Genomic DNA, 82,702 nt, shown 5'->3' on the forward strand with positions numbered 1-82,702 from the left:
CCTGCCGCTCAGTGTCCAGCGCCGCCACCCTGCGCTCGTCGCCACGCCCGGCCGCCAGATCGATCTCGTCGTCGAGCCGTGCCAGGTGGCGCCGGTAGCGGTTCTTCGCTTCGTCATCGAGCACCTGATCGCCGCCCATCCGGCGGGCGACGACGAGTTCCGGCCCGGCGGCCGGGTCGAGCAGTTCGACCGCGGGCACGTCGACGCCCGGGCGGCCGAGCAGCAGTCGCAGGTCGTGCAGCCCCTTGGCGTCGGGTAGATGAACCGTGCCGCCGTCGAAGGTGAGCCGCCAGACGGCTCCGTCGCGCCGGAACTCGTACGCCGGTCCCACCGCACCGTTGCCGGCCGTCCCGGCTGGCACCGACCCCACCGCCGAATCGCCCGACCCCCACCCGCCCGCGGCCACTCCCGCCACCGGGCCAGCCGCCGTAACCGTCGCCGCGCCAGCCGTGGCCCGTTCTGCCGCCGCCGACCTCGCCGCCCCGCCGCCCGCTGCCGGCCCCGCCACCAAGCTCGCCGCCCCGCCAACCACCGCAGAGCCCGCCGCCGCTCCACCGGCCGCCCCCGAACCGGCCGCCAAGCCGGCCGCCGCCGAACCGGCCGCCGGGCTCGTCTCGGCGGACCGTTCGGGTTCCTCGGCGGCTGGCCGGACCGGGACGGCGGCGAGTCGGGCCAGGATCTGCGGCATGTCGAGCTCGCGGGCCTCGCGCTCGGTCTCGGCGCGCAGAGCGGCGGCGCTCGTGGCGTCACCCGGGCCACCACGGGCGGCCAGGGCGTCGGCGAGCGCGGCCCGGGCGATCAGCGACCAGGGGCGGGCACCCATCCGGTCGGCGGCGGCGCGGGCGGCGGAGAAACCGGCGACGGCGTCGTCCCAACGCTGCTCGGCGAGGTCGACCACGGCGAGCCAGTGATCGACCGGCCCGCTGAGGTCGCAGCCGTACAGGGAGACGAGCCATTGGCCCCGGTACGGCAGCAGGTCCGCACGGATCTCGGCGCAGCGGCTCGGGTCGGCGACCGTGGCCTGAGCGCGCAACCGCAACCACATCGGCGAGATCGACCCGGCGAACCGGGTGCCGGAGGCTTCGAGTTCCGCGGTGAGGTCGGCCGCCATGCGATGGTCACCGCGCTCGGCAGCCGTGATCGCCCTCAGCAGGCCGAGATGCGGATGATCGGTCGCGGCGAGCCCGTCGAGCAGTGCGTCGGCGTCGTCGAGCCGGCCCCGCAGCAACTGCAACGCCCAGCGCAGGTGGTGGCCGAGGAAGGCATGGTCGGCGTGCTCCCAGTCGTCCAGCGCACCGAGCTCGGCGTAGCAGGTTTCCGCACCGGCGAAGTCGCCACGGAAGGCGCCGATGATGCCGCCGTCGATGGCCGCCGCCATCTGATGGCGGGGCTTGCCGGTCTGTCGTCCACCGGTGACGAAGGCGGTGAGTTCGTCGAGATAGCGCGGGTCTCCGAGTTCCAGCAACGCCACCCAGCGCAGGGAGGTGGACCACAGCTCGGTTTCCCGGTCGCCGCTGCGACGCGCGACGTCGCGGATCTCGCCGGTGAGGGCGGCCCGGTCGGCGGCGGTGCCCAACCCCCAGGTGGAGTCGTGTCGCACCCACAGGCTGAAGGTGAGCGCCTCGTCGTCCCGCGTCGATCTGGCGAGCGTCTCGGTGGCGGTGATCAGGTCTGCTTCGAGGACGGCCGGCCCGGCGCTGTCGTCGGGCTCGCCGATCAGCCGCCGGTACGCCTCACGCAGCAGCGCCTCGCCGTCGATGCCCGGCACCGGCTCAAGCTGCCAGTGCCGACGTACGTTGAGCGCGAACCGGGCCAGCGTCACCTGGTCGTCCACAGTCAGGGCCAGCGCCGTGGCGTCGCTGAGCAGTTGGCGAGCCTCCTCCCGGGCACCGCAGTGGAAGAGCTGATCGGTCAACGCCGTCATGATCTTCACCCGCTGGAGGTCGTCCCGGACCACCTCCAGCGCCCGCCTGAGGTGAACTGTCGACTCCTCCAGCGCCAGCCGGCATCTGGCGTCCCGCGCAGCGTCGAGCAGCAACTCGGTGACGCGGAACGCGTCCAGGTGCGCACCGGCCAGCCACGCGTGGCGGGCGACATCCGCAGGGATCAGCAACCGGCCCAGCGTGTCGTGCTCGTCCACGGCCCGCACCACGGCGGCGTGCCGCGCTCTGCGGTCGTCTTCGGTCAGTGCGTCGTAGAGCGTCTCGCGGACCAGGTCGTGCACGAAGGCGTACCTGCCGTCTCCCAGGCCGAGCAGCAGTCGCGCGGTGACCGTGACCTCAAGCAACTCACCGACCCGGGTCGGCGGCAGGCCGACACTTGCCGCGAGGACCTCGCCGTAAAACTCCCGGCCGAGCACGGCGGCGACGGTGAGCGCGTCGGCCACCATGGCGGGCAGGTGGTCAAGCCGCCGCCGCACCACCTCCCGTACGCCGGGAGGGATGATGCCAAGCCCGCCGTCGGCATGCCAGAGCCGGGCGGTCTGCTCCACGAAGAAGGGGTTGCCGCCGGTGCGTCGGTGCACGTCGTCGACGCAGTTCGCATCGGGCACCCGGCCGGCGGTGCGGGTCATCAGCTCGCCGACCTCGTCCCGGGTCAGGCCGGTGAGGCTGATCGTGGTGGCCTTGGCCACCAGCGACATCAGCAGCGGCCGGAGCGGATGGTCGGCGGCCTCCACCTCGGCGTCACGGTAGGTGCCGACGAGCAGCAGCCGCTCGAACCAGGTGTGCTGGGCGGCGAACCGCAGCAACCGCATCGACGCCGCGTCGGCCCAGTGCAGGTCGTCGAGGATCACCATGACCGGACGGCGCTGCGAGACGGCGACCAGCGCGGTGGTGACCGCGTCATACAGGGCGAACGCCTCCTGCTCCGCCGCGTCGCCCCGATCGGCGACGCTTGCCGACATCAAAGAAACTGCCTCGTCGTGCGCGATGTCCGGCACCGGAGAACCCGCCGCGCCGCGGGCGGTGCCCGGGATGAGAGAGCTCGCCTCACCGAGCAGCAGGGCGAGCGCCGGCTCGGCGGATTCCCGGGCCAGCGCCCAGTACTCCGGCGACCGGCGCAGCCGGCGCAACACCTGTGCCCAGGGCCAGTAGCCGGGGGCGCTCGCCGAATCCCAGCAGGCGCCACCGAGCACCAGTGCACCCTGTCGACGGGCCTCCTCGGCGGCGGCGGTCACCAGGGTCGTCTTGCCGATGCCGGGCTCCCCGGCGACCAGCACCAGCCCGCCGTGGCTGGCGGTGGCCCGGTCGACCTCAGCCCGCAACAGACCGGCCGGATGATCCCGCCCGATCATGAATCCGCCCGCCTGCACGCCCATGGCAACCGACGGTAGCCGACCGGACCGACACCCCGGGGCGTCGCGGCTCAGCGGGCGTCGGTGACCACGTGAGCACAGGCGGCGCAGGCTGCCGGACCCTGTTCGGCGAACCAGCGGCAGGTGCGCCGGATGGCGCAGCGGGGCAGTTCCACCTCCGGTTCGCCGACGGTCTGCGCGTACGACGCGACGAGGCGTTCGCCGAGCCCACACTGATCACCGGTCCAGAAGCCGCACTGGCTGGTGACGCAGGGACCGGCGAGCCGGTAGCGGGCCTCCACCGGGACGTCGGCCTCCGCCGCTGCGGCGACGGCCACCTCGGCCGGCAGGGCCGGGGTCACGTACGCCACCCGGCCCGCCGGAGTGATCATGCCGAGGAAGACCGTGGCGTTGCCTGCGGGCGTACTCGGGCACATCCGCTCCCCCGACGGGGCCGGTCCCTGCGGCGGTCGGGTCACTTCTGCAACCAGAAGCCGATGTCGTTGATCTTCTCGCCGAGGTCCTGCGCGAACGGACCGTCGATCACCCACAGGCCGTACCACTCGGGCCGCAGCCGCAGGTTGGCGTGGCCGAGGGCGAGCGGGTTGCTGAGCTTGGTACCGGCGACCGAGAGCGCGGCCAGGCCGGCCTTCTGGATCTCACCGGCGATCTGGCTCTGCTGCTCGGATGTGAGGTCGACGCCGTCGACCACGAAGCGGAACTCGTGGCGTGCCATGGTGTTTCCTCCGGTTCGTTCAGTAGGTGTCGGTACGTAGCCCGCGCCGCAGTGCCGCCCGGGGTGAAGGCCGCCCAGCCGGAACGGGAGGCGGCGTCGAGACGGCCCACCTGGTGACGCCAGGTGGCGGCACCGGCGGTACGCACGCCCCACAGCTCGCGGCACGCCGCGACCGCGAAGGCGACCTGCTCGGGTGAGCCGGTGAACCCGGCCGCAGCGTCGACCACGCGCAGCCCACCGTCGGCGGCGACGGTCACCTGGCCGAAGTGGTGGTGCAGGCTGGCCAGGGTGCCCAGGTGCGCGCGGTCGGCTCGGCCGGCGAGGAACGCGTCGAGTGGCCGATCCTCCACCACCACCCGGACGGCACGCAGGGTGAACGTCGCCCCGGCGGCATCGGCCACGCCGACCACCTCGACGGGGACGCTCCAGCGACGCGGTGAGTTCGCCGACCAGAACGCCAGCCAGGCGCCCAGCCGCTCGTGCAGGTCCGGTTGCAGGGCCGCCGGTGCGGCCAGTCGTGCGGTGGCGATCCCGTCGCGGATGACCGCCGATGCTGCCGCGTTGACCGGGACGGCCGCCGCGGCGGGTGAGGTGACGACGGTTGCGGTGACGGCTGCGGCCGAGGCGACCGCGGTGCCGGCGAGCAGCCCGCGCCGGGACAACGAAACAGATGGGGATGACATGGTCCGCCTTTCTCCGACGGCCTAGGCATCCCACGCTATAGACGGCGACAGATCATCTGAATTGCCGTTGTATCGGGACACCGACACGAATCCCGGTGATCGACGACGGCGTGAATCCGTTCATCCTGCATGCCGTCGCCGCTTGTCAATCCGGCGGCTGGGGCATCGCGGCGAGGTGGGCGAGGATGGCCTGGTTGGCCTCCCATCCGTCGGGGAACCGGACCGGCACATCCAGTTGCGGCGCCTCGGTCGAGGGGTGGGCGTCCAGCAGTTCGCCGATTCCGGCGCGGGCCACCACCAGGCAGGCGTGCCGGTGCCGGGAGGTGAGCACGCAGAGCCGCCCCGATTCCAGGTGGAAGGCGGTCGCGTCGCGTCGGCCGGAGAGCGGGTGCAACACGATCGTCACGTCGTACTCCCGGCCCTGGAGGCGGTTGGCGGTGTCGACGGTGACGTCCGCACCGGCCTCGCCGAGCCGCGCCCGGATGGCCGCGACCTGGTCACGGTGGGCGGCGCCGACGGCGATCCGGTCCGCGGTGACCGGCGCGCCACCGGGCGCCTGCTCGGAGACCGCGACCGCCCCGCGCCGCAGCACCCGCAACGCGAGCGCGGCGCACGCGGCGGCAGCTTCCCCGTCGGTACGCAGGGTGTGCCGGGCCGGCAGCTCGTACAGCGCCCAGCCGGTGGCGGCGGCCGACTCCACCGCCATGTCGACGGCGTCTCCCGACCCGGGCTCGGTGAGGTGCAGGGCCCGGTCGTCCGGGCCGGTGCCGGAACGGAAGCCGGTGAACGGGTAGAACGCGCGGGACACGACCGGTGCCGCCGAGGCGGGCAGCCGCCAGGAGACCGGCAGCCGGTGCACCGGCAGGTGCGGGTTGTGCCGCAGCAGCACCGCCACCGCCGACTGCATCGGATCCCAGGTCAACCCCGCCCAGCGGCCACTTTCCACAGTGGAGAACGGATCGAGCTGCCCCGGATCACCGACGAACAGGGCCCGCTCGAACCTGCCGGCCACGCGCAGCAGGGCGTCCGAGCGCATCTGGTACGCCTCGTCCACGATCGCCCACGGCCAGCAGCCCTCGGTGACAGTTGCCCACTTGGCAGCCGTACCGACCACCACGGCCGACGCGGCCAGGTCGCCGACCTTCGCGGCAACCCGGACCTGCGCATGTGCCCGTACCCGGGGCGACGCCCGGTAGTCACCCGCCGAGAGCCGCCCGAGGCGCAGTTGCGGCGCCTTGCTGGCGAGCCGGTCGATCAGGTCATCGACCTGCTCGTTCGTCTGCGCAATGATCATCAGCGGCTCGCCACGGCGCAGCGCGTCACCGCTTGGAGCGGCGCTACCCGGCCCACCGCCGCCCCGATCGGTGTCGCCCGACCAGCTGGCGGCCAACTCGATGGCGGCCCGTACCACCAGAGTCGACTTGCCGGCCCCCGGCGGCGAGTCGACCACCACCCCCCGGTGCTCGCCCGACCGCAGGTCGGCGAGCACAGCGGTGATCACCCGCTCGGCCGCTACCGTCGGCAGCACGGCCAGCCCCGGCGGCACCGCCAGCTCCCGCGGCACCGCCAGCCCCGGCGGCACCGCCAGCCCCGACGTCAACCCGATCTCCCCCACCGGCCGCACCCTACCGCCAGCTGCCCTGCCCCGCGCTCACCCTGCCACCCCGGCGGCAGCCACGAGTTACGGCCCCAGCGGCTGTCACGAGTTACGCCTACGGCAGTCACGAGTTGCGGCATCTTGGGGTCACCCGCAGCCCGGAAGCCCCAACATGCCGCAAGCCGCGACGGGCGACGCCAACCACCGACACGCCCCGAGCGAAACGCGGCATGCCGGGCCTTCCCACAGCCCGGAAGACCCGACACGCCCCACGACGCGCCCGGCGACAGCCACGGGCTACGGCATGCGGTCACGGGTTACGGCATGTCGGGGTCACCGGCCGCCCGGAAGGCCCAACATGCCGCAAGCCGCGAGGGCCGACGCCGAGCGCCGTCCCACCCGGAGACCACGCGCCGTCCCGCCCGCCCGACGCCAAGCGCCGCGAGCCCGCCCGAACGCCAAGCGCCGCGAGCGATATGCGGCATGTCGGGGCTTCCCACGGCCCGGAAGACCCGACATGCCGCAAGCTGGCGGCCAAGCTGCGGGCCGGCAACGCCGAAGCGGAGCCAACCTGAGCGGCCCGGCGACGCCACGACGGGGCGGAGCGGTCAGTGGACGATGACCGGGATCTTCGGCTGGTCGTCCGGCTGGTCACCTGGCTGGTCGCCGGGCTGGTCGTCGAGCAGGTGGGACCGTTCCCGCCGCCTGGGCAGGAACGCGGCCGGGATGAACGTCGCCGCCACCAGGGCGAACGCTACCCAGAAGGTGGTGGCGAAGGAGTTGGCGGCGAAGTCCAGCCCACGCTCGACGAGTGACGGGTCGGGAAGCTGCTGTGCCAGCTCCGGCCGTTGCTGGGCGGCGATCGCCAAGCCGGCCTCGGTGACCGGGTTGCCGTTCTCGTCGGTGAGGCCGGGGATCTGCCGGGAGCCGTTCAGCTCGTTGGTGAGGATCACCGACATCACCGCGGCACCGACGGAACCGCCGATCTGCTGGAGGATGTTCACAAGCGTGGAACCTCGTGCCACCTCGTGCCCGGTAAGCGTCTTCAGCGCCGACGTCATCACCGGCATCATCGTGCCGCCCATGCCCAGACCCATCACGAACAGCGAGCCGCAGAGCAGCACGTAGGAGGTGTCCGCGTCGAGCTGGGTGAAGGTGAAGAAGCCGGCGAGGATGAGCAGCAGCGCGAACGGCACCGTCCGGCCGACCGGCACCTTGTCGGCGAGCATGCCGGCGATCGGCATGGTGACCATGGCGCCGATGCCCTGCGGGGCCATCAGCAGGCCGGCGTGCAGGGTCGACTCACCGCGTACCTGGAGGAAATAGCTCGGGAACAGCAGGCCGGCGCCCATGAAGGCGATGATGAAGACGAACATGGTCAACGCCGCGACGGTCAGCCTGCGGTTACGGAACAGCCGCAGGTCGAGCAGCGGGTGCCGGGGCTTGAACGAGTAGACGACGAACGCCACCACCAGTGCGGCACCGACCAGCATCGGCCCCCACACCTCGGCGTCGGCGAAGGTCCCGGCCTCGGGCAACGTGGAGACGCCGTACAGGAAGAGGGCGAGACCCGGCGAGAGCATCAGCATGCCGAGGAAGTCGAACGACTCGGAGGGCTGCGGGCTGTCCTTCGGCAGGGCCAGCTGGGCGTACACCAGCGCGACGATGCCGATCGGCAGGTTGATCAGGAAGATCCAGTGCCAGCTCGCCACGTCGATCAGCCAGCCGCCCAGGATCGGGCCGCCGATCGGGCCGAGCAGCATCGGGATGCCGAGCACCGCCATCAGTCGGCCGATCCGGTTCGGGCCGGCCGCCCGCGTCATGATCGCCATGCCGATCGGCATGAGCATGCCGCCACCGAGACCCTGCAGGACCCGGTACGTGATCAACTCGCCGATCGTGTCGGCGGTGGCGCACAGGCCCGAGCCGATGGTGAACAGCGCCAGGGCCATCATGTAGAGGCGCTTGGTGCCGAACCGGTCCGCGGCCCATCCGCTGAGCGGGATGACAGTGGCCAGCGCGAGCGTGTAGCCGGTCATCGTCCAGGCGACGCGGGCGTACGAGGCGTCGAACTCGCTCTGGAACGTCGGCAGGGCGACGCTGACCACCGTCACGTCGAGGATCGACATGAGCGCACCGAGCACGACGACGCCGGCCACCTTGAGTACCGCAGCGTCGAGCTTGTCCGAGGTCGGGACAGGCTGCGGTGCCGCGACGGATTGCTGTGTCACGAAGTCTCCTGTTGTCGGAACTGTCCGAAGGACGAGCGGTGGTGGCCGACGTGGCGCCCACTGGCCAGCGCGACGGCGGTGGTGAAGCCCGCACGGCACAGTAGCCCCCGCCAACGACACTTCGCCGCCCGTTTAGCGACCAGCAGAGCGTTCTGTGAGCACGGCCACGCTGATCTTGTGCCGCGAGGCGTGACCGGGCGGAAAGCGGGTAGGCGCGACCGGGTCGGGCGGAGGCGGGAAGGTGGTGCCAGCGTGGCGAAGTTCCTGGTCACAGCGATCTACACGGTTCCGGGAATGGCCGGGCTGGCCAAGGAAGGCGGTACGGCGCGGGCCGAGGTGATCGAGGCGCTGATCGAGAACGCCGGCGGGCAGGTGGAGGCGGTGTACTACGCGTTCGGCCAGTTCGACCTGTACGTGCTCTGCGAGGTGCCGGACAACGTCACCGCCGCCGCGCTCGGCATCGCCGTGCGGGCGGCAGGCGGCGTCGACGCCCGGATCGTGCCGCTGCTCACCACGACGGAGATCGACGCCGCCGTCCGGCTACCCGTCACCTACCAGCCGCCGGCTGCGTGACGCGGATCCGGCCGGACGACGACCCGCCACCAGCCCACCCCGAGCCGCCCAACCCACCCCGAGCCGCCCAGCCCACCGCCGAGCCACGCACCCACCCCGATTACGCCGCCGACCGCCCGACCTGCCAAGGTCCGACCTGGGCTGCCACCCGACATGCGGCATCTCGCACCTTCCCGCGAACCAGGAAGCCCAACATGCCGCAACTCGCGACCCCACAACCCAGCACGGCACGCCCAACATGCCGCGACTCGCGACTCCCACTCCCGTCGGTCAGCGGCGGCGCTCTCCCACCCGGTACGTGACCAGGTTCGGGTCGGCCCGCAGCTGCTTCTGGGTGAACTTGATGTTGTCCCAGCCCTTGGCCGAGTACAGCCGGGTCTGGTCGGCGTACCAGGGCGAGTTCGGGTTGGCCGACTGCGAGTAGGTCAGCAGCTGCCGACCCGACGGCCCGTCGCGACCCAGCTCGACGGCCATCAGGTACGACGTGCCGTGCCGCACCTTCGGGTAGCCGACGCCGGGCTGCACCTGGTTGATGATCATGTTGAAGACACCGGCGTCCGGCCAGCCGCCGTGGATGGGAATGCGTTCGGCGCCACGGGGTTCGGTCTGGATGTCGCCGAGGCGGGCGTCCAGTGGGATGCCGCCGAGCAGTTGGACGGCGTCGGCGAGCGCCGTACGCACCCTCGGGTCGTCGACCGCGAGCCGGTTCGGCGTGGTCAGCGGGGCGTCCGGGTCGAACGGGTCGGCGAAACGCAGGCCGCCGGCCCGGGCGAACTCGGTGAACACGTGCGAGCCCCGGCTGCCCAGGTCGACCCGGAGGTCCCAGCGACGGAGCGCGGCGCAGGCGGCCGTCAGGTCGACGGTGGTGCCGTCCGAGGCGGTGGCCGTCGGCTGAGCTTCGCAGAGCCGGACCAGGTCGTCGCGGACCAGTTCGCCGCCGTACGCCCGGTTGCCGAGCGTCACGTCCCACAGCCTGCCGGCGGTGAATCCCCGGCCGGGCAGCCCGTCGGTGCCGGCGAGACGTTGCCGCACCTGGTGGACGCCGAGCCGGGTCCGCAGGCTGCGGGCGGTCCGCTCGTCGCCGATGATGCGCGGGTACCCGACGAGCGGGCGAGCCGGGTTGGCCAACCAGTAGCTGTCGTTGGAGTTGGTCACGTAGTCGTCGCGGACAAGTGTGGGCAGGTTCGCCGGCCCGAGAATGCCGGGCACCGCCGCGTCCCGGTCCCGGCCCAGCTCACACGATGACCGGGAGCCGTCGAGGACGGCCTGGCCGCTTGTCGCGTACAAACTCTTGAAGGACGTGGGAATGCACGCGGCCGCGAGGGCGTCGGTGACCCGGGGCACGACGGAGTGGTCGGCGTAGAGGGCCCGCCCGTCCCGGTCGGCGGCGATGACATTGACCCAGGGCAGGAACTGCCGCCGGTCCAGCACCGACCGCAGCTCACCCACCGACTTCGCCCGGCCCATGGCGAGCCAGCCGTCAAGCGCACGGTTGTTCGTGGCGTTGACGTCGGTGATCGCGTACGCCGTGTCGGTGGTCCAGTCGAAGCGGCCCGGCACCACGACGACCGGGCCGAAGTGGGTGTCGTAGAGGGTACGGCTGACCGGGCCGTCGGGAGTCCGGACGGTGACCGTGCGGGCGGTCATCTTCCGGGTCCGGCCGTCGTAGCGGTAGCTCGTCGGGTCGCCGGGCACCAGCGTGAGCCGGTGCCAGACGAAACGTCGGGCGGTGGAGACGGTGTGCGACCAGGCAACCTTGCCGTTGTGCCCGATCTCGATGAGTGGGTCACCGATCAGGGCCGCGCCCTCCACGTCGTACCGACCGGGCACCTTGAGCCGCATCCGGTAGAAACGGTCCGCGCCATCCCACGGAAAGTGCGGGTTCGCCAGCAGCATGCCGGCACCGCTGGTGGTGGCGCGACGTCCCAGACCGTACGCGTTGCTGCCCACCCCGGCCGGCGCGCCGTCCCGGGCGGTGACCACGGCTTCCGCCTGCGGGGCGCTCACCGGCGCGCTGGTTCCGTCCACCCGGGGTGGCACGGCGGCGACGATACCGTCGGCGAGTGCGGCGGAACCGGCCCGGACCATGGCCGTCCACTGGGTACGCCACAGGTCCAGCTCGGTGATCGGGCGCAGCCACGGCCGGCCGGCGCAGGCGGGGTCGTTTACCTTTCCCGTCCGCAGGTAGGCGTTGTAGCCGGCGGCGAAGCCGCGCATCTGGTCGCGTACCTCGTTTGAGGGTGCGCGCAGACCGTCGCGCCGGCCGACGAGCCAGCGCTCGGCGACCCGGTCGTCGATCGCCTTCTGGTGGAACAGGTCGCTGGCGACGTTGTCGGTGTCGGCGCCGAAGAACCGGGACCGTTGCGCGCCGACGGTCACCACGCTCTCGGCGATCAGGCAGACGTTGTCCTCCGCCTGCGCGTACCCGACGCCGTAGCCGAGGCTGGCGAAGTCGCGCGCGGTGATGTGCGGTACGCCGTACGAGGCCCGCTGGATCAGGGCCGAGTAGCCGCCGCCGTGCGCGACGGCGGTCCCGCCGGTCACGGCGAGGCCGGTGGCGACCAGGGCGGTGGCGGTGGCCGTGGCGATGAGTGAGCGTGGCTTCATCGGGCGGCTCGCTGGTGGTGGCACATGGAACGTCCTCCCCCGAGAGATGTGTCTGTCCAGACCCGACCGACGCTAGTGGTGAAATTTGCTCAGGTCACTGCCTGGTCGCCCCGGGATTGCGTCGGGGTTCACCCGCAGGGGCTCCGGCCGCCGCATCAATGGAACCGGCCGGCAACGAGGGCGACCGGGTTACGCGATGAGCAGGAGCACGCTGATCGCCAGCATCACCACTGCGGTAGCGCCGTGGATGCCGTAGACGGCCACCTTGGGCCCACCGCTGCGCAGCACGATCAGCGCGTCGCCGAGGGGGATGAGGGTGGCGGCCAGCATGAGCCCGCCCAGCAGGTGGGTTGTCCCGCCGACCACCACGATGAGGATGAAGAGCCCCGCGGCGATGTCCCGCACGGCCTTGACGGCCAGCCAGGCGTGAAAGGCCCGGTCCTCGGTCGGGGTGTCGGGGATGCCAAAGCCTGCCGCGCCCTGCGGTGCCCAGAAGGCGCGGGCGCCCATGACGATGACGGCCGCACCGACCAGTCCGGCGAGCACAGTGGCGATGTTGCTGAGCATGGGTTGTTCCCCTCGCTTGATTCCTAGCGGCGCTAGATGTTGTAGCGACGATACGTTGCCGTCGACAGCATGTCTAGCACTGCTAGGATCAGGTCATGTCCGCCATCTCCGAACGCCGCGAACGCGAACGAGCCCAGCGCCACCAGCTGATCATCACGGCCGCCCGCGAACTCGCCGAGGCCGAAGGGTGGGAGGCGGTGACAACGCGGCGGCTGGCCGAGCGCGTCGAGTACAGCCAGCCCGTGCTCTACAGCCACTTCACCGGCAAGGACGACATCATGCGCGCCGTCGCCATCGAAGGCTTCGGCGAACTCGCGACCCGCCTGCGCCGTGCCCGGCTCACCGACCCCGCGTCGCCCGCGGCACTGCACGCCGTCTGCCGCGCCTACCTGGAGTTCGCCACCGAGCAGCCCGCCCTCTACCAGGCCATGTTCATGCTGCCGACCGACGTGAAGTTCGCGCACGCCGAGACGCCACCGCCATTGCGCGCCGCTTTCGACGAGTTCGTCAACTGCTTCCACCCGGACAATCAGCGACGCGAACTGTTCGCCGAAGTCACCTGGAGCGCGCTGCACGGCATAGCCGCCCTGACCGAGAGCGGGCGCATCCCCCCGAACGGCCAGGCCGAGCGGCTCGACTTCCTCGTCACCCAGATCGCCGCCACGCCAAGGCCAGGGGTCTGAGCCGAGCGGGACCGCGACCCTGGCCATTGATATTCATGCATGCTGCTCTCTAGCATGCGCACTATGCGTGCTCGTCAAGTCACCCTCGTCGCCGTCCTCGGCATCGTGCTCGGGCTCTCCGGTACCGCCGTCGCCCACGCGGCCGACGATCCGGTGCTGACCACTCCCGGCGCACCGGTCGTGGTGGCCAACGAGCCGCACCTGCTCACCCTCACCTGGGCACCGTCGACCTGGATCGGCGAGCCGGGCGGGACGCCCATCCGGCACGAGGTGCGGGCCTGGCTCGGCCCCAACGTGTACCGCAGCCTCGGCACCACCACCGGCACCGACCTCACCCTCACCGATCTCGCGCCGGGCACCGAATACCGGCTCACCGTCTGGGCGTACACCGACGCCGGGTACTCCCTCGACTCGCCCGTGAACCCGGTGCGCACCGCTTACGGGAAGGCGCGGGTCAGCTACCGCAACCTCAGCTGGTCACCGACGGACAGCCAGATCCAGCACGTCCTCCAGGTCGTCAACACGGGCACCGCCCCGCTCGACCTGGCGGACGTGCGGGTGCGTTACCACCTGACGTTCGAGGGTGGAAACACCTCGCTGACCACCAACTGCGACTGGGCGGCGATCGGCTGCGCGAACGTGCACCGCCACATCCAGTTCTTCCCACCGCCCCTGCCGCCGGGCCCGCCGACCGCGCCGGTGTCGACACCGCCGGCTGCGCCATCGCCGCCCGCCTCGGGATCGTCATTGTTCCCCGCGACGACCACGTCGCCGCTGCCGCCGACCCCGACGCCCACCCCGACGGTCTTCCCGCCGCCCGGTACCCCGATCCCCGGCTGGATCGAACTGACCTTCGCCGCCGGGAAGCTGGCCCCTAGCGCGTCGACAGGCCCCATCTACCTCCGCCACCACCGGCCGAACTGGTCCGCGATCGACGAGCGCGACGACCCCAGCTGGCAGCAGGCCACCGGCGAGTGGGCCGACAACAGCCGAGTCACCCTCGACGTCAACGACATCCGCGAGTACGGCGACACGTACGCCTGAGCCTGGCTACCTCCCCGGCAGTCAGTAGTGGGCAAGACCCACGAGGGTTGATCCACTGGCGTAACGATGGGTGACCGGCGACTGCAAGACCGCGTCAGCCACCGCGCACGGGGCGGCCTACGGACTCCAGCAGCCCGTCGAGCACCTCCAACTGCGCCCACCCGTTGACCCCAACCTGGCCGGAGGCTTTAACAGTGATCTCTACGCGGTCCGGGGCGGAGTCCAGGTCAGCGCGAAGATCCGGGAAGCGATCGGTCAGCAGCACGAACTCCTGGTTCGTCGAGCCGACCCAGGGCGGACCGTATCGATCTGATCGGCGAGGAACGGTCCCGCGACGGTCAGATGTCGAGGCGCTTGACCGCTTCGCTGCGGTGGCGGGCCAACGCCTCCTTGTCCGGCCGCGCCTCGACCGCCACCCGACGCAGGGGCTGGCCGTCCAGGTCAGCGTAGTGGTCAAGCCCTTCAGCGACCCGCACCCGGTACGTCCCGTCGATCCAGAGGTACCCCCGATCGAAGAGGTTGTGCAGGTCGGCCCGGAGCAGCAGGCCGTTGGGGACCCGGTTGGTGGCTGGCCCGTTGTATGGGTCGATGTGTGCCGCCTGGAGCACGACTTCCACGTCGCAGTCGCTGATCGCGCACCGTCCGCCGTACGCCGCCATCAGCCGACGCCGGAATTCAGCCTGTCCCTGGCGGGCCGTCACCTGCGCAAGCCGTCGCCGCCGCCCCTCAGGCAGGCGTGCGGGTTCAGGTGCCTGGTGGCCGTCGAGGAACTTCGACAGCTTCGCCGACTCGGCCGGATGCATCGCCCGTACCCGCTGCACAGTCGTCTCGAGCACCTCTGACCCGGCAGCCTCGGTGGCGAGCAGAAAGCGGGTGAGGGGGAGGTCCCACCGAATATCCACCCGCCAGTACACCGCTTCCTGGTCGGCGACCTCGTACGGATCCGACCAGGCAACACCCGCTGCGACGATCCGCCGATGCGGTGTCGTGGCGTAGACCCAGATCCGGTCGCCCGCCCTGATCTGGTGGAAGCACGAGGACAGGTGCCACTCGGCCACATCGCCCTCGCGAACGGAGTGGAAGGTCTCCAGGACTCCTGGATCGTCCCCCCAGCTCTCGCTCTCCTCGTTGACCGGGTAGATCCACTCCGCCGGTCTGGAGGCTCGACCGAGCACGTGGTCGACGAGAGAATAGCTGTGGCCGGCTCCGTGCATCGTCCGCACAGCCAGCAGCGGTGCCACCAGGTCGCGTACGGCGGAGGCGAAGCGCTCGTCGGTGAGAGCGGCGATAAGTTGGTCGTACCGACCGCGAACCGTGGCCTGGTCCTCGCCCGCGTCCTCGTAGTCGGACGGCTCCTCCGTGAGCCCGGGGAACGCCCGGTCGAGCGCTCGCCGGCTCGACCAGTGTCGCTTGAGGGTCGACCGTCGGACAACGACAAAGCCCTCCGGCGCCTCGTCCCCCTGACCGGTCGGCTCGTGCAGGACGAAGGTTTCCATGGTCTTCATCGACACGGCAGAGAGCCGGCGGGGCCACGTTGCCGTGCTTGGCAGGCAGGACAGCGTCCAGTACTCGCGTTCGGTGGCGGCAGCATCGGGGACCGCCACCTTCAGGTACGCCCGGTTCGCCGCCACCACCGCGTCGTAGTACGGCCCGTCCAGCAACCGGTCGAATTGACTTTTGCCGCTGCTTTGCATGTCAGCCACTCCTTATCCGGCCAGGGGTCGGCATCTGCGGGCGGAACACCGCGCTGAGAGACGGGTGATGCTAGTGAATCTTCCGGATCGCGGGCGTCCCGCAGGCCTGACCGGGCCGGGTTCGGACCATTCGGCCGACCGGCGGCAGACATCCCGGGCCATGCTCACTGACCGGCCGCAGCAAAGCCCAGCCTTCACGTGGGAAAGCGCTGGCCCGCCAGCAACCGATACGGTCAGCCGTATGACGATAGTGGACGGTGCAGCCCTGTCCGAGCTGGGCACGCTCGACGCGGTGGACATCCGCACGGTGTGGAAGCACGAGGCACACACGTTCCCGCCGTGGCTACTCGCCAACGCCGACGTGCTCGGCGGAGTACTCGGGATGCAGCTGTCCCTTTCGGCCGCAGAGCATCCCGTCGGCGGCTTCTCCCTCGACCTCATGGGGGTCGATGAAGCGACGAACGAGACGGTCATCATCGAGAACCAGTTGGAGAGGACAGACCACAGCCATCTTGGCCAATTGCTGACGTACGCCGGCGGTACCGACCCGGTGAATGTGGTGTGGATCGCGACGAACTTCCGTGAGGAGCACCGGGCGGCCCTGGACTGGTTGAACAACAGGACCGATGAAAACACCCGCTTCTTCGGGATCGAGATCAGTGCAGTCCGGATCGGCGACTCGCCACCGGCACCGCTGATGCGCCTGGTCGTTCAACCGAACGACTGGGGCAAGAGGGTGAAGTCCCTGGCTCAGGCTGACGCGACGATGAGCAGCAGGAGCCTTGCGTACCGGGAATTCTGGAGCAGATTCCTGAACGCCGTTCACGGCCGCGGGCTGCAGTGGACGACGTCGCTCAAGGGGCTGCCGCAGAACTGGCAGTCGCTGCCGAGCGGCACGAGTGGTCTGTCGTTCGCCTGTACGTTCGGCAGGTCGGGGCTAGGTAGCGAGATCTTCTTCCAGGACCCCGACCCCGCGGTCAACGACCAACGCTTCGCCGCCGCCCGATCGAAGCTCGAACCGTCGTACCCGACTCTGTCGTTTGAGCCGCTCGCGGGCCGCAAGGGGTGCCGCATCGCGGAATACCGGGCCGGCGAGATCACCAGCACTGACGACTGGGACGAGTACGTCGAGTGGTTCATCGCCGCCCAGTTGCGCCTCCGCCAAGCGTTTTCCGAAGCTGGTGGCCTGTCCGCCTTGATCTCCTCCTGAGGAGGACTGCCGTGCCCTTTACGAGAAGCGACGCGCGGTGCCGCACGTGGGTGATACGGAGGATTTGGGGCCGCAATACCGAACCCACGCTGACCACTCTGCGGGACACGTTCCCGGATGCAAAGATCAGCTTCCAGCGAGCGACGCCAGAGTATGCGGGTGGGCCGGCGTGACCGCCGTTGTACCGCCGCCGCGAGGCGGGCCTCCGTGGGGCAGGGCCCGATGCCAACAGCTTTGAACAAAATATCGAAGGGTAACGGGGTGCAGCGGGAGCTGATGTGGATGTTGCTGCAACACCTGCTGGCGGACCAGCCAGGCCAGAACAAGCGGCAGCTGCTGGCGGGGTTGCGGCGCCTGGGTCAGCCCAACTTGACCACAACAGACGTCAACCGGGCGCTGTACGCCAACAGCGTTTTGTTCGCTCATGATGGCGCCACGCCACCGCGTTGGCGCATGGCTGCTGAAGCGGCAGACGACTTTGCGGCGATCCTCGCGGCGGCCGCGACAGCGCTGCCAAGGTGCTATCGCGGCAACGAGCCGCGTGCCTGGCAGACCGAGGCGTTGGCCGCGTGGCGTACTCAGGGCCGACGAGGCGTCGTGGAAGCCGTCACCGGCACCGGCAAGACCACTGTCGGAGTGCTGGCGGCCGCGGCAGCCGTGGATGCCGCCGAGCGGGTACTTGTGCTCGTGCCCGGGCGTGAACTGCTCGACCAGTGGCACGACGTGCTACGGCGTGCTCTTCCGGGCGTCCGTGTGGGTCGCTTCGGAGGCGGTCACGAGGACTCGCTCCACGACCACTCGGTCCTCGTGGCCATCGTCCACTCTGCCGCCAGACACCAGATGTTGCCGCTGGGCGCCCCCGGCCTGCTCGTCGCCGACGAGGTGCACCGCTACGGGGCGCCAACCTTCGCCTATGCCCTCGAGCCGGGCTTCGGTGCACGGCTGGGGTTGACCGCGACGTACGCGCGCGAGGACAACGGCTTGATCGAGCACCTGGAGCCGTACTTCGGCCGGGTGGTGGCGGGATGCAGCTACGAGCGGGGCTTGACCGACGAGATCCTGGCTCCGTTTCGCGTCGGCTTTCTAGGGGTGCACTTCAGCCCGGATGAACAGGAGAGGCACGACGAGTACGACGAGCGCGCGAGGGCTCTCCGACGCCGGATGATCTTGGACCATGGCTGCCCGGAGGAACCGTTCGGCGAGTTCATAGGTGCTGTCAACAGGCTCAGCCAGGGCAGCGCGGCAGACCCCCGCACCAGAGACGCCCGGAATTACCTGAACGCGTTCACCAAGCGTCGTCAGGTGTTGGCCGAATGCCGCAGCAAGCAGGAAGCCCTTGCCTCACTGGCGCTCGTCTTCGCCACGGCGGACCGTGGGCTCGTCTTCGGCGAGACCACAACAAGTGCAGAACAGGCGGCGGCCGTGCTGCGTAGGAACGGTGTGCTGGCGGAAGCGTTCACCAGCGAGCTTCAGCAGCATGAACGCAAGGACCGCTTGGCAGGGTTCAGAGAAGGAAAGTTGAAGGTGCTTACCGCACCGCGGGTCCTGGACGAGGGGATCGACGTCCCTCAGGCGGAGCTCGGCGTGGTCATGGCGGGGAGCAAAAGCAAGCGCCAGATGATCCAGCGGATGGGCCGTGTCATCCGCCCCAAGAAGGACAGACGGCCCGCAGCGTTCATCGTCCTCTACGTCAGGGGGACCGGCGAGGACCCGGACAACGGAGCGCACGAGGACTTCCGTGAGCAGCTCATCGAGGTCGCTCAGGACATCGTCGACTTCGGCCCCGACACGTCCGGCGCGGACCTACTTGCATGGTATTGCAAAGGCAGAATGGGGATTTGAGGCTTTGCCGCCGAAGCACCTCACAGGTCGTCGTGGTGGAACTTCAACGTCAGCGGGGTACGGTCGCCCGCTGCTCCGGGGGCGGCTTGCCGGCGCCCGGAAGTGCACCTCGATGTCGAAAGCGAACACCCCGTAGTACCCGCCCGAGGTATACCCGCTGAACCGAACCGTGTAGGCGTCGCTGCCCGTCGGCGGGGTGACCGCGTGCGGCACCAGCCGGCCGCAGGACGCGGTGTGCCCAGGCCCGCTCCCGCTCGGTGAGGTGGCGGTGAGCGAGTAGTCCTGTTCGCCCGAGTGAATACCCCGCAGGAGATGGACAGGTCAACGGCTCGCGCGAATCTGGAAGCCACCGTCCGTACGCCACTCCTGACCACTTAACCCAAACCCCGCCCATGCTAAAGCCCCACCCCATCCACCCCCCGCCTGCGGCGATCATGCACTTTCAGTCGGGACAAATGCGCACAGCCCGGTCATCTCGCCGACCGAAAGTGCAAGATCGACGAGTAGAGGGATATGGGTGGTCAGCGAGCTGCGGCACGGGGAGGGGTCAGGAGCCGGGCGTCGTGGAGGAGGCGGGTGAGGGTGGTCATGGCGGCCTGGAAGTCGTGCCGGTCCGCAGCGTGGAAGCGCCGGAAGAACCAGTCGGGCACGCGGGTCTGCCGTTGGCGGCTGCGGAAGATCAGATCCTGGATCTGCCGGGCCAGGGTGAACAGCTCGGCGCTGCCGTGCGCGCCGTGCCGTGCCACCGTGGCGGCGATCCGCTCCTGCATCACGGCGAGGGCCTGCTCCCGTTCGGCCGCCACGTCCCGCTGGCTGCGGTAGATCTCCAGGCCGAGCAGCAGCGCGCCCAGCGACGGCACGTACCACTGGAGCAGCAGTTGCGAGACGGTCAGTCCGGCGGTCACGCCGAACACGACACCCAGCACGGCCCACACAGCCGTGCCGCCGAGTACCACGTGGGCGTAGCGGCGGCGCACCCGGGCGCCCCAGCCGAGGTTCTGCTGCTGGCAGGCGAGCACGTCGTACGGGGTAGGTAGAGCCGGCACCTCGTAGTAGTCGCGCAAGTAGCGTTCGTCGCCCCGGTAGGCCCGGTGCAGGCGGCTGACTTCCGCCGCGCTCACCTCGCCCCCAGCAGCCACAGTGTTCCACGGCAGCCCGAAGAGCCGGACGTCGAACATCTCCTGAAGCACGGCGGCGCGGCCGAGCTGCCCGCGGGACCAGGTGCCCAACCCGACCGCGTTGGCCAGCGCCCAGAGCGCCCCGACCGCGGTGACCACCGTGGACGACACGCCGGTGAGGGCCACCACCGCGCCTGCCACACCGAGCAGGATTGAGAAGATCATTCGCAGGTTGTCGAGTCGTTGCGCTCGCGCATGACAGCCGGACATGGCCCGCAGCAGGGCCATCATCTCGGGCTCGGTCTGGCGGCTGAGCAGGGACTTGGCGGGGTCGGTCACGATGGCCTCCCGGGTCCGGTACCCGATTCTAAATCCAGACCGCTAGATGTCACCCACCGTTCTGTCATCGCAGCGCAAGGTGATCCACTAGTTACCTTTTAGTAGTTTTCGGGCCGGGATGCAGAGAACATTCTGATTAAGCCCACAGTCAGCTACATTGAGCCGTCACGCAGTGGAACGTGCGGCTGGACCGGGCGGGCTGTAGCCCATCCCGTTCCTTGTCCCCGAAGGGTCAACGACGCAGATGGGCAACAGACTCTCGCCTGGTCGTCAGCTTCCGGACGCCGTCAGGTCGGCCATCAGGGAGTACACCCGGGCGACCGACGTCCGACTCGTGGAGGAGTTCGCCCCCGATCCGCACCGCACCGATGCCCTGCTCTGCTGCGTCACGGCGATCTGGAACAAGGGCGGGCGGGAGATGAGGCAGAACCTCATCGTCAAGGTCGTCTCGGCGAACTCGGCGGAGGACATAACCGCCGGGCACGAGGCGGCACAGAATTCCCCACCGAGCTTCGCCGAGCGGCACATCGTCCGGCTGCTCGGCTGGTACCGGGTCGATGACGACCGGCGGCTGCTGATCCAGCAGTTCGCGAACGGCGGTGACGAGGTCACGACTTACGCGGCGTTGAGCTACAAGGAACGACTCATCGCCCTGCCGCTGATCGTCGACGGGCTCGTCAACCACTGGAACGCGCCCGAATCGGGATTGCACGGCCCCCGCGTATGCACGAGAACGACCAGCGTGGGCGAGTTCGTCCGGGGCGAGGTAGAGCGGATGGCCACCGTGACTTCGGTGCTGGCCGTGGCCGCCGACCTCGGCGTACCCGAGGATGCCGGTGCGTGGCTGGTCCTCGGCGGCGACCGCCGCCCGAATCCGCTCACCCTCCTCACCGCCCCGGACTCACCGCTCAGCCGGCTAGAGATGGACTGCCTCGTCGGTCACAGCCACGGCGACCTCAACGGCGGCAACGTCCTCATCCCGTCCGAGAGGGGTGAACGACAGTACGGTCGGTTCCTGCTGGTCGACCCCGGCGGATACCAGGCCGACGGGCCGCTCACCCGGGACATCGCCTTCGGCCTGCTGGGCACGCTGCTCAGGACGGTCGCACCCCGCACACCGGTGGGCGAGCCCGGCGACGAGTTGCCGCGCGACCAGGCCGACGCCCTCCGCCGCTACCTCATCAACCCGGACGCTCACTACCCGGAGAAACTGCTGCGAGGGCTCGCGCAGCTCATCGACAAGATTGATCAGACCGGCAGGGAGCACGCCCGGCAGGCGGGCTTCGGAAAGGACTGGCGCCGGCAGTGGCGCCTCACGCTGGTCGCCCACGCCCTGCTCCACCTCACCTTCGACGACATCGGCGACACGGGACGCCGGTGGTGTCTGCGGCTGGCTGCGGAGGCGCTTGAGGCGTACCTGGACCTGCTGCCGGTCGACGACGCGGCGACGCTGGCCGCGGAGCTGTCGCGGTCCGCGCCGTCGGCGCTGTTGGCCGCACGGCACGACGCCGACGGATCGGAGAGCCGGCTCGACCTCGGATGGCCGGCCCGCTGGTCTACCGACCAACTGCGCGACGTCCCCCTCGTGGCGACCCCCGAGCCGGCACGTGAGCCGGCGCTGCAGGTCCCTGGCGAGGCACGTACGGGTCGGGACGACGCGGCGGCGCGTTGGCGGGCGAATCACACCGGTACGGCCGCCGACGCAGCGGCGACGCGTTTACAGGCACCACGCCCTCGCCTGCCACGGCAGGACGACATCGCCTCCACCCGCCGCAGCCGCCTTCGTCCGCCACTGTTCCGCCTGCGTACCCTGATGGCCCTGGCCGGCGTGGGGTTGGCCGGCACCGTGGGATACGTCGTGCTGCCCGAACGACGGGGCGAACGCGTCGCCGCCCCCACGCTGACCGTCGCCCCGGACAACGAGCGGGAGACTCCGTCCGCCCCCGACCGGGACCACGACCGCGGCCCGGCCCTGCCCACTGACCTCGCAGAGTTCGCCGAGCACGTCGCCAAGGTGGTGGAGGAACCGCCGTCGGGCCGATACGCGTGCACCCGCTATGAGGTGCAGTCCTGGGACACCGATGAGAGCCGGTCGTCGCCCAGCCGCCACCGGTACGAGCTGTGGTTCACGGCCGATCTCGGCGGCAGGAAGGTGGCGACCGAGTTCGGTCCGGCCGGGTCGAGACGTGCCACCACAACGCCGTTCGCCCCGGGCAGGATGGACGAGGTCAGCCCGGTCCCGAAGGACGATCCGGAGGCGTTACGCGCTCAGTTGTTGCGGGGGTGGGGCAGGCAGCCGCCCGAACTGCGTACCACCAGCGGGATGCTGCGGCTGATCGCCCGCATAATGCTGCATCACCCACTCGTACCCGCGCAGCGTGCCGTGTTGCTGGAGGAACTCGCCGAGATGTCGGGCGTCGAGTTCGCCGGCAGCTTGCGGAACGACGACGGCGAGCCCGGCGTCGCCTTCCAGGCGGAGGACCAGGATGGCCGGTGGGACACGTTGCTCTTCGACGGCAGCGGCCGGCTGCTCCGGCACGACCTCACCCAGGGCGACCTGCAGCTCAGCCGACACACGTTGCTCACCAGCACGCGGACGGACACCATGGACACTGCCTGTCGGTAGCAGCGGGCACGGCTCAGGGACAGTGCCGGTAGACGCGGTTCGCCCAGTTGCGCCACTGACCGGCGTCGCTGTGCAGTCGCTTGCTCGGGTTGATCCGGAACAGTTCCTGGTTGTGATAGTAGAAACCGACATGGCCGCTGCCGAGGTTGTAGTGCGCCGACTCCACCCGGAACTGCCAACTCCAGGTGGAGAGGTTCTGCCAGCCGCAGGAGGACAGCTTGCCGCGCGGGTAGCCGTAGTTCGGCCACTCGTAGAAGCAGAACCAGCCCGAGGGGCAGTCGGCCACCCCATAGGTGCCCACCGGGGCATCGAGGGTGACGATCAGCTCTCCGCCCCGGTAGCTGATCTCGTTGTCGTTGAGCACCGTGCCGCCCGGGTGGGCGGCAAGGTACCGCGCCACCTCCGTGCGCATCGCGGTCCGCGGCGCCGGCGCAGCCAGGGCCGGCGCGGGCACCGTCACTCCGGCGAGGAGTACGGCGACAATCACGGTGAGCAGGGCACGAAAACGGATGATGGTCGGCATTGGCGGCACCCCCGCAGCGCAGCATTCGACACCGGACGGTCAGCCCGGAAAACGAGCCGGCTCCCGCTCTTCAAGGGTGCCGGCGACCCCGCTCCAGCCTAGGAAAAGCCCAGCTCAGATCACCAGGAGTGGACCCAAGAACAGCTCCTCACCATTCTCGAATCTCCCCAATTACGGGCAGAAAAGCAACTGCTCGATGCAAATTTCTATTCGTTATCTAATGAGCACAGGAAGACGAATCTGATCGGCGGACATCCCAGCGACGGGAATTCGACCTCATCCCTTCCGGATGGGGGGCAGGCTGCACACCGCCCCTCGTGCCCGACCCACAGCACCGGCGTCTTGCGCAGCCTGCCGGTCCCGGCGCTTCCAGGGACAGCCGGACCGCCACGAGGATCGTCAGGATCACCAGCAAGGCTGCCGATTTATCGCGAGCGGAAACGTCCCAGCACAAGGTCGCCGTCCGGGATCGTCAGTAGATGGCCGGCAGGAAAAGCCGGTTGGTGGGTATTCCGGCGGCGGGTAGTCGATGCCGGGCAACGTTGAGCATCGCGGGTGGGCCGCAGACGTAGGCGTGTTGGCCGGGGCGGTAGTGGTAGAGGCCGAGGGTCAGGGCGTCGCCCTGTTCGGCGGGGGCGGCGAACGGGTCGTGGGAGAAGGTCGGGACGACGGTCAGCCAGGGGTGTGCCTGGTCGAGCTTGTCCAGGGTGATCGCGTCGTAGAGGTCGGCGATAGTGCGTGCGCCGACGATCAGGGTCACCCGACGACCGACCGGTGCGGCGGCCACCTGCTCGACCAGGGCGTGCAGCGGGGCCAGCCCGGTACCACCGGCCACCAGCAGCAGATCCCGGGCAGTGGCTCGTCCCGCCCTGGCCGGCTCAGCCCTGGCGGATGCCGCCTCGTCGGGGCAGTCAGGAGGGGACAGCTCCGGGGCGGTGGGCAGGCTGAGGCCGATGTCGACGGGTGGGCCGACATGAAGCAGGTCGTTGGGGCGTACCTCGTGGACGAGGCTGCGGGAGACGGTGCCGGCGGGGACCGCGCGGACGTGCAGCTCGACGGTGCCGTCGGAGCGCGGGGCGTTGGCCGGGCAGTACCAGCGCCACCGGCCGGGATGTTGCGGCACGCAGAGCGGCACCGCCTGGCCGGGGCGGAACGGCAGCCGCCGCCAGGGGCGTACCGTCAGGATGGCGATGCCCTCGGCGGCCAGGTCGCGGCCGACCACCTCGACGGGCCAGAACGCCGGCCCGTCGCCCATCCGCCCGGCGGCGCGCTCGACGAGCGCCCAGGCCCGCAGCCACCGTCGCTCCCAGCCGGCCTGTTGCGGGCACAGCCGTGGTGCCACCGGCGCCAACGCGGCACCGATCAGTGGACCGTGTTCGGGTCGCAGCCGGTACCGGCGGTGCACCCGGCCGAGCACCGCCAGCAACGCCAACCGCCCGGCCCGATCACCGCCGCCCCCGACCAGCCGGGCCAGCGCGGCGACGACGAGCGCCGTCGCCCGCTCCGGCAGCAACCCCGGGCAGCGCAGCTCGGCCCGGAAACGTGCGGCGGCCTCGTCGATGACCGGGTGGTTGCGGGCGGAGAGAACCCCGGCCAGGTAGTCGGCGGCCCGCCGCCGCTGCGCCTCCGGCAGCCCCGGCCAGCCGTCCAGAATCGGTCCGCCGGCCGCCAGCTGCCGGGCCAGGTGCGCGGCGAGCCGGTCCCGATCAACCCCGATGAGGTACGCAGACAGTTCCGCGTCCGCCTCGACCAGCCGCAGCCAACGGGTCACCGCCTCCCGGCTCACCGCCGCTCCCCCGTTTGATGGTCGTGGGTTGCCGGCCGACGGTCGGCGTGCCGGGCCTGCCGGCCGTCGGCGTGCCGGGACTGCCACTGCCGCAGCGCCTGCCGGATCCGCTCGGCCTCGGTGTTGGCGGTCGTCAGCTCCCGGTGCAGCCTGTCGATCTCGTCGGCCGCTCGGTTCAGGTAGTCGTACACCTGGTGCGGGTCGAGACCCCGCCAGCGCCTGTCGAATTCGGCGGTGCGGATGTGATGGGGGTGCAGGCGTTCCCCGGACAGGTAGATCATTTCCGCGGTGCCTCCTGCTCGGCGATCAGCGCCTGCACCTGCCGGTCGCTGAGGCCACGCCGGTCCAGCACCCGCCGCCCCCACCGATGCAGCCGACACGGATGCGGCGCACGATCGTTCCGGCAGCGCGGCCCCTCGGGCCACTGCTCGGCGGCGTGTACGGTCACCGCCCGCACGGCGAAACCGACATCCTCTGCGGTCACGTACGGCGGCATCGGCAGCTCGCCGAGCACCTCGTCGATCGAATCCATGTCCCTCCCCTGCTGTGGTTGCGGCACCGAGGCGGGCGGGGACGGCGCACCGTCGGGGGCCGGTACCACCGGAGCCCAGCACCCGCCCCGGGCCTCGTGTCCAGCCTCGGCGAGCACTTGAGCAGGTACTACAGCGCCGGAGGGGCCTGCGTGACGCAGAAAAGAGGCATCTGCGTACCCGCGTGGTCGACGCAGGGTTACTACAGTGACGCCAAAGCGGAGGGAGATCGGCCGTGGCCTTGAAGCGACAGCGACTCTGCCAGCGGCGTAAGGCGCTCGGATACAGCCAGGAGCGTCTGGCCGACACTCTTGGTGTGGAGCGGTCCACTGTGGTGCGGTGGGAGAACGCGGAGACCGACCCGCAGCCGTGGCATCGCACCCGAATTGCGTCCGCGTTGCGCGTTACGCTCGAACAGCTCGACGACATGCTCGTCGACGTGTCAGTGGCAGCGCATCGAGGGCAGGCCGTGAGGGACATGGAGCGTGATCCCGTTTCCGCCGCCGCTAGGTCTGATCTCTTGAATGGCCTTCGGACCTTCCTCAGCACCTACCTCACGGACTCAGCACAACCGGCACCACCGCTGCCCGAGGTCCGGCGTGCTGTGGGCAGGGTGCACAACCTCTACCAGCGAGCGAGCTACACGTCGGCGGCCCGCCTGATGCCGGATGTGCTCAGCCATGCGACGGCCCTGACCAGCAGCGCCGCCGGCATACACCGCACCAGTGCGTTTCGGCTGCTCGCCGCCGCCTACATCGCCGCCTCCAAGCTCGCCGCCAAGGTGGGTGACGGTGAGGCGACCCTGTTGACGGCTGACCGGGCGTCCACCGCCGCACGTCTGGCCGACGATCGGGCGCTTGCTGCTGTTGCCGCCTACCAGGCGGCATGCGGTTTGATGGGGCAGCCCGGAAGATCGGTAGAAGCCGAGCAGGTGGCACGAACCAGCATCGACTCATTGGCTTCGGCTGCTTCAACCTCCAACCCTGACCTGCTCTCCGCTCAGGGAGCGCTACTACTTCTTGCTGCCGTCATGACTGCTGCGCAGGGCGACACGAAGCAAGCGGGCTACTTCCTCACGCGTGCCGAACGGCTGGCAACGACGTTGGGCGCCGACCGCAACCGGCTGTGGACGGGCTTCGGCCCAACGAACGTCGTCATTCACGCGGTATCGGCCGCCGTGCGCGCGGGTAACCCGGACCAGGCCATGGAGATTGGTGCTCGGCTCGACACGTCGCGACTGCCCATCGTGCTGGTTGGCCGGAGGGCACAGGTGCACGTCGACCTGGCGGCGGCAGCGCTGATGTCGTCCAATGACAGGTCGATCTGCGTGCTTCACTTGCTCGAAGCCGAGCGGGTTGCCGCCGAGATGGTGTACGCGAACGTACAGGCCCGCACGCTCCTGCTCCACCTGTTGGCGAAGGAGCGCCGGACGGCGACGCCAGGACTACGGCCACTCGCGGAGCGGGCCGGACTGCTGGCATGAGCCAGTCACGCGTACTCGCCCTGGTCGTCTGCGCGGCGCCTCCGGTGCTGAGGATCGGTGAGCTGATCGATCTACTACAGGAAGACAGCTGGACCGTCTGTCTCACTGCCACCCCGACCGCCGCGACCTGGATCGACCGAGAGGCGCTAGCAGCGCAGACCGGCTACCCCGTGCGGGTGGAATGGCGGAAGCCCGGCGAGCCGGAGCCGCATCCGCCGGCCACGGCCGTCGCCGTCGTGCCCGCCACCTTCAACGTCATCAACAAGTGGGCTCAGGGCATCAACGACACCCTCGCGCTCGGCATCCTCAACGAAGCGCTCGGTGCGGGCATCCCGGTCCATGCGTTTCCGAACGTCAAGGAGCAGTTGACCGCACACCCGAGCTATGACCGGCACCTGCGATTGCTACAGGACGCGGCGGTCGCCGTGACACCCCTACCTGCTGAACTGGATTGGCATACGGCCGTTCACCGTCTCCGGTTCGCATAACCTCCGGCACTCAATTGTCCGTCGGTGTATTGCAGGCAGCACGACCAGGCTCAGCGGCGCGGGTGCGGCACCTGACGGTTGAAGCGCGGCTTGAGGGCCAAGACCAGCGCTTCCTTGGTACCCTCCGGGTTGTCGGTCTCCTGCCAGCGGATCTCCCGCCGGCCCAGCCAGTCGGCGATGTCGTGCGGGCTCGCCACCGGGCCCTGCTTGTCGAGAATCTGGCCGACCTGCTCGTGCAGCACCGACGACTCGCGATTGCCGGTCAGGTGCTGCCGGAGGCGGCTGCGTAGGTTCCCGGTCCGACCCACGTAGATCACCGTGCCGCCGTCGAGGACCACATGCACGCCGGGCGCGCGGGGAGCTTCGGCCACAGCCTCCACCGTGTATGGCACGGGAGACGTGAAGCCAGCCAGCAGGTCGTCGCTCAAGCGCTCGGGCATGCCCGGAGGCTACTCCTCGGTGACCGCGCACGAGCCGTCGTGGTCCTGAAGTAGCGGAATCAGCGGGGCGGGCCGGATGACCTGCTCGACTAGCTGATAGGCACTTGTCCGTTGCCGTCGGCTATCGGCTCTTGCGAGTCGCCAGGTGGTCCCGCCACTCGCGGGCGGCACGGAGCAACGGTCCGTGGTGGGGGCTTGGTGCGGACCGCTGCTTGCGCTCCCACAGGCGCAACAGCCCGCCGGCGAAGGCATCCAGCGCTTCCTCGGAGGCATGCGCCCAATTCGGGATCTGCCCGGCCCATGCCTCGGCTTCGGCGGGCGGATGGCCGGCGCGGACGAGGCGGACCAACATGAGGGCGGTGTCGATCCACGCCGCGCCGAGCGCCGGGCTGGACCAGTCGACGAGCCGCAGCCGATCGGCGACGAGGAAGTTCCGCGGCGTCATGTCGGTGTGCAGGAGCGTGTCGCCGTCCACCAGTTCGGGAGCGATCAGGCCGCACCAACGGTCGGCGAAGCGCTGCACCCGGACAGGCGGGCTTGGAGTCAGGAGACGGCTCTGGGTGCCGAGCAGGTCCGCGACCGCAGTCAGATCCGGCGAGCCTGGAGCAAGATCGGCATGCCGGCCGGCAACGTACTCGAAGCCGAGCATCAACCAGCCCTTCGCCTCAATCGTCCAGCGCAGGCGGGGCGCCACATCGGGTAGCCAGGGGTTGACGCGGGCCTCGTTGCGGTAGAGCCAGGCGGTCGGACCATCGGTCTCGCCGCCCTTGCAGAAGACTCGGCCGGCGTCGGTGTCGATAACGGCGGCCAGGTCGCAGGAGGCACCGGTCGGTACGGAGTAGGCCGCATGGACAGCGCCTGCCCGATGTTCAACGCGTTGGCGTATTTCTTCGGGAAGTTCGTGCCAATGGCGGCGCTGTGGCATGCGGTAGCCTCCCGGCAGGCGAGCGGACCCGGGCAGAGTATGCCCAGGTCGGCTGACGGTTTGCCTACCGAGGGAGAGCCGACGTGGCACAAGGTGCAATCGGCACGCCCGGGTGGTCGAGCTGTTCGCCCGGCACCCCTACCACGACTGAAGCGATCGGCGTGTGCGGGGCGGCGTCCGCCTGCGGGAATTGTTAGGTTCCCGGCGTGGCCGACCTTGACCGAGGTATCTACGAGCACTTGATCACCGAACAGCTCGCCGAGCGACTTCGACAGGTTGCCCCGGCCTTGGTCCAACACGACAAGATCGAATTGGCCGATGCGCCCGACGTGCTCTCTCGGCACATCGCAGGCTTGGCCCGGCGGGCGCTGCTCGCCGTCGGCGGTGGCGAGGACAAGCTAGCTCGCCAGGTTGAGTTGGCCAACCGGATCGCCGAGAACATCGGCCGGGCCGAGCCGCGCGCGGTCGACAACGCCGACCAGATCACGGACGCCCAGCGCTTGCTGCACGCCATCGCCGCCCCGCCCACCCCACCCGCGCAGCCCACCTTCCCGCCGCGCCCCACCACCCCGCTCTCGTCCGGTGCGCTCCTCGTCAACGGCCGTCACCAGCCGCGCATCGGTCACGAGGTCACCCATGAGATGGCCTCCGCAGACCGGGTCGACCTGCTCTGCGCGTTCATCAAGTGGCATGGCCTGCGCATCATCGAGCCCGCCATCCGCGACCTGATCGACCGAGGTGGCCGGCTCCGGGTCATCACCACGACGTACCTAGGGGCGACCGACCAACGCGCCCTCGACCGCCTCGCCGAACTCGGCGCTGACATCAAGATCTCCTACGAGACGCGTACCACCCGGCTGCACGCCAAAGCGTGGCTGTTCCGCCGCAACAACGGCATGACCACCGCGTACGTCGGGTCGTCGAACCTGTCGAAGGCGGCGCTTGTCGACGGGTTGGAGTGGAACGTCAGGATCTCCAACGTCGAGCAGCCGTACGTCATCGACACGTTCACCGCCACGTTCGAGGACTACTGGCACGACCCGGCGTTCGAGGATTACCAGCCGGGCAGGGACGCAGAGCGGCTGCGCACAGCGCTGCGTGGGGAGCGGCGCGACGAAGCGTCGACCGAGATCGCCAACCTGGATGTTCGGCCGTACCCGTACCAGGCCGAGGTGCTTGCCGATCTGGACGCCGAGCGGAAGGTCCATGGCCGCTGGCGGAATCTGGTGGTGATGGCCACCGGTACCGGCAAGACGGTGGTGGCGGCGCTCGACTACCGCCGGCTGCATCGGGAGAAGGCCGTCGACTCGTTGCTGTTCGTGGCGCATCAGGAGCAGATCCTGCGGCAGAGCCTGGCGACGTTCCGGCAGGTCATGGGGGACGGTAGCTTCGGCGAGACGCTCGTCGGGGGCCGCGAGCCGCAGCACTGGCGGCACGTCTTTGCCTCGATCCAGTCGCTGCACCGGCGGGAGATCGACCCCGAGGCGTACGACATGGTGATCGTCGACGAGTTCCATCACGCGGAAGCGCCGACGTACGCCCGATTGTTGGAGCGGCTGAAGCCGCGCGTACTGCTGGGATTGACGGCGACGCCCGACCGCAGTGACGGCGGCGACGTGCGGCGGTGGTTCGATGGTCGCGCCGCCGTTGAGCTGCATCTGTGGGAGGCGCTGGAGCGGCAACTGCTCGCGCCGTTCCAGTATTTCGGGCTGCACGACGATGTCGACCTGTCGCAGCTGCGGTGGAAGCGCGGGCAGGGGTACGACCCGACTGAGCTGGACGGCGTCTACACCGGCAACGACGCGCGGGCGCGGATGGTGCTGCGGGCGGTACGGGACAGCGTCGATGTCGACCGGATGCGGGCGCTCGGGTTCTGCGTGAGCATCGGGCACGCCGAGTTCATGGCGGGTTGGTTCAGCAGGCACGGTGTGCGGTCGGCGGCGATCACCTCCCGAGTCGACGGTGCCGGTCGGCAGGCGCTGCTCAAGGAGTTCAGGGACGGCACGGTCAAGGTGCTGTTCACAGTTGACCTGTTCAACGAGGGTGTGGACCTGCCGATGGTCGACACGATCCTGATGCTGCGGCCCACCGAGAGCGCCACGATTTTCCTTCAGCAGCTCGGCCGTGGACTGCGCCTGGACGACGACAAGCCGTGCCTGACCGTGCTCGACTTCATCGGCGGGCAGCACGCCAACTTCCGCTTCGACCTACGCTGGCGCGCTCTGACCGGGGTCAGCCGCCGCGCGATAACCGAGGCGGTACGCGACGACTTCCCGTCCCTGCCGAGCGGCTGCCACATCCAGCTCGACCGGGTGGCCAAGGACATCGTGCTGGCCAACCTGCGCTCGGCGATGCCGACCTCGAAGACCGGGCTGGTGAAGGAGCTGCGGCTGCTCGGGGACGTGAGCCTGGGCGAGTTCCTGCGCGAGGCCGGCGTGGAGATCGAGGACGTCTACCGGTCGGCGAGCTACGGCGGGTGGACCGGGCTGCGGCGGCTCGCCGGGCTGGAAAGCTCGCCGGGTGGACAGGACGACCGCGAGTTGGGTCGGGCCATCGGGCGGATGCTGCACCTGGACGACCCCGACCGGCTCGACCTGCTGGCCCGGGTGGCGGCCGGCGAGCGGCCAGAGACCGGGCGGCTGTGGGACATGCTGCACTTCGACCTGTGGGGGCCGAACGCGCCACTGAGCCAGCGCGGGGAACGACTGGCGCGGCTCCGGGCCGAGCCGCCACGTTGTGCCGAGCTGCGACAGGTCGCCGAGGTGCTGCGCGAGCGGATTCACCGGGTGACGGTGCCGGTTGATGGGCTGCCGCTGAAGGTGCACGCCCGGTACAGCCGCAACGAGGCGTGTGCCGCCTTCGGCATGCCGAACCCGGGGTCGCTGCGGGAAGGGGTGAAGTGGCTGCCGGACGCCAGGGCTGACATCTTCTTCGTCACCCTGGTCAAGTCCGAGCAGCACTACTCCCCCACCACGATGTACGCCGACCGGGCCGTCACCGACACGCTCTTCCAGTGGGAGTCGCAGAGCACCACGTCGTCGGCGTCAGCGACCGGCCAGCGCTACATCCATCACGCCGCACGCGGCTCCACCGTGCATCTCTTCGTGCGGGAGACCAGGATCCCGGACCGTGACCTGGGTGCGCCTGCCTACCTGTACGCCGGCCCGATGACCTACCAGGAGCACACCGGCGACCGACCGATGCGGGTCCTCTGGGAGCTGCGGCACCCCCTGCCGGCCGACATGTACGCCGCCGCCCGCGCCATCGCCGCGTGAACGGTAAAGGGCGACCGGAGAGCAGCACCAGAGCCGGGCTTCGCCGATCATCAGCCGTGCCAGCCGTCGCCGCTGCGCAGCGCCCGCAGCAGCTCCACCGCCGCCTGCGTCCGCTCGTACCGGACCTCATGCCCTTCCCGCCGCGACACGACGAGCCCGGCCCGGCGCAGCCGCCCCAGGTGGTACGACACGGTGGCCGGGCTGATCCCGTGCCGCGCCGCCAGTTCGGTGGTGGTCAGCGGCGTAGCCAGGTCGCTCAGCAGTGCGGCCCGACGCGCGCCGAGAATGCCGGTCTCCTCGCTGGCCGGCGCGGGCAGCGACCACACCTGACCTCGCCCCCGCGCCGGGTAGCCGACCATGATCAGGCCGGGTGCGCCCAGGTACACCGCTGGGCGGGGCAGGAACGCCGACGGGGACAGGATGAGCCCCTGCGCCGCGTCGAGGGACAGCTCGGCGGGCGAGTCGAGGGTTACCCGGCGGCCGTCCCAGGTCAGCCTCGGATCGAGGGTACGGACGATGTCGGCGAGGCCGGTCCGGGTGGCAAGTGTGGCGCGGTGGCGGATGTCCTCGTCGAGTACCCGGTGCAGGGTCGGCCACAGGTCGACCTGCGTGTGCCGCCAGAAGCGGGCGAGCTGGTCGACGACGCAGGTGAGCAGCGCCTCCTCGCCACGTCGGGCCAGGAGCTCGGCGACCGTGGCCGGCAGTGGTGGCCGAGGGTCGCGTCCGGTCGGGCTGCGTTCCAACAGGACCGGCGGGGGCGGGCCGATCCGGAACGCCGTCCGCAGCTGCCGGTCGACGTCCTCGGCGGTGGTCGCCGCCACGGCCGCGAGTTCCTCATCGAGGGTGGGCTGGTAGCTGCCGGGCAGCGGGGACAGAAAATCCGGGATGTACGCGGCGGCCCCGTTGACCAGCGCGAACAGCACGTCGACCGAGCCCGGGTCGAGGGTACGCCGAGTCTGGGTCACCCAGCTGCGGGCGTACGGTGCCCGCTCGGGGTGGGCGAGCACCTCCAGCGCGTTTGTGACCTCCGTCAGCCGCGACAGCGCAAACCGTGACCGGACGAGCCGTTCCGCGTCGACGTGCAGAGTCAACACTCGCCAACATTAGAACCCCCTCGAATCGTTGGCACCCGCCCTCGCCCCGCTGATCCCCTGACAACTACGGGGAAAGAGTCGCCTCCCGCCGCGGCGAGGGGACACCTTCCCCGAAGTTGCACACCCAGCCGGCCCTGCGACGGCGGTCGGCGTGGACCGTGGGAAGGGGATCTCAGTGTCGTACTCCGAAGGATTGGTGAGGCGGCGGACGTTGCTGCTGGGGGCGGCGGCCGTGGGCGGGGGTGTCCTCGCCGGCCGGCCTGCGCAGGCGGAAGCGCCGCCCGCGCACGCAGCAGCCGGGCCGGCGGAGGCGCGGCCGGGCCGGTCAGCTGTCCGCTCGGTGGGCTGCTTCGAGGTGCTGGCGCTTACCGACGCTGCCGGCCCGTTCTTTCTCAGCTACGACGACGCCTTCTCCGGGGCGTCGGGAAATGACTGGGCGGCGGCACGGCGCATCGACCCGGCCGCGTTCGGGCCGGACCGGACGTGGCACCTGGACTTCCGCTGCTACGCCATCCGCCGGCCCGGCGACCGGTACACGCTTGTGGACACCGGTGTCGGGCCGGAAGGCAGCCCGGCCTCGGCGTGGGCGCCGGTGCCGGGCGCGCTGCCGCAGTTGCTGGCCGGCAACGGGATCGACGTGCGGCGGGTGGACACGGTGGTGCTGACGCACCTGCACGAGGACCACGCCGGCTGGGCGGTCACCGCCGAGGGCATGCCGATGTTCCCCAACGCACGGTACGTGGTGCAGCAGCGTGAACTCGACGCGCTGGAAGCGGGCGGCAGCGAGATGCTGGGGTACGTGGTGCGGCCGTTGCGGGCGGCGGGGCAACTGCACTCGGTGGACGGTCCGGTGGTGCTCAGCGGTGCCCGGGCGGGGGCCGACCGTCGCACTGCCGCCGGCCGCCGCGGTGACCGCATCCGGGTGGTGCCCACGCCCGGCCACACCCCGGGGCACCAGTCGGTGCTGGTGGAGGGTGGCCGTCACGACCAGGTGGTGGTCACCGGTGACGTGCTCGTCCACGCCGTCCAGGTCGCCGACCCGGACGTCGCCTACCGGTACGAGGCGGACCAGGACCTGGCCCGGCTGACCCGCCGCAGCCTGCTCGACACGGCCCGCCGTCAACGCGCGGTGCTCGCCACCGCGCACCTCAACCGCCCCTTCGTCGAACTCGACTGAAACCGCCTCCGGCCAGGTCGGCACCACCCGATCAGCCCGGACCGCGTTGCACAGACCCCCGGTCGGCGGACCGTGGATCTTGGTGAGCCTCCAATGTGGCAGGATGCCAGCGCAGGTGCGCGATCTTCGCGCCGGAGCATCAGGAGGGCGTAATGCGGGGACTGGCACGACGACTGGCCATCTCGATTGTCTCGGCGACGGTGACGGCGGTGACGCTCGCGTCGCCGGCACAGGCCGCGACGAATCCGTTCACCGCGGCACAGGCGTGCAACAACGATTTCGGTGGTTCCTGGGCCCACACCACTGACGGCCACCGGTCGATTTCCGCACCGGATGGCACCAAGGTGGGCGATGTCTACCTGATGTACAACAGCGCCAGCGGGTACAACTGTGTCGTCACCCTCAAGCGGGTGGCGGTGGGCTCGACGACCGGGGTTTCCGCCGGGATCCGGGTGCAGGGCGGTTCCTGGGCCTACGACCCGGGCAGCTACAAGTACTACGCGGCGATTCAGCGCTCCGCCCGGGACAAGTGCGTCATGTACAACGGCGAGGTCCTGTATTTCACGAGCTGGCAGAGCGCCGGCCGGTACAGCTGGGGTAACTGCGGCTGATCGGGCGCTTGGCGCGAAAGCCTCACCACCTCGATTGATTCCGGTGAAGGGTTGCCTGATCGGGGGCGACGTGCACAGGATACGGGGACGCTCGATCAGCGTGCGTAGATCCACTGGCGCCCGGGCCACCCCGGGCCGGTGGTCTTCCACCTATGAGGAGGTTTCGTGGCACGACGCCGCTTCGCGGGGATAGCAGCCAGCGCCATCGTCCTACCGTTACTCGTCATCGCTCAGCCGACCGCCGCCTCGGCCACCCCGGAGGCCGCGACCGTCAAGCCGGTGCCGGCCCCGGCAACCGGGCTCGCCAGTGATGTCCGGGAGCTGACCCGCAAGGACTTCACCTTCAACGGGCAGCGTCTGGAGGCCCCGACCCAGTATCAGCCGCGTACCCAGGCCCGGTCGAAGGCGGCGGCGGCCGAGACGCCGCCGGTCGGCACGGTGCGGCAGTGGCTCGCGCTTGACGACTACCTGGGCGAGATCTACCTGAAGGACTACACGCTGCGTGGCGTGGGCGACAACATCGAGGTGTGGGTCGCCAACGACACGGAGTTCCCGGAGGGTGACTGCCGCCGGCAGATCCCGAACTCCACGGTGGTCACCGACGAGCAGGTCGCGGGCCTGATCCACGAGTTCGACACCAACATGTACCCGAAGTCGACGGCCGCGTTCAGCACCCCGCCGGAGCGGGACGGCAGCAACGCGCAGATCGGCGGGGACTTCACCGGTGCCGGCAACCGGACGGTCACGCTCGTCGACAACGTACGCGACGACAACTTCTACGACTTCCCGGCCGCCCCCAGCTACATCGCCGGGTTCCACTTCTCGCTCTTCAACGAGCTGCTCGACCGCAACATCATGACTGTCGACGCGTTCGACTGGGCGCACCGCACCGGCGCGAACCCGCCGAACGAGCCGACCGACGACCTGTGCACCAGCCGGCCGGCCCGCCCGCAGCTGTACGAGGGCACGTTCATCCACGAGTGGCAGCACCTGGCGCACTACTACACCGACCCGTTCGAGACGACCTGGCTGAACGAGGGTCTTTCCGACTTCGTGCAGACGCTCGCCGGGTACGTCGACGCCACCGCCCGAGTCGACGAGCCCGGCACCGACAGCCACATCTACTGCTTCCAGGGCTTCGGCATCGTCCAGACGGACTACAACACGAATCCACGGGACTGTGGTGGCCCGGAGAACTCGATAAACCTGTGGAACGAGGGCAGCACGTCGAGTGGCGTGCTGGCCGACTACGGCAACGTCTACTCGTTCGTGCTGTTCCTGTACGACCGCTACGGCCTGGACTTCATCTCGCGGCTGCACCGCGACGGTGAGCTTCAGGGCTTCGCCAGCCTTGAGGCTGCGCTGAAGGCCGAAGGCGTCAAGGACATGTACAAGGTGATCCACGACTACCAGACGATGAACCTGGTGGACCGGATCGTCGGGAACTCCAAGCGGGGCATCATGCTCGGGGTGGACAAGCGCCGGGTCACCACGGCCAGCCTCGACGCCACCGTGAACCTGGCCAACCCCGCCTCGTACGCGGCTGGCGGCGCAGCACCCAACGGCGCCGACTACGTCACCTTGCAGAAGGCCAACGGTAAGCCGCTGGGCCTGGGCGATCTGCGTTCGATCAAGTTCCAGGGCGCGAAGACGTTGCCGCCGGTCCCGCTGGCCTGGCAGGTCGTCAGCGACGACCCGGATCGCAGCGGCAACCCGGTGCTGTGGTCCGGCAACGGCAACAGCCTGGACGTCGCCGCGGTCACCCCGGTGACCGTGCCGGCCGCCGACCCGACGCTTACCTTCCTGGCGAAGTACGGTGCCGAGGCCGGCTACGACTACGGCTACGTCAGCGTCTCCACCGACGGCGGCGAGAGCTACACCGTCATCCCCGGTGAGGAGACCGTCGCCGGTCCGCTCGGTCCGGCGCTGAACGGCACCACCGACGGCTTCCAGCCGCACTCGTTCGACCTGTCCGCGTACGCCGGGCAGGACGTGCTGGTCAGCTTCCGGTACGTCAGCGACGGTGGGGTCAACGAGGGCGGTCTGCTGATCGACGACATCGCGGTCGGCGGCACGCTGGTCAGCGACGGTTCGAGCCTGGAGCCGTTCGACTCGCCGTCGGAGATCAACCCGACGCCGGTGGCGAACTGGAACGTCCGCTTCGTCGGCATCAACGAGAAGCTCAAGCTGGCCTACCAGGTGGAGGCCGACGGCAAGTCCAACTTCACCCTCGGTCTGATCCAGACGGCGCTGCTGTCCGCCTTCCCGAAGGTGGTCGCCATCGTCGCCTACGACGAGCCGACCGAGCAGGTCACGCAGTACGCCCCGTACACGTTGACGGTCAACAACGTGGTCCAGCCCGGCGGCGCTCCGCTGAGCTGACCTCAGCAGGAACTCCCGGTGCCGCGCCACGCGGCACCGGGAGTTCTCTGTTTCCGCCGGGCGAAGCTGCCGGATCCGGCGACGCGGCCCGGCGTCGGTCCCTAGCCTGGCCAGCAGAGGCATCGTCGGGGCAAGCAGCCGGGGGGACACCATGACCAACGCGATAGGTGACGCACTTGATGGCGTACAGGAGGTCGAGCTGACGGTGACCGGCCGCCGGACCGGGCGGCAGATCACCCATCCGGTCTGGTTCGTGCAGGAGGACGACAACGTGTTCCTGGTGCCGGTGACCGGCTCGGACAGTCAGTGGTACAAGAACGTCAAGCAGACCCCGATGGTCCAGTTGGCTGTCGACGGCACCGCGCTGAGCTCCAGCGCCACCCCGATCACCGAAGCCGACCGGGTCGACCACGTCGTGGCGATGTTCCGCGACAAGTACGGTGCTGACCAGTTCGCCTCGCTGTACCCGAAACACGACGTCGCCGTCCAGGTCCCCCTCGGGTAGCCGTCGCAGCTCCGGGTTACCTTCCCACGATGGAACAGCGACTCAGCCTGATCACGCTCGGCGTCGCCGACCTGGGCCGGTCCCGCGACTTCTACCGGCAACTCGGCTGGCAGGGCCAGGAGGTCGAGCAGACCGTGTTCTTCCAGGCCGGCGGGCTCGCCGTGGTGCTGTGGGGGCGGCAGTCGCTGGCCGAGGACGCCGGTGTCGAGGACCGGGGCACGGGCGGGTTCGCCGGGGTCGCGCTGGCCCACAACGTACGCGAGCGCGCCGAGGTGGATCAGCTGATGACCGCAGCCGCCCGGGCCGGTGCCAAGGTCACCCAACCGGCCCGCGACACCTCCTACGGCGGGTACGCCGGCTACTTCACGGACCCGGACGGGCACCTCTGGGAGATCGCCTGGAATCCCGGCTTCCCGATCGCCGCGGACGGCACGATCACCGTCCCCGACTTCGGCGCACCCTGACCCGACCCGGCGACCCGGCGACATGTCACAGCGACATGAATGCGTCTGTGTGTCAGGGATCAGCGGCGGCCGACGCCGACAGGGTCAGCGCTTGTTGCGGCGGCGTGCCATGCTCTGCACGCCACTCAGCTGATCGAGGTGTCGTCATGGAGCTGCGCAGGAATCGACGTTCGCTGGCGCCCGGGGTGCTGCTGCTCGCGTTCGGGCTCTCCCTCCTGCTTGGCTCTCCCGGGATGGGCGCATCGGTCTTCGCCGGTGCCGCGCTCCTGACGGGTGGTTGGATCACCGCTCGGTCGCTGCGACCGTTCCGGTTCCGGATCGGCCCCGACGGGCTGGACCTGAGGGTCGCCGGGCTCAACCGGTTGGTGCCGTGGGCCGAGATCGACACGATCGTGCTGGGCCAACCCGCAGGGGCAGCGGCTGCGGGACCGGCTACCCCGTCGTTGCTGCTGATCCCGGGCGTCGGGTCGACAATCGACCGTCCGCTCGTTGGTCGAAGCCCGGTCGACGACCGGCCCGCGCTGGTGCTGCTCAGCCTCGCCGACGTGCGGGAGTCCGCGGACGAGGTGGCCGCCGAGTTGAACCGGATCAGCGGTGGTCGCTTCACCGACGCCCGGCAGGATCGAGCCGAGCTCCGGGAGGGCCAGCCGGGAGTTGTCTCCGAGCCGGTCTTCGACACGGCGCTGCGCGGCTATGAGAAGCGCATGGTGGACGACCTGGTCCGGCGGGGCCTGGATGCGCTCGCCTCGGGGACGGCAGCGCAGCGTCAGGCGGTCAGGACGGAGCTGGACGGCAGGACGCTGGAGGTCGCGCTGCGCGGCTACGACATGGGGCAGGTCGACGCTTTCCTGGAGCGGCTCGCCGCCGCCCTCGCCAACGACCCGGAGCAGCCCGAACAGTAGCCGGCGCCGTCGCAGCTACCGCACGCGGGAGGGGCGGGCGAGGGTCAGCAGCATCAGGAGCGAGGCGGCTGCGGCGGCGCTGAGCACCACGGCCATCGGGAGCGCGCTGCCCTCGCCGCCGAGCCCGACAAGTGGAGCGGCGCTGGCGGCGACCACGGCCTGGATGCCGCCGAGCAGCGCTGCGGCGGTGCCGGCGCGGGCGGCGTGCCGGTCCAGGGCGAGAGCGGTCCCGTTGGGCATCACCAGGCCGAGCGAGCCGAGGAAGACGAAGAGCGCGGCGATGACCACGGGCAGGTTGTTCAGCAGTGCCCCGGCGAGCACACCGAGGGCGGCGAGCAAGCCGATACCGAGACCGCCGACCAGCAGCGGTCGGGGATCGTAGCGGTCGAGCAGGCGGGCGTTGAGCTGGCCGACGGCGACGAAGGCGAGCGCATTGGCACCGAATACCAGGCTGAACGTGCTGGCGGAGAGGCCGAAGACGTCCTGGAGGACGAACGAGGAACCGGACAGGTAGGCGAAGAGGCCGGCGAAGGCGAGGCCCTGGGTCAGCGCGTACCCGAGATAGACGCGGTCGGTGAGCAGCGTGCGCCCGGCGGCGGCGGTCGCGGCCAGGCCACCGGTGCTGCGCCGCGCGGCGGGCAGGGTCTCCGGTAGCCGCAGCGCGACGGCGGTGGCGAGCAGGGCACCGACCAGGGCGAGGGCGACGAAGATCGTGCGCCAGTCGCCGACGTTGAGCACCAGGCTGCCGAGGGCCGGGGCGACCATCGGCGCGATGCCGAAGATCAGGACGAGGCGGGAGAAGTACTTGGCGGCGGCCCGGCCGGAATACAGGTCACGGACGACGGCGCGGGCGACGACCGTGCCCATGCCACCGGCGAAGCCCTGTGCGAAGCGGGCCACCGCGAGCGTCTCCGCCGACGGTACGAGGGCGCAGACCAGCGACAACAGGGTGTACGCGGCGACGCCGACAAGCACCGGAAGGCGTCGCCCCCAGCGGTCGCTGAGCGGGCCGGTGACGAGTTGGCCCAGGGCCATGCCGATCAGGCAGGTGGTCAGGGAGAGCTGGATCTGTGCCTGGCTGGCGGCCAGGTCACGGGTCATCCCGGGAAACGCCGGCAGGTAGGTGTCCAGCGAGAGCGGACCGATCGCGGTGAGCGAACCGAGCAGCACCAGCAGCCCGAGGGCGGCGCGGCCGGTGGGTGGGGTGATGCGCTCCGGCGGGCGTACGGGCACGTCGGTCTGCGGCATCGATTCCCCTCGGCGGTCGGCGCCACCACGGCGTGGCCGGCTGCCGGGGGCGTTCGGCTACGGTAGCTCTGCCTACAGAGGTGTTGCAGCGTGAAGGGGCGGCACTGTGACCGACGAGACGCTCGACCAGCTCGGCGCGGCCCTCAGTGACCTGCACCGGGTACTCCGCCGTCGGGCCATCCAGCGGACCGGACGTGCCGCCCTGCCGGACGCGCAGGTCGAGGTGCTGCGGCTGGTGCAGCGTCAGCCCGGAATCAGCGTCCGGGAGGCCGCCGAGCGTCTGGGTACCGCCGCGAACACGGTGAGCACCCTGGTCGGCGAACTGACCACCGCCGGTCTGCTGCGCCGGGACCGGGATCCGGCCGACCGGCGTACCGTCCGGCTGGAATTGACCGAGGTGGCGTACGAGCGCATCGCCGCCTACGGGCAGTACCGCCGCGAGCTGCTCGCCGCCGCCCTGGCCGACCTCGACGCGACCGACCGGGAGCGGCTGGCCGCCGCCGTGCCCGCCCTGTCCCGCCTGGCCGACCAGGCCGCGGAGCTGCCCTGAGCGCCGTCCCCGGCCGGCCCAGCGTGGTGCAGCCGCAAGCGGGGTCAGCGCCTCGCTCTGATCACCTCGTACAGGGCGGTCCAGTCCTGGTCGCCGTGTCCGGCGGCGACCGCCCGCTGGTAGTGCGACCTGACCGCCTTCGGCAACTCGACGTCGACGCCGGCTGTCTCGCTGGTCCGCAGGATGTGTTCGGCCGTGGCACCCATCATCCGCGCCGTGCTCAGATCGCCCGGATGCTCGCCGGCTTCCAGTGCGCGCGCCAGCTCCAACCCGTCGCCGATCATCGCCGGGATGTCGGTGAGCGTGGTCAGCGCGCCGGGCAGGAACTCGGCCGCTGGTACGCCCGCCGCGGTGACGAGCGCAGTGGCGTGCAGCAGGCTCGACAGGCAGGTGAGGAAGACGTCGAGGTGAGCCTGGTAGAACAGCTGCGCCAGTCCTGGATCGGTGCCCAGGTACCTCGGCTCGCCGAGGATCCGCAGCACCGGTTCGCTGCGGTCGTACGCGTCGCGTGCTCCACTGTAGAAGGCGTACGAATCGCTGGTGCCGATCATGGGGGCGGGCACCATCACCCCGCCGGTCACGAACCGCGCGCCGTGGCTCGCGGCCCACGTCGCCGCCTGTCGCGAGACGTCGGGGGTGTCGGAGCTGAGGTTGACCAGGGTGCAGTCGGCCAGGGCCCCGGGCTCGCCGGCCAGCGGGCCGAGGATGTCGTACATCGCCGGGTAGTCGGTGAGGCTGAGGATCGTCAGTTTGCCTGCGGCGACGGCGGCTGCCGGCGACGGCGCGAGGGTGGCTCCCCCGGCGACCAGTTCGTCGGCCCGGCTCGGGGTGCGGTTCCACAGCGTGACCGAATGTCCGGCGCGGATCAGGGCGGCGGCCATCGCCTGCCCCATCGGCCCGAGACCGATGACGGTGACCGGCCGGAGATCGCTGTTCCCGCTCATCGGACACTCCTCAGTTCCTCGAACATGCGGGCGGTGCCGTGCTCCCCGAACCCGGCGGCGAGCTGCCGACGGACCAGGTCGTGCGCCGGCTTGAGCACCTCGTCGGTGACGCCCTGCCCGGTGCTGGCCTGCATCACCGTGCTGAGGGCCGTCTCGGTGAACCGCAGGCTCTGCTGGCCCGGCCCGAGGTAGTCCTGCTGGTCGATCGTCGCGGCGTAGTCGGCCAGTTGCTCCGTCATCGCGGCGAGGAACGGTGCCTGCCGCCGGACGAACTCGCCGGCCGGCACTCCCTCGGAGCCGACCATGGCCGCGCCGTGCAGGAAGCCGGCGAACATCGCGTACATGCCGGCCAGCATCGCCGTGTCGTAGAGCGCCGCCATGCCCGCGTCCGGCCCGAGGTAGCTGCTCTCGCCCCACAGGTCGAGCAGTTGTCGGTGCTGCGCGAAGCCCTCCGCCGATCCGCTGTAGAAGATCGCCGACTCGGGGCCGCCGATCGTCTCCGGGACGGCCATGATCGCACCGTCGAGGAGGTCGATGTCCCGCTCGCCGGCCCAGCGGGCGAGGTCACGGGACTGGTTCGGCGTCGTGGTGGTCAGGTTGATCACGGTACGACCGGACAGGCCGGTCGCCACGGGTTCGAGCACCTGCCGTACGGAGGTGGCGTCGAAGAGGCAGACGACGACCGTGCGCGTACCGACGATCGCCTGCTCGACGCTGTCGGCGATGACGGCGCCCTGCTCGCCGAGGCTCGGCGCCCGGTGACCTGTGCGGTTCCAACAGACGATCCGGTGGCCGGCGTCCGACGCCGTTCTCGCGAGCGCGCTGCCCATCGCGCCCAGTCCCAGGAAGGTGGTGCTGACTGTCATTCGGTGGTCCCCTGCTCTGTCCGATGATCCGACGGGGCGCGCCGAACACCATGGTTGGCGACCACAATCGAGCGGGCAAGTACCCACTATTTTGTTCAATACTTACCTGAAGGTAAGTGACGAAGATCGGCTACCGAGGAGGCGGACCCATGGCATCGGGCGACAGGTGCGGCCCGTACATCTGCGGGATCGACGCCGCGATGGACGTGGTGTCGGGGAAGTGGAAGTCGCTGATCCTGTGGGAGCTGGACAACCACGGCACCCGGCGGTTCGGCGAGCTGAAACGTGGTCTGCCCGGCGTCAGCGAGAAGATGCTCATCCAGCACCTGCGGGAGATGGAGCAGGACGGCCTGGTCCACCGCGAGGTCTACCGGGAGGTCCCGCCCAAAGTGGAGTACTCCCTGACCGAACACGGCAGGTCACTCAACGAGGCGCTCGGCCCGCTGGGCGAGTGGGGGCAGCGCCGGGCCGAGCGGCTGGCCGCCGAGGCGGCGGCCGCATCCTGATCGTGTCCCGTCGCCTGCCGGGCGGGGCGCGGCCGTCCCTGGCCGCGCCCCACTGCGGTCGGGTGACTCGACGGCGAACCTCGGCTCCTGTCGCACCCGGGCCCTAGCCTCTGTTTCGTCCGAGCCCTTCCCGTACGCCGGAGGCAGCAGATGCTCGACCATCTCGGCATTCAGGTCCGTGACCTCGACGCCAGCATCACGTTCTACGACGCCGTCCTGGCCACGCTCGGTGCCCGCCGGATGTTGCAGTATCCCGAGGCCGTCGGTTACGGCAGCGGCAAGCCGGACTTCTGGCTCAGCCCGGCCCCCGCCGAGGCGGTGGGGCAGGAGAGCCACATCGCCTTCACCGCACCCGACCGCGGCGCGGTGCGGGCATTCCACGACGCGGCGGTGGCCGCCGGGGCGCGGGTGCTGCACGAGCCTCGCGTCTGGCCGGAATACCACGCCGACTACTTCGGCGTGTTCGTCCGCGACCCGGACGGCAACAACGTCGAAGCGGTCTGCCACGCACCCGGGTAGGCGGCCGGTCAGTCCCAGACGGTGCGGCGTACGCCGCCGTGCAGGCCGCAGGCCCGGGGGCTGCCACCGGCGAGGCTGACCTTGCCGTTCTCGCACTGCACCAGGTAGCCGCGCCCCTCCCAGAAGCCGGGCACGCAGTCGAAGTGGTCGCACACCTCGCGGGCCGGTTCACGGACCCGTTTCCCGCCGCAGAAGTCGTACCCCATCGGGTTCTTGGGGGCGCCGCACCGCCGCTCGGGTTTCGGGCTGGCGGTGCTGGTGTCGGTGCTGCGCGGCGCCGCCGTGGAGCCGGTGCCGCGCGCTGCGGTCGAGGTGCTGGTCGCGGCCGGCGCTCCGGTCGCGGCCACCGCGGTCTCGGTGCTGGTCGGGTCGGACGGGCCGGAGTTGGCCAGGGCCACCGGCACCATCACGGCCAACGCGGCGGCGACCACGGCGGTCCGTCGGCCACCGGGAATGAGTGCCAACAGCCGGGCCTGCCCGGGGGTGGCGATGCCGGGACGGGACGGACGCAGCCGGGCGTGCTCGTCGATCAACTCGTCGAGCTGGTCGATGACCGCCTGGCGCTGTTCGATGGCGTCGGCGAAGGCCAGGGTGAGCACGAACCGGAACTCGGCCGCCACGTCCGGGCGCAGCAGCACCCCCGAGGTCCGCCGCCGGTCCAGCACCTGGATCAGGGTCACCGACGCGTGCGGGTCATGGTTCAGACCGGTCATCCTGCCGTACGCCCAGTCGCGTCGGCCCCGCCCGCCGAGCAGCACCAGCCGGCGGTTGGTGACCACCGCCATGCCGGCGTCGGTGACCCGTACCCCGTCGGGCAGACGCCGACGCAGCCGACCCGTCTGCGCGCCCACGGTCAGATCGGGGGCGGGCAGTACGGCGTTGTGCCGCATCTCCACCAGTTGCGCCGCCGGCACCACCCGGAGCACCACCTCGCCGGGGGCCAGTTCCAGCGGAAGGCCGTCGCCGGCCGTGGCCGAGCCCTGGCACTGCTCGGCGAGCGTACGCAGGCGGCGCAGTTCGTCGTCGCGTCGCCGCCAGGTTCCCTCGGCGCTGCGGAACAGCCGCAGCCGGCGCTCGTTCTGCCGGCGCGCCCACCGGTACCGCCATGTCGAACCCGTCGAATCAGTCCTCGCCACGCCGAACTCCTTCGCCGTGCATGCCACCAACCGCAGGCCACCAGATGGGGTGTCACAGTGTTAACGACTGCGAGCACCGGCATGGACACGGCCAGAAGTGGTCGAATTACCCGATCGGTGGAGCAATAAGGACGAGATGGTGGTTTTGCCCTGCGCCGTTCGCCTTTCCTCTTGCGGGCTGTGACGTGACAGGCCACCCGTACGCCAATCAGTCGTACGGGTAGACGAGAGGGCTGCCGCCCTGGTGGCGGTGGCACGTGATGGCGAATCTGGTGACGAGGTGCTGGCGATACCGGAAGTGGCGGTCATGTCGGTGGATTCCAGCCGGCGGTGGCGGTGACCAGCGGCACCGGCGGCCACACCGACTCGGACCTCGCCGCGCTGGTACGAGCCGCTCAGGATGGTGACGAGGATGCGTTCCGGCTGCTGTACCGGCAGGTACAGCCCGGCCTGCTGCGCTATCTGCGGGGCATGGTCGGCGCCGACGCCGAGGACGTTGCCTCGGAGGCGTGGTTACAGATCACCCGCGACCTGCGCCGATTCCGGGACGAAGGGGCCGGATTCCGGGCCTGGACCGCCGGGATCGCTCGACACCGGGCGCTGGATCACCTACGCCGCCAGGGACGGCGGCCCGCGGCGACGGTGTCCGTCGACGCGCTGGTCGACCTGCCTGCCGGTCAGGACACCGCCGATCAGGCCGTCCAGGCCGCCGCGACCCGCGCGGCCATTGAGTTGATCGCCACGCTGCCAAGCGACCAGGCCGAGGCGATCCTGCTCCGGGTGGTGGTCGGACTCGACGCCCGGGCCACCGCCAAGGTGCTGGGTAAGCGTCCGGGCGCGGTGCGTACCGCCGCGTGGCGGGGTCTGCGCCGGCTGGCCGCGCGCCTCGACCCGCAGACCGCCCGGGACGGCGCCTTCGCGCCCGAACCGGGACTACGCCCGCCCACGCCCACGATGCGCCGACTCGCGGCGGGTGAGTGACGCAATGATCCGGGACGACGCCAGGGAAAACGAGATGAGCAAACCGTCACCTCGCCGCATGGACAGAAAGACCGCTGATCGGCTACTGGACGCCGACCCGGTCGCCCTGAGCCAGGCCGGTCCGCTCGCTGCCCCGTTACGCGCGGCATGCGGGCCGGCGCGGCACGACGAGATGGCTGGGGAGCATCTGGCGGTGGCTGCATTTCGGGCTGCCGCTGATCTCGCCCCCGAACCTCGACCACGGAGAGAATCAATGCTCAAAATCACGCTGGCGAAGCTGCTCACCGTCAAGGCCGCGACCGTCATCGCCGCCACTGGGCTCGGTGGCGTGGCGCTGGCCGCCGGTACCGGCGCGCTACCCAACCCGCTGGTCGACCCGACGACACGCCCGACGACCCAGGCCCCGGCAGCACCTACCGTCACCCCGTCGCTCCCGGTCGGACCGGCTGACCGGGCCGGCGCGAGCGACGGTCCGTCGCCCTCGCTGACAGGCCTGTGCCAGGCGTACGCGGCCGGCGCCGCCACCAACCCGGGCAAGGCGTCGGAGAACCCGGCCTTCGCCGAACTGGTCGAGGCGGCCGGCGGTGCCGGACAGGTCGACGAGTACTGCGCCGCCGCGTCGGAGGACCGCGCTCACCCCACGGGCGCGCCGAGTGGTGCCGGGCGGCCGACCACCCACCCCACCCCGAACCCGCGTGGTGCCACACCGACCGGCCGTCCCGACACGGCCACCACCAAGCGGCCCGGTGGCGTCCCGACCGTGACCGTGCCCGGTGTGCCTAACGGGAGCGTTCCGGCCGCGACGCCCCGCACCCCCGGCCGCTGACCGCGGGGCCGGGCGGGTTCTCCCCGACCCGTCCGGCCCCGCGCCCACCTCGACAGGCGATCAGGGTGATTCGACCGTGCTGATCAGGAACTTCTGGACTTCGGCCTCGACGATCGCCACCTGCTGCTCAGGTTCGGGGCCGGCGCCGCGGAAGTCCAGCAGCTGCTCCTCGGACTCCCACCGCTCGTAGACGTTGATCCGACCCGGCTCGATCAGGTCCGGACTGATGGCGAAGTCGAGGCAACCGGGTGCCTCGCGAGCCTGGCGGACGATCTCTGCGCAGGTGGCCAGGTAGTCGTCCCGCCCGGCGGGATCGACCTGTAGCGTGCCGGCGACGATCAGCAAGGCAACCTCCGAAGATCGGGAGAGCGGACGCCAGTCATACTCTCCCGATCCGCGATCGTCCGCACGCCCGATCAGGCGCGGCTGATCGCGTTCGCGTGAATCGCCTCGGACAGGTACTCGGTCAGGCCGGGAGCCTTCGCCTCGTAGTGCGCGGTGAACCGTTCGTCGGCGAGGTACAGGTCGGCCAGCCCGGTGTGGATCTCGTACGAGCACTCGTAGAACCAGCGGCTGATCTGCTGCCGGTGCTCCTCAGCCAGCTCCATGGCCTCCGGCCCGTCGGCCGGCGCGCCCGAGGCCAGCAGCGCCACGATCCGCCGCCCCCAGTCCTCCGTCTCGGCCTTGAACCGCTGCCAGTCCTGCTTGCTGTAGCTCGACGTCCGCCGGGTCGACTCCCGGTACGCCTCGGTGCCGCCCCACCGCCGCTCCGCCTCCTCGGCGTGCGCGTCCGGGTCGAAGTCACCGAAGACCTCGAACCGCTCCTGCGGGGTCAGTTGGATGTTCATCTTGCTCGCCTCCATCGCGAATTCGATCGCCGCGACCATCTCCTGAAGGCGCTTGATCCGCACCGTCAACAGCTCGTGCTGGCGGCGCAGGTGCGCTCCCGGTTCGCTCGCCGGGTCGTCGAGGATCACGGCGATCTCGTCCAACGGGAACCCCAGCTCGCGGTAGTACCGGATCAGCTGCAGCCGTTCCAGGTCCGCCTCGGAATAGCGGCGGTAGCCCGAGCTGCTACGCCCGCTCGGCGTCAGCAGACCGATCTCGTCGTAGTAGTGCAGCGTCCGGACTGTCACGCCGGCGAGCTTCGCCACCTGACCAACCGTGTAGGCCATGGTTCCCCCTTTCCGGAACCACGGTCCCGCCTGCCGTTACGTGAGGGTCAAGCCAGATTCTGCGACGCCGGACACCTCCGGCGGGTCGGCCTTCACCAGGACGGTACGCAACTCGGCCAGGCCGGTCGGGCGGCCGTAGCGGTAACCCTGCCCTTGCAGGCAGCCGATCGCGACCACGGCCTCGTGCTGCCGCTTGGTCTCCACCCCCTCGGCCACCACGCTCAGGTCGAACGCGCCGGCCAGCCGGGTCACCATCTCCACCGTCGCGTACGCCCTGGTGTCCTCAGGGATCCGGGCCACGAACGACCGATCGATCTTCAGCTCGGTCGCCGGGATCCGGTGCAGGTAACTCAGCGACGAGTATCCGGTGCCGAAGTCGTCGATGGCGATCCGGATGCCCAGCTCGCGCAGTTGCCGCAGCCGGTCCAGCACCGCGTCGCTGCCCTCGATCAGCGCCGACTCGGTCAGTTCCAGGGTCAGCGCCCGTGGTGCCAGCCCGGCGCCCGCGGTGGCCTCGGTGACGGTGGCGATCAGGTCGGGACGGCGCAGGTGCGACGCGGCGATGTTCACCGCGACCGTCGCCGACGGAACGTGGTCCTGCCAGGTGGCCGCCGCCCGGCACGCCTCGTGGATGACCCACCTGTCGATCGGCAGGATCAGCCCGGTCTCCTCGGCCAGCGGCAGGAACCGGGCCGGGCTGAGCACGCCCAGCCGGGGATGCCGCCACCGCACCAACGCCTCCGCGCTGCGCACCGCCCCGGTGGCCAGGTCCACGATCGGTTGGAACTCCAGGTGCAACTGCTTCTCGTCGACGGCCCGCCGCAGGTCGGCGATCAGCTCGGCCCGGCTCACCGCCGACTCCCGCAGCCCCTGCGTGCACCGTCGGTACGCGGATTTGCCGGCCGCCTTCGCCGCGTACATCGCGATGTCCGCGTCGCGCAGCAGATCCGTGTGCGAAATGTGCTGCGGCCCGTACTCGGCGATACCGATGCTGGCCGAGGGGTGCACCCCGACCAGTTCCTCCCCGGGCGATGGTTGCAGCGCCGCCAACAACCGCTCGGCCAGTCGTTCCGGTGCCAACGGCCGCCCGTCGGTGACCAGCACCGCGAACTCGTCACCACCGATCCGGGCGATCATGCCGTCGTCACCGACCGCCCGACGCATCCGCCGGGACAGGCCGGACAGCAGCGTGTCGCCGGTGGTGTGCCCGAACCGATCGTTCACCTGCTTGAACCCGTCCAGGTCCAACAGCAGCACGGCGACCCGGTCGGTGCCGCGCAACGCACCACGCAGCCGGCGGGTGAACGCCAGCCGGTTGGGCAGCCCGGTGAGCTGGTCGACGTAGGCGAGCTTGCGTAGCTGCACCACCAGACGCAGGTTCTCGTTGGCCGCCAGGCCCTGCCGAAGCGCCAGCATGGCCAACAACGCCATCATCGCCAGGAAGATCGGCATCGGGGTGTGACCGCTGGCGTCGCGGGCCAGCATGGTCGCCACGATCGCCCCGCCCACCGGCAGGTAGGGCAGCACCACCCGCCACCACGGCGGCAACGGTGCCTCCCCGGCCTCCTCGACAGCGCCGTGGTCCCGAGGTGGGGGCATCCCGGTCGCCACCACGATCAGCAGGTAGCTCACCGGCCAGAGCACGTCGACCGGGGTGCCGGGCTGGTAGGTGCCGGCGGCCACCAGCGCCACGTAGACCGTGTCGGCCACCGCCCGTACCGTCAGGCCCACGCCGAGCAGCGCCATCGGCCGCCACACCGGTCGGCCCGGGCCGACCACCGCGACCAGGATGGTCAGCTGCATCAGGTCGAACATCGGGTACAGCAGGCCGGCGGTGCGTAGCGGCTCGTCCAGGTCGGCCAGACTGACGTTGCGGAAGATCAACAGCCAGCCGATCGGAATCAGCGCCAGCCCGACGATCACCCCGTCGAGCAGAGTCCGGGCCCGACCCACCGTGGTACGCGGCGCGGTGACCGAGCAGAACAGCGCGGCGGTACCGGTCAGCAGGCTGGCCGCGAAGATCAACCCGATGGGCAGGGTGTGTGGCAGGCTCTCCCCGAGCAGCCGCTGGGACGTCCACAGTGCCCGGCCGGCCAGCGACAACGCCATGGTGGCGGCCAGCAGTAGCCAGAACCGGCGCAGCGTCGCCGGGTGCCGGCGGGCCGCCGCGAGGCAGGCCACCGCCGCCCAGCCCGCCACGGTGAGCGCACCCAGATCGCTGACCAGCGCGCCGGCGGGCAGCCCCAGCACCAACCAGAGCGCCTCGATCGCGACGACGACACCGGCACCGACCAGCCCCACCCGGCCGACCCGGTCCGTTCCGGGCGAGCGCGCGGCAGCCCGCTCGACGTCCTTTCGCGACACAGCGATCGCTCCGGCTCTCTCTCGTGCGTACACCCTCGACGGCGAGGTCCTGCCCTGGCAAACCCCGAAAGCCTAGCCACGCCCGCAGCCGCCCCGCCAGATCCAACGCTGGGCAAGTCCACAACCTTATGGCTCGCCGGGCCCCACCTGGTCTCCCGCCGACCGCCTCGCGACTCGTCCGGCTGCGGCGATGCGGGCAGCGCCCCGCTCGCGGTCGCCCCGCTGTATGCCCTGTCGCGTCCTCCCGCTCCCCGGGGGCCGCGCCTTCCGCTCCACCCACCGCCACGCCTCACTCCAACACGGAGCGTGACACGCTGCGGTCATTACGCTACGTCACTAAGCGTGACCGTCCGGCCCGCCACCGACAATGTTGTCTGCCGGCCGAAGGTTAGGTTGTCACCCTGGCGGGAGGCGGTTACCGTCCGCGATCGACGGTCGGAGATCCGGCTGGGCGCTGCGCTCACGCCCATTCTTCGTCGGGCGCTGCCGCTGCGGTCGCCGGTGGGCCGCCGTGGGTCCACGGGGTCTCCTCGACGGCCGGAAACGCCGCAGCCGGCACGTAGGCATCGCTCAGCGTGGTGTAGCAGAGCCGCTCCCCGACTTCCGGCACGCTGCCCGGGCTGGCCGTCAGGCCGCGTCCCATCCCGCCGGACAACTCCAACACCACCTCGGTCTTGCCGTCGGCCGTCGGGGTGACGAACACCGTCCGCGCCTTCTGCCCGGGACGGGACGGGCTGGACAGCGTCGCGCCGACCGGCACCAGCACCGGATCGGTGGTCATCAGCTGGATGCGCGGGCGCAGCACCGGCCGGCGGCCGGAGTCATCGACCCGGGTCGGGTCGGCCAGCAGCACCTCGCCGACGAACGCCTCGCCGGTCAGCCGGTACTCCGCCATCACCAGCGGGTCGTCGTAGGCGCGCTGCACCGCGTAGGTGGCGGCGGCCCGCTCCAGGCGGTGCAGCCGGGCCGCGGCGGCCACCGCACCGTCCCGGCGCGGCTGCGGCGCGCCGTCGGAGTCGAGGTGGTCGGCGTGGGCGGTGAAGGCGTCCCGGTCGCCGTCCCATCGCCCGGCCACCCGGGCGCCGGGCGGCAGGGCACGCAGCAACCCCAGGCCGCGCCACATCAGCTCCCAGGTGGGCGTCAGCTGGTCCCGGAGCAGCCGCTCCAGCTCCGCGTACGCCTCGACGCGCGTCGCCTCGTCGTCGGCGGCGGAGTACGCCTCGATGGCCGGTGCCAGCAGCCGGTTGTCGAACTCGGGATCGGTGGCTGGGCCGGCCGGCGGACAGAGCGACGGGTCCTCGGCCCGGGCGGCGGCCTCGGCACCGGAGAGCCCGGCCGACGGGGCGATCCAGCCCAGCAGTGCCGGCAGGTGCAGATCCTCCACCGCGCTCTGCCCGGTCGCCCAGTGCAGCGTCAACGCCTGCGTCATTGCCACCAGCGCCGACGAGCCGGGATGCTCGGCCCGTTCGGCGAAGAAGGTCAGCCAGCGGCCCAGCAGTGGCACCTGCGGCGGCACCGGATACTCGCCGTCGACCCGGCGGAACCGGGTGGACCGACCGAGCAGCCGCAGGAACGTCACCCCCGCCGGGTTCGGCACCAGCAGCTGCGGGGCGTCCAGGTACCGGTACCGGACGTCCCGGCCCCGGTCCACGGCGACCGCCTCGTTCGCCGTGCGGTGGGCGTCCACATACGGCAGTACGACCGCGGCCAGCTCGGCGGCGAACGCGAACCGTTGGTCCCGGTTACGTGGCTGCGGCACGATCAACAGGCGTCCCTCACCAGGAGCCGAGCCGACCATCGCGGCGAGCGGAGCGTTGGCCTCCCCTGCCATCGACAGCGGCACCAGCACCAGAGGTCGCCTCGACAGGTGCAGATGCCGCACGGTGGCCACCGGTTGGGCGACCCCCGTGGCCACCGCCTGCGCCGCCGCCAGCGCCCGCAACGTACTCATGCGCTGGCGAGGGCGTCGGCGCGCAGGCGGGCCGCGGTCCGCAGCAGCGCGGCGGCCTCCGCCCGTTCAGGGTCCGTGGCGGTTTCCCCACCGGCGAGCGCCAGCACCTCGGCGACGTCGGCGATCCCTCCGAGCGCCTCGCGGACCGGACGGCCGAGCGCCCCGGTCTGCCCCTGCGCCTCGTGCCGGCAGAGGTACGCCAGCTCGCAGCTGGCCAGGCAGTCGGGGGCGTACCGGGCCGGCACCCGGGCCAGCGAGTCGGCCAGGGCTGCCGGATCGGCGGCCGGATCGGCGGTGAAGTCGGCCGGGACGCCCGCCAGCAGCGTGTCGAGCCGGTCCATCCGGTCCAGTTGCCGGCGTACCACAAGCAGTTGCCGGCGGACGTCGAGCAGGTGCGCGACCGGCGCGTTGCTGAAATCCCGGGGGCAGACCAGCACCACCTCGTGCGACACGAGCTGCGGGTCGTGGCCCCGGGCGGTGAGCAGTTCCCGCAGGGCCAGCACGTAGACGGCGGACTGCACCGCCGCGCCGGCCAGCTTCGCCGGGTCGGCCTGGCCGTCGATCACCGGGAACGACTTGATCTCGACCACGTGGAACCGGCCGCCCAGCCGGGCGGCCACCAGGTCCGGCTCCAGGTGTACCCGCTGTCCGGCGACCGTCAGGCCGAGCATCGGGTGATCGAACAGCGCCGCCGGTTCATCGACACGAGGCGGCTCGTCGGCACCGGGTGGGTCGGCGGTGTCGGATTCGACCGACGACAGCGCCTCGGTGAGCAGGGCCGCCGAGCGTCTGGCCCGGGTGGCCAGGTCGTCGCCGGCGTCGAGGTCCGTCCAGCGGACCGCCGCCGGCACCGGTACGCCCAGCCGCTCCGCGACCAGTCGCAGCAGCTCGGCCCCACCGTCGGCCTTCACCTGAGCCTCGAACATGTTGCCCCGGGTGATGGCGAAGCGGGACTGCCCGAACCGGGCGGGAAAGCCGACCCGCTCGGCCAGCGCCGGCTTGTCCACCCCCGCACCGTCGAGGACCGCCCGGCGGGTGCACCCCGGGTTGCCGGTCAGCGCGGCGATCGTACGGGCGTTGTGTCGCTTCGGCGGTGCGTCGCCCCGGATCGCGGCCAGTCGCTGCTCGGTGTCCGTCACGACAGGCCACGATAGCCGTGCCGGCGGGTCCCGGCCCGTCACGGACGCGCCGGGGCGGCCCGGGCACGGACGGTCACCGGGCAGTCGCCGGTGATCGTCCGTGCCGCCGCGGGTCAGCCGGCCGTGGCGCTGGTCTCCTCGGGCAGCCAGATCGGCTGCCAGTCGGGCACCTCGTGGAAGCGACGCAGCTCGGCCCACCCGGACACGATGCCGGACCAGGCCGCGTACGGGGGGTTCTGCTCGTCGAAGCCGCTCTGCACGAAGGTCAGCTTCGTCTTTCCCTCGGACTCGGCCAGCTCCCAGCTGGTGACGCCGTTCGGTCCCCAGTCGACGGACATCTTCCGGCCCGGCTCCAGGTCGACCACCTTCGCGGCGAAGCCGCTGTCGAAGCCGCCCATCGCGTACCGGCCGCCGACCCAGGGCTCGATCCCGATCGGGTAACCGAACCAGGCGCTGGCCTGCTCGGAGTCGGTAAGGGATTCCCACACCTTGGCGGCCGGCGCGGCGATCTCGATCTCGCCACGGAAGTCGGCGCTGGTGAAGTCCGTCCTGGGCAGCAGCGGCTGGCCAGCCAGGTGAGCCTCCAGGTTGGCGATGGTGAGCGCCCAGTAGGTCTGGAGGACGCCCCGGATGCTGGTGCCGTTGACCACGTCGCTGAAGTCGAAGTGGGTCTGCGACAGCCGCAGCACGGTGGCGTCCGGCCCGTCCGCGCTCAGCGTGATCTCGGTGGTGGTCTCCACCCCGTCGAGCAGCCAGGCGAAGCGCAGCCGGTCCTCGTCGGCGTGCAGCACCCGCTGATGTGGAGCGTCGCCCTCGGGCGTGTAGCGGCCCCAGAATTCGTACCGCTCGGGGAGCTCGACCTCGGCGTGCTCGGCCAGCCAGACGCGCAGCTCGGCGGGGTCGGTCAGGGCCTGACGCACCCGCGCGATCGGCACGGCGAGGCGGGCGGCGATGGTCATCGGTTCAGTCACGGTCGGTCCCCTTCGGGTAGCAGGCCACGGCGAGCTTGAAGGCGTCTCCCTCGGCGCCGCCGTAGCGCGTGAACAACTCCTGTAGCGCGGACTGCAGGTCGTGCAGAAACTCCTGCCGGCGTTCGGCCGGCACGCGGATCTCGCCGGAAACGCCGATCGACGGCAGTTCCGGGGCGGAGCGGTCCAGGGCGGCGACGTCGGCCTGGACCTCCTCCATCAGGTCCAGCAGGTAGCCCAGGCTCAGCTCGTCGCGGGCGCGGCGCAGCCCGATCCGGCCGACCAGGCGCGGTGAGAGCCAGTACGACCGGGCAGCTGCCTGGTAGATGCCTTCGGTGATGCCGCGGACCTTGCGCTTGTCGACCTGCTCGACCAGCCCGGCCGCGACGAGTTGCTTGACGTGGTAGTAGACGCGCTGTGGCGTCTGCTCCAGCCGGGCGGCCACCTCGGTGCAGGTGCGTGGCTCGGCCAGCTGCCGCAGGATCTCGACGCGCTGCGGTTTCAGCAGCACCTCGGCCTGCTCAAGCTGCTCCAGGTACAGGACATCTCTCATAGCAAAATCAGTTTGTACGTAAAAAACTTCCTTGTCAATGGGTTCGAGAAAGGCCGCGCCGGCAACTTCCGGCGCGGCCGCACTCAGTCGCGAGGGAACCCGGTCAGGGCAGCCAGTCCGGGCGCAGCGGGTAGCCGTTCACCGCGTCCGGGCCGTTACGCGTCGCCACCACCTGATGCAGCTGGATGCCGTTGCGCTCGAACGCCAGCCGGGAACCGGCCATGTAGAGCCCCCACACCCTGGCCGTACCCGCACCCACCTCGGCGACGCAGAAGTCCCAGTGCTCCACCAGGTTGCGGCACCAGGCAGCGAGGGTCAGCGCGTAGTGCTGGCGCAGGTTCTCCTCGTGGTGCACCTCCAGCCCCGCATCGTGGATCTCACTGATCACCCGACCCGGGCCGGCCAGCTCACCGTCCGGAAAGACGTACCTGTCGATGAACGCCCCGGAACGGTGCGGGGCGCGATTGTCCGCCCGGGTGATGCAGTGGTTGAGCAGCCGGGCCCCCGGGCGCAGCCGATCCCGCAGGAACCCGAAGTAGGCCGGATAGTTGCGGACCCCGATGTGCTCGGTCAGGCCGATCGAGGAGACCGCGTCGAACTGTTCGCGTGGAGCGTCGCGGTAGTCCAGGTGCCGCACCTGCGCCAACCCGGACAGCCCCTCCCGCTCAATCGCCGCCTGCGCCCACTGCGCCTGCGCCCGCGACAGCGTCACGCCGAGCGCCTTGACGCCGTACTCCCGGGCCGCGTGCCGGACCATGCCACCCCAGCCGCAGCCCACATCCAGCAGCCGCATCCCCGGCCGCAACGCCAGCTTGCCGGCGACCAGGTCGTACTTGTTCGCCTGCGCCTGCTCCAGGGTGTCGTCCGGGCTGCGGTACACCGCGCAGGTGTACGTCATCGACGGGCCGAGCACCCGCTCGTAGAAGGCGTTCGACACGTCGTAGTGGTGCGAGATGGCGCTGCTGTCCCGGGTCCGCGAGTGCCGCAGGCCAGCCACGATCCGCTTCCAGCGGGGCCGGGCCTCCTGCGGCGGGGCCGGCGGCGGCAGCAGCCGCTCCCAGCCCAGCTCGCGCACCAGCGCCAACCCGTCGGCAAGTGCCGGTGCCCGCATCCGCACCCCGGCGAGCACCCGCAACGCCTCGTACGGGTCACCCGGGTGGACCCCCTCGATGGCGAGGTCACCGCTGACGTAGGCACGCGCCATGCCCAGGTCGCCCGGCGCGGTGAGCAGGTACGACAGCCCTCGCTCGGTGCGGATCGACAGGGTGATCCCGGCGTCGGCCGGACCGATCGAGCTGCCGTCGTACGCGCTGACGCGTACCGGCAGGGGGCCCGAGGTCACCGCCCGGACGATGTCCGCCACGGTCGGCCCACGCCGCCGGCCCCCAGGGGGCGGCGGGGCGGGAGCGCCTGCCGCTCCCTGGCTACGGTCGGTCAAGCTCATGCCGGCACTCCGCTCCGCTCCGTGCCGACCTGAGGCACAACCGCGCTGAACCTGATGATTCGCTCGCTCCGCTCGCTCATGCCGGCACTCCGATCCGCTCGCTCATGCGCGTGTTACCGCCTTTTCGTACAGTCCGGTCAGCCGATGCTCCGGGTCGTACCGGTCCCGCACGGCGCGCCACGTCCCGCCGCCGTAGAGCCGGTCGAACGCATCCCGGTCGTAGTACGCGTCGGAATAGAGCGACTTGTGCCCGCCCGCCTCCGACACCGCGCGCTCGATCTCCCGGTTGACGTCGCCGTCGGCGGCGCCCTCGGCGATCGGCACGCTCCCCCAGAACCCGATGTTGACGTAGTCCTGCCCCGGCCGTAGCGGATACAGCGGCCAGGACCGGGCCGATCCCGGGCCGCCCGGCTCGCGCAGCCGCAGCGGACACAACCACACCGGCGTCATCCCGACGTTCGCGGCGAACCAGTGCAGGAACTCGGCGGTGCGCTCCAGTGGGATCTCCACGTCCTGCACGACCCGCTCCCGAGCCGGCTGGCCGCGCCACCTGTCGAGCCGGGCGGCGACCTGGTGCCGGTGCTCCAGGCGCACGATGCGGTGGTAGACGTCGCTGCGTCGCCACCTCGCCGGCCACAACCGTCGCACCACCGGATGCTGCGCACCGAACGCCGCCGAGCACCAGAACCAGTCGGTGTCCCAGCGCCACAGGTAGTCGTGGACGGTCAGCGCGTCGTGCGGGCGCTGGCGCAGCGAGCGGTAGTAGATCTCCTGGCCGGTGTAGTCGGAGACCGTCGGCACGTCGTCGGTGAAGCTGCCCAGCACCAGGTACGCCTCATCGGGGCTGAACATCACCCCGTCCATCGCGTCGACGCTCGCACCGGCCCACCGGCGGGTCGCGGTGATCTCGCCGATCGCCTCGGTCAACGCGGTCAGGTTGGTGAACCTCAGGTTACGCAGGGCCAGGTACCGGCGGACCGGTTGCAGCTCGATCCGCAGCCGGGTGGCGTACCCGAGGCTGCCCAGCGAGTTGGGGAAGGCCGCGTACAGGTCGGCGTGTGGGCCGTCGGGCCGGGCGGTGACCACCTCACCGGCGCCGGTGAGCACGTCCAGCTCGGTCACCGACTCGTGCGGCAGTCCGTTGCGGAACGAGGTCGACTCGATGCCCAACCCGGTCACCGCCCCACCGAGGGTGATGGTGCGCAGCTGGGGCACCACCAGCGGCATCAGGCCGTACGGCAGGGTCGCGGCGACCAACCGCTCGTAGGTGCACATGCCCTGCACGTCGGCGGTGCGGGCGACCGGGTCGACGCCCAGCACCCCGCCGAGACCACTGACGTCCAGGCCGGAGGCGGGGGCGCTGCGCGGACGGAACAGGTTGGAGGTGCGCTTGGCCAGCCGCACCGGCTGGCCGGGTGGCACCGCCGCATACGACCGTCGAAGCTGAGCCACTGCCAGGTCATGATCACGCACGGCGTGCATGGGATCACTTTACGCGGACTGGGAGCGCCCGGCGGGATGTCCACTGGAGGCGTTTCGCACCCGGATCAGGTTGGACGCCGGGGGTGACTGGTCGCCGCCGCCCACCGTGGGACAGGATGCCGGGATGTCGGAAACCGATGGATCGGGCACCGTCTACGGCAACCGCCGCCCCGCCGGGCTGCCCCGCGATCCGCTACTGGTCACGGCGCTGGCGGTCGGACTGGTCGGCGTACTGCTGGGGGTGCTGTTCGCCACCGGCGTGCTCGGCGGCGAACAGCCGCAGCCGACGCCGACGGCGGCTGCCCCCGCCCCGAGCACGGTGCAGGCCAGCCCGACCGAGAGCGCACCGGAACCCAGCCCCACCCGGTCCGAGCCGTCCCCCACACCGAGCCGCAGCGAGGATCCGGACGCGATCACCGGGCCGAAGGTGTTCCGTGGGGTCGGTTCCGGTCGCTGCCTCGGCCTCGACGGTGATGGTGAGAAGGCCGTCGCCAAGCTGGCCGACTGCAGCGGCGGGCCGGAGCAGCAGTGGGTGGTCAACGCCTTCGGCCCGGACACGGTGACGCTTACCAACGCCGCCCACAACCAGTGCCTCGACGTCGAGGGCCGCAGCGGTGACGACGGTGCCCGGTTGCAGCAGTTCGGCTGCCACGGCGAAGACAACCAGCAGTGGCGGCTACGACCTGTCGACGGCGGCGCGGCCGTGCTGGTGGCCGTGCACAGCGGCAAGTGCGCCCAGGCCCGCGACGGTAGCACCGGGGCCGGCACCGACATCGTCCAGGCACCCTGCGACGGCAACCCGGCCCAGCGCTGGACGCTCCAGTAGCGCCCCACCCATCAGGCAGCGTCGTCAGGGCCGGCGGCGCAGGGCGCGTAGCTCGTTCAGGTGTCGGGGCAGGTGCACGCGGGTGTGCAGATCGATCGTGCGGCCCCACGGCAGCGGCTCGTCGATGACGAGTTCGAACCCCTCGCGGAGGTGCGTCTCGACCGGGGTGTCCGCCGCCGCACCGAGCTGCGCCACCAGCGCCACCAGTTGGTCGCTGGTGGCGCGCAGCCGGGCGGCGAGCCCGTCGAGGCCGCCGCACTCGGCGGCCAGTTCGTCCAGTTCCGGCCGGTGGACCTCGTCCAGGTCGTAGAAGGCGTACGGCGAGCCGGCCAGCACCGCCTCGGTGGCCTCGCGCATCAGCTCGTCGCTGGCGACCAGGTGCGCCACGACCTGCTCGGCGCTGTACCGGTCGGGCGGAGGCGGCCCGAACCCGCCCGCGTCGACCTCGGCCAGCACCGCGTCGTACGCCCGCCGCAGCCCGTCGACCTCCACCCGGCCGAGCTTAGTGTCGGCCCCGGCGGGCCCGCAGGTAGTCGCTGACCACGTACTCGCCGAGGTCGTCGGCGTCCGGGGTGAAGACCCGTCCACCGCTGCGTCGGGCCACCGCGTCGACGAACCGGCGCAAACCGGGATCGTCGCCGAGCATGAAGAGGTTGAGGGTGGCCCCGTAGCGGCCGAGCCGGTCCACCTCCCGGACCGTCGCCTCGATCGTCTCCGGCGACGACGGCCAGGCGAACAGCGCCTCACCGTCGTCCGGGTCCAGGTGGGCGGTCGGTTCCCCGTCGGTGACCACCAGCACCACCGGCTCCGCGTCCGGATGACGCCGCAGGTGCCGGCCGGCCAGCCGCAACGCGTGTTGCAGGTTGGTCCCCTGCATCATGTCCGGCTCGACGGCGGCCAGTTCCTGCTGGGTCAGCGTCTCCGCCCGCCGGCCGAACCCGATGATCTGCAACGCGTCCTGCGGGAACCGGGTGGCCATCAGGTGCGCCAGGGCCAGCCCGGTCTGCTTCATCGGCCCCCACCGACCCTGCGAGATCATCGAGTACGACAGGTCGACGCAGAGCGCCACCGCCGCCGACGCCCGCCGTTCGGTCTCGACCACCTCGAAGTCCTCGACGGCCAGTTGCACCGGCACCCCCGGGCCGGCTCGGCGGACCGCCCGGGTCAGCGTCCGCACCACATCCAGCGGCTGCTCGTCGCCGTACTCCCAGGGCCGCGACGCCCCGGTCACCTCGCCGGCCGCCCCGGCCGAGCGCAGGTCGTGCTGGCCACGCGGACCGGCGGTCAGCTCGGCGAAGACCTGGCGCAGCGCGGTGCCGCCGAGGCGACGCAGCGCCTTCGGACTCAACGTCAGACCGTCGGCGTCCCGGGTCACCCAACCCTGTCGGCGCAGCTCCCGCTCCAGCTCCCGCAGGCGGCGTACGTCGTCGGCCGCGTCGCGGCCCAGCGTCCGGGCCACCGCGTCGACGTCGATGTCGTCAAGGGTCGCCCCGGGATGCGCCTGGCCCAACTGGTCGAGCAGGTCGTCCAGTTCGGCGATCTCGTCGAGCGCCCCGGTCGCCTCGCCGTAGCCCAGCGGGTGGCCACCCTGCGTCCGCTCACCCCGCCCCCAGCGCAGGTCGGGCCGGAGCGCCCGCAGGTTCCCCTCCAAAGCGGCCAGCTCACCGGCGAGCCGGTCACCGAGGGACTCGCGCATCAGCCCGGCCAGTTCCTCCCGCTGCCGCTCCGACAGCGAGTTCATCAGCCGCTGACCGGCCGCCGATCGGCGGGCCAGAATGTCGATCAGTTCGTCCACGTCGCGCGGGTTTTCGGGGAAGAAGTCGCCGTGCCGGCGCATGAACTCGGCGAACGCGTCGGTGGTGTCCTCGGCGCGGGCGTGCCGGGCCAGCAGGGCGTTGAGGTCCCGCATCATCTCGGCGACCTGCTCCTGCACCGCCGGGTCACCGGCCAGCCGCGCCGAGTCGCGCAGCCCGGCGAAGCGCTGGCCGAGCACGTCGTCGCGCAGCCCGTCGAGGATCCGCTGGTAGGTCTGCCGGGCCTCGTCGCTCGCCCACCGGTAGTCGGACAGGTCCCGCACCGCCTGCGCGGTCGAGCGGGGCAGGTCGTCGAGCACCGTCTCGGCGAACCGGGCCGCCTCGTCGTCGCGGCGGGCCAACTCGTCCCGCTCGGCGGCCAGCGCCTGATCGAGCAGCGCCCGCGCCCGCGTCACCGCTCCGTCGAGTTCACCCCGGCGCAACGCCTCGCGGCGCAGCCGGCGGGCGCGGGCGGTCAGCCCGTCCAGCCCACCACGGCCCTGCGGGCCCCGGCGCAGCAGATCCCGCAGCGCGTCCCGGAGGCTGCCGCCGGCCAGCACCTCCGCGCCGACCTGGTCCACCGCGGCCTGCACGTCGTACGGGGGCGCGAGCGGATCGGGGCCGCCGCGCCACTGCCCGTACCGGAACCGGTTGCCAGCCATCTCAGTCCCGGCCGCCGTAGCGGGTCCGCCCGCCGTCGGTGACGTCCTTGCCCAGCCGGCGGCTCAGATACAGCCCTTCGAGCACGAACTCGACGGCCGCCGCGGCCTGCCCGGTGGTCGGCGCGTCGCCGATCCCGAGCCGGTCGAGCACCTTGGCCAGCCCCGGCACCGTGCCCACCTGACGCAGCAGGTCAGCCGCCGACACCAACTCCCCGGTCTCGACCGCCTGCCCTTCCTCGACCAGCGCGGTGAAGCCGGACAGGTCCAGCCCGGCCAGTCGGGCCCGGAACGTCTCGGCGTTGGCGGTACGCAGCAGGTGACCGAGAAGTTCGACCTCCCGGCCCTCCTCGCCGCTCTCGAACTCCACCTTGCCGCGCAGCGTCGACGTCACCGACACCGCGTCGCCCACCCGCGCCACCGCCTCGGCCGACGGCAGTTCCGAGTCGGTGCCCAGCAGGCACGCCCGGCGCAGCGCGGCAGCGGCGACGGTCTCCGCCGCGGCGATGGCGAACCGGGCGGAGACACCGGAACGTGGGTCCACCGACGGCGACTCGCGTACCGCCCGGGCGAACCGGGCCAGCACCTCCAGCACGTGCTCCGGCACCTCGGCGACCAGGTCGGCCTCCTGCCGGATCAGGGCCAGCTCCAACTCCAGGTCGGTCGGGTAGTGGGTGCGGATCTCCGCGCCGAAGCGGTCCTTGAGCGGCGTGATGATCCGACCCCGGTTGGTGTAGTCCTCCGGGTTGGCGCTGGCCACCAGCAGCAGGTCCAGCGGCAGCCGCAGTTGGTAGCCGCGTACCTGGATGTCCCGCTCCTCCAGCACGTTGAGCAGCGCCACCTGGATCCGCTCGGCCAGGTCGGGCAGCTCGTTGACCGCGAAGATGCCCCGGTTGGTACGCGGCACCAGCCCGAAGTGGATCGTCTCGGGGTCGCCGAGCGTACGCCCCTGAGCCAGCCGGACCGGGTCCACGTCGCCGATCAGGTCGCCCACGCTGGTGTCCGGGGTGGCCAGTTTCTCCCCGTAACGCATCGAGCGGTGCAGCCAGCCCACCGGCAGGTCGTCGCCGGCCTCGGCGACAAGCGCCCGCGACGCCGGGGTGACCGGGTGCAGCGGGTGCTCGTTGAGCACCGAGCCGACGATCACCGGCGTCCACTCGTCAAGCAGCGTCACCAGCGACCGGATCAGCCGGGTCTTGCCCTGACCCCGCTCGCCGAGCAGCACCATGTCGTGCCCGGCGAGCAGCGCCCGCTCCACCTCCGGCAACACGGTGTCGTCGTACCCGACGATGCCGGCGAACCGCGGCGCGCCATCACGCATCCGGGCCCGCAGGTTGTCGCGCAGCTCCTGCTTGACGGTGCGGTAGCGGTGCCCGGCGGCGCGCAGCGCACCGAGCGTGGCGGGCAGGTCGGCCGGCGGGAGCGGCGAAACAGACGAAGACTCACTCACCCCGCCCACGCTAGCGCGCACCTGCCGCCGTCGACCCCTGTCGACCTGGCATGATCATGAACTCTGCCTGGATGAGGAGGAGGCGGTGGTGCTCTCCATCGATCGCGAACCCTGGGAGTCGACCGACGCCGTCCGGCTCCGCGCCGCCCAGCGAACCGAACTCGACGCCCGCTACGGCTGTGACGACCACGAGCCGGGCGAGGAGCCCACGGCCGACACGGTGAGCGTCTTCCTGATCGCCCGAGACCCCGGCGGCACCGCCGTGGGCTGCGGCGGCCTGCGCTTCCTCGCTGCCGGTTCCGCCGAGATCAAACGGATGTACGTCAGCCCGCCGGCCCGGGGCACCGGCGTCGCGACCGCCATCCTGCGCGCCCTGGAACAGGCCGCCCGCGACGCCGGGGTACGTACCCTGCTGCTGGAGACCGGCACCGCCCAGCCCGACGCGATGCGCTTCTACGAGCGGGAGGGCTACCGGCGCATCGACAACTTCGGGCCGTACCAGGGCGAACCGCTCTCCGTCTGCTACGCCCGCGACCTGCCGTGACAGCCCGGTCCGCCGCCCACCCCCGTGCCGGACGACGGACCGGGCCACCGGTCACCCCAGGTTGCAGCGACCGCAGATGCCCCGACGACGCAGGTGGTACGCGTACGTCGCGGCGCCGAGCGCAAGCCCCCAGAGCGGGAAGAACATCAGCGGGAGACCGGCCGCGCTGAGCCCGCGACCGGCCTGCCAGAACTCGGGGACGCTGAGCGCGTTCAGGCCGGCGGCGGTGGCCAGCACCGCAACCACCGTCGCCGGGATCACGGCCAGCCGCACCGGCACCGGCCGACCGCCCAGCCCCACCATCCAGCGGGGAAACCGCGCACCCCAACGCTGCGCCAGCCCCAGGGTGAGCACCGCGCCGACGGTGGCGAAGGCGCCCAGCCCGACCCCCGCCCAGACCGCGCCGCTCTGCCGCAACTCGGCGAGATCCTCCCGCGCGAGGCCGAGCGGGATGCCGGCCAGCCAGGCGAACCGGGTCAGCGCGTACCCGACGGGGATCACCGCCGCGACCCAGACGGCCCACCGGCCCCAGCGGGCCGCGGCCGCCGGGGTGGTCCAGCCCCGGTCGGTGCCGTCGCGGCCACACCCGACACAGCAACCGGCGGTACGCCGCTGCCACCTCAGCAGCACCCCGCTCAACAGCACCCCGCCGCACATCGCGGCGACGCGAGCGGTAAGCGCCCAGGTGAACACGTCTGCGTAATCCACAGGTGGCCAACCGAAGGGTGCACCGACCAGCAGCATCGGCGCGTAGCCGAGCAGGGCCAGCACCTGCAAGCCGGGCACCACCACGGCCAGCACGAACGCCACGGTCCAGCCGTAAGCGAGCAGCAGCATCCGCAGCGGGCCGGTGGGCGTGGTTCGGCGACTGGCCAGGACCAGCGCCACGGCGGTGAGCAGCATCCCGGCGAAGAACGACGGCCCGGCGTCCGTCGGGAGCAGCCGGAGCAGTGTCGAGTCGAGGTGCGGATCGTTGGCACCGAACGGGTAGCCGGTGCCGGTGATGGCCGCCACCAGAGCGAGCAGGCCCCACAGCCCGAGCCAACCGGCGGCAAGTGGGGCGAGCAGGCCGGGACGACGGGTCGTCCCACGGTGCTCGGGTAGGGCTACGTTTGTCATGAACCCAGCCTCGGCTGAGGTGCCCGCCCTGCCCTCCCGTACGGCGGTGAACCGTCTCCCCCGCGTGGGGGAAGCTCAGCCAGCGGGTGTGACGAACCCCGACTCGTACGCGGCGATCACCGCCTGGGTGCGGTCACGCACCCCGAGCTTCGTCAGCACGTTGCCGACGTGCGTCTTCACCGTCTCGACCCCCACCACGAGGCGGGCGGCGATCTCCGGATTGGACAGTCCGGCGGCCATCAGCCGCAGCACCTCGCCCTCCCGTTCGGTGAGCCGGGCCGTCCGCAGCCCGTCGGCGTTCCGCCGCCCGTACGCACCGACCAGCCGCCGGATCGCGGCCGGGAAGAGCAGCGACTCACCGCGCGCCACCACCCGTACCGCCTCCACCACCTCGGCCGGCCGGGCCCGCTTGAGCAGGAAGCCACTCGCCCCGGCGCGCAGCGCGTCGTAGACGTACTCGTCGTTGGCGAAGGTGGTGATGACCAGCACCCGGGGCGGCTCGGCGGAGGTGGCCAGCAGACGCCGGGTGGCCTGGATGCCGTCGATCCTGGGCATTCGCACGTCCATCAGCACCACCTGTGGGCGGTGCCGGGCGACCAGCGGCGGTACCTCCGCACCGTCTGCGGCCTCGGCGACGACCCGCAGGTCCGGCTGGGCGTCGAGGATGGTCCGCAGCCCGATCCGGACCAGTTCGTCGTCGTCGACGATCAACACTGCCACGCTCATCCGTCCGCCCCGATCGGCAGCCGCACCCGTACCCGCCATCGTCCTCCGTCCATTTTGGCGGTGATCTGGCCGCCGAGCAGCAGCACCCGCTCCCGCATGCCGATCAGCCCCCGCCCACCACCCGGCACCGCCGCGCCACCGGACGGCGGCTGAGCCACTCCGTTCTCCAGCTCGATCTCCAGGCCGTCCGGCGACACGTCCACCCGCAGGGTCACCGGCCCGTGGCCGTGCCGGGCTGCGTTGGTCAACCCCTCCTGCACGATTCGGTAGCCCTCCCGGGAGACCGCCGCCGGCAGGGCGTCCAGCGACCCACTGCCGCGGCTGCGTACCGAGGTGCCGGCGGCCCGGGTGTCGGCGATCAGTCCGTCCAGGTCGGACAGGGTCCGCTGGGGGGTACGGGCCGCCGGTTCCCCGGTCTCCCGCAGCAACCCGAGCACCTGGTCGAGATCGTCCATCGCACGCCGCGCGGTCTCCTCGATGGCGCCCAGCGCCCGGCGAACGAACTCCGGGTCGCCGTCGAGCACCTCGCGGGCGGCGCCGGCCTGGAGGGTGGCGACGGTAAGCGCGTGGCCGACCGAGTCGTGCAGCTCCCGGGCCAGCCGGTTGCGTTCGGCCAGCCGCGCGGCCCGGGCCTCCAGCGCCGCGATCCGCTCGGCCGACGCCGGTCCCAGCAGCGCCGGAGCCATCGACGCGGCGAGCGCACCGAGCCCGGCCACGACGTAGCCGAGTGCGACCAGCACGAGCAGCCCGACGAGCGTCAACCAGCCGCTGTCACCGGCGTGGAGCGGCCCGAACCGCTCGGCGCCGGTCATTCCGACGTCCACACCCGCCTGCGCGGCGATGAACGCCAGCGCCATCGGCACCGCGCTGAACAGCGCGGCCACCACCAGCGCGCCGCTGATCAGGTGCAGTCCGATCCAGAGCGCGGCGCGCAACCGGGTCTCCCGGTCGAGTCGGTGACCGGGCAGCGGCTCGGGCAACTCGACCCCGAGCAGCCCACGGACCGCCGCGATCTCCAGCGCGCGACTACCGCCGAGGAAGATCGGTACGACGGCGATGGTGGCCGCCGGCACCAGCAGCACCAGGACCAGCGGCCAGGGCACCCCGGAGGTGGTGAACAGCTGCGCGAAGGCCACCAGCAGCAACGCGTACGGCAGCGCGAGCACGCCACCGAGCAACAGGAACACACCGCGCCGCCAGGTGGAGCCGGCGACCAACGGACGCAGCGGCGCGGGAGGATTCATCGCCTCATGATGCCGATGCCCCGCCCGCCGGTCACCGCCACCTGGGCCGCACGGTCAGCCGCGTACCCGGGACCTGACGAACTGCGGTATCGCGGCCAGCCCGGTGACCGGTCGGAACGCACGGGCCGCGTTGACAAGCGCGGCGTACTCGTCCTCGGTCAGATCGATCTCCGCGGCGGCGGCGTTCCGCTCCATCTGCTCCACGCTGGACGCGCCGGGAATCGCCACCACGTTCGGGTGACGCAGCACGTACGCCAGGGCGATCTGGCTCGGTGTCGCGTCGTGCGCGGCGGCCACCTGGCGCAGCGTCTCGATCAGCGCGCTGCCGCGTTCCAGGTTCTCCGGCAGGAAGTACAGGTTGGCCCGCCGGATGGCGCCGACCGGCGGATGGTTCGCGTCGTACCGCCCGGAGAGAAAGCCCTGTGCCAGCGGGCTGTACGCGATGACCAACCGGCCGGCCTGCTCGGCGTACCGGAGAAGATCCTCCTCCGGTTTGCGGTCCAGCATGCTGTAGCGGACCTGGTTGCTGAGCACCCGCCGGCCCAGCGCCGTCTCCGCCACCTGCCAGCGCCGCAGGCTGTAGTTGCTCACCCCGACCTCGGCGACGAGACCGACGTCCTGCAACGCGCGCATCCCGCGCATGGTCCGCTGGTCGCTGACCACGGGGTTGGGTTGGTGCACCTGGTAGAGGTCGATGCTGGTGACGCCGAGCCGAGCAGCCGAGGCGACCGCCCGCTGCTGCACCACCGACGCGACCGGCAGCACCGGCAGGATCTTGGTGGCGACAGCGACCTTGTCCCGGTCGGCGGCCAGCGCCGCACCGAGGAGCCGTTCGCTGCGACCGAAGCCGTAGACCTCGGCGGTGTCGAAGAGAGTCACGCCCAGCTCGACGGCGCGCCGGACGATGGTCGCCGCCAGCCGTTCGTAGTCCGGGCCGTACCCCCACTCCCGGGAACCGAACTGCCACGTACCGAGGCCGATCCTGGACAGGGGCTTCGGGGTGTCGAGCCGCACGTAACGCATGGGTCGACGCTACCCGTCGCGGCGCACCACGGCCGCAGCTCGACTCAACGACCGGACCGCGGGCTATGGTCATGATCGTGACCTACCTCGCCGCCGACACGCGCTATGACCAGATGGCCTACCGACGCAGCGGAGCCAGCGGGCTCCGGCTGCCCGCGATCTCGCTCGGCCTGTGGCACAACTTCGGGCCGGACCGCCCCGTCGAGCGCCAGCGCGACATCGTGCGGCGCGCCTTCGACCTTGGCGTCACCCATTTCGACCTGGCCAACAACTACGGACCGCCGCCCGGTTCCGCCGAGGAGAACTTCGGCCGGATGCTCGCCGGTGACCTCAAGCCGTACCGCGACGAGCTGGTCATCTCCAGCAAGGCCGGCTACCTGATGTGGCCCGGTCCGTACGGCGAGTGGGGTTCCCGTAAGAATCTGATCTCCTCGCTCGACCAGTCGCTGCGCCGGCTCGGCCTGGACTACGTCGACATCTTCTACAGCCACCGGTACGACCCGGACACCCCGCTGGAGGAGACGATGGGGGCCCTCGACGCCGCCGTCCGCTCCGGCAAGGCCCTCTACGTCGGCATCTCCAACTACACCTCGGAGCAGACCGAGCGGGCCGCGGCGATTCTGCGCGACCTGGGCACCCCGTTGCTGATCAATCAGCCCGCGTACTCGATGTTCAACCGGTGGACCGAGCAGGACGGGCTGCTCGACACGCTGGAGCGGGTCGGTGCCGGCTGCATCGCCTACAGCCCGCTGGCCCAGGGTCTGCTCACCGACCGCTACCTCGACGGCATCCCGGCCGACTCCCGGGTCCGCACCAGCGTCTTCCTGAACGAGAGCGATGTGAACGAGCAGCGACTGGCCACCATCCGGGGGCTGGCCGCCATCGCCCAGCGCCGGGGCCAGTCCCTCGCGCAGCTCGCGCTCGCCTGGGCACTGCGCGACCCTCGGATGACCAGCCTCATCATCGGTGCCAGCAGCGTGCCGCAGCTGGAGGCCAACATCGCCGCGGTGGAGAACCTCGACCTGACCGCCGAGGAGCTCACCGAGATCGACGCCCAGTTGACCTGACGGGTCGTCGGACCCTGTCCCTGGGCCGGTGTCCGGCCTTAGCGTGGACGGTGGAGGTGGCCCATGCGAGTGGCAGTGTTCAGCACCAAGCCGTACGACCGGACGTTCCTCACCGAGGCGAACGCCGCAGCCGGTCATGAGCTGACCTTCCTGGAGCCGAGGCTCACCGCACAGACCGCCCGCCTCGCCGAGGGGTCGGACGCGGTCTGCGCCTTCGTCAACGACGACCTCTGCGCCGAGGTGCTCGACCAGCTCGCCGAGGTCGGCGTCCGGGTGGTGGCGCTGCGCTCGGCCGGTTTCAACAACGTCGACGTGGTCACCGCCCGCAAACTGGGCCTGACCGTGGTGCGGGTGCCGGAGTACTCGCCGCACGCGGTGGCCGAGCACACCGCCGGCCTGATCCTCGCCCTGAACCGCAAGATCCACCGCGCCTACAACCGGGTACGCGAACACAACTTCGCCCTCGCCGGCCTGCTCGGCTTCGACCTGCACGGCCGTACGGTGGGCATCGTCGGCACCGGGCGGATCGGTGTCTGCGTCGCCCAGATCATGGCGGGTTTCGGTTGCCGGGTGCTGGCCAGCGACCCGTACCCGAACGACGCGGCCCGCGCCGCCGGCGTGGAGTACGTGCCGCTGGAGCAGTTGCTCGCCGAGTCCCACATCGTCACCCTGCACTGCCCGCTCACTCCGGACACCCAGCACCTGATCGACGCCGAACGCATCGCCCTGCTCCGCGACGGCGTCATGTTGATCAACACGGGTCGGGGCGCGCTGGTCGACACCCGGGCCGTGATCAATGGCCTCAAGAGCGGCCGGATCGGCTACCTCGGCCTCGACGTGTACGAGGAGGAGAGCGACCTGTTCTTCGAGGACCGCTCCGAACGGGTCCTCGGTGACGACGACTTCGCCCGTCTCACCACCTTCCCCAACGTGCTCATCACCGGGCACCAGGCGTTCTTCACCGAGGACGGCCTGCACAACATCGCCGAGACCACCCTCACCAACCTCTGCGCCGTCGAACAGGACGGCCCGGACGCCGTCCCCACCGCAGCTCGGGTCTGCTGACTCCCGGCGTCAGCGGGGCCGAGCGAGGCGGCGGTAGGCACGCGGCGAGTGGCCGGTGACGCGCTTGAAGGCGACGCTGAGGGCGCTCTCGGAGCCGTAGCCCACGAGTTGCGCGATGCGGGCCAGGGTGTCGTCGGTCCGGCGGAGCCGGTCGGCGGCGAGTTCCACCCGCCAGTCGGTGAGGTACTCCAGCGGGGCTCGGCCGACCACCGCCCTGAACCGTGCCGCCAGGGTCGAGCGGGAGACCGAAGCGGCCCGGGCCAGCTCCGCCACCGTCCACTGGTGTGCCGGCCGCTGGTGCAGCTCCCGCAGCGCCACGGCGACCACCGGGTCACCGAGGCCGGCCAGCCAGCCGGTGGCCGATCCGGCGGCACCGGCGAGATGGTGGCGGAGCATCTGGATCAGCATGACGAGAGCGAGATGCTCGGCGACGAGGCCGGCGGCGACCCGCTGTTGTCGTAGTTCCCGGTCGACCTGGTCGATGGCCCAGTGCAGGGTGGCGGCCTCAGCGGCCGCCCCGGGCACGTGGACCAGCGGGGGCAGGGCGTCGAGCAGCAGCGTACGGGCCCGTTCGCCGAAGTGGAACGCACCACCGACGGCTGCGAAGTCGTCGCCCGTCCCGGCCCGGGCCACCCCGCCCGTCGCCGCCAGGAAGATCGGTCCGGCCGGCACCGGGACCGCCTCCGGGTCACTGAAGAGGGTGTACGGCCGGGAACGGGTCAGCAGGTAGCAGTCGCCGGCCACGAGGGGCAGCGAGTCGGCGGACCCGTCGAGGCGCAGCCAGCAGCGCCCCCGGCGGACCGCGTTGAACTTGATCCCCGCAGGTGCCTCGAACTCGACCGCCCAGCTGCCGCCCGCCTCCATACTGGCGGAGAGGTGGCCGGTGGCGCCGACAAGAGTCAGCACGTCGTGCAGCGGATCCACCCCTACTCCCTGGACTTACACTAAAGATGACTGGACGCGAAACCATAGTACGTCCAACCTGGGGCACCTAACGTTGCCGTCATGGACGACAACACGAAGACCCGCTCCCGGGTCGTCACCCCGTTCGGGCCCCGGACGACAGCTGCGGAGGTACTGGACGGCGTCGACCTCACCGGCCGCCGGATCATCGTCACCGGCGGTGCCTCCGGCCTCGGCACCGAGACCGTACGCGCCCTGGTCGGCGCCGGGGCGGAGGTGACCATCGCCATCCGTCGCCCCGCCGCCGCAGCCGGCCTGGTCGAGGAGATGTCAGCCCGCTCGGGCTCGGCCCACGCCGCCCCGCTGGACCTGTCCGACCTGACCTCGGTCGCCGCCTTCGTGGCGGACTGGCAGGGACCTGTGGATGCCGTCATCGCCAACGCCGGGATCATGGCCGTGCCGAACCGTGAGCTGACCGCTCAGGGCTGGGAGGCGCAACTCGCCACCAACCACCTCGGGCACTTCGCGCTCGTCACCGGCCTGCACGACAACCTCCGCGCCGCCGGTTCGGCCCGTGTCGTCCTGGTCAGTTCGGGTGCGCACCTGCGGGCACCCTTCGACTTCGCCGATCCGCACTTCGAGCAGCGCGCGTACGACCGTTGGTCGGCGTACGGCCAGTCGAAGACCGCGACGGTGCTGTTCGCCGTCGGCGTCGCCAACCGTTGGGCGGACGACGGAATCGTCGCCAACGCCGCCAATCCCGGTTACATCCTGACCAACCTCCAGCGGCATCTCGACGACGAGACGATGCGAGCCTTCGGGGTGCTCGACGAGGCCGGCAACCGGGTGCCGTTGGACTACTACAAGACGCCCGAGCAGGGCGCTTCGACCTCGGTCCTGCTGGCCGCCTCACCGCTCGTCGAGGGCGTCACCGGGCGGTACTTCGAGGACAACCAGGAGGCCGAGGTGGCGCCGGTGCCGGAGGAGGCCGAGGCGGGGGTCGCCCCGCACGCCCTCGACCCGGCGGCGGCGGAGCGCCTGTGGAGGTACTCGGAGCAGGCCGTCGCCGCCTGAACCGCCGTTGTCACCCTGTCGTGGCCGGGAGAAACACGACGTTCCTCCCGGCCACGGCGGCCCCGGTCAACGCTGGATGGACTTGGTCTCCAGGAACTCCTCCAGACCGGCCCGGCCGAACTCACGGCCGTTGCCGGACTGCTTGTAGCCACCGAACGGGGCGTACGGGTTCCAGTGGCCGCCGTTGACGTCGACCTGACCGGCCCGCAGTCGACGGGCGACGGCGAGCGCGTGCCCGGGCTCACCGAAGACGCCGGCGGTGAGGCCGTACATCGTGCCGTTGGCGATCTCCACGGCCTCGTCCTCGTCGGCGTACCCGATGATGGTCAGGACCGGGCCGAAGATCTCCTCCTGGGCGACGGTGGAGTTCGGGTCGACCTCGGCGAAGATGGTCGGCCGCACGTAGGCCCCCTGCTCCAGCCCGTCGGGCCGGCCGGGACCACCGAACACGAGTTTCGCCCCGTCGGCGATACCGCGCTCGATGTAGCTGTTGACCTTGCGCCGGTGGGCCTCGTACGCCATCGGGCCGATCCGGGTGGTCTCGTCGCGCGGATCCCCGACCGGGTACTGGGCCGCGGCGGCCACCGCCAGGCGCACGACCTCGTCCTGGCGCGACGCCGGAACCAGCATCCGTGGCCACGCGCCGCAGACCTGGCCGCCGTTGGCGAACGTCATCATCACCCCGGTCTCCACCGCCCGGGGCAGGTCGGCGTCGTCGAGGATCACGAGAGCACCCTTGCCACCGAGTTCGAGCGCGACCCGCTTGACGGTCTCGGCGGCGACGGCCGAGATGCGCCGCCCGGCCCTGGTGGAGCCGGTGAAGGAGATCATGTCGATGTCCGGATGCGCCGAGATCGCCTCACCGACGACGTCGCCCGTGCCGTAGACCACGTTGAACACGCCGGCCGGCAGACCCGCCTCGGTGGTCACCTCGGCGAGGATCCGCGCGGTCAGCGGCGCCACCTCCGACGGCTTGAACACCACCGTGTCGCCCGCGATCAGGGCGGGTGCCAGCTTCGACACGATCTGCTGCAACGGGAAGTTCCAGGGAGTGATCGCCCCCACCACACCGATCGGCTCGCGGACGATCAGCGAGTTGCCGACCTCCTCGGTCCACTCGAAGTCCTCGGCCAACGTGGCGAACGAATCGGCGACCGCGATCGGGAAGCCGACCTGGGCGGTCCGGGACATGCTCAGCGGCGAACCCATCTCGGCGGTGATCGCCGTGGCGATCTCCTCGCTCCGCTCGCGCAGGCCGGCGCTGATGCGTCGCAGCACGGCGGCGCGCTCGACGGGTGGGGTGGCCGACCAGCCGGGGAAGGCGGCCCGCGCTGCGGCGACGGCCCGGTCCACGTCTTTGGCGGTGCCGGCGGGCACCTCGGCGACGATCTCCCCGGTAGCGGGGTTGCTGACGGTGATGGTCTGGACGGATCCGGCAGGGGCCACCTCGCCGTTGATCCAGTGTCCGGTGGGCGTGTGGGTGTTGGTCGTCATGGATCCGAGTCTTGGCTGGTCACCCGGGGCCAACCAGGCACAGCCGATCCGTGGCTGGCAGGTCGCCGGTCGGCTGCCCCGATCCCCGGACAACCGGCACCTGGCTGCCCCGTGCCAGCTCGTGCCAGCCTGGGAAACAGCCCCGGACCTGCGGTTGTTGGGCAGTTGGAGACCGCGCACCGGCGGTGGGAAGCAGAAGGAGCCGTCATGGACCGCGCTCGACTCGCCGAGTTCCTGCGGAGCCGACGCGAGGCACTACAGCCCGAGGACGTCGGGTTGCCCCGTGGGCACCGCCGGCGGCGTACCGGCGGGCTTCGCCGCGAGGAGGTCGCCGCCCTCAGCGACATGTCAGCCGACTACTACAGCCGGATCGAGCAGCAGCGCGGCCCACGCCCGTCGGAGCAGATGCTCGCCTCGATCGCCCGGGGACTGCGGCTGTCCGTGGCGGAACGGGATCACCTGTTCCGGCTCGGTGGATATCCGGCACCGCAGCGGATCCGGCGCAACGACCACGTCAACCCCGGCATGATGCGCGTCTTCGACGGCCTCGGCGATGTCGCCGCCCAGGTGGTGAGCGATCTCGGTGAGACACTGACGCAGACCCGGCTGGCCAGTGCACTGCTCGGCGACGACACCCGGCACACCGGCCTGGCGCGCAGCCTGCACTACCGCTGGTTCACCGATCCGGACGTCCGACGCATCCACCCCGAACAGGACCATCCGGCGCAGAGCCGCGCCATCGCCGCTGATCTGCATCGCGCGTACACCCGTGACGGTCGCGACTCGCGAGCCGGGGAGATCGTGCACGCCCTGCTGGCCCGGAGCCCGGAATTCGCCGAGCTGTGGCGCGCACATCCCGTCGGCGGGGCGTACTGCGCACCCAAGCGCATCCAGCACCCGGAGGTCGGGCTGCTCGAACTGCACTGCCAGGTCCTCGTTGACCCCGACCAGTCGCAGCTGTTGCAGGTCTTCACCGCCGTCCCGGGCAGCGAGAGCCACCACAAGCTCCGGCTCCTGTCGGTCGTCGCCGGCCAGTCGATCTGACTCGCCCGGCGGTACGCCACGCCGGCACGGTACGCGATCTGTCCGAAACCGAACGTAGCGGTGTCGACGGACAGACACACACGAGTGTGGATCAACCTGGTCGATATAGCTTGCCATCTGAAGCGTCCAGCTTCGATGAGGAGGGCTCTCGTGACGTCCACACCGCCCAGCAGATCCCGACCGAGGAGCATCCTCGCGATCGGGATCACCGCCGTCCTGGCGTCGGCGCTCGCCGCCGCACCGGCGACCGCCGCGTCGACCGCCCAAGCCCCGACCACCGCCGCCCGCACCGACGTGCACGGCGCGGTCGCCGACTCGGGTGTCGTACCCGCCGCCGTCGCGCTGCCCTCCGTGCAGCGCGGCCTCGATGGCGTACGGGGTTCCGGCGCCTCCGGATCGGCCGGCACCGGCAAGGCCGGACCGGGAGGCAGCCGGTTCGATGCCGGTGGCCGTCCCGCCGCGCCCGACGGCGACTCGATCGGCATCCAGAGCGTCATCGGCACCGACAACCGGGTGCGGGTCGACCCGACCACGGTCTTCCCGTCCAGCGCCATCGTGCAGATCGTCCGCACCACCAACGGCAGCACCTGGGGCTGCACCGGCTGGCTCTACGGCCCGAGCATCATCGCCACCGCCGGGCACTGCGTGCACCCGGGCGGCGGCCAGAACGGCGGCGGCGGCAACAACTTCTACCCGCGCGGAGACTTCCAGATCATCCCGGGCCGCAACGGGGCGTCGACGCCGTACGGCACGTGCACCGCCACCCAACTCCTCTCGGTCACCGGCTGGACCCAGAGCGGCGACGAGACGTACGACTACGGCGCCATCCGGCTGAGCTGCGCTGCCGGCAACAGCACCGGCTGGTTCGGCATGTGGTGGCAGAGCGCCTCGCTCACCGGCACCGCGACCACCGTCAGCGGCTACCCGTGCGACAAGACCTTCGGTCAGCAGTGGCGACACGCCGGGCAGACCGTCACGGTCACCCACGCCCGGCAGGTCTTCTACCAGAACGACACGTTCGGCTGCCAGAGCGGCAGCCCGGTCTACCAGACCCGCGCCGCCGGCAGTTCGTACTGTGTCGGGCAGTGCGTGATGGCGATTCACGCGTACGGCCTGCACGGCTCCTCGCCACACTCCACAAACAACCACGGCACCCGCATCACGGAGAGCGTCTTCAACAATCTGATCACCTGGCGTAACAGCTGACCCGAGGTGCCCGTGCGGGTGGGCCGGCGAGCAGCCACCCACCCGCACGGAACCGTCACCACCTCGGGCACGTCCCAGATACTGTCCGTCATCGCCAGTGAGGAAGCAGTCATGAGCCGTAAGCGCCTCGGGGTGCTCGCACTCCTGATCGCCGCGCCGTTGCTGATCGGGGCGAGCCTGCTGGCCTTCGGCGGAGACGACCCGGTCTCCGATGACGGGCCACCGGCCCCGCCGGGTCGCACCAACCCGGCCGGCACCGTGACCGGCACCGTCACCACCCCGGCCGGCGAACCGGTGCGTCAGGCGTCCGTGCAGGTGACCCCGCTTGGCGAGCCGGCACCGGCGATCCCCGAGATCGGCGTCCTGACCGGAGACGCCGGCCGCTACGAGTGGCGACTTCCGCCGGGCCGGTACGAGATCGTGGTCAGCACCGGCGAGCAGCACAGCGCGCCGCAGACCGCGACCGTGACCGCCGACCAGGTCACCCGCCTGGACTTCACCCTCCCCTGAACGGGCCCCCTGCGACGGGATTCGTCAGTCAGCCCTGACCTGCCGAGATAACGCTCTCACGAAGATGGCTGGAGAGCTTGACGCGCCCGTGATGCGGCCGTAACGATGTATGCGCATGTCTCACGCTCGCACCGGCGACGGCGCGTTGAGCGGGCCGCGAGCATGCGCGGCACCACCACCTTCACCCCACCAGGCGTGATCGGCGCACGCCGTCCTCGAAAGGACGACCACCGTGCGCAGATCTCTGAGATCGTGGCTCGGCGCCGTACTGAGCGCGATCCTCGTGGCCGGCGGCATCGTCGCCGCGCCACCCGCGGCCAGCGCCGCACCGTTCACCGTGCTGGTCTTCAGCAAGACCGCCGGATTCCGGCACGGATCCATCGTGCCCGGCATCGCCGCCATCCAGCAGCTCGGCGCGGCCAACGGGTTCACCGTCGAGACCACCGAGGACGCGGCCCAGTTCACCGACGCCAACCTGGACCGCTTCGCCGCGGTGATCTGGCTGTCCACCACCGGTGACGTGCTCAACGCCACCCAGCAGGCAGCGTTCGAGCGGTACATCCAGGGCGGCGGCGGGTACGTGGGCGTACACGCCGCCGCCGACACCGAGTACGAGTGGCCCTGGTACGGCGGACTGGTCGGGGCGTACTTCGCCTCGCATCCGGCCAACCAGACCGCGACCATCAAGGTCGCCGACCAGGTGCACCCGTCCACCGCCGCGCTGCCGCAGCGCTGGACCCGGTTGGACGAGTGGTACAACTACCGCACCAACCCCCGGGGCAGTGTGCACGTGCTCGCCACCCTGGACGAGAGCACCTACAGCGGCGGCGGAAACGGGTACGACCACCCGATCTCCTGGTGCCACAACTACTCCGGCGGCCGGGCCTGGTACACCGGGCTCGGGCACACCGACGAGTCGTACACCGAGCCGAACTTCCGTACCCACCTGCTCGGCGGCATCATGAGCGTGGCCGGCGCGGCCGAGGCCGACTGTGGCGGCACCGTGACCAGCAACTTCCAGCAGGTCGAGCTGGCGAAGGGCGCGGCTGAGACGGGCGAGCCGATGAGCCTCACCGTGCTGCCGGACCGGGGCGTGTTCCACACCTCCCGTAACGGCGTGATTCGGCACACCGACGCGGCCGGCAACACAAAGGTCGCCGCCACGCTGCCGGTCTACACCGGCGACGAGGAGGGCCTGCAGGGCATCAAAGTCGACCCGAACTTCGCCACCAACCGCTGGGTGTACGTGTTCTACGCGCCACCGCTGGACACCCCCGGTGGCGGGGCGCCGACCACCGGTACGCCGGCGGACTTCGCCCGGTGGGACGGCGTCAACCGGCTGTCCCGGTTCACCGCCAACGCGGACAACACCATCAACCTGGCCAGCGAAACGCTGATCCTGGATGTGCCGACCAGCCGGGGCATGTGCTGCCACGTCGGTGGTGACATGGACTTCGACGCGGCCGGCAACCTGTACCTGTCCACCGGCGACGACACCAATCCGTTCGAGTCGAGCGGCTTCACCCCGATCGACGAGCGAGCCGGCCGCACCCCGGCCTTCGACGCCCAACGCACCTCGGGCAACACGAACGACCTGCGCGGCAAGGTGCTGCGGATCAGGCCGAGCGCGGCCGGCGGGTACACCATCCCGGCCGGGAACATGTTCGCGCCGGGCACCGCGCGGACCCGCCCGGAGATCTACGCGATGGGTTTCCGAAACCCGTTCCGGATGAGCGTGGACAAGGAGACCGGCGTCGTCTACCTGGGCGACTACGGTCCGGACGCGGGCACCGCCGACCCCAACCGCGGCCCGGCGGGCAACGTGGAGTTCGCCCGGATCGACCGGCCCGGCTTCTACGGCTGGCCGTACTGCACTGCCCGCAACGACGCCTACAACGACTACACCTTCCCGTCCGGCCCGTCCGGCCCGAAGTTCGACTGCGCCAACGGGCCGGTGAACAACTCGCCCAACAACACCGGTCTCACCCAGCTGCCGCCGGCCATCCCGGCCTGGCTGCCGTACGGCGGCTCCGGCTCCCCGCCGGAGTTCACAGGTGGCGGCCTGTCCCCGATGGGCGGCCCGGTGTACCGGTTCGACCCGGACAACACCTCCGACGTGGCGTTCCCGGAGTACTACGACGGGACGTACTTCGCCGGCGAATTCGGCCGCCGCTGGATCAAGAACATCAAGCTCGACTCGGCCGGCCAGCCGCTGAAGATCAACCCGTTCCCGTGGACCGGCACCCAGGTCATGGACATGGAGTTCGGCCCGGACGGCGCGCTCTACGTGCTCGACTACGGCACGGGCTGGTTCAACGGCGACGCCAACTCGGCCCTCTACCGGATCGAGTACGCCCGCGAGGGCAGAGCCCCACGGGCGGTCGTCTCGGCCACCCCGACCAGCGGCGTCGCACCGCTGACCGTGCAGTTCTCGTCGACCGGCACGCTCGACCCGGACGGCGACCCGTTCACCTACGCCTGGGACTTCGACAACAACGGCACCACCGACTCGACCACGGCGAACCCGACGTTCACCTACACCACCCACGGCACCTTCACCCCGACCCTGACCGTCCGGGACAGCACCGGCAAGGTCGGTACCGCGAGCACCGTCATCACGGTCGGCAACAGCGCCCCGGTGGTCACCGTGAACACGCCGTTGCACGGGTCCACGTTCACCTTCGGCGACGCCGTACCGTTCAGCGTCACGGTCACCGACGCGCAGGACGGTCCGATCGACTGCGCCCGGGTGAAGGTGAACTACGTGCTCGGCCACGACTCGCACGGCCACCAGATCAGCAGCGTGCAGGGCTGCTCCGGGGTCATCCAGACCTCGGTCGACGGTGAGCACGACACCGCGGCGAACATCTTCGGCATCATCGACGCCGAGTACACCGACCTCGGTGGCGCCGGTCAGCCACCGCTCACCACGCACACCCAAGCCGTCCTTCAGCCCCGGGTGCGCCAGGCCGAGCACTTCGGCGACTCGTCCGGCGTCCAGGTCGTCACCCCGGGCGGCGCGCACGGCGGCGCGGCGATCGGGTACATCGACAACAACGACTGGATCTCGTTCCACCCGTACAACCTGACCGGCATCCAGTCGTTCAGCGCCCGGGTCGGTGCCCCGACGGGCGGCGGCGGCACCCTCGAACTGCGGGTCGACTCGCCCACCGGACCGCTCGTCGGTCAGGCGACGGTGGTGCCGACCGGCGGGTACGCCACGTTCGCCACGGTCACCGGCGGAATCACCGCCCCGACCGGTACCCGCACCCTCTTCCTGGTCTTCAAGGGCACCGGACCGTACTTCGACATCGACGAGTTCACCCTCTCGACCGGACCCGGCGGTGGACCCGGACCCGACCCGGAACCGGGCGCAAACCTGGCCCGGGGCAAGCCGGCCCGCGCCTCAAGCGTGCAGGACGCCTTCGTCGCCGGGAACGCGTTCGACGGTGCGGTCGGCACCCGGTGGGCCAGCGAGTTCAGCGACCCGCAGTGGATCGACGTGGACCTCGGTGCCACGTACGACATCAACCGGGTCAAGCTGACCTGGGAGGCGGCGTACGGCAGCGGGTACCAGATCCAGACCTCGCCGGACGGGGTCAACTTCACCACCATCCGCACCGTGACCGGCGGCGACGGTGGCGTTGACGACCTCACCGGCCTGACCGGCTCCGGCCGGTACGTCCGGCTCGCCGGCACCACCCGCGGCACCGGCTGGGGCTACTCCCTGTTCGAGTTCGAGGTGTACGGCGGCACCAGCGGGCCGCAGCCGGGCACCAACCTGCTGCTGAACAAACCGACGCTGACGTCCAGCGACGAGGGGGCCGGCATGTCCGGCGCCCAGGCGGTGGACGGCAGCCTCACCACCCGCTGGTCGTCGGCGTTCTCCGACCCGCAGTGGATCCGGGTCGACCTCGGCAGCCCCACCCCGATCGGCCGGGTCAAGCTGAGCTGGGAGGCGGCGTACAGCAGTTCGTACCGCATCCAGACCTCGAACGACGGCACCACCTGGGTCGACGTGAAGACGGTGACCGGGGCCGACGGCGGCGTGGACGAGCACACCGCGCTCGGTGCGAATGGCCGCTACCTGCGGATCTACGGCACCGCCCGGGGTACCGCGTGGGGTCACTCGCTCTGGGAGCTGGAGGCGTACGCCAGCTGAGCCGAACCACCACCGACGTGGCCGGCGCGGGAGACCGTGCCGGCCACGGCATGTCAGGCCCCTGACGCTACGGCGGCTCTCGCAGCAACAAGATTCCTGCCGTCCCGCCCCGAGAATCGGGACGAATAAGCCTTGTCCATCACCACGCGACCGGCCACCACGATCCCCGCACCGGCGCCCTCCGTACCCCCGGCTCGTCTTCGCACTCCCCCACGACCTGGCGGTCCTGGACGGTGGATGGTGGCCGCGGTCCTGGGACCCACCCGCCGAACTCCCGGCCTCATCATCGCCCTCGGACCGGACCCGATCAGGCGAACCGCCGTCCCGTCCGCCGGTGCCAGCAAGGTCGACCTGTGTCACCGGCAACCTCGCTCTGTGCGGCGCAGCATCAGATGCAACCCCATCATCGAGCAGCAACGTGGGGCGATCGTGTGAGCACACCGGTGAGCACGATGAACAGGAATCGGCATTGGTCGATGACCAATGCCGATTTCTCGTGTTTTGACCGTTCTGTGGGCAGGGTGGTTTGGCGGTGTGGTGGGGGTGTGTTCGTGGTGGTGTGGGTGAGGGTTGTCATTTGCCCTTGTGGACGGCGTTTTTGCGGATGATCGGGTAGCGGGTTCGGCGTTTGCGGCGTTTCCCGGCGGGGCGGCCGGGTCCGGGGTGTCCGGGTTTCGGGTGGCCTGGTGGTTGCCAGGCGTTGCGCAGAGCGGGCGAAACCTGCCGGCGTGTCTGGCCGGGGGTCGGGCTGGTGGTGGTGGCGGGTTCCCAGGGCAGCCGGTGGTGGGTGATGTGGGTGCGGGCGCAGAACAGGTGTAGGTAGGCGTAGGCGTGCAGGCGTAGCCAGGTGGTCAGGGTGCCGGGCTGGCGGGGGTGGAAGTCCGGTGCCTGGGCGGTGCTCTTGAGATATCGGAAGTAGTGCTCGATGTCGAAGCGGGCCAGGTAGGTCATGACCAGGGTGAGCAGGTCGCGGCGGCGGCCGGAGTACCAGAGAGCGAGGTCGCCGGCGCGGCGGCTGGGGCGCAGGTGCTGGACCCGGGCGAGTAGCACGCTGCCCTCGACGATCGGGAGGGTGCCCTGGCCGGTGAAGCCCCGGCTGGCGCGGGTGAGTTTGGGATGGACCTGATGCCAGGCCCGGACGGTGACGGTGCCGTAGATACCGACCGGGCCGCTGACACCGGCATCCGGGGGCAGGCCGGGCTCGCGCAGAGTGAGGCGGAACCCGTGCCGGCGGGGCCGGCCTCCGAGGGGGTGAGCGGCCCGGTGTTCGGGCCGGGTCCACATGGTCTGCGAGGTCGCCAGCCTGACCAGCACGTCCGCGGGAATCCCGCGCTCGCGCAGCAGATGGGTGATCCGGGCCGCGGGATAACCGGAGTCCAGCAGAAACAGTGACGGGTCGGCCGGGCGGGCGCCGTCCTGGGCGCAGACTCGGGTGATGTGGTCCACGGTGACCTCCACCAGATCGTCGTCGGAGGCGATCCGGTCGGCCAGCACCGGCACGACCCACGAGTCCGGGGTCAGAGACAGCCGGACGACATGCTGATACCGCCACCCCGTCTTGATCAGCGCCGTGCCGCGGGGCCCGCCGGGGGTGTACTGCGGCTGCCGGTCCGGGCTGGTGGCTGCGTTCGGCCGCGGCCACGCGGTGGTGTCAACGGCATACACCCGCGGCAGACCGGACCGCGTGGCGATCTCGCACGCCGCCCGTAACGCCCGACCGGTGTCGATCTCGCCGTCACGTAACGCCCGGTACGCCGCAGCGTGCCCGGTGACCGTGCTCAGCGACAGATGCGCCGGGCAACCACACCGGCCCTGACCAGCGGCCAACTCGTCGACCAGCGAGAACAACGTCCGTGACCGGGATGCGAGAACGCCCCCGTACAACTCCCGCCGCCACGCATCCAACAAGACCCGGCCCAGCTCGCTGTCACCGGCACCGGCAGCCGTTACGCTACTCATCGAGGACCCTGCCCATTGATGATCTTTGTGTGAGAACTCAGATCATGGACAGGGTCCTCCCCATTCCGCTAGACCTCGACCACCACGAATCCCCCCGATGGTCAAAACACGAGAATCGGCATTGGTCGATGACCAATGCCGATTTCGCCTGCGTAAACAAGGGGTGGAGCCGAGGGGACTCGAACCCCTGACCTCCACACTGCCAGTACGACAACAGTTCTGTCACGCGGTACCCCGGGATGCCGACAGGTGCTTTGAACAGGGAAAACCCTCCGGGGGAAGTCACACCCCCTGTCGCTACGTATCGGGCAGTGGCGGCTATTTGATCTTGAGCTGTGACCATCGATGTGACCAAACTGAGTGTGGGAGGCTTCGTGCCACCCCGTCCGGCCACCGCTGCCCGCACCCGGCCGGCGGTCCGAAGTGGCAGATGTTGCCGGCATTAGCAGGTACAGGCCCATGAACACGTCGCCGACGAGATCCGCCGCGACGACCTCCGTCGTCCGTGGCAGGTAGGTGGCACCCCGCCGGTCCATGCCCTTACGTCACATCCCAGGTGATCAACCCGGCCGCGTCCGCGCAGCAGCGACGCCGACACCCCCCTCTGGGCGCCGGTCAGGTCGTGCCGCCTCGTCAGCGCTATGGCGGCCACGAGGTCTCCGGTATTCAGGTTCATCTTGGTGAACCCTCAACCGGAGACCTCGCTATCTATCGATCACCGACACGCCGCACCCGACTTCGAGACACTGCCT

70 protein-coding genes (1 of these 70 cut by a window edge) are annotated in these 82,702 nt (G+C 70.8%); 30 read left to right on the forward strand and 40 right to left on the reverse strand.

Going from position 1 to position 82,702, the window contains the following annotated elements:
• From Vse01_RS11805 to Vse01_RS11815, 3 genes are all read right to left on the reverse strand, one after another.
• On the reverse strand, positions 1–3,295 hold the 5' portion of the coding sequence (locus Vse01_RS11805) for an ATP-binding protein (RefSeq protein WP_444980316.1). It extends 224 nt beyond the left edge of the window; 3,295 of the gene's 3,519 nt are visible here — the first part of the coding sequence; it begins with the start codon at positions 3,293–3,295; the stop codon falls past the left edge of the window.
• A gap of 71 nt (positions 3,296–3,366) precedes the next feature.
• Complete coding sequence (locus Vse01_RS11810; RefSeq protein WP_232511045.1) at positions 3,367–3,774, reverse strand: hypothetical protein; 408 nt, start codon at positions 3,772–3,774, stop codon at positions 3,367–3,369.
• Positions 3,771–4,031, reverse strand: a complete 261-nt coding sequence (locus Vse01_RS11815) for a hypothetical protein (RefSeq protein WP_093401959.1) — start codon at positions 4,029–4,031, stop codon at positions 3,771–3,773. Before Vse01_RS11815 ends, Vse01_RS11810 begins: the two co-directional genes overlap by 4 nt.
• A 266-nt stretch (positions 4,032–4,297) precedes the next feature.
• Here Vse01_RS11815 and Vse01_RS11820 point away from each other — a divergent pair, with 266 nt between their 5' ends.
• Entirely contained in the window at positions 4,298–4,471 is a 174-nt protein-coding gene (locus Vse01_RS11820; protein WP_170863298.1) for a hypothetical protein, read from the forward strand.
• Between the two features lie 388 nt (positions 4,472–4,859).
• Here the strand turns inward: Vse01_RS11820 and Vse01_RS11825 are convergent, their stop codons facing one another.
• Positions 4,860–6,260, reverse strand: a complete 1,401-nt coding sequence (locus Vse01_RS11825) for an AAA domain-containing protein (protein ID WP_373870665.1) — start codon at positions 6,258–6,260, stop codon at positions 4,860–4,862.
• 659 nt (positions 6,261–6,919) lie between these two features.
• On the reverse strand, positions 6,920–8,542 hold the full coding sequence (locus Vse01_RS11830) for a DHA2 family efflux MFS transporter permease subunit (RefSeq protein ID WP_093401960.1): 1,623 nt from the start codon (positions 8,540–8,542) through the stop codon (positions 6,920–6,922).
• 252 nt (positions 8,543–8,794) lie between these two features.
• On the opposite strand from Vse01_RS11830, the gene Vse01_RS11835 reads away from it, so the two are divergent.
• A complete protein-coding gene (locus tag Vse01_RS11835; RefSeq protein ID WP_093401961.1) occupies positions 8,795–9,115 on the forward strand; it encodes a GYD domain-containing protein in 321 nt (106 codons plus the stop codon).
• A gap of 270 nt (positions 9,116–9,385) precedes the next feature.
• Here the strand turns inward: Vse01_RS11835 and Vse01_RS11840 are convergent, their stop codons facing one another.
• Both Vse01_RS11840 and Vse01_RS11845 read right to left on the reverse strand, forming a co-directional pair.
• On the reverse strand, positions 9,386–11,722 hold the full coding sequence (locus Vse01_RS11840) for an acylase (protein WP_093401962.1): 2,337 nt from the start codon (positions 11,720–11,722) through the stop codon (positions 9,386–9,388).
• Between the two features lie 189 nt (positions 11,723–11,911).
• Positions 11,912–12,289 carry a DUF4267 domain-containing protein gene (locus Vse01_RS11845; RefSeq protein ID WP_093401963.1) on the reverse strand — a complete coding sequence of 126 codons (378 nt, stop codon included), beginning with the start codon at positions 12,287–12,289 and terminating at the stop codon, positions 11,912–11,914.
• Positions 12,290–12,384: 95 nt separating this feature from the next.
• Here Vse01_RS11845 and Vse01_RS11850 point away from each other — a divergent pair, with 95 nt between their 5' ends.
• Complete coding sequence (locus tag Vse01_RS11850) at positions 12,385–12,972, forward strand: TetR/AcrR family transcriptional regulator (RefSeq protein ID WP_093401964.1); 588 nt, start codon at positions 12,385–12,387, stop codon at positions 12,970–12,972.
• 63 nt (positions 12,973–13,035) lie between these two features.
• Complete coding sequence (locus tag Vse01_RS11855; RefSeq protein WP_093401965.1) at positions 13,036–14,016, forward strand: cellulose binding domain-containing protein; 981 nt, start codon at positions 13,036–13,038, stop codon at positions 14,014–14,016.
• Positions 14,017–14,110: 94 nt separating this feature from the next.
• On the opposite strand, the gene Vse01_RS11860 is transcribed toward Vse01_RS11855, so the two are convergent.
• Both Vse01_RS11860 and Vse01_RS11865 read right to left on the reverse strand, forming a co-directional pair.
• A complete protein-coding gene (locus Vse01_RS11860) occupies positions 14,111–14,281 on the reverse strand; it encodes a hypothetical protein (protein WP_170863299.1) in 171 nt (56 codons plus the stop codon).
• Positions 14,282–14,354: 73 nt separating this feature from the next.
• Positions 14,355–15,710 carry an HNH endonuclease gene (locus tag Vse01_RS11865; protein ID WP_093401966.1) on the reverse strand — a complete coding sequence of 452 codons (1,356 nt, stop codon included), beginning with the start codon at positions 15,708–15,710 and terminating at the stop codon, positions 14,355–14,357.
• A 241-nt stretch (positions 15,711–15,951) separates the two neighbouring features.
• Between Vse01_RS11865 and Vse01_RS11870 the strand changes: the two genes are divergently transcribed.
• Positions 15,952–16,920, forward strand: coding sequence for a DUF4268 domain-containing protein (locus Vse01_RS11870; protein ID WP_170863300.1), 969 nt, complete (start codon positions 15,952–15,954; stop codon positions 16,918–16,920).
• A gap of 261 nt (positions 16,921–17,181) precedes the next feature.
• On the forward strand, positions 17,182–18,762 hold the full coding sequence (locus Vse01_RS11875) for a DEAD/DEAH box helicase (RefSeq protein WP_170863301.1): 1,581 nt from the start codon (positions 17,182–17,184) through the stop codon (positions 18,760–18,762).
• Positions 18,763–19,283: 521 nt separating this feature from the next.
• On the opposite strand, the gene Vse01_RS11880 is transcribed toward Vse01_RS11875, so the two are convergent.
• Positions 19,284–20,219 carry an S-4TM family putative pore-forming effector gene (locus tag Vse01_RS11880; RefSeq protein WP_093401969.1) on the reverse strand — a complete coding sequence of 312 codons (936 nt, stop codon included), beginning with the start codon at positions 20,217–20,219 and terminating at the stop codon, positions 19,284–19,286.
• A 244-nt stretch (positions 20,220–20,463) separates the two neighbouring features.
• On the opposite strand from Vse01_RS11880, the gene Vse01_RS11885 reads away from it, so the two are divergent.
• Positions 20,464–22,845, forward strand: a complete 2,382-nt coding sequence (locus tag Vse01_RS11885) for a hypothetical protein (RefSeq protein WP_093401970.1) — start codon at positions 20,464–20,466, stop codon at positions 22,843–22,845.
• 13 nt (positions 22,846–22,858) lie between these two features.
• Here Vse01_RS11885 and Vse01_RS11890 read toward each other — a convergent pair whose 3' ends face one another.
• The 4 genes from Vse01_RS11890 to Vse01_RS11905 all read right to left on the reverse strand — a co-directional run bounded on the left by Vse01_RS11890 (position 22,859) and on the right by Vse01_RS11905 (position 25,686).
• Positions 22,859–23,368 carry a peptidase inhibitor family I36 protein gene (locus tag Vse01_RS11890; protein ID WP_093401971.1) on the reverse strand — a complete coding sequence of 170 codons (510 nt, stop codon included), beginning with the start codon at positions 23,366–23,368 and terminating at the stop codon, positions 22,859–22,861.
• A gap of 472 nt (positions 23,369–23,840) precedes the next feature.
• On the reverse strand, positions 23,841–25,154 hold the full coding sequence (locus Vse01_RS11895) for an FAD-binding oxidoreductase (RefSeq protein WP_093401972.1): 1,314 nt from the start codon (positions 25,152–25,154) through the stop codon (positions 23,841–23,843).
• Entirely contained in the window at positions 25,151–25,435 is a 285-nt protein-coding gene (locus Vse01_RS11900; protein WP_093401973.1) for a DivIVA domain-containing protein, read from the reverse strand. Before Vse01_RS11900 ends, Vse01_RS11895 begins: the two co-directional genes overlap by 4 nt.
• Positions 25,432–25,686 (reverse strand): hypothetical protein, encoded by a 255-nt coding sequence (locus Vse01_RS11905; RefSeq protein WP_092382148.1) that lies wholly within the window; start codon positions 25,684–25,686, stop codon positions 25,432–25,434. Before Vse01_RS11905 ends, Vse01_RS11900 begins: the two co-directional genes overlap by 4 nt.
• A 233-nt stretch (positions 25,687–25,919) precedes the next feature.
• Between Vse01_RS11905 and Vse01_RS11910 the strand changes: the two genes are divergently transcribed.
• On the forward strand, positions 25,920–27,167 hold the full coding sequence (locus Vse01_RS11910; protein WP_093401974.1) for a helix-turn-helix transcriptional regulator: 1,248 nt from the start codon (positions 25,920–25,922) through the stop codon (positions 27,165–27,167).
• Positions 27,164–27,655, forward strand: a complete 492-nt coding sequence (locus Vse01_RS11915) for a flavoprotein (RefSeq protein WP_093401975.1) — start codon at positions 27,164–27,166, stop codon at positions 27,653–27,655. Before Vse01_RS11910 ends, Vse01_RS11915 begins: the two co-directional genes overlap by 4 nt.
• A gap of 50 nt (positions 27,656–27,705) precedes the next feature.
• Here Vse01_RS11915 and Vse01_RS11920 read toward each other — a convergent pair whose 3' ends face one another.
• Entirely contained in the window at positions 27,706–28,095 is a 390-nt protein-coding gene (locus Vse01_RS11920) for a nucleotide excision repair endonuclease (RefSeq protein ID WP_093401976.1), read from the reverse strand.
• A 121-nt stretch (positions 28,096–28,216) separates the two neighbouring features.
• Positions 28,217–29,020 (reverse strand): hypothetical protein, encoded by an 804-nt coding sequence (locus tag Vse01_RS11925; RefSeq protein WP_093401977.1) that lies wholly within the window; start codon positions 29,018–29,020, stop codon positions 28,217–28,219.
• A 206-nt stretch (positions 29,021–29,226) separates the two neighbouring features.
• On the opposite strand from Vse01_RS11925, the gene Vse01_RS11930 reads away from it, so the two are divergent.
• A complete protein-coding gene (locus Vse01_RS11930; RefSeq protein WP_093401978.1) occupies positions 29,227–32,295 on the forward strand; it encodes a DEAD/DEAH box helicase in 3,069 nt (1,022 codons plus the stop codon).
• Between the two features lie 50 nt (positions 32,296–32,345).
• On the opposite strand, the gene Vse01_RS11935 is transcribed toward Vse01_RS11930, so the two are convergent.
• Positions 32,346–33,389, reverse strand: a complete 1,044-nt coding sequence (locus tag Vse01_RS11935; RefSeq protein ID WP_093401979.1) for an ArsR/SmtB family transcription factor — start codon at positions 33,387–33,389, stop codon at positions 32,346–32,348.
• Between the two features lie 196 nt (positions 33,390–33,585).
• Between Vse01_RS11935 and Vse01_RS11940 the strand changes: the two genes are divergently transcribed.
• The 6 genes from Vse01_RS11940 to Vse01_RS11965 all read left to right on the forward strand — a co-directional run bounded on the left by Vse01_RS11940 (position 33,586) and on the right by Vse01_RS11965 (position 39,430).
• Positions 33,586–34,566 carry an MBL fold metallo-hydrolase gene (locus tag Vse01_RS11940; RefSeq protein WP_232511046.1) on the forward strand — a complete coding sequence of 327 codons (981 nt, stop codon included), beginning with the start codon at positions 33,586–33,588 and terminating at the stop codon, positions 34,564–34,566.
• A 152-nt stretch (positions 34,567–34,718) separates the two neighbouring features.
• Complete coding sequence (locus tag Vse01_RS11945; RefSeq protein ID WP_093401981.1) at positions 34,719–35,177, forward strand: hypothetical protein; 459 nt, start codon at positions 34,719–34,721, stop codon at positions 35,175–35,177.
• Positions 35,178–35,342: 165 nt separating this feature from the next.
• Positions 35,343–37,559 (forward strand): choice-of-anchor J domain-containing protein, encoded by a 2,217-nt coding sequence (locus Vse01_RS11950; RefSeq protein ID WP_232511047.1) that lies wholly within the window; start codon positions 35,343–35,345, stop codon positions 37,557–37,559.
• A 151-nt stretch (positions 37,560–37,710) separates the two neighbouring features.
• A complete protein-coding gene (locus Vse01_RS11955; protein WP_093401982.1) occupies positions 37,711–38,064 on the forward strand; it encodes a nitroreductase/quinone reductase family protein in 354 nt (117 codons plus the stop codon).
• A 29-nt stretch (positions 38,065–38,093) separates the two neighbouring features.
• Positions 38,094–38,528 (forward strand): VOC family protein, encoded by a 435-nt coding sequence (locus Vse01_RS11960; RefSeq protein ID WP_093401983.1) that lies wholly within the window; start codon positions 38,094–38,096, stop codon positions 38,526–38,528.
• A 146-nt stretch (positions 38,529–38,674) separates the two neighbouring features.
• Complete coding sequence (locus Vse01_RS11965) at positions 38,675–39,430, forward strand: DivIVA domain-containing protein (RefSeq protein WP_198413119.1); 756 nt, start codon at positions 38,675–38,677, stop codon at positions 39,428–39,430.
• Between the two features lie 15 nt (positions 39,431–39,445).
• On the opposite strand, the gene Vse01_RS11970 is transcribed toward Vse01_RS11965, so the two are convergent.
• A complete protein-coding gene (locus tag Vse01_RS11970) occupies positions 39,446–40,678 on the reverse strand; it encodes a multidrug effflux MFS transporter (RefSeq protein WP_093401984.1) in 1,233 nt (410 codons plus the stop codon).
• Positions 40,679–40,784: 106 nt separating this feature from the next.
• Here Vse01_RS11970 and Vse01_RS11975 point away from each other — a divergent pair, with 106 nt between their 5' ends.
• Positions 40,785–41,228, forward strand: a complete 444-nt coding sequence (locus Vse01_RS11975) for a MarR family transcriptional regulator (protein ID WP_093401985.1) — start codon at positions 40,785–40,787, stop codon at positions 41,226–41,228.
• 44 nt (positions 41,229–41,272) lie between these two features.
• Here the strand turns inward: Vse01_RS11975 and Vse01_RS11980 are convergent, their stop codons facing one another.
• Positions 41,273–42,172, reverse strand: a complete 900-nt coding sequence (locus Vse01_RS11980) for an NAD(P)-dependent oxidoreductase (protein ID WP_093401986.1) — start codon at positions 42,170–42,172, stop codon at positions 41,273–41,275.
• Positions 42,169–43,038 carry an NAD(P)-dependent oxidoreductase gene (locus Vse01_RS11985; RefSeq protein WP_093401987.1) on the reverse strand — a complete coding sequence of 290 codons (870 nt, stop codon included), beginning with the start codon at positions 43,036–43,038 and terminating at the stop codon, positions 42,169–42,171. The genes Vse01_RS11980 and Vse01_RS11985 overlap by 4 nt, the downstream gene beginning before the upstream one ends.
• Before the next feature lie 149 nt (positions 43,039–43,187).
• On the opposite strand from Vse01_RS11985, the gene Vse01_RS11990 reads away from it, so the two are divergent.
• Complete coding sequence (locus Vse01_RS11990) at positions 43,188–43,544, forward strand: winged helix-turn-helix transcriptional regulator (protein WP_093401988.1); 357 nt, start codon at positions 43,188–43,190, stop codon at positions 43,542–43,544.
• Positions 43,545–43,694: 150 nt separating this feature from the next.
• Complete coding sequence (locus Vse01_RS11995) at positions 43,695–44,063, forward strand: VOC family protein (RefSeq protein WP_093401989.1); 369 nt, start codon at positions 43,695–43,697, stop codon at positions 44,061–44,063.
• 8 nt (positions 44,064–44,071) lie between these two features.
• Here the strand turns inward: Vse01_RS11995 and Vse01_RS12000 are convergent, their stop codons facing one another.
• A complete protein-coding gene (locus Vse01_RS12000) occupies positions 44,072–45,199 on the reverse strand; it encodes a hypothetical protein (RefSeq protein ID WP_093402064.1) in 1,128 nt (375 codons plus the stop codon).
• A 336-nt stretch (positions 45,200–45,535) separates the two neighbouring features.
• On the opposite strand from Vse01_RS12000, the gene Vse01_RS12005 reads away from it, so the two are divergent.
• A complete protein-coding gene (locus tag Vse01_RS12005) occupies positions 45,536–46,180 on the forward strand; it encodes an RNA polymerase sigma factor (RefSeq protein ID WP_170863302.1) in 645 nt (214 codons plus the stop codon).
• A gap of 253 nt (positions 46,181–46,433) precedes the next feature.
• Positions 46,434–47,006: a hypothetical protein gene (locus Vse01_RS12010; RefSeq protein ID WP_093401991.1), complete on the forward strand. Its 573-nt coding sequence runs from the start codon at positions 46,434–46,436 to the stop codon at positions 47,004–47,006.
• Between the two features lie 60 nt (positions 47,007–47,066).
• Here the strand turns inward: Vse01_RS12010 and Vse01_RS12015 are convergent, their stop codons facing one another.
• From Vse01_RS12015 to Vse01_RS12055, 9 genes are all read right to left on the reverse strand, one after another.
• Positions 47,067–47,351: a putative quinol monooxygenase gene (locus Vse01_RS12015; RefSeq protein ID WP_093401992.1), complete on the reverse strand. Its 285-nt coding sequence runs from the start codon at positions 47,349–47,351 to the stop codon at positions 47,067–47,069.
• A 71-nt stretch (positions 47,352–47,422) separates the two neighbouring features.
• The gene (locus Vse01_RS12020; protein WP_093401993.1) at positions 47,423–48,181 is read right to left on the reverse strand and encodes a MerR family transcriptional regulator; all 759 of its coding nucleotides are present in this window, start codon (positions 48,179–48,181) and stop codon (positions 47,423–47,425) included.
• Positions 48,182–48,217: 36 nt separating this feature from the next.
• Entirely contained in the window at positions 48,218–50,545 is a 2,328-nt protein-coding gene (locus Vse01_RS12025; protein WP_170863303.1) for a putative bifunctional diguanylate cyclase/phosphodiesterase, read from the reverse strand.
• A gap of 460 nt (positions 50,546–51,005) precedes the next feature.
• Entirely contained in the window at positions 51,006–52,496 is a 1,491-nt protein-coding gene (locus tag Vse01_RS12030; protein ID WP_093401994.1) for a hypothetical protein, read from the reverse strand.
• On the reverse strand, positions 52,493–53,635 hold the full coding sequence (locus tag Vse01_RS12035; protein ID WP_093401995.1) for a hypothetical protein: 1,143 nt from the start codon (positions 53,633–53,635) through the stop codon (positions 52,493–52,495). The genes Vse01_RS12030 and Vse01_RS12035 overlap by 4 nt, the downstream gene beginning before the upstream one ends.
• Positions 53,636–53,748: 113 nt before the next feature.
• Positions 53,749–54,606 (reverse strand): SRPBCC family protein, encoded by an 858-nt coding sequence (locus Vse01_RS12040; protein ID WP_093401996.1) that lies wholly within the window; start codon positions 54,604–54,606, stop codon positions 53,749–53,751.
• The gene (locus tag Vse01_RS12045; protein WP_093401997.1) at positions 54,599–55,156 is read right to left on the reverse strand and encodes a winged helix-turn-helix domain-containing protein; all 558 of its coding nucleotides are present in this window, start codon (positions 55,154–55,156) and stop codon (positions 54,599–54,601) included. Before Vse01_RS12045 ends, Vse01_RS12040 begins: the two co-directional genes overlap by 8 nt.
• Positions 55,157–55,259: 103 nt before the next feature.
• The gene (locus tag Vse01_RS12050; RefSeq protein WP_093401998.1) at positions 55,260–56,600 is read right to left on the reverse strand and encodes a class I SAM-dependent methyltransferase; all 1,341 of its coding nucleotides are present in this window, start codon (positions 56,598–56,600) and stop codon (positions 55,260–55,262) included.
• A 102-nt stretch (positions 56,601–56,702) separates the two neighbouring features.
• Positions 56,703–58,082, reverse strand: coding sequence for an FAD-binding oxidoreductase (locus Vse01_RS12055; RefSeq protein WP_093401999.1), 1,380 nt, complete (start codon positions 58,080–58,082; stop codon positions 56,703–56,705).
• A 124-nt stretch (positions 58,083–58,206) separates the two neighbouring features.
• Between Vse01_RS12055 and Vse01_RS12060 the strand changes: the two genes are divergently transcribed.
• Positions 58,207–58,908: an RICIN domain-containing protein gene (locus Vse01_RS12060; RefSeq protein ID WP_093402000.1), complete on the forward strand. Its 702-nt coding sequence runs from the start codon at positions 58,207–58,209 to the stop codon at positions 58,906–58,908.
• Between the two features lie 24 nt (positions 58,909–58,932).
• Here the strand turns inward: Vse01_RS12060 and Vse01_RS12065 are convergent, their stop codons facing one another.
• The 3 genes from Vse01_RS12065 to Vse01_RS12075 are packed head-to-tail and all read right to left on the reverse strand — an operon-like array spanning position 58,933 to position 62,810.
• Entirely contained in the window at positions 58,933–59,400 is a 468-nt protein-coding gene (locus tag Vse01_RS12065) for a DinB family protein (RefSeq protein ID WP_093402001.1), read from the reverse strand.
• Positions 59,401–59,410: 10 nt separating this feature from the next.
• Positions 59,411–61,363: a vWA domain-containing protein gene (locus tag Vse01_RS12070; RefSeq protein ID WP_093402002.1), complete on the reverse strand. Its 1,953-nt coding sequence runs from the start codon at positions 61,361–61,363 to the stop codon at positions 59,411–59,413.
• 1 nt (position 61,364) lies between these two features.
• On the reverse strand, positions 61,365–62,810 hold the full coding sequence (locus Vse01_RS12075) for a sigma 54-interacting transcriptional regulator (RefSeq protein ID WP_093402066.1): 1,446 nt from the start codon (positions 62,808–62,810) through the stop codon (positions 61,365–61,367).
• An 88-nt stretch (positions 62,811–62,898) separates the two neighbouring features.
• On the opposite strand from Vse01_RS12075, the gene Vse01_RS12080 reads away from it, so the two are divergent.
• Positions 62,899–63,354, forward strand: a complete 456-nt coding sequence (locus tag Vse01_RS12080; RefSeq protein ID WP_093402067.1) for a GNAT family N-acetyltransferase — start codon at positions 62,899–62,901, stop codon at positions 63,352–63,354.
• A gap of 51 nt (positions 63,355–63,405) precedes the next feature.
• Here the strand turns inward: Vse01_RS12080 and Vse01_RS12085 are convergent, their stop codons facing one another.
• The 4 genes from Vse01_RS12085 to Vse01_RS12100 all read right to left on the reverse strand — a co-directional run bounded on the left by Vse01_RS12085 (position 63,406) and on the right by Vse01_RS12100 (position 67,466).
• Entirely contained in the window at positions 63,406–64,473 is a 1,068-nt protein-coding gene (locus Vse01_RS12085; protein WP_093402003.1) for a hypothetical protein, read from the reverse strand.
• A 75-nt stretch (positions 64,474–64,548) separates the two neighbouring features.
• Positions 64,549–65,199 (reverse strand): response regulator transcription factor, encoded by a 651-nt coding sequence (locus tag Vse01_RS12090; RefSeq protein ID WP_093402004.1) that lies wholly within the window; start codon positions 65,197–65,199, stop codon positions 64,549–64,551.
• On the reverse strand, positions 65,196–66,443 hold the full coding sequence (locus Vse01_RS12095; protein WP_093402005.1) for a sensor histidine kinase: 1,248 nt from the start codon (positions 66,441–66,443) through the stop codon (positions 65,196–65,198). The genes Vse01_RS12090 and Vse01_RS12095 overlap by 4 nt, the downstream gene beginning before the upstream one ends.
• Positions 66,444–66,497: 54 nt before the next feature.
• Entirely contained in the window at positions 66,498–67,466 is a 969-nt protein-coding gene (locus tag Vse01_RS12100; RefSeq protein ID WP_093402006.1) for an aldo/keto reductase, read from the reverse strand.
• 71 nt (positions 67,467–67,537) lie between these two features.
• Here Vse01_RS12100 and mgrA point away from each other — a divergent pair, with 71 nt between their 5' ends.
• Both mgrA and Vse01_RS12110 read left to right on the forward strand, forming a co-directional pair.
• Positions 67,538–68,533, forward strand: coding sequence for an L-glyceraldehyde 3-phosphate reductase (mgrA, locus tag Vse01_RS12105; RefSeq protein ID WP_093402068.1), 996 nt, complete (start codon positions 67,538–67,540; stop codon positions 68,531–68,533).
• Between the two features lie 63 nt (positions 68,534–68,596).
• On the forward strand, positions 68,597–69,598 hold the full coding sequence (locus Vse01_RS12110; protein WP_093402007.1) for a 2-hydroxyacid dehydrogenase: 1,002 nt from the start codon (positions 68,597–68,599) through the stop codon (positions 69,596–69,598).
• Positions 69,599–69,607: 9 nt separating this feature from the next.
• On the opposite strand, the gene Vse01_RS12115 is transcribed toward Vse01_RS12110, so the two are convergent.
• Positions 69,608–70,522 carry an AraC family transcriptional regulator gene (locus Vse01_RS12115; protein WP_093402008.1) on the reverse strand — a complete coding sequence of 305 codons (915 nt, stop codon included), beginning with the start codon at positions 70,520–70,522 and terminating at the stop codon, positions 69,608–69,610.
• 81 nt (positions 70,523–70,603) lie between these two features.
• Here Vse01_RS12115 and Vse01_RS12120 point away from each other — a divergent pair, with 81 nt between their 5' ends.
• Positions 70,604–71,575, forward strand: a complete 972-nt coding sequence (locus Vse01_RS12120) for an SDR family NAD(P)-dependent oxidoreductase (RefSeq protein ID WP_093402009.1) — start codon at positions 70,604–70,606, stop codon at positions 71,573–71,575.
• A 66-nt stretch (positions 71,576–71,641) separates the two neighbouring features.
• Here the strand turns inward: Vse01_RS12120 and Vse01_RS12125 are convergent, their stop codons facing one another.
• Complete coding sequence (locus tag Vse01_RS12125) at positions 71,642–73,069, reverse strand: aldehyde dehydrogenase family protein (RefSeq protein ID WP_093402010.1); 1,428 nt, start codon at positions 73,067–73,069, stop codon at positions 71,642–71,644.
• A 207-nt stretch (positions 73,070–73,276) separates the two neighbouring features.
• Here Vse01_RS12125 and Vse01_RS12130 point away from each other — a divergent pair, with 207 nt between their 5' ends.
• From Vse01_RS12130 to Vse01_RS12145, 4 genes are all read left to right on the forward strand, one after another.
• Positions 73,277–74,113, forward strand: a complete 837-nt coding sequence (locus tag Vse01_RS12130; protein WP_093402011.1) for a helix-turn-helix transcriptional regulator — start codon at positions 73,277–73,279, stop codon at positions 74,111–74,113.
• A 150-nt stretch (positions 74,114–74,263) separates the two neighbouring features.
• A complete protein-coding gene (locus Vse01_RS12135; protein WP_139233082.1) occupies positions 74,264–75,319 on the forward strand; it encodes a trypsin-like serine peptidase in 1,056 nt (351 codons plus the stop codon).
• Positions 75,320–75,430: 111 nt separating this feature from the next.
• On the forward strand, positions 75,431–75,829 hold the full coding sequence (locus tag Vse01_RS12140; RefSeq protein WP_139233083.1) for a carboxypeptidase-like regulatory domain-containing protein: 399 nt from the start codon (positions 75,431–75,433) through the stop codon (positions 75,827–75,829).
• 232 nt (positions 75,830–76,061) lie between these two features.
• Entirely contained in the window at positions 76,062–79,991 is a 3,930-nt protein-coding gene (locus tag Vse01_RS12145; protein WP_093402014.1) for a ThuA domain-containing protein, read from the forward strand.
• A 573-nt stretch (positions 79,992–80,564) separates the two neighbouring features.
• Here the strand turns inward: Vse01_RS12145 and Vse01_RS29330 are convergent.
• A complete protein-coding gene (locus tag Vse01_RS29330; protein WP_232511048.1) occupies positions 80,565–81,950 on the reverse strand; it encodes a transposase in 1,386 nt (461 codons plus the stop codon).
• Between the last annotated feature and the right edge of the window lie 752 nt (positions 81,951–82,702).

The sequence above is a fragment of the Micromonospora sediminimaris genome (genome assembly GCF_016863575.1).
Lineage (GTDB): Bacteria > Actinomycetota > Actinomycetes > Mycobacteriales > Micromonosporaceae > Micromonospora > Micromonospora sediminimaris.

Excerpts from the sequence above, each read along its gene's own strand:
- Vse01_RS11815 (WP_093401959.1), bottom strand. The coding sequence starts at position 4,031 with ATGGCACGCCACGAGTTCCGCTTCGTGGTCGACGGCGTCGACCTCACA.
- Vse01_RS11840 (WP_093401962.1), bottom strand. The coding sequence starts at position 11,722 with ATGAAGCCACGCTCACTCATCGCCACGGCCACCGCCACCGCCCTGGTC.
- Vse01_RS11845 (WP_093401963.1), bottom strand. The coding sequence starts at position 12,289 with ATGCTCAGCAACATCGCCACTGTGCTCGCCGGACTGGTCGGTGCGGCC.
- Vse01_RS11850 (WP_093401964.1), top strand. The coding sequence starts at position 12,385 with ATGTCCGCCATCTCCGAACGCCGCGAACGCGAACGAGCCCAGCGCCAC.
- Vse01_RS11855 (WP_093401965.1), top strand. The coding sequence starts at position 13,036 with ATGCGTGCTCGTCAAGTCACCCTCGTCGCCGTCCTCGGCATCGTGCTC.
- Vse01_RS11865 (WP_093401966.1), bottom strand. The coding sequence starts at position 15,710 with ATGCAAAGCAGCGGCAAAAGTCAATTCGACCGGTTGCTGGACGGGCCG.
- Vse01_RS11870 (WP_170863300.1), top strand. The coding sequence starts at position 15,952 with ATGACGATAGTGGACGGTGCAGCCCTGTCCGAGCTGGGCACGCTCGAC.
- Vse01_RS11885 (WP_093401970.1), top strand. The coding sequence starts at position 20,464 with ATGGGCAACAGACTCTCGCCTGGTCGTCAGCTTCCGGACGCCGTCAGG.
- Vse01_RS11890 (WP_093401971.1), bottom strand. The coding sequence starts at position 23,368 with ATGCCGACCATCATCCGTTTTCGTGCCCTGCTCACCGTGATTGTCGCC.
- Vse01_RS11900 (WP_093401973.1), bottom strand. The coding sequence starts at position 25,435 with ATGATCTACCTGTCCGGGGAACGCCTGCACCCCCATCACATCCGCACC.
- Vse01_RS11905 (WP_092382148.1), bottom strand. The coding sequence starts at position 25,686 with ATGGATTCGATCGACGAGGTGCTCGGCGAGCTGCCGATGCCGCCGTAC.
- Vse01_RS11915 (WP_093401975.1), top strand. The coding sequence starts at position 27,164 with ATGAGCCAGTCACGCGTACTCGCCCTGGTCGTCTGCGCGGCGCCTCCG.
- Vse01_RS11920 (WP_093401976.1), bottom strand. The coding sequence starts at position 28,095 with ATGCCCGAGCGCTTGAGCGACGACCTGCTGGCTGGCTTCACGTCTCCC.
- Vse01_RS11925 (WP_093401977.1), bottom strand. The coding sequence starts at position 29,020 with ATGCCACAGCGCCGCCATTGGCACGAACTTCCCGAAGAAATACGCCAA.
- Vse01_RS11945 (WP_093401981.1), top strand. The coding sequence starts at position 34,719 with ATGCGGGGACTGGCACGACGACTGGCCATCTCGATTGTCTCGGCGACG.
- Vse01_RS11955 (WP_093401982.1), top strand. The coding sequence starts at position 37,711 with ATGACCAACGCGATAGGTGACGCACTTGATGGCGTACAGGAGGTCGAG.
- Vse01_RS11960 (WP_093401983.1), top strand. The coding sequence starts at position 38,094 with ATGGAACAGCGACTCAGCCTGATCACGCTCGGCGTCGCCGACCTGGGC.
- Vse01_RS11965 (WP_198413119.1), top strand. The coding sequence starts at position 38,675 with ATGGAGCTGCGCAGGAATCGACGTTCGCTGGCGCCCGGGGTGCTGCTG.
- Vse01_RS11970 (WP_093401984.1), bottom strand. The coding sequence starts at position 40,678 with ATGCCGCAGACCGACGTGCCCGTACGCCCGCCGGAGCGCATCACCCCA.
- Vse01_RS11980 (WP_093401986.1), bottom strand. The coding sequence starts at position 42,172 with ATGAGCGGGAACAGCGATCTCCGGCCGGTCACCGTCATCGGTCTCGGG.
- Vse01_RS11985 (WP_093401987.1), bottom strand. The coding sequence starts at position 43,038 with ATGACAGTCAGCACCACCTTCCTGGGACTGGGCGCGATGGGCAGCGCG.
- Vse01_RS11990 (WP_093401988.1), top strand. The coding sequence starts at position 43,188 with ATGGCATCGGGCGACAGGTGCGGCCCGTACATCTGCGGGATCGACGCC.
- Vse01_RS11995 (WP_093401989.1), top strand. The coding sequence starts at position 43,695 with ATGCTCGACCATCTCGGCATTCAGGTCCGTGACCTCGACGCCAGCATC.
- Vse01_RS12010 (WP_093401991.1), top strand. The coding sequence starts at position 46,434 with ATGCTCAAAATCACGCTGGCGAAGCTGCTCACCGTCAAGGCCGCGACC.
- Vse01_RS12020 (WP_093401993.1), bottom strand. The coding sequence starts at position 48,181 with ATGGCCTACACGGTTGGTCAGGTGGCGAAGCTCGCCGGCGTGACAGTC.
- Vse01_RS12030 (WP_093401994.1), bottom strand. The coding sequence starts at position 52,496 with ATGAGTACGTTGCGGGCGCTGGCGGCGGCGCAGGCGGTGGCCACGGGG.
- Vse01_RS12045 (WP_093401997.1), bottom strand. The coding sequence starts at position 55,156 with ATGAGAGATGTCCTGTACCTGGAGCAGCTTGAGCAGGCCGAGGTGCTG.
- Vse01_RS12050 (WP_093401998.1), bottom strand. The coding sequence starts at position 56,600 with ATGAGCTTGACCGACCGTAGCCAGGGAGCGGCAGGCGCTCCCGCCCCG.
- Vse01_RS12055 (WP_093401999.1), bottom strand. The coding sequence starts at position 58,082 with ATGCACGCCGTGCGTGATCATGACCTGGCAGTGGCTCAGCTTCGACGG.
- Vse01_RS12060 (WP_093402000.1), top strand. The coding sequence starts at position 58,207 with ATGTCGGAAACCGATGGATCGGGCACCGTCTACGGCAACCGCCGCCCC.
- Vse01_RS12070 (WP_093402002.1), bottom strand. The coding sequence starts at position 61,363 with ATGGCTGGCAACCGGTTCCGGTACGGGCAGTGGCGCGGCGGCCCCGAT.
- Vse01_RS12085 (WP_093402003.1), bottom strand. The coding sequence starts at position 64,473 with ATGACAAACGTAGCCCTACCCGAGCACCGTGGGACGACCCGTCGTCCC.
- Vse01_RS12090 (WP_093402004.1), bottom strand. The coding sequence starts at position 65,199 with ATGAGCGTGGCAGTGTTGATCGTCGACGACGACGAACTGGTCCGGATC.
- Vse01_RS12095 (WP_093402005.1), bottom strand. The coding sequence starts at position 66,443 with ATGAATCCTCCCGCGCCGCTGCGTCCGTTGGTCGCCGGCTCCACCTGG.
- Vse01_RS12100 (WP_093402006.1), bottom strand. The coding sequence starts at position 67,466 with ATGCGTTACGTGCGGCTCGACACCCCGAAGCCCCTGTCCAGGATCGGC.
- mgrA (WP_093402068.1), top strand. The coding sequence starts at position 67,538 with ATGATCGTGACCTACCTCGCCGCCGACACGCGCTATGACCAGATGGCC.
- Vse01_RS12110 (WP_093402007.1), top strand. The coding sequence starts at position 68,597 with ATGCGAGTGGCAGTGTTCAGCACCAAGCCGTACGACCGGACGTTCCTC.
- Vse01_RS12120 (WP_093402009.1), top strand. The coding sequence starts at position 70,604 with ATGGACGACAACACGAAGACCCGCTCCCGGGTCGTCACCCCGTTCGGG.
- Vse01_RS12125 (WP_093402010.1), bottom strand. The coding sequence starts at position 73,069 with ATGACGACCAACACCCACACGCCCACCGGACACTGGATCAACGGCGAG.
- Vse01_RS12130 (WP_093402011.1), top strand. The coding sequence starts at position 73,277 with ATGGACCGCGCTCGACTCGCCGAGTTCCTGCGGAGCCGACGCGAGGCA.
- Vse01_RS12140 (WP_139233083.1), top strand. The coding sequence starts at position 75,431 with ATGAGCCGTAAGCGCCTCGGGGTGCTCGCACTCCTGATCGCCGCGCCG.
- Vse01_RS29330 (WP_232511048.1), bottom strand. The coding sequence starts at position 81,950 with ATGAGTAGCGTAACGGCTGCCGGTGCCGGTGACAGCGAGCTGGGCCGG.